This is a genomic window from Halanaerobium sp. ST460_2HS_T2 (assembly GCF_003337665.1).
GTDB classification, from domain to species: Bacteria; Bacillota; Halanaerobiia; order Halanaerobiales; family Halanaerobiaceae; genus Halanaerobium; species Halanaerobium kushneri.
Genome location: NZ_QPJF01000012.1, coordinates 1 through 99,652 on the forward strand (window position 1 = coordinate 1; position 99,652 = coordinate 99,652).

Annotated in this window: 88 protein-coding genes and 3 pseudogenes; 70 read left to right on the plus strand and 21 right to left on the minus strand. The window is 33.9% G+C overall.

All coding sequences use genetic code 11. From position 1 onward, the window contains the following. Positions 1-138 precede the first annotated feature (138 nt). The 23 genes and pseudogenes from DFR80_RS07045 (at position 139) to DFR80_RS07150 (ending at position 30,481) form a co-directional block, all read left to right on the plus strand. The gene (locus DFR80_RS07045; RefSeq protein WP_076545278.1) at positions 139-522 is read left to right on the plus strand and encodes a VOC family protein; all 384 of its coding nucleotides are present in this window, start codon (positions 139-141) and stop codon (positions 520-522) included. Between the two features lie 194 nt (positions 523-716). Continuing rightward, positions 717-1,487, plus strand: a complete 771-nt coding sequence (locus DFR80_RS07050) for a DUF368 domain-containing protein (protein WP_076545277.1) — start codon at positions 717-719, stop codon at positions 1,485-1,487. 94 nt (positions 1,488-1,581) lie between these two features. Further along, entirely contained in the window at positions 1,582-4,197 is a 2,616-nt protein-coding gene (locus DFR80_RS07055; protein WP_114489574.1) for a PD-(D/E)XK nuclease family protein, read from the plus strand. Further along, the gene (locus tag DFR80_RS07060) at positions 4,181-7,378 is read left to right on the plus strand and encodes an exodeoxyribonuclease V subunit beta (protein WP_114489575.1); all 3,198 of its coding nucleotides are present in this window, start codon (positions 4,181-4,183) and stop codon (positions 7,376-7,378) included. Before DFR80_RS07055 ends, DFR80_RS07060 begins: the two co-directional genes overlap by 17 nt. A 106-nt stretch (positions 7,379-7,484) precedes the next feature. Beyond that, entirely contained in the window at positions 7,485-8,225 is a 741-nt protein-coding gene (gpmA, locus tag DFR80_RS07065; RefSeq protein WP_114489576.1) for a 2,3-diphosphoglycerate-dependent phosphoglycerate mutase, read from the plus strand. A gap of 268 nt (positions 8,226-8,493) precedes the next feature. Beyond that, positions 8,494-9,636, plus strand: a complete 1,143-nt coding sequence (locus DFR80_RS07070) for a S1C family serine protease (protein ID WP_114489577.1) — start codon at positions 8,494-8,496, stop codon at positions 9,634-9,636. 128 nt (positions 9,637-9,764) lie between these two features. Next, positions 9,765-10,454 (plus strand): response regulator transcription factor, encoded by a 690-nt coding sequence (locus DFR80_RS07075; RefSeq protein ID WP_076545272.1) that lies wholly within the window; start codon positions 9,765-9,767, stop codon positions 10,452-10,454. After that, entirely contained in the window at positions 10,447-11,847 is a 1,401-nt protein-coding gene (locus tag DFR80_RS07080) for an ATP-binding protein (protein WP_076545271.1), read from the plus strand. Before DFR80_RS07075 ends, DFR80_RS07080 begins: the two co-directional genes overlap by 8 nt. Before the next feature lie 35 nt (positions 11,848-11,882). Then, positions 11,883-14,537, plus strand: a complete 2,655-nt coding sequence (gene polA, locus DFR80_RS07085; RefSeq protein WP_369862657.1) for a DNA polymerase I — start codon at positions 11,883-11,885, stop codon at positions 14,535-14,537. Beyond that, on the plus strand, positions 14,530-15,360 hold the full coding sequence (gene mutM / locus DFR80_RS07090) for a DNA-formamidopyrimidine glycosylase (RefSeq protein ID WP_114489579.1): 831 nt from the start codon (positions 14,530-14,532) through the stop codon (positions 15,358-15,360). The genes polA and mutM overlap by 8 nt, the downstream gene beginning before the upstream one ends. A 21-nt stretch (positions 15,361-15,381) precedes the next feature. Then, positions 15,382-15,927 (plus strand): annotated as a pseudogene (gene coaE / locus DFR80_RS15575) (dephospho-CoA kinase); the annotation flags it as partial. Positions 15,928-15,984: 57 nt separating this feature from the next. Further along, on the plus strand, positions 15,985-16,362 hold the full coding sequence (gene mgsA, locus DFR80_RS15580; protein ID WP_369862662.1) for a methylglyoxal synthase: 378 nt from the start codon (positions 15,985-15,987) through the stop codon (positions 16,360-16,362). 24 nt (positions 16,363-16,386) lie between these two features. Continuing rightward, entirely contained in the window at positions 16,387-16,995 is a 609-nt protein-coding gene (locus tag DFR80_RS07100; protein WP_233493768.1) for a lytic transglycosylase domain-containing protein, read from the plus strand. Between the two features lie 248 nt (positions 16,996-17,243). Next, entirely contained in the window at positions 17,244-19,055 is a 1,812-nt protein-coding gene (locus DFR80_RS07105; RefSeq protein ID WP_076545267.1) for an ABC transporter substrate-binding protein, read from the plus strand. 106 nt (positions 19,056-19,161) lie between these two features. Beyond that, complete coding sequence (locus tag DFR80_RS07110; protein ID WP_076545266.1) at positions 19,162-20,196, plus strand: ABC transporter permease; 1,035 nt, start codon at positions 19,162-19,164, stop codon at positions 20,194-20,196. Positions 20,197-20,204: 8 nt separating this feature from the next. Beyond that, positions 20,205-21,080, plus strand: a complete 876-nt coding sequence (locus DFR80_RS07115) for an ABC transporter permease (RefSeq protein WP_076545265.1) — start codon at positions 20,205-20,207, stop codon at positions 21,078-21,080. A gap of 36 nt (positions 21,081-21,116) precedes the next feature. Next, positions 21,117-22,148, plus strand: a complete 1,032-nt coding sequence (locus DFR80_RS07120; RefSeq protein WP_076545264.1) for an ABC transporter ATP-binding protein — start codon at positions 21,117-21,119, stop codon at positions 22,146-22,148. Beyond that, the gene (locus DFR80_RS07125) at positions 22,148-23,122 is read left to right on the plus strand and encodes an ABC transporter ATP-binding protein (protein WP_076545263.1); all 975 of its coding nucleotides are present in this window, start codon (positions 22,148-22,150) and stop codon (positions 23,120-23,122) included. The genes DFR80_RS07120 and DFR80_RS07125 overlap by 1 nt, the downstream gene beginning before the upstream one ends. Before the next feature lie 165 nt (positions 23,123-23,287). Continuing rightward, positions 23,288-24,523: an ABC transporter substrate-binding protein gene (locus DFR80_RS07130; protein WP_369862663.1), complete on the plus strand. Its 1,236-nt coding sequence runs from the start codon at positions 23,288-23,290 to the stop codon at positions 24,521-24,523. Continuing rightward, positions 24,520-25,293, plus strand: a pseudogene (locus tag DFR80_RS07135) (carbohydrate ABC transporter permease); the annotation flags it as partial. The gene DFR80_RS07130 and the pseudogene DFR80_RS07135, both read left to right, overlap by 4 nt. Then, positions 25,290-26,156, plus strand: coding sequence for a carbohydrate ABC transporter permease (locus tag DFR80_RS07140; protein ID WP_076545257.1), 867 nt, complete (start codon positions 25,290-25,292; stop codon positions 26,154-26,156). The pseudogene DFR80_RS07135 and the gene DFR80_RS07140, both read left to right, overlap by 4 nt. 222 nt (positions 26,157-26,378) lie before the next feature. Then, positions 26,379-28,679 (plus strand): glycosyl hydrolase family 65 protein, encoded by a 2,301-nt coding sequence (locus tag DFR80_RS07145; RefSeq protein ID WP_114489582.1) that lies wholly within the window; start codon positions 26,379-26,381, stop codon positions 28,677-28,679. A 125-nt stretch (positions 28,680-28,804) separates the two neighbouring features. Beyond that, complete coding sequence (locus DFR80_RS07150) at positions 28,805-30,481, plus strand: transposase (protein ID WP_147270177.1); 1,677 nt, start codon at positions 28,805-28,807, stop codon at positions 30,479-30,481. Positions 30,482-30,700: 219 nt separating this feature from the next. Here DFR80_RS07150 and DFR80_RS07155 read toward each other — a convergent pair whose 3' ends face one another. The 4 genes from DFR80_RS07155 to DFR80_RS07170 form a co-directional block, all read right to left on the minus strand. Further along, the gene (locus tag DFR80_RS07155) at positions 30,701-31,498 is read right to left on the minus strand and encodes an ABC transporter ATP-binding protein (protein ID WP_076545255.1); all 798 of its coding nucleotides are present in this window, start codon (positions 31,496-31,498) and stop codon (positions 30,701-30,703) included. Between the two features lie 7 nt (positions 31,499-31,505). Next, complete coding sequence (locus DFR80_RS07160) at positions 31,506-32,372, minus strand: ABC transporter permease (protein ID WP_076545254.1); 867 nt, start codon at positions 32,370-32,372, stop codon at positions 31,506-31,508. 42 nt (positions 32,373-32,414) lie between these two features. Further along, complete coding sequence (locus tag DFR80_RS07165; RefSeq protein ID WP_076545253.1) at positions 32,415-33,389, minus strand: ABC transporter substrate-binding protein; 975 nt, start codon at positions 33,387-33,389, stop codon at positions 32,415-32,417. A 258-nt stretch (positions 33,390-33,647) separates the two neighbouring features. After that, positions 33,648-34,070, minus strand: a complete 423-nt coding sequence (locus DFR80_RS07170) for a HutP family protein (RefSeq protein ID WP_076545252.1) — start codon at positions 34,068-34,070, stop codon at positions 33,648-33,650. A 323-nt stretch (positions 34,071-34,393) separates the two neighbouring features. Here DFR80_RS07170 and DFR80_RS07175 point away from each other — a divergent pair, with 323 nt between their 5' ends. Continuing rightward, positions 34,394-34,885 carry a manganese efflux pump gene (locus DFR80_RS07175; protein WP_076545251.1) on the plus strand — a complete coding sequence of 164 codons (492 nt, stop codon included), beginning with the start codon at positions 34,394-34,396 and terminating at the stop codon, positions 34,883-34,885. Between the two features lie 98 nt (positions 34,886-34,983). Here DFR80_RS07175 and rlmD read toward each other — a convergent pair whose 3' ends face one another. Both rlmD and DFR80_RS07185 read right to left on the minus strand, forming a co-directional pair. Beyond that, on the minus strand, positions 34,984-36,150 hold the full coding sequence (gene rlmD / locus DFR80_RS07180) for a 23S rRNA (uracil(1939)-C(5))-methyltransferase RlmD (protein ID WP_114489584.1): 1,167 nt from the start codon (positions 36,148-36,150) through the stop codon (positions 34,984-34,986). Between the two features lie 30 nt (positions 36,151-36,180). Continuing rightward, positions 36,181-37,506 (minus strand): sodium-dependent transporter, encoded by a 1,326-nt coding sequence (locus DFR80_RS07185; protein ID WP_114489585.1) that lies wholly within the window; start codon positions 37,504-37,506, stop codon positions 36,181-36,183. Positions 37,507-37,861: 355 nt separating this feature from the next. Between DFR80_RS07185 and DFR80_RS07190 the strand changes: the two genes are divergently transcribed. The 3 genes from DFR80_RS07190 (at position 37,862) to DFR80_RS07200 (ending at position 40,684) form a co-directional block, all read left to right on the plus strand. Continuing rightward, entirely contained in the window at positions 37,862-39,337 is a 1,476-nt protein-coding gene (locus tag DFR80_RS07190) for a sodium-dependent transporter (protein ID WP_076546261.1), read from the plus strand. A 104-nt stretch (positions 39,338-39,441) separates the two neighbouring features. Next, complete coding sequence (locus DFR80_RS07195; RefSeq protein WP_114489586.1) at positions 39,442-39,942, plus strand: nitroreductase family protein; 501 nt, start codon at positions 39,442-39,444, stop codon at positions 39,940-39,942. A 64-nt stretch (positions 39,943-40,006) separates the two neighbouring features. Then, on the plus strand, positions 40,007-40,684 hold the full coding sequence (locus DFR80_RS07200; protein WP_114489587.1) for a PHP domain-containing protein: 678 nt from the start codon (positions 40,007-40,009) through the stop codon (positions 40,682-40,684). A gap of 105 nt (positions 40,685-40,789) precedes the next feature. Here DFR80_RS07200 and mnmH read toward each other — a convergent pair whose 3' ends face one another. Beyond that, positions 40,790-41,854, minus strand: coding sequence for a tRNA 2-selenouridine(34) synthase MnmH (gene mnmH, locus DFR80_RS07205; protein WP_114489588.1), 1,065 nt, complete (start codon positions 41,852-41,854; stop codon positions 40,790-40,792). 260 nt (positions 41,855-42,114) lie between these two features. Here mnmH and DFR80_RS07210 point away from each other — a divergent pair, with 260 nt between their 5' ends. The 13 genes from DFR80_RS07210 to DFR80_RS07270 all read left to right on the plus strand — a co-directional run bounded on the left by DFR80_RS07210 (position 42,115) and on the right by DFR80_RS07270 (position 54,203). After that, on the plus strand, positions 42,115-42,957 hold the full coding sequence (locus DFR80_RS07210; RefSeq protein WP_114489589.1) for an Mrp/NBP35 family ATP-binding protein: 843 nt from the start codon (positions 42,115-42,117) through the stop codon (positions 42,955-42,957). Between the two features lie 78 nt (positions 42,958-43,035). After that, positions 43,036-43,395, plus strand: coding sequence for a NifB/NifX family molybdenum-iron cluster-binding protein (locus DFR80_RS07215; protein WP_076546266.1), 360 nt, complete (start codon positions 43,036-43,038; stop codon positions 43,393-43,395). A 1-nt stretch (position 43,396) separates the two neighbouring features. Continuing rightward, positions 43,397-44,254: an ATP-binding protein gene (locus DFR80_RS07220; protein WP_233493770.1), complete on the plus strand. Its 858-nt coding sequence runs from the start codon at positions 43,397-43,399 to the stop codon at positions 44,252-44,254. Beyond that, a complete protein-coding gene (locus DFR80_RS07225; RefSeq protein ID WP_114489590.1) occupies positions 44,254-45,117 on the plus strand; it encodes an ATP-binding protein in 864 nt (287 codons plus the stop codon). Before DFR80_RS07220 ends, DFR80_RS07225 begins: the two co-directional genes overlap by 1 nt. A gap of 23 nt (positions 45,118-45,140) precedes the next feature. Beyond that, positions 45,141-45,533, plus strand: a complete 393-nt coding sequence (locus tag DFR80_RS07230; RefSeq protein WP_114489591.1) for a NifB/NifX family molybdenum-iron cluster-binding protein — start codon at positions 45,141-45,143, stop codon at positions 45,531-45,533. Between the two features lie 227 nt (positions 45,534-45,760). Next, complete coding sequence (locus tag DFR80_RS07235; protein ID WP_114489592.1) at positions 45,761-46,135, plus strand: DUF5320 domain-containing protein; 375 nt, start codon at positions 45,761-45,763, stop codon at positions 46,133-46,135. A gap of 249 nt (positions 46,136-46,384) precedes the next feature. Then, positions 46,385-46,816, plus strand: coding sequence for a MarR family winged helix-turn-helix transcriptional regulator (locus DFR80_RS07240; protein WP_076545809.1), 432 nt, complete (start codon positions 46,385-46,387; stop codon positions 46,814-46,816). A gap of 34 nt (positions 46,817-46,850) precedes the next feature. Next, entirely contained in the window at positions 46,851-48,494 is a 1,644-nt protein-coding gene (locus tag DFR80_RS07245; protein ID WP_233493771.1) for a murein L,D-transpeptidase, read from the plus strand. A gap of 73 nt (positions 48,495-48,567) precedes the next feature. Beyond that, the gene (locus DFR80_RS07250; protein ID WP_114489593.1) at positions 48,568-49,524 is read left to right on the plus strand and encodes a peptidase M15A; all 957 of its coding nucleotides are present in this window, start codon (positions 48,568-48,570) and stop codon (positions 49,522-49,524) included. A gap of 75 nt (positions 49,525-49,599) precedes the next feature. Continuing rightward, positions 49,600-51,099, plus strand: coding sequence for a long-chain fatty acid--CoA ligase (locus DFR80_RS07255; protein ID WP_076545812.1), 1,500 nt, complete (start codon positions 49,600-49,602; stop codon positions 51,097-51,099). Between the two features lie 72 nt (positions 51,100-51,171). Beyond that, positions 51,172-51,822 carry a protein-L-isoaspartate(D-aspartate) O-methyltransferase gene (locus DFR80_RS07260; protein ID WP_076545813.1) on the plus strand — a complete coding sequence of 217 codons (651 nt, stop codon included), beginning with the start codon at positions 51,172-51,174 and terminating at the stop codon, positions 51,820-51,822. 72 nt (positions 51,823-51,894) lie between these two features. After that, positions 51,895-53,352, plus strand: a complete 1,458-nt coding sequence (gene putP / locus DFR80_RS07265; RefSeq protein WP_114489594.1) for a sodium/proline symporter PutP — start codon at positions 51,895-51,897, stop codon at positions 53,350-53,352. 83 nt (positions 53,353-53,435) lie between these two features. Beyond that, positions 53,436-54,203: an exodeoxyribonuclease III gene (locus DFR80_RS07270; protein ID WP_114489595.1), complete on the plus strand. Its 768-nt coding sequence runs from the start codon at positions 53,436-53,438 to the stop codon at positions 54,201-54,203. A gap of 109 nt (positions 54,204-54,312) precedes the next feature. Here the strand turns inward: DFR80_RS07270 and DFR80_RS07275 are convergent, their stop codons facing one another. Continuing rightward, complete coding sequence (locus DFR80_RS07275; protein ID WP_114489596.1) at positions 54,313-55,527, minus strand: OFA family MFS transporter; 1,215 nt, start codon at positions 55,525-55,527, stop codon at positions 54,313-54,315. Between the two features lie 201 nt (positions 55,528-55,728). Between DFR80_RS07275 and DFR80_RS07280 the strand changes: the two genes are divergently transcribed. From DFR80_RS07280 to DFR80_RS07285, 3 genes and pseudogenes are all read left to right on the plus strand, one after another. Further along, positions 55,729-56,883, plus strand: a complete 1,155-nt coding sequence (locus DFR80_RS07280; RefSeq protein WP_114489597.1) for a geranylgeranyl reductase family protein — start codon at positions 55,729-55,731, stop codon at positions 56,881-56,883. Positions 56,884-56,939: 56 nt separating this feature from the next. Next, positions 56,940-57,083: a hypothetical protein gene (locus DFR80_RS15195; protein WP_158537692.1), complete on the plus strand. Its 144-nt coding sequence runs from the start codon at positions 56,940-56,942 to the stop codon at positions 57,081-57,083. Further along, positions 57,077-57,859 (plus strand): annotated as a pseudogene (locus DFR80_RS07285) (diacylglycerol kinase family protein); the annotation flags it as partial. The gene DFR80_RS15195 and the pseudogene DFR80_RS07285, both read left to right, overlap by 7 nt. A gap of 133 nt (positions 57,860-57,992) precedes the next feature. Here the strand turns inward: DFR80_RS07285 and DFR80_RS07290 are convergent. Further along, positions 57,993-58,490 carry a hypothetical protein gene (locus DFR80_RS07290; protein WP_076545819.1) on the minus strand — a complete coding sequence of 166 codons (498 nt, stop codon included), beginning with the start codon at positions 58,488-58,490 and terminating at the stop codon, positions 57,993-57,995. Between the two features lie 195 nt (positions 58,491-58,685). Between DFR80_RS07290 and DFR80_RS07295 the strand changes: the two genes are divergently transcribed. From DFR80_RS07295 to DFR80_RS07315, 5 genes are all read left to right on the plus strand, one after another. After that, complete coding sequence (locus tag DFR80_RS07295; protein WP_114489599.1) at positions 58,686-60,260, plus strand: PAS domain S-box protein; 1,575 nt, start codon at positions 58,686-58,688, stop codon at positions 60,258-60,260. Positions 60,261-60,283: 23 nt separating this feature from the next. Then, on the plus strand, positions 60,284-62,056 hold the full coding sequence (locus tag DFR80_RS07300; RefSeq protein WP_114489600.1) for a FapA family protein: 1,773 nt from the start codon (positions 60,284-60,286) through the stop codon (positions 62,054-62,056). A gap of 126 nt (positions 62,057-62,182) precedes the next feature. Beyond that, positions 62,183-62,647 carry a hypothetical protein gene (locus tag DFR80_RS07305; RefSeq protein WP_076545822.1) on the plus strand — a complete coding sequence of 155 codons (465 nt, stop codon included), beginning with the start codon at positions 62,183-62,185 and terminating at the stop codon, positions 62,645-62,647. A 58-nt stretch (positions 62,648-62,705) separates the two neighbouring features. After that, complete coding sequence (locus DFR80_RS07310) at positions 62,706-63,362, plus strand: DUF3298 and DUF4163 domain-containing protein (protein WP_147270178.1); 657 nt, start codon at positions 62,706-62,708, stop codon at positions 63,360-63,362. A 150-nt stretch (positions 63,363-63,512) separates the two neighbouring features. Continuing rightward, a complete protein-coding gene (locus DFR80_RS07315) occupies positions 63,513-64,769 on the plus strand; it encodes a UV damage repair protein UvrX (RefSeq protein ID WP_114489602.1) in 1,257 nt (418 codons plus the stop codon). On the opposite strand, the gene DFR80_RS07320 is transcribed toward DFR80_RS07315, so the two are convergent. After that, entirely contained in the window at positions 64,770-65,099 is a 330-nt protein-coding gene (locus DFR80_RS07320) for a YolD-like family protein (RefSeq protein WP_076545824.1), read from the minus strand. It abuts the gene before it with no gap. Between the two features lie 242 nt (positions 65,100-65,341). On the opposite strand from DFR80_RS07320, the gene rfbB reads away from it, so the two are divergent. From rfbB to DFR80_RS07360, 8 genes are all read left to right on the plus strand, one after another. Beyond that, a complete protein-coding gene (rfbB, locus tag DFR80_RS07325; RefSeq protein ID WP_114489603.1) occupies positions 65,342-66,301 on the plus strand; it encodes a dTDP-glucose 4,6-dehydratase in 960 nt (319 codons plus the stop codon). Between the two features lie 140 nt (positions 66,302-66,441). Next, the gene (locus DFR80_RS07330) at positions 66,442-67,332 is read left to right on the plus strand and encodes a LysR family transcriptional regulator (protein WP_076545826.1); all 891 of its coding nucleotides are present in this window, start codon (positions 66,442-66,444) and stop codon (positions 67,330-67,332) included. 39 nt (positions 67,333-67,371) lie between these two features. Next, complete coding sequence (rffA, locus tag DFR80_RS07335) at positions 67,372-68,532, plus strand: dTDP-4-amino-4,6-dideoxygalactose transaminase (protein WP_076545827.1); 1,161 nt, start codon at positions 67,372-67,374, stop codon at positions 68,530-68,532. 3 nt (positions 68,533-68,535) lie between these two features. Then, a complete protein-coding gene (locus DFR80_RS07340; RefSeq protein ID WP_076545828.1) occupies positions 68,536-69,303 on the plus strand; it encodes a glycosyltransferase family 2 protein in 768 nt (255 codons plus the stop codon). Beyond that, complete coding sequence (locus DFR80_RS07345; protein WP_114489604.1) at positions 69,291-70,535, plus strand: ATP-grasp domain-containing protein; 1,245 nt, start codon at positions 69,291-69,293, stop codon at positions 70,533-70,535. The genes DFR80_RS07340 and DFR80_RS07345 overlap by 13 nt, the downstream gene beginning before the upstream one ends. A gap of 19 nt (positions 70,536-70,554) precedes the next feature. Beyond that, on the plus strand, positions 70,555-71,562 hold the full coding sequence (locus tag DFR80_RS07350; protein WP_114489615.1) for an ABC transporter substrate-binding protein: 1,008 nt from the start codon (positions 70,555-70,557) through the stop codon (positions 71,560-71,562). After that, the gene (locus DFR80_RS07355) at positions 71,552-72,316 is read left to right on the plus strand and encodes an ABC transporter permease (protein ID WP_076545830.1); all 765 of its coding nucleotides are present in this window, start codon (positions 71,552-71,554) and stop codon (positions 72,314-72,316) included. Before DFR80_RS07350 ends, DFR80_RS07355 begins: the two co-directional genes overlap by 11 nt. A gap of 1 nt (position 72,317) precedes the next feature. Further along, entirely contained in the window at positions 72,318-73,085 is a 768-nt protein-coding gene (locus DFR80_RS07360; protein ID WP_076545831.1) for an ABC transporter ATP-binding protein, read from the plus strand. Here the strand turns inward: DFR80_RS07360 and DFR80_RS07365 are convergent. Beyond that, positions 73,042-74,664: a glycosyltransferase family 39 protein gene (locus DFR80_RS07365; protein WP_114489605.1), complete on the minus strand. Its 1,623-nt coding sequence runs from the start codon at positions 74,662-74,664 to the stop codon at positions 73,042-73,044. The genes DFR80_RS07360 and DFR80_RS07365 overlap by 44 nt on opposite strands. Positions 74,665-74,867: 203 nt before the next feature. Here DFR80_RS07365 and DFR80_RS07370 point away from each other — a divergent pair, with 203 nt between their 5' ends. Together DFR80_RS07370 and DFR80_RS07375 are read left to right on the plus strand one after the other, a co-directional pair. Beyond that, positions 74,868-75,788 (plus strand): sulfurtransferase, encoded by a 921-nt coding sequence (locus DFR80_RS07370; RefSeq protein ID WP_076545833.1) that lies wholly within the window; start codon positions 74,868-74,870, stop codon positions 75,786-75,788. A 149-nt stretch (positions 75,789-75,937) separates the two neighbouring features. Beyond that, the gene (locus DFR80_RS07375) at positions 75,938-76,837 is read left to right on the plus strand and encodes a rhodanese-like domain-containing protein (protein WP_076545834.1); all 900 of its coding nucleotides are present in this window, start codon (positions 75,938-75,940) and stop codon (positions 76,835-76,837) included. Between the two features lie 94 nt (positions 76,838-76,931). On the opposite strand, the gene DFR80_RS07380 is transcribed toward DFR80_RS07375, so the two are convergent. The 9 genes from DFR80_RS07380 to DFR80_RS07420 all read right to left on the minus strand — a co-directional run bounded on the left by DFR80_RS07380 (position 76,932) and on the right by DFR80_RS07420 (position 87,121). Beyond that, on the minus strand, positions 76,932-77,726 hold the full coding sequence (locus DFR80_RS07380) for an ABC transporter ATP-binding protein (protein WP_076545835.1): 795 nt from the start codon (positions 77,724-77,726) through the stop codon (positions 76,932-76,934). A 62-nt stretch (positions 77,727-77,788) separates the two neighbouring features. Continuing rightward, positions 77,789-78,874, minus strand: a complete 1,086-nt coding sequence (locus DFR80_RS07385; RefSeq protein WP_076545836.1) for a MetQ/NlpA family ABC transporter substrate-binding protein — start codon at positions 78,872-78,874, stop codon at positions 77,789-77,791. An 85-nt stretch (positions 78,875-78,959) separates the two neighbouring features. After that, positions 78,960-79,823, minus strand: coding sequence for an ABC transporter permease (locus tag DFR80_RS07390; RefSeq protein ID WP_084566211.1), 864 nt, complete (start codon positions 79,821-79,823; stop codon positions 78,960-78,962). A gap of 293 nt (positions 79,824-80,116) precedes the next feature. Beyond that, positions 80,117-81,814, minus strand: a complete 1,698-nt coding sequence (locus DFR80_RS07395; RefSeq protein WP_076546256.1) for an FAD-dependent oxidoreductase — start codon at positions 81,812-81,814, stop codon at positions 80,117-80,119. Between the two features lie 81 nt (positions 81,815-81,895). Further along, the gene (locus DFR80_RS07400) at positions 81,896-83,155 is read right to left on the minus strand and encodes a YeeE/YedE family protein (RefSeq protein ID WP_076546255.1); all 1,260 of its coding nucleotides are present in this window, start codon (positions 83,153-83,155) and stop codon (positions 81,896-81,898) included. A gap of 328 nt (positions 83,156-83,483) precedes the next feature. Next, positions 83,484-84,401 carry a cysteine synthase A gene (gene cysK, locus DFR80_RS07405; protein ID WP_076546254.1) on the minus strand — a complete coding sequence of 306 codons (918 nt, stop codon included), beginning with the start codon at positions 84,399-84,401 and terminating at the stop codon, positions 83,484-83,486. A gap of 67 nt (positions 84,402-84,468) precedes the next feature. Beyond that, positions 84,469-85,473 carry an aliphatic sulfonate ABC transporter substrate-binding protein gene (locus DFR80_RS07410; RefSeq protein WP_076546253.1) on the minus strand — a complete coding sequence of 335 codons (1,005 nt, stop codon included), beginning with the start codon at positions 85,471-85,473 and terminating at the stop codon, positions 84,469-84,471. 117 nt (positions 85,474-85,590) lie between these two features. Further along, a complete protein-coding gene (locus tag DFR80_RS07415; protein ID WP_076546252.1) occupies positions 85,591-86,349 on the minus strand; it encodes an ABC transporter permease in 759 nt (252 codons plus the stop codon). Continuing rightward, positions 86,330-87,121, minus strand: coding sequence for an ABC transporter ATP-binding protein (locus tag DFR80_RS07420; RefSeq protein ID WP_114489607.1), 792 nt, complete (start codon positions 87,119-87,121; stop codon positions 86,330-86,332). The genes DFR80_RS07415 and DFR80_RS07420 overlap by 20 nt, the downstream gene beginning before the upstream one ends. Positions 87,122-87,311: 190 nt before the next feature. On the opposite strand from DFR80_RS07420, the gene DFR80_RS07425 reads away from it, so the two are divergent. The 12 genes from DFR80_RS07425 to DFR80_RS07475 all read left to right on the plus strand — a co-directional run bounded on the left by DFR80_RS07425 (position 87,312) and on the right by DFR80_RS07475 (position 98,910). Then, positions 87,312-87,761: an Rrf2 family transcriptional regulator gene (locus tag DFR80_RS07425; protein WP_076545379.1), complete on the plus strand. Its 450-nt coding sequence runs from the start codon at positions 87,312-87,314 to the stop codon at positions 87,759-87,761. A gap of 98 nt (positions 87,762-87,859) precedes the next feature. After that, positions 87,860-89,068, plus strand: a complete 1,209-nt coding sequence (locus DFR80_RS07430; RefSeq protein ID WP_076545380.1) for a permease — start codon at positions 87,860-87,862, stop codon at positions 89,066-89,068. Between the two features lie 105 nt (positions 89,069-89,173). Further along, entirely contained in the window at positions 89,174-91,108 is a 1,935-nt protein-coding gene (locus DFR80_RS07435; RefSeq protein ID WP_076545381.1) for a copper-translocating P-type ATPase, read from the plus strand. Between the two features lie 181 nt (positions 91,109-91,289). Further along, a complete protein-coding gene (locus DFR80_RS07440; RefSeq protein WP_114489608.1) occupies positions 91,290-93,131 on the plus strand; it encodes a cation-translocating P-type ATPase in 1,842 nt (613 codons plus the stop codon). Between the two features lie 85 nt (positions 93,132-93,216). Further along, complete coding sequence (locus DFR80_RS07445) at positions 93,217-93,432, plus strand: cation transporter (RefSeq protein WP_076545383.1); 216 nt, start codon at positions 93,217-93,219, stop codon at positions 93,430-93,432. A 93-nt stretch (positions 93,433-93,525) separates the two neighbouring features. Next, the gene (locus DFR80_RS07450) at positions 93,526-94,194 is read left to right on the plus strand and encodes a Crp/Fnr family transcriptional regulator (RefSeq protein WP_076545384.1); all 669 of its coding nucleotides are present in this window, start codon (positions 93,526-93,528) and stop codon (positions 94,192-94,194) included. Between the two features lie 137 nt (positions 94,195-94,331). After that, positions 94,332-94,808, plus strand: a complete 477-nt coding sequence (locus tag DFR80_RS07455) for a class I SAM-dependent methyltransferase (protein WP_114489609.1) — start codon at positions 94,332-94,334, stop codon at positions 94,806-94,808. A 57-nt stretch (positions 94,809-94,865) separates the two neighbouring features. Further along, positions 94,866-95,075, plus strand: coding sequence for a heavy-metal-associated domain-containing protein (locus DFR80_RS07460; RefSeq protein WP_076545386.1), 210 nt, complete (start codon positions 94,866-94,868; stop codon positions 95,073-95,075). Positions 95,076-95,220: 145 nt separating this feature from the next. Further along, complete coding sequence (locus tag DFR80_RS15470; RefSeq protein WP_255417023.1) at positions 95,221-95,352, plus strand: LDCC motif putative metal-binding protein; 132 nt, start codon at positions 95,221-95,223, stop codon at positions 95,350-95,352. 74 nt (positions 95,353-95,426) lie between these two features. Next, complete coding sequence (locus DFR80_RS07465; protein ID WP_114489610.1) at positions 95,427-97,913, plus strand: heavy metal translocating P-type ATPase; 2,487 nt, start codon at positions 95,427-95,429, stop codon at positions 97,911-97,913. A gap of 111 nt (positions 97,914-98,024) precedes the next feature. Beyond that, complete coding sequence (locus DFR80_RS07470) at positions 98,025-98,300, plus strand: metal-sensitive transcriptional regulator (RefSeq protein WP_076545389.1); 276 nt, start codon at positions 98,025-98,027, stop codon at positions 98,298-98,300. A gap of 70 nt (positions 98,301-98,370) precedes the next feature. Further along, on the plus strand, positions 98,371-98,910 hold the full coding sequence (locus DFR80_RS07475; protein WP_114489611.1) for a hypothetical protein: 540 nt from the start codon (positions 98,371-98,373) through the stop codon (positions 98,908-98,910). A gap of 97 nt (positions 98,911-99,007) precedes the next feature. Here the strand turns inward: DFR80_RS07475 and DFR80_RS07480 are convergent, their stop codons facing one another. Continuing rightward, the gene (locus DFR80_RS07480) at positions 99,008-99,442 is read right to left on the minus strand and encodes a DNA starvation/stationary phase protection protein (RefSeq protein WP_114489612.1); all 435 of its coding nucleotides are present in this window, start codon (positions 99,440-99,442) and stop codon (positions 99,008-99,010) included. Positions 99,443-99,652: the final 210 nt, after the last annotated feature.

Genomic DNA, 99,652 nt, shown 5'->3' on the forward strand with positions numbered 1-99,652 from the left:
GGTGCTACTATTAAATTCGACAAGATGGGGTGAAGCCCTTTTTATATCATTAAAATCTTTGTTATATCAAGGCGTATTTTTATGAAATTCGCTTAATTAAAATCAGAATAAAAATTATTAAAGGAGTAGTGATAATAAATGCAGAATTATGATTTCGTTCATTCATGTATTCGGGTTATGGATTTAGAGAAATCTATTGAGTTTTATCAGGACGCTCTAAATCTAAAGGAAAGCAGACGTAAAGATTTTCCGGAAGCTGAATTTACCCTGGTTTATTTAACAGATCAAAATGAAAGTTTTGAGTTGGAATTAACTTATAATTATGATCGAGAAGAACCCTATACTATTGGCAATGGCTACAGTCATATTGCAGTAGTTGTTGATGATTTAGAAAAATCATATCAGCGTCATCAAGAGGCTGGTTATAAAGTTGGTGACCTCAAAAGTTTAAGTGAAGATTCTTCAGGATATTATTTTATTACAGACCCAGATGGTTACCGAACTGAAGTTATAGCGAGATAAAAGAGTATCAGCTACTTATAGCGTATTGAAATAAAATTAAAATAATAATCTACAAAAAAGCTCAACTTCTGTCAGAGAGCCAGTGGTTGAGCTTTTTTATTTTAAAGGCAGGTAAAAACACTGATTATCTTGAATAATATTAAGTAGAGAAGAATTAAAGCTATCTAAAAATAAAAATTGAAAGGAAGATTTATTTGTCAAAAAAGAATTCATATTTATCTTTATTTTTCAAGTCAATTCCGATTGGACTGGCCAATACTCTGCCCGGTGTGAGTGGAGGTACACTGGCTCTGGTTTTAAATATTTATGAAACTTTAATAAATGCAATCAAAGATATTAAAATCAAGAAGCTCTTTGTCATTGGAATAGGTGCTGCAGTGGGTGTTTTATTTGGCTCAGCTGTGATTACTGATCTTTATCAAAACCAACCTTTGTTTGTAAATTATTTTCTCTTTGGTCTGGTAATTACCTCAGCCCATTCTACATATAAAAAAATTGGGCATTTAAGCTTTTTAAAACTTCTGGTTATGGTTTTAGCCTTTGCTTTTGCCCTCCTTTTTGCCCGAGAAATTCAGTTTGGTTTTTTAAATGCAGAAGGATTAATGCTTTTCTTTATAGCTGGTTTTTTTGGCAGTATAGCAATGATTTTGCCAGGTATTAGTGGAGGGACTCTTTTAATTTTAATGGGAGTTTATCACCCGGTTTTAAATGCAATCAATAATCTGGAATTCTTAATTTTAATTGTGTTTGGGGCGGGTGTAGCAGCAGGTTTATTAGTTTTTGCCTGGCTTTTTTCCTATTTGCTGCAGAAACATCAGAAAGAAATAATGGTTATTTTAACTGGTCTAATTCTGGGCTCTTCAGCAGCTGTATTTCCAGCAAGCTTTAATATTGGGGGACTGGCAGCATTTGCAGCCGGTGCTGTCATAATTATTATTTTAGAAATCATTGGGCAAAATACTTAATTTTTATCAGCTAGCTCTACTTTAGTTTTGTTATCTGGATGAACCTTCTAATAAATAGTCGATCAAAATTAATTTTCAATTGAGGATGAAAGTTATGGAATTAAAAAATAATTTAAGCTTTAAATATTACAGTTATAATCAAAACTTATTTAAAGAAATAATTTCGGAAGAGCCAGAAATTTATATCTTTGCCGGTTATAATGATTTAAAAGAGGCACTTAAATATTATCAGCCTCAGCCTCTCAGTCAGCAGAGCCAATTTTTTAGTCTAAAAGAATTTAAGGAGCGGATCTTGAGCAGTGATCAGATTCTGCTTAAAGAAGAAAAACTTCCCCTGCTTTTGTATTCTGTTTTAACAAAAGAGGAAAAAAAGAAGCTGCGGTTGGATAGTTATCAGGATATTTATCAGTTTTCATCTCGCTTTTTTGCTTATTTTAAACTGCTGCAGGATTATCATCTAGACCAGATTAAAGGTCTGGCAGACTGGCAGCAGGAGAGAGTAGAAAGACTGGAAAGTATTAAAGTAAGATATCAAAAACGCTTAAAGGAACTTGGCTTTGTTGATCAGCTTCTGCTCAGGGAAGAGAAAAAATTAAATTTACAATTTTTAAGCGAGTTTAAAAAGATTAATTTATTCAACATAATGGATTTTACTCCTTATTTTAAAGAATTACTGCAGGAGATAGCTCAGAAATTTGAAGTTAAGCTTCATCTACAGCTCAAAAAATCGGATTTCAATCAAAAAAAATTAGAAATTGAAAAGCTAACTTTACCGGAAAAAACAAATATTATTGAAATTAAAAAATTGAATTCGAAGCTTAAAGGCCTGGCAGCTCTCTTAAATGAGAAAGAAAATTCGCGCCAAGAGGTTCAGCTGTTGGATGCAGGTAGAGAAATTGATTCAGCTGCTATTTTAAGTGACCACTTAAATCTTAATTCCTATCAGAGCTTAAGTGAAACTGCAGTTTATAGGCTGCTGGAATCCCTCTATCAGCTCTACCAACAGGGAAAAAAATCCTCCCAAATTTTAATCGAATTAAAAGAGCTCTATGATTTATCTACTCAGAGTTTATTTAAAGAATGGATTGGATTGGGGACAGAAAGTCTACAAAAAATAGAAAACCTTCTGCGTAATGACTATTATTATCTCGATTTGGATTTGATTGAGTTAGAACTTCCGGCTTTAAAACCTCTTTATCATTTTCTTAAGAAATTGAGAAAGATCAAAAATATTTCAGATTTAAGTGAGTTACTAACGGAAATCTCAGATTTTGCTCTTGATAAAGAAGCTAAAGAAACAGCAGAGAAATTTAATGACAGCCTGCTGGAGCTGAAAAGCATCGAAGAAATGGGTATAGTTTCAAGCTGGAATGATTATTATGCTGATCAGGGAGCTGGACTTTTTTCCTTATTTTTAAATCACTTAAGTTTTAAATCTATTTCCCTCAGTAAAAATGATGAGGCAGCTGAATTTTTAAATCTGGAAAAAGCTCCTCAAACTAAGCGCAAAAAGCTGTTGGTAAATAATTTAATTCAGGATAATTTTGCTCAAAAAAATGATGGTCTTTACTTTTTAAGTGAAAAACAACTTAGAAATAATAAGCTGTTTTTACAGCACAAAAATCAACTTTTAAAAAAATATAAGTTTTTAAGACATATTTTGAATGCTGATCAGAGTATTATCTATACTGTAGAGAATGAAGATCAGAATATTTCACCTGCAGTTATTTTGGAAGAACTTGCTTTAGAATATGGCCTGAACTATCAAGATAGTAAAGTAAACAGCTTGAGTGAAAAAGAAATTTTAAATAATTTATTTAATTATAAGACTGAAGTAGATTTAAAAGTTAATAGCTCAGCTGGTTTTAATCAGAATCTAAAAGTAGAAAAAGAAGATTTTGGCAGCAGCTTTAATTTTAGCTATTATAAATATAAATATTTAAAAGACTGCTATCATCGCTTTTATTTGGAGCAGCTGGCTCAACTTGATACCTCTCTGGAGATAAAACCTTCTCTTTCTTTAATGGCGCTAGGGATTTTAACCCATGAGATTTTTGGTGAGCTGATAATTTATGCCAGAGAGCAGAATCTTGCTCCCAGGGAGATTCCCGCAGAGAGCCGAAAAAAAATTATTCAGCAGGTAATTGAAGATAATAATTTGAAAATTGATCAGGATTATTTAAACTATTATCGGAAGATCATTTTTAAAAGTCTGGAAAAATCTTTTATCCACTTTTCAGAACTACTGCATAAATATTTGCCCGAAGATTATCAGGATGTTCTGGTAGAATGGCCGGAATGGAACTATCAGCGCCAGAAATATTTTTCAGCTCAACAGACTGAATTTTATCTTTCCGGTAGAATAGATCTGCTGTTACTAAAACAGGCTGAATATTTTATTGTTGACTTTAAAACAGGCAGTGGAGACAGCAAACAGCTTGATTTTTATTCACTTTTTCTGCGCCAGAATTATCCGGAAAAACTTCCGTCTGAGAGTAGAAAGGCAATCTATAATGTCTTTGATCAGGCTATGGAATACTCATATAATAAAAGGGAACGAGAAGATAGATTGGGTGCAGAGCTGCAAGAACTGACAGAACAACTTTTTGCAGCTGGAGAATATAAGCGTATTTATAAGTCTCGCTGTCAGCGCTGCCCTTACAGAGATATTTGCAGAGTGGAGGTTTTAAGTGATGAAAAAAGTAATTAAAGCCAGTGCCGGGACAGGTAAAACGTACAGACTGTCTCTGGAATATCTGGCTGCACTTTTAAATGGGATAGATTTTTCGGAAATTATTGTTATGACTTTTACTAAAAAAGCAACTGCAGAAATTAAAAATAGAATTCTGGACCATTTGCGGGCTATAATTACTGAGGGCCCGGAAAAGAAAAATATAATCAATTCACTTAAAGATATTTATCCGGAGCTTGAAGTTGAGCCGGAGAAACTTGAAATAATTTATCGTAAAATGATTTTGAATGATGAGGATATAAAAATATTTACCATTGATGCTTTTACAAATCAAATTTTTAATAGAGGAATTGCCCCCTATCTTTCTCTCTATAACTACCAGATTATAGATGACAGCCAGAATCAGGAGATTATAGAAGAGTTATTAAAAATAATATTGAATAATCAGGATTACTATGAGAGTATGCAGAGTTTTTTAGAAGCCAACAGTGCCCGGAATCTGGAGCCTTATTTGAAATTTATTAGAGATATTGTTGACAACGCCTGGAAATTTATGCTTTTAGAATCATCAGATTTAAAGTTAAAAGAAAAATTACCACAGGCAGAGATATCTGACTTATTTGAAGAGAGCTACCAGACTCTTAAAGAAGTTGCTAAATTACGAGGAGAAGAATTTTCTTCATCCTATTTTGTCAAAGCCGGTCTTCCATTTTTTGAACAGTACCCTGAACTTAATTCAAGAACGAAAAAAAAGAATTTTCTTTACCAGAAAAGAAACTATTTATTAAACAACAGCTACTGGAGTGGAAATAAATTAAGGGCGCAAAAAACTGCAGATTTAAAAGAAAAATTAGAATATGAATATCAATTGTTTAGAGAAAAACTGGCTGCAGAAGTTTACAATCAGGAGGTAATTCCGGCCGAAAAAGAAATTATTAATTTTGCCAGCCTGGTTCTGGATATTTACGAACAGCTCAAATTTAAAACAGGTAAATTTACTCATTCTGATATCAGTAATTATACTTTTAAGTATTTAAAATCTGAAAAAATTGGCCTGATTAAAGATGGTCAGGCAAGCAGTTATCTGCTGGATTTGCTGGGGGGAGAATATAAGGCTCTTTTTATTGATGAGTTTCAGGACACCAGTATTCTTCAGTGGAAAATTTTAAGACCGCTGATTAAAAAGGCCAGTGATTTTATTGCTGTTGGAGATGAAAAACAGTCTATTTACGGATGGCGGGGGGGAGAGAAGAAGTTATTTGCCTCTCTGGAGGAGATTATAGAAGCTGAAACCGAAAGGCTGGAGTGCTGTTACCGGAGTGATCAGAATATAATTAAGCTTTTAAATAATTTTTTTGAACAATCAGAAGTCGATTGGGAGTATCACCCGGTTGAGGCTAATTCTAAGGACTCAGGTTTAACTAAGGTGATTTATGGTGGCAGTTCTGCTTTTTATAATACTGATACCAAAACCTTTGAGAGTCTGGGGGCAGAAAAACAGAGGGAGATAGAAGACTTAAACAGTAAAATTAAAGAAAATCTCCCGGCTGAGATAGCAGCAGATATTAAAGCAAAATATGCTGCTGATTATGGTCAGGTTAGTGTGCTGGCCCGTACCTCAAATGAATTAAATACCATTGCAGAAAGTCTGGAAAAAGAGGGAGTGCCCTACATTTTGGAAAATAGAAATTCACTGCTTGCGGCAGCCTTGCCGAAGGCAGTTTATGATTTTTTATATTTTGCAGCTTACAGAGATTTTTATTCTCTGCTTAAGTTTTTGCGCAGTGATCTGGTCAAAATTGATAATCAGATTCTAAAATTAATTTTAAAAAAACAGAAACTTTTAAAAGACTATTTCACCTCTAGGCAAAAAATTGAATTAAAGCAGGAGTTTAAGCTGCTGTATACAAACGATAAGCAGCTGCCGGAAAATAAAATGAATAATTTAATAAAAACCTTCAAAAAAATTAAAAAACTAATTGATGGAGATTATCAAGAAATTATAAACTATCTTTATCAACAGACAGAGCTGCTTGGGCTTGCAGCAGATAATAGTCTTAGCTTAAAAAATCTTTATTCATTTTTCGAAATTCTAAATTCTTTTTCTTCTTTAAAAGAGCTGCTTAATTATTTAGCTGAAAATAGAGAGAGTGAGGAATTAAAACAGCAGAAGGTAGAAAATAAAGATGCAGTTAGCTTAATGACTATCCATCAAGCAAAAGGACTTTCGCTGCCTGCGGAGTATTATTATTGGAATCCAGGCCGCAGAAGTGGAATGAGCAGTGGTGGCATAAATTTTTATCTTGATTTTGATCAGAAATATGAAAAGTTAAATGATTATTTGTTTATCCAGGACCAGTACCTTGCTATTTTAGACTGGCTTGATTATGATTTTAAGGAAAAGGCAGAAAAGAAAGCAGAAATGGAAGAAATTAATAACCTTTATGTTGCCCTGAGTAGGGCAGAAAAGGATCTGCATTTATATATAGAAGCACCTCGAAAAATAAAGCCTGCTCAGGATTTGATGTGGGCTGGCAGCAGTTATGATTATTATGAAAAGATGCTTTTAAATGCGGTTGCGGGAGACAAATTAACTGATCTTTTAGAGCAGGAATCGGTTGGAGAGCCACTGCAGATTGAAGAAGATAATTCAAGTGGAAAGCATAAGTTGAACCCTCTCAATAAATATTTAAAGCAGAAAAAACACGAGCCTAGAAGTGAGGAAAATGAAGAAAAATATGCCTATTTTAAAAAGCAGAGCAGCAGTTTGAAAATTTCAGCAAAGAAACTAAAAGGCCTGGCTCTCCATTATTATCTGGAAAATATTAAGTATAATAGTGAGAAAGAAAAAATTTCTGCCCGCAGACTGCTTAAAAGTAAGTATGGAAATCTGCTGGGGGAAGAAAAGATTAAAGCTGTAATAAAGAAAGCTCAAATCTTTATTGCAGATAATCCGGATATTTTTTCAAAAAAGTATCAGATTTTTAATGAGTATTTATTAAAAGAAAAAGATATAGCTGAAGAAAAACATTATCGAATAGACAGACTGCTGGTTGACAGAGCAGAGAAGAAAATTAAAATAATCGACTATAAAAGTGGTAGTTATCGCAATCCGGAACAGCTTAAAAAGTATAAGCAGCTGCTCACAGCCGAACTTAATTCGGAATGGGAAATAACAGTTAGTTTTGTTGATGTTTAAATTTGTAAATTAATTAATATCTACTTTTTGGATTAAAATGTTATAATAATAATTAGGATAAATAATGCTAATAAATATAAACTTTAAAATATGAAAGGGTGATTTGATGAAAATTGTACTGGTTCGTCATGGGGAAAGCAAATGGAATCTGGCCAATAAATTTACAGGTTGGACAGATGTAGATTTAAGTGAACAGGGAGTAAAGGAGGCGGAAGAGGCAGGTCAACTATTAAAAAAAGAGGGTTTTACCTTTGATCTAGCCTACACTTCTTATTTAAAAAGAGCAACTAAAACTTTAAATATTATTCTGGATATTATGGATTTGCACTGGATACCGGTAATTAAATCCTGGAAATTAAATGAACGTCACTATGGTGCTTTACAGGGGCTGAATAAAGCTGAGACTGCAGAAAAGGAAGGGGCAGAACAGGTTCATATCTGGCGGAGAAGTTTTGACACTCCTCCACCCGCTTTAGATAAAAATGACGAACGTTATCCGGGCCATGAGGAAAAATATGCTGAACTTAGTGATGAACAATTACCAACTGCAGAAAGCTTAAAAATGACTATTGAGAGAGTAATGCCTTACTGGGAAGATGAAATAGTGCCCAGAATGAAAGAAGGTAAAAAAATAATTATTTCTGCTCACGGCAACAGTCTGCGGGCTTTAGTAAAACATCTGGATGGAATTTCTGATCAGGATATACCATCTGTCAATATTCCGACCGGAAGACCATTAGTTTATGAGTTTGATCAGGAGATGAATGTTTTAGATAAATATTATCTTGGTAATCAGGAAGAAATAGAAAAAGAAATGAATAAAGTTAAAAATCAGGCCAAAAAGTAATTTAATCTAAATTTAATTTTGGCTTAATTATTCTTTAATTTATCTCTGCTATATTATAATTGTAAGCTGAAATAAAGCCTTACTTTAAATTGGATTGATCAGTAATATCATGTTAATATTTAATTTTAAAGTCTGGCTAAAAAGCTAAAACTCAAAGCAGAAATAAATTCCCTCCTTAAGGTGTTTTATTATTCCCCGTTTAAACGGGGGATAATAATTGTTTTGAGTATTTTTAATTAAATCAAATTTTAAAAGGATGGTGTTAGTGATGAAAATAAAGAATAATTTATTAAAGAAATCATTGTTGGCTCTTATTGTCTTATCATTAGTAATATCTGCTGCTCCTGCTGTACTGGCTCAAAATGGGGAAAGTGAAAATATTTATGCAACTAACTATTTTGCTAATATTGCTCAGAATGCAGATAATGGAGTCGTAAAAGTCACTTCAACAATTAAAAGCTCGGGGGGCCAGCAGCTGCCTGAAATGTTTAATGACCCATATTTCAGGTTCTTTTTTGGTGATCGTTTTCAGGCGCCAGAACAGCAGCCTCGTGAAAGAAAAGGTTTTGGTTCAGGTTTTATAGTATCAAAAGATGGATATATAGTAACAAACCAGCATGTAATTGATGGAGCTGATAAAATAGAGATTGCAATCAATGGAGTTGAAGATCCTATTCCGGCAGAGGTAGCCTGGTCTGATTTTAGTCTGGACCTGGCAATACTAAAGGTTGATACTTCAAAAATTGATCAGGAATTAAGTCCTTTAGAAATGGGGGATTCTGATAAATTACATCCCGGAGACTGGGCAATTGCAATTGGTAACCCATTAGGTTTTGAGCATACAGTTACAGTCGGAGTAATTAGTGCCCTGGGAAGACCTATTCAAATACCAACAGATGATCGTCAGGTTAGAACTTATCAGAATTTAATTCAGCTTGATGCAGCTATTAATCTAGGTAATAGTGGAGGACCACTTCTAAATAATCAGGGTAAGGTAATTGGTATTAACACTGCTGTTTCAGCAGCAGGACAGGGAATTGGTTTTGCAATTCCTGTGAATGAAATAAAAGATATTGTTACAGAATTACAGAAAACTGGCGAAGTAACAAGACCATGGGTTGGAATTGCCTTTAGCGAAATCACTAAAGAAGTACAGGAATACTTTGGTTTAGAGGATCAAAAAGGTGTAGTAGTTATTGAAGTTTATAAGGATAGTCCGGCAGAAAAAGCTGGTATCCAGACTTATGATATCATTACAGAGATAGACCAAAAACAGGTTAATTCAACTTCGGATGTCAGTGACATTATTACCAAAAAAGAAGTTGGAGATAAGATTATGTTTAAAGTAATTAGAAATGGTCAGAGCAAAATTCTCTTTGGCCGAATTGGTGATAAGCCTAATGATGTTTAATTAAATATCTAAATTGGATTATACTTTTCAGAATGATCCCGGGCCTTATCTGGTCCGGGATTTAGTAAATTATAATAATAGATTTTAAATTTTATTATTTTATTGATATAATAAGAGGGGTGAGTAAATTGCAGAAAAAAATACTGTTAATTGAAGATGATGTCCAGATTGCTCGTTTTGTAGAATTGGAACTTGAGCATGAGGGTTATCAGGTTAAAAAATTTGATAATGGTTATGATGGAATTAATAAACTTAAAGAAGATGATTATGATCTGCTATTATTGGATATCATGCTGCCCGGGCTTGATGGTTTTGAAGTTTGCAGTAGAATTAGGGAATTTTCGGATATTCCGATAATTATGCTGACTGCTAAATCTGAGCTGGATGATAAAGTAGAAGGTCTTGATATAGGAGCAGATGATTATTTAACAAAACCTTTTGAAATTGAAGAACTGCTGGCTCGAATTCGTGCCCATCTAAGAAGAGATGAGGGTAATGTTGAATCAGATAATACTCTTAAGACTGCTGATCTAGAAATAAATTTAGATGCTCATGTAGTAAAAAGAGCTGGAGAAGAAATAGAATTAACGAAAAAAGAATATGATCTTTTAGTTTACTTAGTCAAAAACGAAGGTATTGTAGTCAGTAGAGATAAATTATTAAATAATGTCTGGGGCTATGATTATACGGGAGAAACCAATATAGTTGATGTATATATTCGTTATTTACGCAGTAAAATAGATGATCCTTTTGAGCAAAAGTTAATCCATACTGTTCGCGGGGTTGGCTATGTTTTGAGGTCAGATAAGTATGTTTGATTTTGTGAGTAAAAAAAGTAAAATTTCCTGGAAGATCACAATATTATATGCTTTTATGTTTATGATGCTAATTTTCTTAATTAATCTTTCAATTTACTTTTTTCTGTCCAGTTTTATTGATGATAATATTAAAAGAAGTATCAATAATACTACTGAGCTTGTTCTTTCGCAGTTTTCTGGTATTGGAGATCCAGTTAATTTTTTTGATACCGATCTTCTGCAGCAGATAAGTCGTAGTGAGGAAAATATTTTTTTTAGAGTACTTGATAAAGATGGACAGGTTAATGCTCAATCTAAATATTTGGAAGATATGGATATACCAATCAGTGCCAAAATTGAAGAATTTCGTTCTGGTTCAAAAATGCTTACAGTTAAAACAATACCAATGAATAATTTTGTCTTTTCAAGAGGTTATCTTCAGGTAGTTAGGGATATTACTTTTGAAAAAAACTTTCTGGATTTTTTAATCATTGTTTTGACTATTGCAGCTGGAATTGGGGCTTTAATTTCGGTTTTTTTAGGTTATTTTACTACTAAGAAAATGCTGTCACCAATTAACAAAATTACTGAGACAGCTAGAGAAATTAGTTCCAGTGATTTAGGACGTCGGCTGGAGGTTAGTGGGCCTGATGATGAGCTAAAAAAACTTGCTCTGACATTTAATTCGATGCTTGATCGTCTGGAAAAATCTTTTCAGAGACAGAAACAATTTGTTTCTGATGCTTCTCATGAACTCAGGACACCTATTTCTGTAATAAAAGGTTATGTTGATTTACTTGATCGCTGGGGTAAAGAGAGAGAAGATGTTAGGGATGAAGCAATTGAGGCTATTAAAAAAGAAACAGTTAATATGAAACAGTTAATGGAAAATTTACTTCTTTTAGCTCGCGGTGATGATAGTGAACTAAAAAAAGAGGAAAAACTTTTTGAATTTAATAGTCTGATTGAGGAAATAATTAAAGAGTTTGAGCTGGTGGAAAAGGAAGTTAAGTTAAAATTTATTGAAGAAGCCAAAATTGAGTTTTATGGAGATCAGAATCTCTTTAAACAGCTGCTGCGTATTTTTCTGGATAATGCAATTAAATTTACTTCGCAGATGGGTAAAATAGAAATCAAAATTGATAGGGTTGACTCCAATAACTTCTATTTTTCTATAGCAGATAATGGACCGGGGATTCCGGAAGAAGATTTGCCTTTTGTTTTTGATAGATTTTATCAGGCAGATAAATCGCGAACCCGAAAAGATAATCAGGGTTCCGGTCTGGGGCTAGCTATTGCGCAACAGATTGTCGAAAGTTACAGTGGTGATATCGATGTTGAAAGTGAAACAGGAAAAGGCACAAAATTTATTATTATTTTACCATTAAATCAAAAAAATAAGATAAATGATTGATCAAAAATCAGTTTAAATAGATGTTTAATTAGGAGATGATATTTTTGGCAAATAAAGAAAACAAGGAGAAAAAAACACTTTTTTTACTGGATGGGCACAGTTTGACCCACCGTGCTTTTTATGCACTACCATTACTGACCAATGATGAGGGAGAATATACTAACGCGGTTTTTGGTTTTGTAAGAATGCTATTTAGTCTTACTGATGAATGGAATCCGGACCGAATGATTATTACTTTTGATAAAAAAGCACCAACGTTCAGACACGAAGAATATGAGGATTACAAAGGGACCAGAAAAAAAATGCCAGAAGAACTGGTGCCACAGATTCCTCTTTTACAGCAGACAATCGAAAAATTAAAAATACCAATACTCGCTAAAGAAGGTTTTGAAGCAGATGATTTACTGGGAACACTTTCAAAAGAGGCGGCCGAAGAAGGATATATGGTTTATATTGTTACAGGCGATAGAGATGCCTTGCAGCTGGTTTCAGATAATGTAAATATTTTGTATACCCGGAAAGGTATTTCCGATTTAGTTAAATTTGATTTGGAAAAAGTAATGGAAAAATATGAACTACCACCAGAAAAATTAATAGACCGCAAAGGTTTGATGGGTGACAGTTCTGACAATATTCCTGGAGTTCCTGGCATTGGCAAAAAAACTGCTTTAAAACTATTAAAAGAATTTGGCTCTATGGAAGAAATTCTCGCTAATATTGATCAGGTTTCAGGTAAAAAGAGAAAAGAGAATCTGCGAAAATATGCAGATCAGGCCAGGATGAGTTACAGACTGGGTAAAATTAAGCGCGATGTTCCTGTAGAGATTAATTTTGATAAATGCCGCCTGGATTCTTATGATGATAAGGAAGCTGCTGAACAGTTTGAAAAACTCGGTTTTACTTCTCTGCTAGATCGTTTTGACTTTAAAGAAGCAGTTGAATTTTCAGATTTAGAAATTATTACTTTAAATCAAAGATCATTAAAAGAATTACAAGAAAAAGCAGTTAAGGCAGGAGAAATTGCGGTAGCAGTTAAATTGAAAAAAAATACCAAAGCAATTCAGGGTAAAATTGAAGCAATCTACTTTGCTTTAAAATCTGAAAGTGAAATTTATTCCTATCCGGTTGAAGATAAAGAAATAGATCCTCTGATAGAGGATATTCTGTCAGCAAAAGAGATTGCAAAACTAATCATTGATGCTAAAGAAGCATCTCTTGCTTTATTAAAACATGAGCTAGAGATTTTGAATATTAGTTTTGAGCCACTGCTTGCCTATTATTTACTGCAGCCATCCTCATCTCTGCCTGAGCTGGAGCAAGTATTAAGTCAGGAATTAACAATTAGTTTTGAAGAAATTAAAGAGCAAGAGAAGCTGCTAATCGAAATCTCCAGGCTTTTTGATTTAAGAGATAAATTAATGCCAAAATTAGAAAAAGATGAGCTGCTTAAATTGTATAATGAGATCGAATTACCTTTAATTAAAGTTCTGGCTCGGATGGAATATAATGGTGTTAAAGTTGATCGAGACTGGCTAAATAATCTTTCAGAAAAACTTGGCGAAAGACTTGATATTATAACCGAAAAAGCACATCAACTTGCTGGTGAAGAGTTTAATTTGAATTCCCCCAAACAGCTGGGAGAAATTTTATTTGAAAAATTGGGTTTGCCAGTTATCAAAAGAACAAAAACTGGTTATTCAACTAATGCCAGTGTCTTAGAGAAACTGGAAGGAAAACATGAGATTATTCCACTTATTTCAGAATACAGAGAGTTATCAAAATTAAAATCAACCTATGTCGATTCCCTACCACCACTCATTAATCAGGAAACAGAAAAAATCCATACTTCTTTTAATCAGATGGTAACTGCTACCGGTCGTTTAAGTAGTACAGATCCTAATTTGCAGAATATACCAATCAGAACTGAAGAAGGTAGAGAAATTAGAAAGGCCTTTATACCTTCGGAGAAAGATATGTTACTGCTGGCGGTAGATTATTCTCAGATTGAGTTGAGAGTTTTTGCTCATTTGAGTGGTGATAAAAAACTTAAAGAAGCTTTTAATAGCGGTGCTGATATTCATACCGAAACGGCAAGTGAGGTTTTTGAGGTAGAACCAGAAGAAGTTTCTCCCAATCTTCGCCGACATGCAAAAGTTATCAATTTTGGTATAGCCTATGGAATGAGTTCTTATGGTTTAAGTCAGGACCTGGATATTCCAGTTGAGGAAGCTCAGGATTATATTGATAAATATTTCAATCGATTTTCTGGAGTTAAAAAGTATATGGATCAGACAATCGAAAGAGTTAAAGAATGTGGTTATGCGGAGACTATGTTTGGCCGCCGCCGTTATATACCAGAAATTAATAGTAGTAACTATCATCGACGTTCTTTTGCTGAAAGAACAGCAATTAACACACCGGTTCAGGGGACAGCTGCTGATATTATGAAAAAATCAATGATTGATGTTTATAATGCTTTAGAAAACGCGAATTTAAACCTGAATATTCTACTGCAGGTACATGATGAATTAGTATTTGAAGTGGCAAAATCTGATTTAGAACCGGCAGCAAAATTAATAAAAGCTAAAATGGAAAATGCAGCTAAACTGGATGTTCCACTTTTAGTTGATCTTCAGACAGGGGAAAACTGGAGAGATAAAAAGGATTATGAGGTGAATAAAGATGCCTGAACTTCCAGAAGTTGAAACAGTGGTTAAGGGTTTAAGACCTCTGGTAGAAGATAAAGTAGTTACTGGAGTAGAAATTAGAGAAAAGAATATGATTGCCTATCCGGAAGAAAATATTTCTGCTTTTAAAGAAAAATTAATTGGTTCCAAAATTGAAGCTGTTAATCGTAGAGGTAAATATATTATTTTTGAATTAAACAGTGATCAAAATATGATAATTCACCTCAGGATGACAGGTAAACTTCTGGTTAAAGAGGTTAAAGAATTTAGAGATAAACACACTCATGTAATTTTTAGTCTTAATGATGGACAGGAAATCAGGTTTAACAATATCCGTAAATTCGGTCGGGTTTATTTAATAGATAAAAACCACCCTGAACAGGCAGGAGGGTTGGCAGAATTGGGACCTGAGCCTCTGAGTGATAGTCTGAATCTGGAAGATTTCAAGAAATTATTTGTAGGTCGGAGAGCAATCATTAAATCACTGCTTTTAAATCAGCATTTTGTTGCTGGAATTGGTAATATTTATGCCGATGAAATACTTTTTAGAGCAGGAATAAAACCTGATAGAACAGCTGATACCTTAAATGATTCTGAAAAGGAAAAGATTTATTATAATATGCGGGATGTTCTTCAGAAAGGAATAATTTATGGAGGTACTTCTTTTAGTGATTATGTTAATGCCTTTGGTGAAAAAGGTTCCTTTCAGGAAGAGCTGCAGGTCCATCAGCGTCAGGGAGAGGAATGCTACAGCTGTGGTACTACTATCGAGAAGATAAAGGTTAGTGGGCGTTCAACTTATTTTTGTCCTCAATGTCAAAAATAGAGATAGAGAAAGGGGATTATTATGATTATTGGTTTAACAGGTGGAATTGCTACCGGTAAATCTACAGCAGCAGAATATCTTGCCCAAAAAGGGGCCAGAATTATTGATGCAGATCAGATTTCCCATAAGATTAGTCGTCAGGGAGAAAAAGGATGGCAGCTGGTTGTAGAGGAATTTGGTGATCAAATATTAAAAGCGGATGGAGAGTTTGATCGAGAAAGACTGGGAGAAATAGTTTTTTCTGATCCAGTTAAGAGAAAAAAATTAGAATCTATTCTCCACCCCCTGATAATTTATGAAATGAAAGAACAGGCACATCAGTATCTAGAAGATGACGAAATAGTTGTTTTTATGGCACCATTACTTTATGAAACCGGACTTGATCGTTTCTGTGATCAGATCTGGGTCATTGCCAGTTCAGAAGAACAGCAGATAAATAGATTAAAAAAGAGGAATAATTTTACTCGAAAAGAAGCACTGAAAAGAATAAATTCTCAAATGCCGCTGTCAGAAAAGAGGAAAAGGGCTGATAAAGTAGTTGAAAATAATTCAACAATAGAAGATTTAAAAACAAAACTGGACTTAAACTGGGAGAAAGTATTGAAGGGAGTAGATGATAAATTGATTAGAATTGCCTTGATAGCTCATGATGAAAAAAAAGAAGATATGATTAGCTTTGCGAAAAAACACAGAGAGGTTCTGGCAAAAATGCGTTTAATTGCTACCGGTACTACAGGTCAGCGTTTAATTGATGAGACCGGATTGGATGTAGAACGAATGGCCTCTGGCCCAATCGGTGGTGATCAGATGATTGGAGCTGAAATTGCTAAAGATCGTCTGGATGGAGTGATTTTCTTGCGGGATCCTCTGACAGCTCAGCCACATGAGCCCGATGTAAGTGCTCTTTTGAGACTCTGTGATGTACATGAGATCCCACTGGCTACTAATCTGGCGACTGCAGAAATGATTATTCACTCTCTGGCTGAAAAAAATAGGGCTTAACTAAAGGGAGGATAAATTAAGTTGGTGAGAAAATACTTAATTAAAGGAATTATTTTTCTTCTTTTATCAATTATATTGTTGATCACCATAAATAGCAATTTTGATTTCTGGACTATCAGGAGAAACTTAGAACCGGTTAAATATAAAAAGCAGATTGATAAATATTCTAAAGAATTTTCTCTTGAACCTGAACTACTGGCAGCTATAATTTATGTTGAAAGCAGATTTAATAAGTATTCAATTTCTCCTAAAGGAGCAGTTGGCCTGATGCAGCTGATGCCAGCTACAGCAAACTGGGTTGCAAAAGAGCTGGGTTATAAAAATTTTAGTTTAAAAGATTTAGACAATCCGGATTTGAATATTAAATTTGGCAGCTGGTATTTTAGCTATCTCTATCAGAAATTTGACCAAAATCTTATTAAAACTATTGCTGCTTATAATGCGGGCGAAAGAAATGTTCAAAAATGGATCAATAACGGCTGGAATGCTGATCTAAAAGAAGAACTTCCATTTGCAGAAACAGATAGTTTTGTGAGAAGAGTTATCTCAACAAAAGATTACTATAGTAAAAACAACCTTAAAATATACAGTTTATCTACTTTCGATCTGCTTTTGGCTAATTTTTCTGAATAATATATCATAAATAGAAATTATTGTCTTATTTTGTATGAAAATTATATATAGTTGGATACAACTTGATTTTTTCAGTAAATAATTATATAATTTAAGTTAGTAAAAAATTTAAGTTTTAAATTATTAAGTTTAGTTTTTCTTTTTAAAACAACAGACACATCTGATAAGGGGGTGTAAATTTAAAAAGAGAAGAGATTAGAGATAAGAGAGTATAGATAATTTAAAAATATTAGGAGGGAATTTCGAGTATGCAAAAAAAATTAGTAGTATTTTTAACTTTATTATTAGTAGTTTCAGTATTTTCCGTAGTAGGAGCTCAGGAAGTTACAAATCCTGATACATTTGTTGAAGTTAATATGGGAACAATTGATAGTTTAGATCCTCATTTTCAGTATGATTCTGCAAGTGCAGAGATTATTGATAATGTATATGAAAATTTAATTAAATTTAATGAGGGAGATATTACAGATTTCATGCCTCATCTTGCAACAGAGGTACCAACAGAAGAAAATGGTTTAATTAGAGAAAATGGTACCGTTTATGAGTTTCCTATTAGAGAAGGAGTTACTTTCCAGAATGGTGATCCTTTAACTCCAGAAGATGTTAAATACAGTTTCTTGAGAGCTCTAATTCAGGATAGAGATGGTGGCCCTGTTTGGATGATTTATGAACCATTATTCCAAAAAGGTTCATTAGCAGATGTTGTTACTGAAGTGCTGGGAGAAGAAAAAAGCCCATCTGATTTAACAGCAGCTGAGTCTGAAGAAGTTTATGCTTATTTAGAAAAAGCAGTTGAAGTAGATGGAAATAGTGTAGTATTCCATTTACCAAAAGCTTTCCCACCATTCTTAAGTATTATTGCTCAGGGTAATGGCCTTGGCGCAATTGTTGACAAAGAATGGTCTGTTGAACAGGGAGACTGGGATGGTCAGCCAGATTCAATAGCAGAGTATACCAACCCAACTAAAGAAGATGATCCACTGTTTGATAAAATGAATGGTACTGGACCATATGAATTAGTAGAATGGGTAAATGGTGAAGAAGTAATCTTAAATAGAAATGATGATTACTGGCGTGAACCTGCTCCTATTAAAAAAGTTATAATTAGAATGATTGATGAATGGTCAACACGTAAGTTAATGTTACAGCGTGGAGATGCTGATATCGTTTATGTAGACAAACAGTACATGAGTCAGGTAGAAAACATGGATGGAGTTGAAGTTATTACAGGACTTCCAAACATTTACATGGGTGCTGGACTTATGAACTTTAATATTGTAACAGAGGGTAATCCTGATGTTCACAGTGGTAAATTAGATGGTAATGGTATTCCTTCTAACTTCTTTAGTGATATTGATGTTAGAAAAGGATTCCTTTATTCAATGAACTATGAAGCATTCATTAATGATGTATTGAATGGTGATGGTCAGAAGGGACGTGGACCAATTCCTGAACCATTATTAGGATATGATGAAAATTCTCCAACTTATGAGTTAGATCTGGAAAAAGCAGAAGAGCACTTTAAGAAAGCTTTTGATGGAGAATTATGGGAAAAAGGATTTGAAATCACAATTCTTTATAACTCAGGTAATGACGTGCGTAAGAGTGCTGTTGATATGTTGAAATATTATGTTGAACAGATTAATCCTAAGTTCAAAGTTAACGTTCGCGGTATTCAGTGGGCTACTTATTTAGACAAGTTAATTGCTAATAAGTTTACTTTAGGTTTTATTGCCTGGGGTGCTGATTATGCCGATCCTCACAACTTCGTTGTACCTTTCTTAGGTAGTGACGGAACTTATGGTGGATTCAAAGGTAAGGATTATATTAATTTCGCTAAAGAAAATATTGATCCACTAATTGACGAAGGTATTTCTTCAACAGATCCAGCAAAACGTGAAGAAATTTATAAAGAATTACAGCAGATTGCATATGATCAGGCACTTGATTTCTATCTGTATCAGCCATCTGCTCAGGTAGTTATGAGAGACTGGGTTGAAGGATGGTACTATGATCCAATTAGAGATCCAGGCCAGTACTTCTACTCACTAGACAAGTAATATTGAATCAGTAAAAATATTACAATAAATATCTGGGGGGATATTTAACCCCCCAGATATGTTATTGTATATATAATAAAAAAGTTGGAAAGGATGAATTTAGAGGATGATTTCTTATATTATAAGGCGTTTTTTGATACTTCCAGTAATCCTCTTAGGAGTAAGTTTATTAATATTTTCTATGATTATGATGCTGGGACCTTACCAGAGGTTGAGTACATATATCACTGATCCTGCTCAATTAAAAGGAGCAGAGGATATTGATCAGCTGGTGACCAAATATGGACTTGATGATCCCTGGTATGAACAGTATGGTCGTTGGATTAGCGGAGTTGCACAGGGTGATTTTGGTTGGTCAGAATCAGCAGGTGCACCAGTAACTAGGGCGATTGCTGATAGATTTCCTGCAACAATCGAATTAGCACTTTTATCCTTAATACCTGTTATATTTGGCGGGATTATATTAGGGGTTGTGTCTGCCGTTCATCACAACAAGATTATTGATCATACTATTAGAATTTTTGCTGTGATTGGATGGTCGTTTCCATCATTTGTTTTTGGATTATTAGTGTTAATGATTTTCTATGGGGTTTTAGGCTGGCTGCCACCAGGAAGGCTTTCGAATTGGGCAACAGAAATTGTCAGATCTGCAGAATTTGTAAATTATACCGGTCTATATATTCTGGATGGGATCTTAAACCTTGATTTTTCAATAGTTTTAGATGCTATTAGACATATGATTGCCCCGGTAATTACAATTTCTATATTATGGTGGGCTTTTATATTAAGAATAACTCGTTCAAATATGCTGGAAACATTAAAAAAGGACTATATTAGAACTGCAAGAGCTAAAGGTTTAGCTGATAATATTGTTGTTTATAAGCATGCTGTTAGAAATGCTCTAATACCTGTTGTAACAGTAGCAGGACAGATGGTTTTAGGACTTGCAGGTGGTCTGGTAATTGTAGAAAGTATTTTTAATATAAGAGGATTAGGACAGTTTATGGCTAATTCAGCTCAGCAGCTTGATTATCCGGGTGTACTGGGTGGAGCTTTATATTTTGGATTTTTATTAATCCTGATTAACCTCTTTGTTGATGTTTCTTATGCTGTAATTGACCCAAGAATTAGATTGGAGTGATGGTTTAAGTGGAATGGCAAGAAGTTTTAAAACGTTTATTACAAAATAAAATCTCATTATTAGGTATTTTAATTATTTTATTTTTTATTGTTGTCGCTGTTTTTGCACCCTGGATTGCACCACCCCGGGATGCAGACGAACCCTATTTAATCCCCAGAGGTGGCTGGGCAATTCAACCACAGCCGCCAAGTGAAGAATATATTTTTGGTACTACAGAAGGACAATATGATATATTTTATGGAATTGTTTGGGGAACCAGAACAGCTTTTAGAATTGGTTTGATTGTTGTTGGAATTAGTAGTTCTATCGGGATCATTGTTGGTACAATTGCTGCCTATTATGGTGGTTGGATTGATGAAGTCATTATGAGAATTACAGATGTCTTCATGTCTATCCCTTTTATTATTGCCACAATAGTACTGGTAACTATTTTAGGACAGGGTATAACGAATGTAATGATTGCTTTAATCACCTTTAGTTGGATGAGTACCGCCAGATTGATGAGATCGCAGGTGTTATCAGTAAAAGAAGATGAGTTTGTTCAGGCAGCTTTAGCTCTTGGAGCAAACGATTTTAGAATTATTTTTAGACATATTATTCTAAATACAATATTCCCGGTTGTAATTCAGGCTTCAATGAGAATGGGCTCTATGGTTATTACCGCCTCAACTTTAAGCTTTTTAGGGGTAGGCGCACCAGAAGGCTATGCTGACTGGGGTCAGATGATTTCTTTTGCTCGTAACTGGATCTTGGGAGTTGAGGGTGACCCACTTCATTACTGGTATACTCTGGTTATTCCAGGAGTTGCAATCACACTTTTCTGTTTATCCTGGAACTTAATTGGTGATGCGTTCCGTGATATTTTAGATCCAAAACTTAATTAATTATAAATTTAGCCATTAATAAGGTAGGTGAATTTTTTGAGTAAAGAAGCTTTAGTAGAAGTTAAAAACTTAAAAACATATTTTTATACAGAAGAAGGAGTAGTTAAGGCGGTAGATGGTGTTGATTATGAGATCTATCCTGGCGAAACTTTAGGTATTGTAGGTGAGTCTGGCTGTGGTAAAAGTGTTACCTCATTATCAATTATGAGGCTGGTAGAATCTCCTCCGGGTAGAATAGAGGCTGGAGAAATTAATTTTCAGGGAAAAGATTTAACTAAGTTATCAGAAAAAGAAATGCGAAAAATTCGTGGTAATGATATTTCAATGATCTTCCAGGAACCGATGACTTCTTTAAACCCGGTTTATACTGTTGGAGATCAGATTATGGAAGCAATTATGCTGCATAAAGGTGTGGACAGAAAAGAAGCAAGACGTCAGGCTGTTGATATGCTGCAGAAAGTAGGTATTCCTCTGCCCGAACAGCGTGTAGACGAATATCCTCACCAGCTGTCAGGTGGTATGAGGCAGCGGGTAATGATTGCGATGGCCTTAAGCTGTGATCCACAGCTTTTAATTGCAGATGAGCCGACAACAGCTCTTGATGTAACTATCCAGGCTCAGATTCTGGAGTTAATGAACTCCCTAAAAGAAAGTTACGGTATGTCTATTATGATGATTACTCATGACTTAGGAGTAATTGCTGAGGTTTCGGATAGAGTAGCAGTAATGTATGCTGGTAAGGTAGTAGAATATACAGATGTAGATACATTATTTGAAGATCCTAAGCATCCTTATACCTGGGGACTAATGAACTCAATTCCTAAATTAGATAAAGATGTTGACCGGCTGGAAGCAATTCCAGGTAGTGTACCTTCACCGCTTAATTTTCCGGAAGGCTGTAAGTTTAATACTCGCTGTCCTTTAGCTGAAGGTAAATGTTTTGACGTAGAGCCACCTTTGGAAAATGCAACTGAAGGACATAAGGTACGCTGCTGGAGATATAAAGACTTAGAAAAAATAAAAGAACGTGGAGAAAGAATTTATGAGGATCGAGGTGTTTTAGACTAATGGCTGAGAATTTGTTAGAAGTAAAGAATTTAAAAAAATACTTCCCAGTTAAAGCAGGTGTTTTTAAAAGAACAGTAGCCCATGTAAAAGCTGTTGATGATATTTCCTTTGCAGTAGAAGAAGGAGAAACACTCGGTCTGGTTGGAGAATCCGGTTGTGGTAAATCGACAACTGGCAGAACCATTCTTCGTCTTTTAGAAGCTACTGAAGGTAAAGTTATTTTTGATGGTAAAAATGTTATGGATTTAGATAAAAAAGAAATGCGGGCAATCAGACGTGACATGCAGATCATTTTTCAGGATCCTTATGCTTCTTTAAATCCAAGGATGACTGTTGCAGATATCGTAGGTGAGCCTTTAGATATCCATAATCTTGCTAAAAATAAGCAGGAAAGAAACGAAAAAGTTAAAGAAATTCTGGAAAATGTGGGTCTGGGAGAGGAATATATGAACCGCTATCCTCACGAATTTTCTGGAGGGCAGCGCCAGCGGATAGGTGTAGCTAGAGCGTTAGCAGTTGATCCTAAATTAATAATTGCAGATGAACCTGTATCTGCCCTTGATGTATCAGTTCAGGCTCAGGTTGTAAACCTGCTGCAGGATTTACAGAAAGAATATGGTTTAACCTATTTATTTATTGCTCATGATTTAAGTGTAGTAAAACACATTAGTGATCGAGTAGCAGTAATGTATCTTGGTAAAATAGTGGAACTGACTGACAAAAAGGAATTATTTAAAAATCCAATGCATCCTTATACTCAGTCTCTTTTATCTGCAATTCCAGAGGCAGATCCGAAAAAGAAGAAGGATAGAATCGTACTTGAGGGAGATGTACCTTCCCCAGTAGATCCACCTTCTGGCTGTAGATTCCATCCCCGCTGTCCTAAAGCTTTTGAACCCTGTCCTGTTAAAGAGCCAGAGTTTAAAGAGTATGGTGATGGCCACTTTGCAGCCTGTCATTTATTAGATAAATAAAGTAAAAATATATAGATGTTTCTGAATCCCTGCCTGCTAATTTAGTTAGTAGACAGGGATTTTTCTGTTTTTATAGAATAATAAAATGAGCAGACAATTATTTTTACTATAAAAATATAAAGGGGTAAAAAAATGAGATATCCTAAAATGATTTTGATAATAATTATGGTTTTGTTCATATTTTCATTTACTATTCAGGCAGCTAACTATGGTGGGGAACTGAATATTAAATTACAGCAGCGCCCAATCAATTTAAATCCAATTTATGCAGCAAATAAAGCGGAAAAAATAATCAGTCAGCAAATTTTTGATAGTCTGGTTACTTTGAATGCAGAAGGAGAGCTAATTCCTAACCTTGCCAAAACATGGGAAATCAATAATCAGGCCAGAGTGTTTAGATTTAAGTTGAGAGAAAATATATATTTTCATCCCTTTCAGATTAATGGAGCTCTAAGTTCTTTATCCAAAAGAAGAGTAACAGCAGCAGACTGGAAGTGGTCTCTAGAATATTTAGCCGCCTCAGAAAATAAATCTCCTTACGCTAATCTGTTGAATAAGGTTAAAGGTTATGAAGAATACAGGCAGGGAAGGAGTAAAGAAATATCAGGAATTAAAATTTTGGATGACTATTTGTTGGAAATAGAACTTAAAGAATCTTATGCTCCATTCATTTATAATTTAACTGAAAATGCTGCTGTTGTTTTGCCAGAACAAGCAGTACTAAATAATTCTAAATTTTTTATGGAGCCAATTGGTACAGGAGCATTTGTATTAAATAATTTTAATCCAGATCAAATTATTTTAAAAAAATTTGATAATTACTGGAAAAATAATTATCGCAAAGAGAGATTACCCTATTTAGATAGAATAAAAATTGATTTTTCTGCTAATGAGTCTGAGATAAAAGAATATCACAATTATGACATTTATCAATTGAGTTCGGAACTTTACCAAAAGTATTCGGAGCTTGAAAAGACAGATAATTATCAGCTCAAAAAAACAGCAGAAAATATTTATTATTATCTTGGTTATAATTACAATAGTTCTTTAAAAAAAGTTATCAGTGATCAAAATATCAAAGAATATTTAAGAAACAGCCTGAATGAGATTAACTTGGAGCAGAATGATGACTTGTTAAGTTTTATTTTTCCTTTTCAGTATTCAAAGGAAGCTTCTTATATTGACCAGATTAATAATTTGGTTAAAAAAAATAATGATAATAATTTAAAAGATGAGGCTTATCCCGAACAACTTAATTTAGTGAGTAATGATTCTAAAAATAATAAAGTAATTGCAGATTTAATAAAGAATGAATTACAGGATAAAAAAATTAAGCTTAACTTAAGTCAATTTAGTTGGTCAGAATATTTAAATCTTATTAAAAGTAAAGATTTTAAATAAGAGTTTTACCCAGAGATCCTCATCTCTATCGACCTGCATTTGAATTCAGTTTTTTTGGCAACAAGTATGTTGTAGGAGCAAGGACACCTGATTTTATTAGGTCAGTTTGGAATACTCTGGTATTCACTTTTTTCTCTGTCTTTTTTGAGACATTGCTGGGGTTAATTGTTGCTTTAGTAGTTAACAGTGAATTTAAAGGTAGAGGTGCAATGAGAGCAGTTATGTTAGTTCCCTGGGCGGTCATTACTGTTGTTTCTGCAAGAATGTGGGAATGGATGTTTGAGCCAACCAGAGCAGGACTGTTTAATATGCTGGGAGATAGATTTGGTTTGATCGATGGCAGCTATTCATTTTTAAGTAGTGCCAATCTGCAGCTGCCAGCAATTATTGCAGTTGATGTCTGGAAAACAACACCTTTTATGGCATTATTGATTCTGGCTGGTTTACAGTTAATTCCAAACGAACTTTATGAAGCTGCTGAAGTAGATGGAGCCAGTAAATTTAGACAGTTTTTTAATATTACTTTGCCTTTATTAAAACCTTCACTGGCAGTTGCTTTAATTTTTAGAACCCTGGATGCTCTAAGAGTATTTGATGTTTTTCAGGTTATGCTGTCACAGAAGAGATATTCAATGGCAAGTTTTAATTATTTTCAATTGATTTCAGCCAGAAAAATGGGAATGGCATCTGCAATAGGTGTTATAATTTTCATCATTATTTTTGCTTTTGCTATTCTTTATATGAAATCCCTGGGAGTTGATACAGAATGACAAGAGATCAGAAAAAAATACTTAAAAAGGTTCTTTTTTACCTTGTGCTGGCCATAATTGTAATATATTTATTATTTCCATTTTACTGGGCAATATCTTCTTCTTTAAAAACTGAAGCCCAGTTAAGTATGACACCAGCTACTTTGATTCCTAGAGATCCTGATACAGGTGAAATATCGATTTTTACCAGAAATTATAAAGCTATTTTTACAAATGGCGGATTTATTAGAGGTTTGATTAACAGTACTATTGTAGCAACTTCAACTACAATTCTAGCATTGTTGACCGGTTCTTTTGCGGCTTTTGCTTTAGGGAAGCTTCGCTTTAAAGGTAAAGCTCCTGCTTTATATACAATACTGGCAATGACTATGTTTCCTCAGGTTACTGTTCTCTCAGGATTATACGCCGTAATTAATGCTTTAAACTTAAGTGCCAGGGTAAGTATGATTTTTACATATCTCTTATTTACCCTACCTTTTACAACCTGGGTATTAACTTCATTTTTCCGGGATTTGCCGGATGAAATTATGCAGTCAGCTCAGGTAGATGGAGCAACTCCATTTCAAACTTTCCATATGATTTTGCTGCCGCTTACTGCACCGGCTCTTGTTACAACAGGGTTATTATCTTTTATTCAGGCCTGGAATGAGTATTTATTTGCCTTAACATTTACCTCGATAGATGTTGAAGCGAGAACTGTACCGGTAGCTATTCAGTATTTTTCCGGTGAGTTTGCTCGCCAGGAACCTTTTGGAGAGATAATGGCTGCAGCTGTTGTAGTTACAATTCCAATTGTGGTTTTGGTCTTAATTTTCCAGAAGCGAATTGTAGCAGGTTTAACTGCAGGTGCTGTTAAAGGATAATTTGGATATTTATTGTATTATATTATATGAGAATATGGGATTAGATAATTTTAAATCTTAAAAATTAAAAATATAATATAAGTCTGATTAGAAATAAGAGAAAATCAGGCCATCAGATTACAGGAGAACTATAATTTGGTGGCCTAATTTATTTGTTAAATTTTAAGAGAAAATAACCGGGATATTTATAAGTCCCTCAACTATTGTTAAGGAGGTATAAAATTGAATCATGAAGATTTTTTTAAAATAAAAGATGGCTGGAATTTAAAGATTGAGAGTTTAAAAGAGGAACAATTAGTCCATTATGGGAGTAACCTTTTATGTGGGAATGGATATCTGGGTTACAGAGGTACGCTGGAAGAATGGAATAAGAATCAGTATCAGGCCTGTGTAATTACAGATACCTATGATATGGCAGATGATAAATGGAGGGAACTTTCTAATTCTCCTAATGCACTGGCAACAGAAGTCCGCTTAAATGAGAAAAAGCTGGGGGATTATCCCGGAGAAGATCAGATGGAAACAGAATTGAATTTTAATTATAAATATGGGATATTTAAAAGAAATTCAATCAATGACGAAAAAATTAATATTGTCTCTGAGAGGTTTGCTTCTTATTCTAATTTGCATTTGATAGCCAATAATTATCAAATAAAAAATTTAAGCAATCAAAAGGTAGAATTGAAACTTGGAATAAACGGGGATGTCTGGGATTTAAATGGAAGTCACCTGGAAAATTTTAGTGGAGAATATGATTCAAGTGAGAATACTCTTTATTTAAAGGCTGAAACTGTAGAAAGTAATATCACTCTGGTAACAGCTCTTTCATTTAAATTTAAAAAAGGTAAAATACAGAATCTTAAAGTTGAAAATGAAAAAAAGTCTATTTATCTTTTAATGGATATTGAAGCTGAAGCAGGAGGAATTGAACTTGATAGAAATATGATTGTCTACTCCAGTAATGATCGGGAAGAACCTTTAAAAGCAGCCTTAAATGATGCCAGTTCAGCTTTGAAAACCGGTTATCAAACTTTAAAAAATGAACATCAGGCGGTCTGGGATAAAAAATGGGAGCTCATGGATATTAGAGTCAAGGGGAATCTTTTAGATCAGCTGGCAGTCCGATTTAATCTTTATCATAATATTATTGCTACACCTGCTCATAGTGAACGTTTACCAATAGGAGCTCGTGGCTTATCCTGTCAGGCTTATCAGGGAGCTGCTTTTTGGGATCAGGAAATTTTTAATTTACCCATGTTTCTTTTTACGGAGACAGAGACTGCCAAAAATATACTAAAATATCGTTATCATACTTTAAATGGAGCCCGCAAGAAGGCGAAAGATTTAGGATATGAAGGAGCATTCTATGCCTGGATATCGGGTAAAAGTGGTGCTGAATTATGTCCTTCCTTTTTCTTTAAAGATGTAATCAGTGGACGTAAGATTAGAAATCATTTTAATGATTGGCAGATTCATGTTTCTCCGGATATTAGCTATACGATCTGGAAGTATTATCTGGCAACAGATGATATTGATTTTGTTGTTGAATATGGAAGTGAAATTTTATTTGAGGTGGCACGTTTTTTACATTCCAGAGTTTACTACAATCAGTATAAAGATCAGTACGAGATAATTCGACTTCTGGGACCAGATGAATACCATGAGAATGTAGATAATAATGCGTTTACCAATTATCAGACTCAATTTGCTCTAAAAAAAGCTCTGTATTTTTATTATAAAATGGAGAACGAATATCCCGATAAACTATCTGAATTAAAAACAAAAATTAATCTAAATGATTCCGAAATTACAGCCTGGCAGCAGATAGCAGAAAAAATATATCTGCCCCAACCAAATGGAAATAATTTAATTGAACAGTTTGATGGATATTTTGACTTAGAAGATACAACAGCTGAAGTGCTGGAAGATAGGTTAATTGATAAAGAAGAATACTGGGGTTGGCCTAATGGAGTAGCTGTATTTACTCAGGTAATTAAGCAGGCTGACGTGATTCAGTTATTTACTCTTCATGATACTTTTAACGAGGAAGTTCTGGCTGCAAATTATGATTATTATGAGCCAAGAACTCAGCATGGTTCTTCTCTGAGTCCATCTCAGTATGCGATTGTGGCGGCCAGATTAGGAAGAGCAGAAGAGACCTATGATTATTTTAAAAAATCAGCTTTTATAGATCTTATGAGTACTAATAAAGCGGTTAGTGGTGGGACTTTTATTGGGGGAGTTCATACTGCAGCTGCAGGCGGAATCTGGCAGTTAATTGTTAATGGTTTTGCCGGAATGAAAATTGATAAAAAGGGACTGTCATTTAAACCGACTCTCTGTCAGGAATGGGAAGAATTAGAATTTAAATTAAACTATAAAGAGAAAAAATTTAAAGTTTCTCTAAATCAAAATCAATTCAAATTAAAGGCAGCTACTAGTAATCAAACTGAGCTGGAATTTAGAGTTTTTGACCAAAAACAGGTTTTGAAACCTGGAGCTGAATATAGTCTTAAAATATAAATTAAGGTTTGCCCCCAAAAAGACTAAATAAATTTCATTAATAACCAAATAATAACAATAAGTTTTACTTTTATCATCTTCAAATTAATTAGATTAATCCGCTATAATCCTTTAGATGACGGTCTTTGTTTGATATAATTAATTTAAGAAATCAAAGAAAGGATGATAGAATGTTTGTCCCCAACAGTCACCAGCAGTTAAGTCTTTACGATTCTTTTAAGGATTTACCTAAATATTTACAGGAATATCTTTTAAATTCCTGGGCTGATACTTTTCAGGAAATTATCTTTCCTGCAATTGATGAAGAGCGCTTTGCCGTACTCTACAGTGATAAAGGTTCAAGACCCAATACTCCTGTTAATATAATTATCAGTGCTCTGGTAATTAAAGAACTCTTTGATCTGACTGACGAAAGATTAGTTGCCAATATCCATCTAAGTATGGAATATCAATATGCCCTTAGATTAACCAGTGAAGAACGTCCCCCTGTCTCTAAAAATACATTCAGTAATTTTAGAGAACGGGTCACAGATTACTATAAAGAAACCGGTATTGATTTAATCCAGCAGGAAGTTGAATCCCTGGCTGAATTAATCAGAGATAATCTGGAAATCGAAGGTGACAGAGCAAGAATTGATTCTTTTATGGTTTCTTCTTCTGCCAGAGAATTATCCAGAATAGAGCTTGTTTACACTGTTAATGCTAACTTCATCAAAATGCTCTCTAAATCTTTTGAGGATCTAATTCCTGAAGGACTAGAAGTATATTTAAAAGAGTCTCACAGAAATGAGGTTATCTATCGCACCAAAAATGATGAATGCAAAAGCAAACTAAAAAAGCTTTTAGAAGATGCTAAAACTCTTTATGATGCAGCTGTTACTGCCGGCGGCAGTATTACTGAGACTGAAGAATTTGAACTTCTAAAAAGAATGCTTGGTGAACAAACAGATTATGATGACGATGATTTTGATGATCTTGATCCTGATAATATTGAAGCTAAAGACGGTACAGAACTGGAATCCGATATTCTGCAAAACCCCAGTGATCCCGATGCAACCTTCAGGCAGAAATATGAAGCCAATATCGGTTACACGGCCAATGTACTGGAAATTTTTGATGACGATAATTCTGTGATCACAAGCTATGATTTTAAGCCCAATATATATTCTGATCAGGACTTTAGTGCTGATACTTTAGATAATATAAGCAGTGATCAGATACTAAACTTTAGTATTGAGAACCCAATAAAAATATTTATGGATGGTGCCTATTACACTTATGATCTTGCTAAAAAAGCTTTAGCTCTTGGCATTCAATTTATGCCCGGTGAACTAATCGGCAAAAAACCTGCTGCTGACAAAATGACTTATTATCAAAACTTTAATCTTGATTCTGACTATGAAAATGTTTTAAGCTGTGCCAATGATGTGGAACCTGATTATCAGGAGAAAAATCCTGATAAGAATTCATTCTATGCCGTCTTTGATAAAGAAAAGTGTGCTGCCTGCAAACTAAAATCAGAGTGCAGAATCAAAAGCAACAAAAAACATAATTCAGTCAGTTTTACTGAACAACGATATGAAACAGGAAAACTGAGAGAAAAAATGGGTGAAAAAGAATATATCAAAGAGTGCAACCAGAGAGCTGGTGTAGAAGGAATACCTTCTGTATTCAGACGCAAATATGATGTCGATGAGATGCCGGTCAGGGGTGAAGTATGTCAAAAAATCTGGTTTGGCTTCAAAGTTGCAGCAGCAAACTTCAAAAAGCTGCTGAAAGGCTTAGAACTGGCCACCTCATAGTCCCGGTAGATCTTTTTCACACTATATAATTTTATTTTTACTGAAAAATGATAAATTTACTGCTTACAACCTTAAATATTTTTTTATTTAAGGATATTTATTTAGTCTTTTTGGGGGCAAACCAAATTAATATAAGTAAAATTACTTTTTTAAAATTAAATTCTTTTTTTAGAATAACTTTGGACTATAAAAGGGCTCCCATCTGGGAGCCCTTAATTTTTAGACTGAAAGTAACATTCGGTCATTATTAAATTTACCACCATGTTTAATTTCAAACATTTTAAGCAGTTTCTCAATAGTTAAATCTGCTTTTTCAGCAGCTGGAATATCATAGATTATTTTTCCACCATCCATCATAATTAGTCGGTTACCCATTTTAATAGCGTCTTCCATATTATGAGTAATCATTAAAGTAGTAATATTATTTTCGTTAACCAGTTCTGCAGTTAAGTTTTTAATTTTGATTGCTGTAGCAGGATCTAAAGCAGCCGTATGCTCGTCTAATAAAAGTAAGCGCGGATTAGCTACAGTAGCCATTAAAAGTGTTAGAGCCTGTCGCTGACCACCAGAAAGCAGTTTAACTTTAGTGGTTAGTCTTTTTTCTAAACCTAAATCAATTTTTTCTAAATGTTTTCGCATAATTTCTCTTTTGTGTTTACTTAAACCCCATTTAAGGGAAAGATTATTAGATTTCGATATTGCCAGTGATAGATTTTCTTCAATAGTCATTTCAGGTGAAGTTCCAGCAAGTGGGTTCTGAAAAACTCTTCCAATTTTTTGAGCACATTTGTACTCTGTTTTTTTAGTAATATCTTCATTATCTAAAATAATAGTCCCATTTTCAACTGGGAAAACACCTGCAATAGAATTCAAAAGAGTTGATTTTCCGGCTCCATTACTCCCTACTATTGTAATAAAATCGCCTTCATTGACTGTAAGATCAATCTTATTAATTGCTATATTCTCATTTGGAGTTCCTCTGTAAAAAATTTTTTCTAAATTTTTGATTTTGAGCATTTTATTTTCACCTCAATGCCTTTTTAATTCTTGGAGTTGATAGGAATATTATAACTAGTATAGCTGTCAGCAATTTTAAATCAGAAGCTGCAAGACCTAAATTTAATGCGATTGAGATACTAAATCTATAAAGTATAGAACCGACAATCACTCCAATAGTAGCTATCATTATAGATTTCTCTCCAATTACAACTTCTCCAATAATTACTGATGCCAGACCAGCTACAATTGTACCAACACCCATATTTACATCTGCAAATCCCTGATACTGTCCTACAAGTGCACCGGATAAAGCAACCAGAGCGTTAGAAATAATTAAGCCCAGCATTTTCATTGAATTAGTGCTGATACCCATACTTCTAATCATCTGTGGATTATCACCCGTAGCTCTGAGAGCAAAACCAATTTGAGTATTCAAAAAGGCATCCAGAATTAATTTAACAGCAACTATAACAATGATTAATAAAAGTAAATTATTCCAGGGATAAGGAATACCGAGATCTCTAATGAAAGAGAAAATAGTTTCCTTACCTATTAGAGGAATGTTTGGTCTACCCATTACTCGTAAATTAATTGAATATAAAGAAGTCATTGTTAAAATACCTGATAATAGAGGAGCTATTTTTAATTTAGTGTTTAAAAAGCCAGTAATTGCACCTGCCATTCCACCTGCAATAATAGCAGCTCCCAGAGAAAAAAATGGATTCATTCCCATAGTCAGTAATCTTGCTGAGACAGCAGCACCTAATGGTAAACTGCCGTCAACTGTAAGGTCAGCAAAATCAAGAATCCTAAAAGATATAAATACTCCCAGGGCCATAATGCCAAAGGCAAGCCCCTGTTCTAAAGACGTTATTGCAAAACTTAAATTCATAACACACCTCACACCATTTCTACACTACAATTTTATTTTTTCTTATTCCTGTGTAATTTCATCATAAACAACGTTAGCTCTATTTAAGACTGCTTCTGGCACTTTTAAACCAAGATTTTCTGCAGCCTTTGTGTTTAAATATAATTTTAATTCATTAGAAGATTCAACTGCCATGTCCGCAGGATCAGAACCATTTAATACTCTGGCTGCCATTTTACCAGTTTGAATTCCAAGCAGTTTATAATCAATTCCTAGAGTAGCAATTGATCCCTGTCTGACCTGACCATTTTCAGATGCAAAAACAGGAATATTATTTTGATTGGTAATATTTAAAACAGAAGGTAGAGCAGATACAATAATATTATCTGTTGGAACATAAATAGCATCAACATCTCCGATTAGAGAGGAAGTCGCCAGACTAACTTCGCTGCTGTTGCTGACAGTGCCCTCATGTAAATTAATTCCCATTTTTTCAACTGTTGCCTTAACGAGGTCAACTTGAACTACGGAGTTTACTTCACCAGGATTATATAAAACTCCCAGATCATTTAATTCTGGAATAAACTCTTTTATTAATTCGATTTGTTTTTCTACAGGATTCATATCTGTAGTTCCTGTCAGGTTTCTACCTGGAACTTCCATACTATCTACTAAACCAGCTTCTAGCGGATCGGTAACTGCGGTAAACAAAACAGGTGTTTCTGTAATTACGTTGGCAGCTGCCTGAGCATTGGGAGTTGCAATTGTTAAAATAAGATCTAAATTTTGACTTTTAAATTTCTGGGCAATTGACTGAGCAGTTGCAAAATCAGCCTGAGCATTTTGCTCTATAAACTCTACGTCTTCAATTCCCTCTTCCGCTAAACCTTCAATGAAGCCTTCACGTGCTGCATCAAGAGCGGGATGTTCAACAAATTGAGAAATCCCAATTCTGTATTCCTGAGCACCAGCTGCTGAAGCAGCAAACAAAACCATTAAAGCAGTTAAAACAATTAAAATTGAAAAAGACTTTTTCATTTTTATTCCCCTTTCTAACTGGTAGTGGGGATAATAATAAAAAAACACTCCTGGTGGAGTGTTAATTAGCTGTCAGCTAGAACATCTAAAATTAGGTATAAATACCCCTTGTCTAAACAAAATAGCCTCAGCTTTCCTACAAATTTCTCCTACCGTATTACCATGCTACCAGTTATTTAATTTTCTTTATTATACTATTAACTTCATACATTTGTCAACTGTATATCCAAATAGCTTTAATCTAAATTCGAGTCTTTTTTAAGCTTTTTCATCCAGTAAAGAGCGGTGACTTAAGCCAACAGTTACCTCGTTTAAATTGAACATGCCAACTCCAAAGAAAACTGCAACAACAATATGCTCACCACTGCGGGCAACACCAATTTTACCACCTACATTTAGACCCATAGTTCGGGGCATGATCTGAGTTACTGCATCATGTGCTGCTCCAGCAACCGCACCCTGAGCTACATGAGATTCACTAATTATATTTTCACGTTTAGCTGCAATAACCGCTCTTTCAATAATTTCGGGGACTGATTTATTAAATTCTCCTCCAAAATCAACAGCAGCAGTATTTATATCATCATCAGCAAATGTTTTTTTTAATTCTTTTTCTTCACTTCTGGTAGAAATAGCCATTTTAATGGCAGCCTTTGCTGTTTCAAGACTGTTGTGTTCCATAAATTTTCCTCCTTAAGTAATTGTTTATTTTATTATAACAAATATTTATTAAAAGTGAAACTGAGTATAAAAATTTTGTAATTAATTATATAATTTAACTATAATGTAACTTAAATCTACCAAATATGATTAATTCAATTGAATTTTTAAGCTCAATATTTTATAATATATTAATGTTAAATATAATTTAGCCATATTTAGTTACATTTTGATTTAGTCAGATCGTGAAACTTAACATTTAATAACAGATCATTGGGGAGGGGTTTAAAATAAATATTTTATTAGTAGCACTGGCATTAGCACTGGATGCAGCCGGGGTAACAATGGCCATCGGTTGTGGTACCAGAACAAATTTGAAAGAGAAGTTAAAAGTTATTTTTTCCTTTGGATTTTTTCAATTCTTTTTTGCCTTAACCGGAGGCTTAATGGGAAATTATATCGATCAGAATTTCTTTACAATATCCAATTATTTTAGTGGAACAGTAATTTTTTTGCTGGGTATATTTTTGATTCGCGAAGGATACAAAAATGGGGAAGAGTGTATTTATAGACAGCTTAGTTTTTGGACAGTTGTAGTTTTAGGGATTAGTGTAAGCATTGATGCCCTTGGTGTTGGATTTTCGCTGCTATTTCATTTAGATTATGGTCTGATTTTTGAGGATTCTTTAATAATTGGTTTAATAGCAGCTGTAATTACGGCTGCAGCTTTTAAGATAGTCCATTATATTAAGCATATAGCTTTAGTAGAAAAATATGCTGATTATGTTGGGGGATTAATTCTCTTACTGATTGGTTTAAATACCTTTTTGCTTTAATGGACTGGATTAAGGTAAAATTAAAAACGGCCGCTGAAGTCTGGACTATTCCCGGACATCAGTGGCCATTTTTTTATTTAGATATTTTAAAATTGAAATTATACCTTCTTTAAATGGGTAATTACCTCCAGATGTTTTGTATGCGGGAACATATCTACAGCTTTGAATTTCTCTAATTGATAGTTATGAAGCTGTAACTCCTTTAAGTCTCTGGCCAGACTTTTTGGATTACAGGAAATATAAAGAATTTCCTCTGCTCCGGCAGCAGCAATTTTGTTTAGAGCTTTTGGATTAATGCCCGGTCTTGGTGGATCAATAATGATTAAATCAGCCTGCTGATCGATATTATTAATTTCCTCCAGAACATCACCTGCAATATATTGAGTATTATCCACTTTATTCAGCTGGGCATTTTCTGCCGCTCTGTCTGCAGCAGCCTGATCAATTTCAATACCGAATATTTTTTTAGCTTCAGCTGCAATACTTTGAGAAATAGTTCCTGCTCCACAGTAGAGATCATAAATAATTTTATCTTTAGCGTTACTTATATATTTTTGTGCCTCAGAATATAATAATTCTGCTCCTCTGGTATTAGTCTGAAAAAAGGATAAAGAATCAATTTTAAATTTATTTTCCAGTAAACTGTCATAAAAATAATTTCGACCATAATAAATTTTCATCCTGTCACAGCTTACCTGATCTGAGTAGTCATCATTAATAGTCTGGACAAAACCTACAAGTTTACCCTTTAGATCAAGAGCTTTTAATTCTTCAGTTAGAGGAGAGAAATCATGATCAGACTGACTGGTTGTTATTAGATTTGCTACTATCTCACCAGTGTTGATTCCCTTTCTGATAACTAGATTGCGTAAAAAACCTTCCCTTAATTTAATATGATATTTTTTAAAGTTGTTTTGACGGCAGTATTTTAAAATTGTACTTAAGATATCTCTAAAATCCTGATCGACAAGTAAGCAGTTGTCAACAGTTATTACATCAAATCTTCTGCCTCGAGGATGCATTCCCAGCTGGAGTGTACCTCCTTTTTTCAGATCACCAAAACTGAACTCCATATTATTCCGATATTCATAAATATCAGGACTTGCCAGTATCTCCTCAAAATTGTCAATTTCAATGTTTTTATCTTTAAAGATTTCTAAAAGAGTATTTTTTTTATCCTTCAGCTGTTTAGAATATGAGACTTCCTGAATTGAACAGCCTCCACAGCGATCATAATGAACACATAATTCTTTGTTTTCTACCAATATTGAACCTCCTATGATTTTTAAAGTTATTTAAAATGTTTGATAAATGTTTAAGAGCATTATTAATAATACAGCAGCTGGAACAATATATTTCAATAACAGTGAATAAATATTTCCAATTTGAAAACGGCTGTTTAAATTTGCCTCTTTAATTGCATTTTTACTTCCCCAGATATGGCCGACAAAAATAGAAGTTAAAATACCCCCTGTTGGAAGAAAGATATTATTAGAAAACCAATCATAAGTATCCAGAACATCCATTCCTAAAAAACTGAAGTTGGAAAAAGAACTGTAACCCAGAAGTGGAGGAATACCGACTAAGAAGATAAAAAATCCCATTAGATATGATGCCTTTTTTCGATTCCAGTTATATTCGTCCACTAAAAAAGCTACTACAACCTCAAGCATCGAAATAGATGAGGTTAGAGCTGCGATTGTCAGCAGTAAAAAGAAAATTAATGAGAAAAAAGTACCAAAAGGCATCTGAGTAAAAACAGCTGGTAGAGTAATAAAAGTTAAACCAGGGCCTGAGGCAGGATCAAGACCAAAAGCAAAAACGGCCGGAAAAATTGCAAAACCAGCAAGTAAAGCTACAGCAGTATCAAAAACTAACACATAAGCAGCACTTTCATTGATACTTTCTTTTTTACTAAGATAACTTCCATAGGTAATCATAGCTCCCATTCCCAGACTTAAAGTGAAAAAAGCCTGAGATATTGCATCTGTAAAGGTCTGAAAACTAATTGCAGAGAAGTTAGGTTTCAGGTAAAAACTAAGTCCGGCAGCTGCTCCTTCCAGAGTAACAGAACGGATAATTAGTAAAAAAATTATTGCAAATAAAATTGGCATTAATATTTTGACCAGTTTTTGGATTCCATTGACCACTCCCGCTCCAATTACAGCAATTGTAAGAAACATAAAAATACCATGCCATAAAATTGGTTCAGTTAAACTGCTAATATGAGTTGAAAAAATTGCCGGGAAATTACTTTTTGAAGTAAAAGATAATGATTTAAAAATATAAGACATTCCCCAGCCTGCTACAACAGAATAATAGCTTAAGATTACAAAACCCGATAAAACTCCAAGAGCACCAACCAGGGGCCAGGCAGTATCTGGAGCCATTTTTTTAAAGGCACCAATTGGGTTTTTTTGAGTAATCCTTCCCAGAGACATTTCGGAAACTAAAATTGGATAACCGATAAATAATATTGCAGCAAGATAAATTAAAATAAAAATTGCGCCTCCATTTGTTCCAGTAATAAATGGAAAACGCCAGATGTTACCTAGTCCAATGGCAGATCCAGATGCAGCCAGTATAAAGCCGAGTCTGGAAGTCCAGTTTTCTCTTTCCATAGAAAATCCTCCTTGTTATTTCGCTTCTTTTATTTACTTTTGCCTGTTTATTTTATCATATTAGTATACTGGCATCAATGTTTTTAAAATTTTAATACATTTTTTGATTTTTGTCATAAAAGCTGGAAATTATTCTATTAATTTGTTATAATACATTCAACCTGATTAGTTTAGTTGAGAAGAGAGTATAACCTTACAATTAATAGAGTAAGTTTAAAAATTTAGTAGTCAAATCTAAGGTTGTATTTAGCTTAGTATTAATGATATTTTAAGTATATTTTATAAAGATTAGCCGAGTCAGACAGATCAGGGAAAAACAAATTGAGTAGAAAGAAGAGAGAGGGAGGAAAGTAAAATGGAACAGAAACGTGATCAATGGGGAACAAGACTTGGTTTTATTTTAGCAACAATTGGTTCAGCAGTGGGGCTTGGTAATATTTGGCGTTTTTCTTATCAGGCTTATGAAAATGGTGGAGGTGCCTTTTTATTCCCTTATTTATTTGCCCTAATAACTGCTGGTATACCATTACTACTGCTTGAAATGGGTTTTGGTTTTTTCACCAGGAATTCAGCCCCCAGTTCTTTTCGTAAAATTAATGAAAAATTTGAATGGGTTGGTTGGTGGTCAGTTTTAATTGCTTTTGTAGTAACAGTTTACTACATTGTTATTATTGCCTGGAGTTTATTATTCGTATTTGAATCATTTTCTTTAGGCTGGACTGCAGATCCAGAAGGATTTTTCTTTGGAGAGTTTCTTAACTTTTCAGGCAGTGCCTTTAATTTAGGTGGAATTCAATGGCCAATCTTTTTTGCTTTATTAGCTATCTGGTTAATTAATTATCTTATTATTGCAGGTGGGGTTGAAAAAGGTATAGAAAAAGCAAGTAAGATTTTTATGCCACTTTTAGCTGCTATGGTTTTAATTATTGTATTTAGAGGAATTACTCTTCCGGGAGCAATGGAAGGAGTTAAGGCTTTTGTAACCCCCGATTTTTCTAAAATTCTGGATTGGAATATCTGGGTTGGTGCTTATGGTCAGATTTTCTTTACTTTAAGTCTGGGTTTTGGAATCATGATTGCTTATTCCAGTTATTTACCCAAAAAATCAGATGTTGTCAAAAATGGAATTATTGCGGCTTTATCAAATAGTATTTTTAGTATAGTTGTTGGCTTTGGAGTGTTTGGTATACTTGGTTATATGGCTGGTCAGCAGGGAGTTGCCATTGGTGATGTTGCAACTTCGGGTATTGGTCTTGCTTTTATAGCTTTTCCGAAAGCAATTAATTTATTGCCTGGTTTACCTCAGATATTTGGTTTTGCATTTTTCTTTTCATTAACAATAGCAGGCCTTTCATCAAGTATTTCTTTAATTGAATCAGTAGTATCATCACTAATTGATAATTTTAGTTTAAGTAGAAAAAAGGCTGTTACCTTAGTTTCTATTGTTGGTTTTGTGCTTGGTCTGCCTATGGTTACTCAGGGTGGAATAGCTATTCTCGATATTGTTGATCACTTTGTCAATATTTTCGGACTGCTGGTAGTAGGGCTTGTTGAAATGCTGGTTTTAAGTTATGCTTTTGATTTAGACAAAATTAAGGATAATATGAATCTTAGTTCGGACCTACATATTGGTAGTGGCTGGAAAATAATGATTAAGGTTGTAGCCCCTTTATTTATTGGTATTGGTTTTATTCAAAATACTATTTCTGAATTTAGTGCTGCCTACGGTGGTTATCCGATGAGTGAACTTCTTACTTTTGGCTGGCTTATTGCGGCATTACTTGTAATATTTGCAGTTTTAATTGGCAGAAATAGTAGAAATAAAGTTTAAATTTATATTTAAATTCTAGATTCTAATTAAGCTCTCAGTTTATACTGAGGGCTTTTTTTATTATTTAATTTTTTATATAATATTATATTAGGAGGAGATAATCAATGGAAGAAATTTTTAAGCGTCGAAGTATTAGAAAATATCAGGATAAAAAGGTTGAACCAGAAAAAATTGAAAAATTATTAGAGGCAGGAGTTGCTGCTCCTTCCGCTGGAAATGAACAGCCATGGCATTTTGTAGTTATAAAAGATAGAGAGCGTCTTAATCATCTGGCTGAAATTCATCCCTATGCAAAAATGTTAAAAGAAGCTCCGCTGGCTATAGCAGTTTGTGCAGATTTAAATAAACAGAAATATGAGGGCTTCTGGGTACAGGATTGCTCCGCTGCAACGGAAAATATTTTACTGGAAGCTGTAACCTTAGATCTGGGTACTGTCTGGATTGGATGTCATCCGGCTGAAGATAGAGAAAAAGCAGTAAGTGACTATCTAGAAATGCCAAATCACTTTAAAACCCTGTCCTTAGTTGCTGTTGGATATCCGGCTGAAGAAAAGGGAAAGGTAGATAGATTGAGTGATGATATTGTTCATTACGAAAAATGGTGATTAATAATGTAAGTAAATTTTATTTTCCAGGACAATCATCTAAATATTTTCGAGGAGTTAAATTATGAATAAATATAAAATTGAACTTCATTCTCATACTGCTGAAAGTAGTCGCTGTGGTTCGATTGAGGCAGTGAAAGCAGTAAAAATGTATTACCAGGCTGGTTATAGTGCTTTAGTTATTACTGATCATTATTATACCCGCTTATTTGAAAAAATATCGAATTTGAATTGGAAGGAGCAGCTGGAGAAATATTTAAAAGGATATCGAAAGGCTAAAAGAACTGCTCAGAATTTAGATTTTGAAGTATTTTTGGGTCTTGAGATTAAGTTTACTGAGGATCCAAATGAATATCTGGTATATGGACTGAAAGAAGATTATTTACTTAATAATCCTTACTTAAATCAATTATCTTTAAAAGAATTTAGGACAAAGACTGTTAAAGATGATCAGCAAATTTTAATTTTTCAGGCACATCCATTTAGAAAGAATATGAAGCCTGCAGCAGATGAACTGCTGGATGGTCTGGAAGTTTATAATGGTAATCCACGCCATAATTCCAGAAATCATAAAGCTTTAGAATATGCTAGAAAACACAACTTAAAGATGATTTCTGGATCTGATTTTCATGAAAATGAAGATCTGGCCCGAGGTGGAATTAGTACGCAAATTAAACTCAAAGATATAAATGACTTATTGGAAGTGTTGAAACTTGACAATTATAAATTGATTAAGTCCTGACTAATTACCTAAAATCCCTTTCTGAATTCTTAATAAGAAGGGGATTAATATTTAAGATTATTGTCTGTACGATAAAATTATTATCCAGCAGCTTGTAAAAACGGCTTAGCTGTAAAGGTTAATGATTTTTCTGGCGGCATTTTTTATATTTTCAGCCTTTATTATCGCTTGGTAATTATTAATTTTATTCTGCGAATGCCTATACATGGGGTCATAATATTCTTCCAGCAAAACTCGGGTTAATTCTTTAAATGAACTTTTTTCTGTAAGTTCAATTAATTTACGGTAAGTTTTTTTTCCAGCTTTTTTGATAATATATTTTTTAATGGCTCTTAAAGACTCAAGTACTCTCTCTCTAAATTTTTGTTGGTCACTTTCAATATCTTTAATATACTCTAAATAAATATTTTCCACTCTTTTTTTAGTTGAAGCTTTAATTAAAATATCTTCTCCTTTTTTCATCTTTTCATGAAAAAATTCTGGAATAACCGAATGACCTACCCTTCTACTTTCAGCCTCTACAAAAATATATTTTCCAGGTTGATCTTTTTGCTCCAGTTCCTCCCAGAGAAGAGATTCAAAATATTTTTGATTGTAAGGTTCTTTGAGACCAATACTACCAAAAGCAGATCCTCTATGATTAGCAATTCCCTCCAGATCAATTATATTTGCTCCCATTTTTTCCATTTCCTTTAATATATAAGTTTTTCCCACTCCAGTGTTTCCATGAAGAACAACAATTTCGCTCTGGAATTTATAATTTTCCAGTCTGTCTAAAATGTAATGACGGTAATGTTTATAACCACCTTCAAGACGATAAACTTCAATACCTGCCAGATCTGAAAATTCTGCCAGACTTTTGCTGCGCAGCCCCCCTCGTGAACAGAAGATAATTAAATTATCATATTCCTGTGCCAGTTGATTTACTGCTGCAATTAGATCAGGGATTTTTGGAGAAACCAGTTCAACTCCCTTTAATTTAGCTTTTTTTGGACTCTGCTGCTTATATATAGTTCCAATAATTTTCCGTTCTTCCTGATTGAGTAGTTCTATATTGAATGCACCCGGAATTGTTGCTTCTTCATATTCAGATTTAGTTCTGGCATCAATATAGATGCTATTATTTAGATTCAGGCTTTCCTGATAAGTAATTAATCTTTCTTTTCTCATTTATTACACCCTTTAGTTTATAAAATTAAATCAAAGTTATTTAGATAAACATTAAACTGATTTTTTCATTTTAAATTTATATAATCATTAGTTTGGACTTCTCAAATAATATTTTATCCTATTTAGTCTAAAAATCAAAATAAAATTAGCTTAAATAGTAGATAAGGTAATTAGGCTACTTGATTTGAAATAAAAAAAGTGTTATATTTAATACAGCTAAATGAACAAATGACCATAATATATAATGAGGTGATTATTTAATGTATGATGTAAAGGATAAAAAAATTGTCTTGGAACACGGCACTATTAATAAAGGAATTATAGCTGTGGCCAGTGGTAAGGGTGGGGTTGGTAAATCAACTGTCACCGTAAACCTGGCTACTGCTCTGGCTGATTTAGGGCATAAAGTGGGAATTATAGATGCTGATGTAAGAGGATTTAGTGTTCCCCGGATACTTGGAGTTACAGATAAACCGAGAGCAGTCAGTGAAAAAGAAATTATTCCACCGGAGGTTAAAGGAATTAAAGCGATTTCTATGGGCTCATTTGTAGATGAAAATAGTCCCGTGATCTGGAGAGCACCTCTGCTGGCTGGAGCTTTAGAACAGTTCTTTAAGGATGTGCGCTGGGGGGAGATAGATTACATGCTGATTGACCTGCCTCCTGGAACTGGAGATATGCCGCTAAATATTATGCAGAAGGTTCCCCATGCCGAAACTTTAGTCGTAACTACTCCTCAGGTTACAGCAACCAAAGTAGCCGGAAGAATTGGTGCTATGGCTGATAAGATGGATCATGAGATTATTGGTGTAGTAGAAAATATGGCCTATTATAGGTGTTCAGAATGCGGCAGCAAAGATTATATTTTCGGAGAAGATGGTGGTCAGGATCTGGCGGATTTTATGGAGACAGAACTGCTGGGACAGCTGCCGTTGATTTCAGAGGTAAGACGCCGCAGTGATTCGGGTAATCCAATTGTTTTTGATGAGCCAGAATCTGAGATTTCTCAGGAATTTATTAAAATTGCAAAAAAACTGGTCGAAAGAGAGCAGGGCTTTGATGAGAAAGTAGAGCCACTTAAATTGAATATGGATCCAAAGTAATTAGGAAATAATGTCACCTGTACCTGTACAAAATTTTGTACAGGTACAGGTGTATAATTAAAAATGGGGGTTTTAAAAATGAGATTAGTGATACCTGCAGTTGCAGAGGGAACTATGGAAACAGAAGTACATGATAATTTCGGGAGAGCTACTTACTTTGCTTTTATAAATACAGATACAGACCAAATTGAATTTGTAAAAAATACTGCTGCCCAGAAAAACAGTGGTGCTGGAGTAGGTGCTGCTCAATTATGTGCCGATCAGGGGGCAGACATAGTTGCTGCCTATCATTTTGGTCCTAAAGCCTATCAGGCACTTTCAGCAGCTGGAATTAAGGTTTTAGATTTAAATGAACAAAAATTAATTAAAGAAGTATACAGCGATTATCAGGCAGGTAAATTAGCTGAGGCCGAAGCTGGCCCGGGAGGAAACCATTAAATTGGCTGAAGAAATTTCACTTTCAATTCTAAGTGGTAAGGGAGGAACTGGAAAGACTACCCTGGCTGTTAATCTGGCCCTTGCTCTGGAGAATGTTCAGCTGCTCGATGCAGATGTTGAGGAACCAAATGATTACATTTTTATATCGCCAGAAATTGAGAGTAAAGAGTTTGAATCAGTAATGAGGTTGATTCCAGAAGTTAATGATGATAAATGTACAGCCTGCCGAAAATGTGTTGACTTTTGTGAATATAATGCCCTGGCAATGATGCTGGATAAGGTACTGATTTTTGAAGAAGTCTGCCACAGCTGTGGCGGTTGTAAAATTGTTTGTCCGGAAGCTGCAATTACTGAAAAGGAAAAAGAACTTGGTAAATTGCGCCATGATGCTCTTCCTAATTTAGATTTCTGGCAGGGTGAATTGAACACTAAAGAAGAAAAAGCTGTGCCGGTAATCGAAAAGTTGAAAACAAAAGTAGATCGAGATAAGAAGGTAATTATTGATTCGCCACCGGGAACAACCTGTCCAACTATTGAAGCAATTACAGATACGAATTTTACAATTGTTGTTACCGAGCCTTCACCATTTGGCCTGCATGATTTGAAGATGGTTATTGAAATGTTAAATGATCTTGAACAGCCCTTTGCGGTAGTAATTAATAGAGCAGAAGCTGACAGTGATTATTTAATTGAAAATTACTGTCAGGAAGAGGGAATTAAAGTAATGCTTAAAATTCCGTTTTCCAGACAGATTGCAGAGCTTTATTCAGAGGGGATTCCTTTTGTTCAGAAATTAGCTGACTGGGAAGAAAAACTGCAGCAATTATATCAGGAAATTAGAGAGGAGGCCCTAAAATAATGAAAGAAATTACTGTAATTAGTGGTAAAGGTGGGACAGGCAAAACTACCTTTACAGCTAATCTGGCTTCCATACTTGATAATTTAGTAGTTGGAGATTGTGATGTAGACGCTCCAAACCTGCATCTTTTATTGAATCCAAGAAATAAAAGTGAAGCAGTTTTTAAGGGAATGAAACTGGCAGTTAAAAATGATGATCTCTGTATTGACTGTGGACTATGTTATGAAAATTGCCGTTTTAATGCCATTACTGCTGATAACTATCAGATTAAAAATTTAAAATGTGAGGGCTGTGCTGTTTGTTCATATGTCTGTCCGACTGATGCAATCAGGATGGAAGAGATTGAAACTGGAACTCTTTATGAGGCAGAGAGTAACTATGGAGAGATGGTGCATGCCAAATTGATACCTGGAGCAGACACCTCAGGTAAACTGGTGAGTGAAGTAAAAAATAGGGCTTCAGAGATAGCAAAAACCCAAAATAAAGATTGGATTTTAATTGATGGTTCACCTGGTATTGGCTGTCCGGTGATTGCTTCTCTAACCGGTTCAGACATGGCAGTACTGGTTACAGAGCCAACTCTTTCAGGTTTTGCAGATTTAAAAAGAGTGATGGAAGTTGTCAACCATTTTAAAATTCCAGCTGGAATAGTAATTAATAAATATGATTTAAATGAAAAAATTTCAGCTAAAGTTGAAGCTTATGCTGAAGAGAAAAAGATTGAATTATTAACAAAAATACCCTACAGCAGAGTAATAGTTGATTCACTTAAAAAAGGGGAATTATTTGTTAATAATGATGCAGAATTAAGAACAAAAATGCAGACTGTTAAAGAAAAACTTACAAAAATAATGGAAAGATAAGAATTAAAGGAGGCTTTAATAAAATGAAAAAGATTGCTGTACCTGTACAGGGCGAAAATGTATCAGCTCATTTTGGTCATGCACCTGAATTTAAACTTTTTAGTACTGAAGATAATACGCTCAGCGCTGAGGAAGTAATAGAAAATCCGGGCCATCAGCCGGGTCTGCTGCCAAAATTGTTGAATGAGGCTGGAGCGGATATAATAATTGCTTCTGGCATGGGCCAGAAAGCGATTGCCATCTTTGAACATAATAATATAGAAGTTGTCTGTGGAGCAGCTGGTAATGCCAGAGAAGCGGTTTCTAATTACTTAAATGATAAATTAGATGCTTCTGATAATGCCTGTTCCCATGGTGACGGAGACCACCGCCATGAGCATGAACATCATGGACACGGCGGACACAGTCATCATTAATAGGAGTAAAACTTTGTAATTAATTTCACTTGTACCGGGTACAAAAAGTTACTTTTGAACCTGGTACAAATTTTTTACTTTATTATTGACATATGTTCAAAATATAGTTATAATATAGATAGAAGATAAAGAGCATATGTTCATTAAGTCGATTTTAATTATTACTTTTCAATTTATATCTTAATGGGCTATGTCAAAAAAATCTAAATTAAAAGGAGTGATTGTTTATGCCACGCGGAGATAGAAGAGGTCCAGAAGGTAGAGGTCCAATGACAGGAAGAGGATTAGGATATTGTGCTGGTAATGATCAGCCGGGATTTGCAGTTGATGCAGCTCCTCAGGGAGCAGGCAGAGGATTTAGAAATGGTGCCGGACGCGGTCCTGGATTTGGAAGAGGTAGAGGTAAAGTTAGAGGTCGTGGAATGGGTTATGGATTTGCTGCTGGTCGAGGAGCAGTTAATGCTCCAGCCGGTAAAGAGATAGATTATGACAGTGAAGAAAATAAAAATCGTGAAATAACTCGCCTGGAAAACTTGGCCAATACCCTTTCCAGTGAGCTTGAAATTGTAAAAAAACAGATAGAAGACTTAAAGAATAATTAGACACCAACAAGATACAGCTAAATATTTTTATTCCCCCTTATTACGGAGCATTACAAATTTTCAGGAAAAAAATCCTGGAACTGAATTCTGGTCAGCTCTGTAATAAGGGGTTTTTGCGCTTTAATGGAACTTGAGTTAATTACTGAGAGCCTAATGCTGATTTCTTGTTTTTATAGCTAAATTATTATATAATAATTTTAAATAATGGGATATAATTTTCAAAAAGTTAATTTGATGAGGGAGTTTAAGATGGGTAAAAAAACAAATAAAATGATAGAAGAAAAAATAAGAAATATAGCTAAGTATTTAAATCAATACACTAAAGACCACCTTAAATGTTATAATCTTACTTTAGGGAGATTCCATGTTTTACGAGTAATTATTGAATCACAGCCAGTTAGTATGGGAGAAATTCATGAAGAACTTCATATGGCAAATAGTACTGTAACTGTTATAGTAGATTATCTTCATGAGGCTGGTTTAGTTAAAAGAAGAAGAGATGAGAATGACAGAAGAGTTGTGCTTTTAGAGATTACCGAGCAGGGCCGAGAAATTATGGAGAGCTTATTGAAAAAAAGACAGGACTTTATGGAAAAAGCCCTGGTGGATATGGAAGATTCAGCTGAAGATTTAGCTCGAATTTTAAGTAAATTAATGGATAAAATTGAAGAAATATACTAATCAGATAAATAGATAAGTTGAGGAGGAGAGTATTTTGAAAAAAAGACTCTTATTTTTTTTAATTATATTTTTAATTTTATTTAGCTTCAATCTTAATGTGAGTGCTCAGAGTGATCTTGCCATGTCAATCAGGAATCATCTGCTGGTTATTGAAGAATATGATGGTCATTTTCCTGAAGGGGAAGATGTAAGTTTTTATAGAGAATTAATAGAATTTTATGATCAGCGTTATCATCGTTCAGTCTGGTTTGATGATGATCGGTTTAAAAAAGATCCCGAACAATTAATTAGAGAAATAAAAAACAGCTATAATGAGGGGTTAAATCCCTTAGATTATCATTTAGGATTGATTGAAAATTTTGTTCATGATCCAGATCTTTTTAAAGCTAATTCTCTTGATAAAAGAGCTCTACTGGAAATTTTATTAACTAATGCTTATTTGAGTCTTGCATCTGACTATTTAAATGGCAAAATAGATCCAGAGATAATTGTAGATGACTATAACCATCAGGCTGATAATTTGGAAGCTCAACAATTATTAGCATCACTGGTGGAAGAAGAAAAGCTTGCGCAAACCTTGGCTTCAAAACTACCTAAATCTTTTAATTACACAAAACTTAGAGATGAATTATATCTATATAGAGACTCTGGGAAAATTAAAGAGTGGCCTGTAATCAATACAGATGAAGTTTTAGCTTTAAAAGCTGAAGGGACGGCAGTGGCACAGCTGATTGATAATTTATCAGCAAGAGCTTATCTTAATTTAGAGAGCCTTAAAGACAAAAGCTATTATAGTCAGCGGGTAGAAAGGGCAGTTAGAAAATTTCAGCTTAATAATGGTTTGAAAGCTGATGGGATAGTTGGTCCTCGTACCAGAAATGCTTTAAATATTAAGCTTGAGCAGAGAATTAGACAGATAATAATTAACATGGAGAGATGGAGGTGGCTGCCAGAAGACCTGGGAAAACGCTATATTTATGTAAATATTGCTGATTATAATTTAAAATTATACGAAAATAATCAGGTCATTATGGAAATGAAGACTATTGTTGGTCAGGAGCAGCGAAGTACACCTGTTTTTAGTGACACTATTAAATATCTAGTTCTAAATCCCTACTGGTATGTTCCAAAATCAATAGCAGTTAAGGATAAATTACCACTAATAAAGGAAGATTATAATTATCTTAAAGAAAATAACTATTCTCTTTTTAAATATACGGGCAATAATAATTTACAGGAGATAAATCCGGCTGAAGTTGAGTGGTCAGCAATTAATAAAGATAATTTTAATTTTTTACTGCGTCAGAATCCCGGAGATGAAAATGCTTTAGGAAGAGTTAAATTTATGTTTCCCAATAAATTTAGTGTCTATCTGCATGATACACCGGGGAGGTATCTGTTTTCAGAAACAGATAGAAGTTTTAGTTCAGGCTGTATCAGGATTGAAGAACCAGTTGATCTGGCTGAATATTTATTGAGTGATCAAAAAGATTGGGATCGTAAAAAAATAGAAATGGAAATGAAAAAAGATCGAGAAAAGACAGTTTATTTAAAGAATCCTATTAAGATATATCTGCAGTATAATACTGCCTGGGTTGATAATCAGGGTGATTTAAATTTTAGAGAAGACATCTATTATCGAGATAAAAAAATTATTGCAGAATATTTTAACCAATAATTTTATTATTTAATTTACAATTTACACAACTTATTTTACATTATTTAAAATTAAAGGAGTAAAGACGAAATAAATGAAAAAAGCAATTTATACAACAATAATTATACTAGGATTTCTACTTTTTTTTAACTCCGTTCCAGGCTTAGCTTTTTCAAATGGACATGCAAATTTTTCAGTTAAATATGAGGGTTTAAAAATTCCATTTAAAACTTTCAGTATTTTTGTTTTACCTGGTGAGGAAATAAAATTTGAAATTGCTGAAGAAAACAGAGATAAAACTTACCAGATTGAACTTGGAGAAAAAGTTTTTGAAAGCAAAAATTCTTTTACCTGGAATGCTTACCAAGAAGTCGGGCATTATCGGACACTAATAAAAGAAAAAAATTCAGCCGATCCTGATGCCAGGATAAAAATTAACATTTTTGTAATTTGCCCACGTAATAATAAAAATGGTCAATATTTAGAAGATTTTAGAATAGGTTATTATCCAGATATTCCTGCAGATAAAAAAGAATATTATACAAAGCCTAAAGGTTTTTTGAAAATTGAGGAATCAATGCTTGGTATTAACTTAACACCCCATTTTAAATTGGATCAGTTTTTAACCAATCAGACCAGACAATTTCCACAATTTATAGCAATTCAGGAATCACTGCTTTTAAAACTAGAATTTTTTCTGGAAGATATTAACAATGCTGGTTATAAAGCTGATACATTTGGAATTGTAAGTATTTATCGTACACCTTATTTTAATAAGAAATTGGGGAATAATACTGATTTTAGCCGCCATATTTTTGGTGACGCGGCTGATATATTTATTGATAGAAATGGCAATGAGTGGATGGATGATTTAAACGGAGATGGTCAATCTACAATTGCTGACTCTAATATTCTTTATGATCTTGCGGTTGAATTTGATCAAAAAGAAAAATTTGCTCAGCTTCAGGGCGGGGTTAGTAGTTATAAAGGAAATGGAGTAAGAGGTCCTTTTATTCACATTGATACCCGGGGCTTTCATGTTAACTGGTAACTGTTTAATTTAATAAAGTAGCTGATTATAATTTTGATTGATTTATTTAATAACTTAAAACAGGGGGTAATTTAATTGTTAGTTGGAGATATTATTTCAAAAACAGCAAATCAAAAAAAGGATAAAACTGCAGCGGTAATTGATGATCAAAAAATAACTTATGGTGAATTGGAAAAGGAGAGTAATAAACTTGCTCATGGATTGATAGATTTAGATATTGAACCTTCAGATATGGTAAGCATTATGCTTCCAAACAGTTTAGAGTTTTTAGTTGCATATCTTGGAGTTATTAAATCTGGAGCAACAATGGTGCCTTTAAATATTAGCTTTAAAGCGCCAGCAGTTGAATATATTTTAAACAATTCTGAAGCAAAAGTAGTTATTACTTCTAAAAGATTTTTGCCTTTAATTCAGTCCTGCAGTTTAGATTATCTGGAAAACATAATTCTGGTTGATGGAGAGATTGGTGATGATTATATATCATTATCAGAATTAAAAGACCAAAAAACGACTCTGCCTGAACTGCAGAAAATAGATCAGGAATTTACGGCTGCCTGTCTCTATACTTCCGGTACAACTGGACAGCCAAAGGGAGCAATGTTAACTCATCATAACCTTATTTTTGATACTAGAAAAACTATTGAACATTTAAAGGTTGATGATAGTGATCGCTACATTTGTGTACTGCCGATGTTTCATGCTTTTGCAGAAACTGTCTGTATGTTAATGCCTATGTTTTTAGGAGCAGAAATAGTTATTGTAGACAGATTCTTACCAGAAAAGGTTTTAAAAACTATTCAGGAGAAAAATGTTACTTTTTTTGCGGGAGTACCTACAATGTATTCAGCACTGTTGAATGTTAAAAACAAAAATCAATTTGATCTTTCTCATCTTAATTTATGTATTTCTGGTGGAGCTGCTATGCCCCAACAAACTATGGAGGATTTTGAAAAAACTTTCAATGTTAAAATTCTGGAGGGTAATGGCCCAACTGAAACTTCACCGGTTGCTTATGTTAATCCTGTTGATGGGGAAAGAAAATCAGGCTCAGTTGGACTGCCAATTCCAGAAACTGAAGTAAAAATTGTGGATGAGAATGATAGGGAGCTGTCCCCCGGTGAGATTGGAGAAATTACAGTTAGAGGAGAACATGTAATGAAAGGGTATTTTAAGATGTCGGAGGCAACAGCTAAGACTCTTCGTAATGGTTGGCTTCATACTGGCGATCTTGGGAAAATGGATGAAGATGGGTATGTATATATTGTTGATCGAAAAAAAGATATGATTAATGTGGGAGGAATGAATGTTTATCCCCGTGAAATTGAAGAACAGCTTTATAAACATCCTAAAATACAGGCAGCTGCTGTTGTTGCAACTAAAGATGAACTGAGAGGGGAAATACCTAAAGCAGTAATTGTTTTAAGAGAAGATGAAAAGGCAACAGAAAGAGAGATCCAGAAATACTGTATGCAGTATTTTGCAAATTATAAGATTCCAAAACTGGTGGAATTCATTGACGAACTGCCAAAAAATGCTACTGGTAAAATTGATAAAAAGTCTTTAAGTGATATCTAAAATTCCAAAAAATTTTAGGTCTTCTGTCCCGCAGTCATTTTTTCGGATTAAATTAATGCGGAGGTATAATTTATGGAAAAAGATTTCGAAAAACTTCGCCAGAAAATGGTAAAAGAACAGCTGATAAAGAGGGGAATAGAAGATGAGGCTGTGCTTAAGGCCTTCAGAAAAGTTGCAAGAGAAAAATTTATGCTCGAAAAAAATAGAGAATATGCCTATCAGGATGGAGCTCAGAGTATTGATGCTGGTCAGACAATTAGTCAACCTTACATTGTTGCTCTGATGCTCCAGTCTTTAGGGTTAAATGAGGGAGCTAGAGTCCTGGAAGTTGGAACCGGTTCTGGCTATGCGGCAGCTCTGCTTGCTGAAATAGCGAAGAAGGTTTATACTATTGAACGAATTGAAGAACTTGCCCTTAAAGCCAGCAAAGTATTGGAAAAATTAAATTACCATAATGTAGAAGTAAAAGTTGGTGATGGCAGTCTTGGTTGGGAAGAAAATGCTCCTTATGACGCTATATTAGTTTCTGCAGCTGCACCCTATGTTCCAGAAAAGTTAATAGAACAACTTACAGTTAAAGGGAGGCTGATAATACCAATTGGTAAACGTAATGGTATCCAGCAGTTAAAATTAATTACTAAAAAATATAGAAATAAAATTAAAGAAGAAAATCTTGAATATGTTCGTTTTGTTCCTCTACTGGGAGAGGATAGCTGGAGATAGTTTATTAAATCAGCCGCGATGGCGGCTGATTTTCTTAAAAAAAAATAAAAAGTAGACAGGAGTGAAGTATTAATGACAGCAACTTTAACATCTTTTTCAGTTTATCTGGTTTTTTTAATGAGTATTGGAGTATATTTTTACAGAAAAACCGCTAATTTAGAAGATTATCTGATTGGTGGACGAAAAATGGGAAGCTGGGTTACGGCACTTTCAGCTCAGGCAAGTGATATGAGTGGTTGGCTTTTAATGGGACTGCCAGGTGCTGTTTATTTGGGAGGACTGAGTCAGGCCTGGATTGCTGTAGGTTTATTTATTGGTACAGTTTTGAATTGGAAATTTGTGGCTGCTCGTTTAAGAGTATATACGGAAAAAACAAATTCAATGACCCTTCCATCTTTTTTTGAAGATCGCTTTGGTGATCCAACAGGACTTTTAAGGATTTTTTCAGCAGCAGTAATTCTTCTATTTTTTACTATTTATTCTGCTTCTGGCCTGGTTGCTTCTGGTAAATTATTTGAATCATTATTTAATATTGATTATACACTGGCTGTAATTTTTGGCGGTCTGGCAATAGTTTTATATACTTTTTTGGGGGGCTTTATGGCTGTTTCCTGGACTGATTTTTTTCAGGGGATTTTAATGTTTCTGGCGATAACAATAGTGCCTACTGTGGCATTTGGAGAAATTGGTGGTTTGACTTCTGTTGTTCAAATGGCAGCCGAAAACGGAGTTTCTCTCTCCTTAATGCCAGAGGGATTTGGGATTGCGGCAGTTATTTCAGCTCTGGCCTGGGGACTTGGTTATTTTGGTCAGCCTCATATTCTGGCTCGTTTTATGGGGATTGATACCATAAAAAAAGTCGCACCAGCACGTAAAATTGCAGTTGTCTGGGTTTCGATTTCTCTGACAGCAGCTGTTTTTGTTGGGATTATTGCAGTTCCAATGTTTCCTAATATTGCAGACAGTGAAAAAGTTTTTATAGAAATGATAGCCACAATTTTTAATCCCTGGTTGGGTGGAATTTTGTTGGCAGCAATTTTATCTGCAATAATGTCAACCATTGATTCTCAGCTTTTAGTATCTTCTTCAACTTTAACTGAAGATTTTTATAATAAAATAATAAAAAGAGAAGCCAGTGAAAAAGAAAAGATGTGGGTTGGCAGAGCTTTTGTTATTGTAATTGCAGTAGTTGCTTTTTTTCTGGCTTTAAATCCGGAAAACACTGTTTTAGATCTGGTGGCTTATGCCTGGGCAGGACTGGGGGCTGCATTTGGTCCGGCAGTATTATTTTCGCTTTTCTCAAGCAAAACTTCCTGGCAGTCAGTTTTTGCTGGAATGATTGCTGGTACAATAACATTAATTATTTGGAAAGAGAGTGGTCTGGGAGCAGAACTTTATGAGATAGTACCTGGATTTATGGTTAATATATTAGTAATTATGCTGGTTAATAGATTTATCAGTCAGGAGAATGAAGAAATTCTGGCTGAGTTCAAAGAAGTTAAAAAAATTTATAAAAGAGATTTAAAGTAGTTTTTGAACTTAAACTATAAAAATATTTAAAATGAATAGAATTAAGACTTAAATTGTTATGGGGAAAGAAAGGATGGATTTTAATGAGGATTTATTCCTGGAATGTTAATGGAATAAGAGCTGTAAAAAGAAAGGGTTTTCTTGACTGGATAACTGAAGAGCAGCCAGATATACTTGGACTTCAGGAAATTAGAATTCAGGATCATCAATTAAAGGATAATTTACGTGATATAGAGGGTTATCATTCATATTTTACTTTTGGTGAAAAGAAGGGTTATAGTGGGGTAGCTCTTTATACTAAAATAGAACCACTGGATGTCTGGCATGGGCTGGGAATTAAGCGTTTTGATCGTGAAGGAAGGGTTATTGCAGCAGAATTTGAAAATTTTTATTTGCTGAATATTTATTTTCCCAACGGAAAGCGCAGTCAGGAAAGGTTAAATTATAAGCTTGATTTTTATGACGCTACTCTGGACTACTGTGAGGAGCTGCGTCAAAATGGAAAAGAAGTAGTGGTTTGTGGTGATTATAATACTGCGCATCATCCGATAGATCTTCATGATCCTGATTCTAATAAAACCACATCAGGATTCATGCCAGTGGAAAGAAAGTGGCTGGATAAACTTGAAAACCATGGTTATATAGATAGCTATCGTTATTTTCATCCAGAAAAAGAATGTTATTCCTGGTGGAGTTACAGGACAAGGGCGCGAGAACGAGATGCAGGTTGGCGGATTGATTATCATTTTATTTCTCAGGGTCTCGAAGGCAATCTGGAAAATGCTGAGATTTTAAATGAAGTTAAAGGCTCAGATCATTGTCCGGTAACTATTACTCTTGATTTAGATTAGTATTAAAGCTTATTTTAATAAAGTTATTTGAAAAGAAAGCTTGAATTAATTATTAAAGGCATCTCCAATCATAAAATGATTGGAGCTGCCTTTTTCTAAACTTTTCTAATTAGTTTATCGGTTCTTTTTTTAAAAAGAGAAGAGAAATAACAATTCCAATTGCTGCAATTATTAATGTGGGATAAAAGACAAATTGATAGCTTCCCATTATATCTCTTACACTGCCAGAGAATAGATTTCCAATTACTGCTCCCACTCCATAGGCTGTGAAAAGATAACCATAATTTTTACTGTAATTTTTTTTACCAAAAAAGTAAGAAGTTGCAGCAGGAGCTATAGCCAGCCAACCTCCGAGATTAAGCCAAAAAATTGCAAAAGCAATAAAATATAGTATAGGATTACCTGAGTTGTTGATGATCATTAAAATTGAAGCCAGGATAATTAAGGAGAAAGAAATAATAGCTGTCTTTTTTACTTTGAATTTATCGGTCAGAGCTCCAAAAATTGGCCGACCTATTCCATTAAAAATCGCAAAAAGAGACACATAAATAGAGGCAGTTGCAGAATTTAAATTAATTAGTTCTTCAGCAACTGGGCCGGAAATGGCTATGGCCATCAGTCCAATAATAGTACCAATTACAAAAGTAGTCCACAGCGCATAAAAACTTTTGCTTTTAATCATTTCTCCAGGGGGAATTTCTTGATTAGAAATTTCAAGATTTTTTGTTTTATTTTTTTTCTTTGTCTTTTTTTCTGGAAATTTAAGTGGGATAGCTAAAAGAATAATAATCACTGCAAAAATTACTCCCAAAATTTTAAAAGTTGTAAAAGCACCAAAGTGTCTGATTAACCATCCTGCAGCAGGAGCAGTTATAAAAGGAGATAAGCCAAATCCTCCAAGAGTTAGTCCAACTGCCAGTCCTTCCTTATCCGGAAACCATTTGGCAGCTACAGCCATTGGAGCACCATAGGCAATTCCAACTCCCATGCCTCCAATTACACCATAACTAATTGTGAGAACAATTATTGAAGAAGTAAAGCCAGATAAAAACCAGCCGATGGAGATTAAAACTCCCCCTGCAATTGTCATTGCTCTGGGACCATATTTGTCCATATAACTACCGGCAAAGGGCATAGCGAGGGCATAAAAAACCAGAAAAATCATATACGGTAGGCCACTTTCAGTTGCACCAATGTTAAAAGCTGTTTCTATAGGTTTTCTAAAAATACTCCAGGAATAAATTGTTCCCATACACATAAATATTATCAAGCCTAAAGGAATATAAAGCCATCTACTCTTATTCTCGATTACTGATGCTTGCATTTTTTAAATTTCCTCCTTAATTATTTTATATTACTTGATTATATAGTTATTAACAGTTAATATATTATTATAAAAACAACTTTTCTTTCAAATTAATTAGACAAATTAATAACTATAGTTAGAAACATAATAACAAAACCGCTTATCTTTATCAAGTTAAAAGAGTAAAGTTTAAATATTTAAAATTTTAAGGTGATAATTATGGATAAAGAGCTAATAATTGTTGGAGCCGGTCCTGCAGGCTGTGCTGCTGCTTATAAAGCAGCTAAATATGGTCTGGATACTCTGATTATCGAAAAAGAGGAGTGGCCGCGATATAAAGCCTGTGGAGGTGCTCTTTCTGATCGAACAACCAAAATTTTAAAGAAATATGATATTGATCTAAAAGCAGAAATAATAAAAAGTGAAATTAATAATTTTAAATTTAGATTTAAAAACAATGTTGAGTTTGAATTTAATTATAATAAAGTTCCAATCAAATTAGTAGATAGATCTGCTTTTGATGATTTTATGGTAAGGAAAGCAGAAAAAGCAGGGGCAGAATTTGTCCCTAAAAACAGGGTTTTAAATTTGAAGGAGAAAGACGAAAAAGTTTGGATAGAAACTGAAAAAGGAAATTATCAGAGTCAATATTTAATAGCTGCGGATGGTGCTAACAGTAAAATTTCAAATTATTTAAATTTTGATCAAAGTAATATAAGTTATAAAGGTATTGCAATGGAAGCTGAAGTTGAAAGAGATAAATTGAGTTTTGATAATTTCAAAAATCAGATAACTATTAATTTTAATTATTTGGCAGATGGCTATGCCTGGCTTTTTCCAAAAAATAATTATCTTTCAATTGGTCTGGGGATTATGAGATATAAAAAAATAAATATTAAAGAAATTTTTAATAACTATCTTAATGATCTTGGAGTTGAAATAAAAGATAATCAGATTTTGATTCAGGCACATCCAATACCAATTTACTCTAGTAAAAATACTATGAATAGAGGAAGTGATAGAATCTTGCTTGCTGGAGATGCTGCCCATCTTGCAGATGCTTTTATTGGTGAGGGTATTTTTTATGCTCTGAGCAGCGGTTTTGCTGCTGCTGAATCGATTATTGAAACTAAAAATTCAGAGCTGCCAATTAAGGATATTTATCAGGATAAATTAGATAGTTCAATAATTAGCGAGCTTCAGGCAGCTGAAAAAATAGCCAGCTTATTTTATAATAATCAACAAATTGTGAGATTTATTTTGAGTAAGAGGAAAGATCTATTAACCACTTTTATGAATGCTGTGCAGGGAGTTGAAAGTTACAGGGAACTGAGCAGTCTTTTTAATTTTCTAAAAAAGCTAGTAAAACTATAATTTAGAGAATAAATTATATTATAGAGTGCTAAAAAAATAAAAAAAGAGGTTTATTTATGGATAAAAAAATTATTGCAATTGTAAATCCAGCAGCCGGTAGTGGTAAAACTGCTAGAATCTGGCCTGAGAAAAGCGCCTACTTAAAAAAGAGTTTAATAAATTTGAGGATGTTTATACCGAAAAACCTGGTGATGCAGTAAAAATTGCCAGAAGCGCAGTTACAGAAAATTATGATTGTATTATTGCTGTGGGGGGAGACGGTACTGTAAATGAGATAGTTAATGGTATGCTTTCTGCCAGCAGGAGAAAGAGAAGAACAAAGCTTATTGTTTATCCTCTAGGTACAGGCTCTGATTTAAGCAGAACTTTAAACCTTCAGACTGATACTGTAAAGTTCAGTTCTTTGATTAAGAGAGGGAAGAGTAAACAGATTAAAGTTTTAAAAGCTGAATTTTTAAATAAGCAGTTAGAAAAAGAGAAAAGATATTTTATCAATATTGCAGATTGTGGTATGGGAGCAGAAGTAGCTAGAAATTTAAATCAAAGTCAAAAAACAATAGCTGGCAGTCTGAGTTATTTAATTAAAATTTTTCAGACTTTATTTAAATATCAAAATAAAGAAATGAGAGTCGAAGCTGATAATAAATTAATTTATCAGGGGAAACTCAATTCGGCAATAATTGCAAATGGAAATTATTTTGGAGGAGGAATTAAAATTGCTCCGGAAGCTGATCTGCTGCAAAATAAAATAAATTTAGTTTTATTAAAAAATTTTTCTAAACCAGGAATAATTTTTAATTTACTCAGAGGTTATTACGGCAGACATCTTAGTCATCCTCTGGTAGAGTCGCATCTGGTGAAAAAGGTTAAAATTACAACAGTGGAAAAAGTCGAATTAGAACTTGATGGTGAATCAACAGGATATATTGACGCCGAATTTATGATTTCTCAAAGTAAAATACCAATAATTTTTTAATTGAAAATTAGAGAAGATTGATTGAAACTATGGGTTAAATAACAATATATTCCAATATTATGTTTTGAAAATCACATATGTTCATAAAAAAATTGGCCAGTTTTAAAACTGGCCAATTAATTATTTTAATAAATTAAAAATTATTTACTAAGTCTCCTGTAACAGTAGCTCCACCGGAGATAACAAAACTATTTTTAGCAGCTTCATTTTCGAAGTAGATATTACCATCAACTGTAAATCCAGTTTCTAGTTCAAAACCTTCTGCTTCAACATAAACGTCACCAACAAAAGTACCAGCTTTAAATCTGGTGCTTGGGCTCTTAACAGTAATACTTGGTGCTTCTAAGGTATATCTGTCAGTTACATTATGATCATCATCCTGATCATAAAGAGCTAACTTACGGTCAACTTCACCTCTGTTTTTATGAGTACCTTCTAAGACGATGTCTTTATCAACAGCTAAATCCTGCTGAATAATTACAATCCAGGCACCATCTGCGCTAGTAGCATTCATTAAGCTATCAGCATCAACTACTCTGGAAGCTGAGGACACTGTGTCCTGAGCACTTACTGCTGGTGCAACTAATAAAGCTGCAACTGCAATCATTAATACAATTGTTTTAATTTTCATAAATAAATTTTCCTTTAAAATTTTAATTAACCTAACTTAACTATATCTTAACATATATGTGAAAAATGTGTCAAGAGAAATTATAAATTTATTTTTATTTTTTAATAAAATATTACTTGATAATAAAGGAAAGATAAGACAGTTATTGAATATATTCAATAGAATGAGTATTTTTATCTAATTGAGGTGAAAAAGATGAAAGAAATTATTGAAATGGCAGAATTAAGACGGAGATTCAAATTAGAACTTGATATAATGGCTGAATTTTTTAAGACTGATGATTTAAAAATGGCTGTTTTAACATCAAAAAACATAATAAAGATTTTTGAACAGCAAAATAATAATTTTGAAACAGCTGTAAAAACAACTGATTTAAATAGAAATTTATATAAAGAAATTATTGCGGCAGATGATTTTGAAACTAAAGCTATACTGGCTGAGCATCTGGTTGAGTTTAATTCTGAATTACATATTTTTAAAGTCGAAGCTGCTGGTTTCATTTATATAGTCTATTTTCCTGTGAATAGAGATAGGGAAACTAAAAATCAGGAATCACTAAAGCTCTTTAAAAAACAATTTAAGGCAGTTTTGGATGATATTTATCGTCAGGAAGAAATTAAAGATGATTTAAGCAAAAAAAGTTTAGAAAATAAAAACTTAGCCAAAGAAAAGTATTTTACTGCTTCTGCGCTTGATTCAGTACCCGGTAATATTTCTATTTTAGATAAAGAAGGGAATATATTATATACAAATAGTTCCTGGGAACAGTTTGCTTCTGAGAATGGAGCAATTTCAAAAAACGTAGGAGTAAATACAAATTATCTTAAAATTTGTAAACAGGGAGCAGAAAAAGGAAATTTAACTTCTGTCCAGGCCTATAATGGTATTCTTTCAGTGTTAAATGATGAACAGGACAGTTTTAGTATGGATTATCCCTGCCATTCTCCGCTGGAAAAACGATGGTTTAGGATGTATGTTTCTTCTTTTAAAGGTATAGGGGATTATGAAGTTATGATTCTACATCAGAATATAACTAAGGAAATTAAAGCAGAAAAAAAATCAGAAGAAATTTTAAATAAACTACCTGCTGCCATTTTAAAATTTGATTCTAAACATAAACTTATTTATTTTAATCAAAAAGCAATGAATTTATTTGAATTAAGTGAAAAAGATCTGAGAAGAAGATTTAATAACTTAAAAATTGCTGATCAGAGTGGTGATGATTTTATAGATAAACTGAATTATGCAGCAGTAAATAGGAAGCGAATTGAATTTAAAATTTTAATTAGTCAGGATGATTTTAAAAAACATTATAGTAATTATTTAATACCTGAATTTGAGGGGGAACAGTTAAAAAATATTATTTCTATTATACCAGAAGAAATGAGCTCCAGGAATACTAATCAGAAAAATCAAAACCAGCGTAATCATTACCTGCAGCTTTTCGATAATTTTCCTGAAGCTTTAGTTTTACTCGACATTGATGAAAAAATAATTAACGTTAATAAAGAATTTTCGCAGTTGTTTGGATATGAGATAGAAGAATTAAAAAATGAGAAACTTGATGAGTTAATTGTTCCAGCAGCACAAATAAAGGAAGCCCAGGAACTTTCTCATCTGGTTTTAACCGGAGCTCAAATTGAAGAAAAAGTAAAAAGAATTAATTCTCAGGGTGAGGAAATTGATCTGAAACTTATTGCATTTCCTGTACTTTTAAATAACAACCAAATAGGTGTATATGCAATTTATAGAGAAATAGATAAAGTATAATTGTATCTGGGAGGTGATTAACTTTGGAGAATAAAGATGGAATTGTATATCTGGAAAATGGTAACTTAACTATTATTAATCCAGAAGGTCTGGGACGATATCCCCGGATAACTGCCGGGAAGAATGTTGAAATATATATTAATGGAGAAAAAGAAAATAAAGAGGTAGTTGTAAGTCAGGATATAGAAGAATTAATAGAATTAAAAATAAAACAAACTAATAAGAGTAAAGAATTAAATATAAAAGTCAGCAGAAATAAGCTTAAAGCATATTTGCTGATAGATCTTATTCCAGAACAAAAATTGGAAATTAAAGACAAAGAGCCCGCCAATCATATTAAAATAGAGACCAAATCTCAGAAGAAAGTTTACCCTAAAATATCCAAAACTGAAATACTCGAGCTGCTTGATTATTATAATATAAGTTATGGAATCAACCATGATCAAATCAGCAAAATTATGACTCAAAAAGGGGATTTAAATGGGGAGTATTTAATTGCTGAAGGCAAAAAGGCAAAAAAGGGAGAAAATGCCCAGGTAATAAAAAGCGAAAAATATAAACAGCGCGACGAAAATTTATTTAATGTTATAGATTCAATCGAAAAAGGGGAGACAATCTGTTATAAAAAGAAAGCGGTTGAAGGAGAATATGGGATGAATATTTTTTCTGACAGAATTTCTCCGCCTCCTGTCAAAAATATTGAACTGAAAGCTGGAAAAAATGTACAGCTAACAAAAGATAATTTAAAAGCAATTGCTTTAGAGGGGGGACAGCCGAAGTTAATTAGAAGAAACGGTACTGTTGAAGTACATATTTATAAACAATATATTATTAAAGGAGATGTGGATAAGCACACAGGTAATATAAAATACGAGGGAGATCTTCTTGTTAAGGGAGATGTTAAAGATTATTTTAATGTTGAAGTAGGCAATGATTTAAAGGTGCAGGGAAATATAGCTAATGCGGAAGTTAAAACTCAGGGAGATCTTTATGTAAATAATAATATTATAGCGAGCAAGCTGTTTATTGGCAACTATCTAGAACAGGAAATAATAATTTCTCTGAAAAAAATTATTCATTATCTGGAGGATTTAAATAAAGGTGTTGAGGAAATTTTAGGAGAGGCCAGTAAAAGAAAGATGAATCTCAGTAATTTTAGAACTGGTAGGGTTTTAAGATTATTGATTGAAAATAAATTCCCTGAATTAAAAACTTTGATCCTGCATGTTAATAAAAGCATTAAAAGTAGTGAGCAGTTAAAAAAATATTTTCAGGAAATAACACCTTATTTTAAGAACATGGCCAATTTAGAGCGAATTAAAGATGAAAAGATATTATCCAATTTTAAAAATAATCTGTTAGAATTTGTTGATTTTAATTTGGAACAAAATGGTGTTTTAAATATCTATACAGGCTATATACAAAATTCGGAAATTAATATTGGGGGCTCAGTAATTATTAATCGTCTTGGTTGTTATAATTCAACTATTCGAGCTAAAAAATCAATTATTGTAAAGAGTAAACCTGGATTTTTAAAAGGGGGATCATATCAGGCCGAAGAAGTAATTTTTTCTCAGGCAGCGGGAAGTAAATTGAGTAAAACATATTTTAGAATTGGAAAACAGATTTTCATTAAAGAGGCACTGGGAACTCTGGTAATAAAAAGTGAAAAAGATCGTAAAATTATTGAAGAAGGAAGTAAAAATATCAATTATGAAGTTAATAATTTTGGCGAACTGGTAACTGCAGGTACACTTCCTAATATAAATAAATATCTGCTGCGAGATGAAAATTAAAATTCTTATTAAAAAATTTGATCAAAACTGCCGAGAATTTTTAGCGGCAGTTTTTAACCGTTTTATTACTTCTTGATTTATGTTACAATGAGGATATAATTAATTAAGAAAGGTGCTGATTGAATAATGAGAAGTAGTGATATTGATACAACTGGAATTGAAGAAGCTCCAGAAAATGTAGGGTTTAGTGAAGGTGACAGGGTAAATATTTTAGTATATAAATTTACTGACTTGGGAGCAACAGTAATCATAAATGATCGGTATTTTGGTCTAGTTTATGAGAATGATATTTATAAAGATATTAAAGTTGGAGATAAATTAAAAGGATATATTAAAAAAATTAGGGAAGATAATAAGATTGATGTTAGTCTGCGTAAAATTGGCTACGGTAGAATAGAGGATGCGAAAGGAAAAATTCTAAAGAAACTTAAGAACCGGGATGGTTTTTTACCTTTAAATGATGACAGTTCACCAGAAAAAATAAAAAAAGAACTTCAAATTAGTAAAGGAAGTTTTAAAAAAGCCATTGGTGGTTTATATAAAGAAAAAATTATCGACATAACTTCTAAAGGAATCAAGTTAAAAAAATAAGTAGGGAAAAGAGCTGTTAAAATTGGAAGAAAAAATTTCTTTTTATCATTTTTGCGATTTGAATAGGATAATTATATTTGTAATTATTTTATTATTTCTGACAACAATACCAACTGTGGCTCTGGAGATAGTTTCGATTCCAGTTACAAAGACAGAAAATAATATTTATCAGATTGAAGCAGAAATTCCAATTTTAATGAATCTTAATCATAAAAATATCCAGAAAAAGTATAATGATCTTTTTAGAGATAATATTATGACCTTTATTGAATATACCGTGGCAATGGCGAAACAGAGTTATCGTGATTTTAACGAGTCAGGATTTCCCTGGCGTGAATTTGTAGGTAGAGTAAATTTTGAAACAAAAAATACTGAGCAAATATTAAGTATTAAATTTAATTATTACCAATATACCGGAGGTGCCCATGGTAATCCTTATAGCCTGAGTTATAATATTGATCTGGCTACCGGAAAAGATTTAAAATTGGTGGATTTCCTGGAGCGTCATAATATGAGTCTCAGTGAAGTAGAAAAATTGATTAAAGCTGCAATAAAAAAAGATCCGGATATTTATTTTGAGGCTGATTATGGATTTCAGACTTTAGATAAAAATCAGTTTTATTATCTTGAAGATGGTGATCTGGTTGTTTACTTTCAACCATATGCCATAGCTCCCTATTCAACTGGGATACCGGAATTTAGAATAAAATATTAAATTTTTGGACTGCTGTATTAATTTACAGCAGTTTTATTTTTTAAAAATTAATTATTTTTGCCTCCATTTTATCAAACGAACTTAAGTTTGCTAAACGAAAGTAATTATGTTAAAATATAAGTAAACACATGTTCGTTAGGAGGTTTTGTTATGCACCCTGATTATAGTAATGCTCCTCAAAATCAAATTTTATGTATTGATATGAAATCTTTTTATGCCAGTATAGAGCTTGTGAAAAGAAATATTCATCCTTTAAAAGGTTATCTGGCAGTAATAGGGAATAAAAAGCAGCAGGGTTCAGTAGTTCTAGCTGCTTCTGCTGCACTGAAAAAAAAATATGGAATTAAAACTGCAGATCGTTTATTTCAAATTCCGGATAGAGAAGAGATAATTTTGGCTGAAGCTAATATGAAACTTTATCTTGATATTTCAATGAAAATAACTGAGATTTTTAATTCTTATCTTCCTCTGGAAGCAATTCATATTTATTCAATAGATGAGGCCTGGCTAAAATTAAATGGAAGTAGGCTTAAATATGGTGATCCCCTAATGTTGGCTGAAAAAATAAGAAAAGAAATTTGGAGTAAGTATGGCTTACCATGTAGTATGGGTATTGGTCCTAATATGTTTATGGCTAAAGTAGCGATGGACAATGAGGGAAAAGAAATTGGACTCTGCCATTGGGATTATAGTGATATTCCAGAAAAGTTATGGCCGCTAAAACTTTCAGATTGTTGGGGTATTGGCAGTAAAACTGAAAAAAAATTAAATAAAATTGGGGTTTATAGAGTAGGAGAACTGGCTCATCTCCCTTTAGAATATCTTGAAAAAAATTTTGGTATTTTAGGTAATCAGCTTTATTATCATGCCTGGGGAATTGATTATTCGGAAGTAGAAGGACATTTTGATGATCAAAAAAAAGCAGTTGGTCGTGGGATTACTCTTTACAGAGATTATAATATCTTAGAGGAGATTAAAACTGTAGTTTTTAATCTGGCAGAAGAAATTAGTAAAAGAGTTCGCCAGAATAACCTAAAAGGTAAAACTGTTTCCTTATCTTTGAGATATTCAAAATGTGAAGATAAAAAAGGATTTTCTAGACAGCTCACTCTGGAAAAGAGAACTGTTATGACAGATGATATTTATCAGGCAGCTGTAATAATTTTGAATAAACATTATCAGGGAGAAAAGGTGCGAAAAATAAGTCTTTATCTGACTAAATTTACAGAAAATGATTATCAGCAGTTAAATTTATTTGAAAATAATTTAAAAAAAGTCAAAATCAATCAACTTAGAGATCAGCTGGCCTGCAAAATGGGGAAAGATGTTTTATATTACGCTCGTAATCTAGAAAAAGGAAATATTAAAGCAAGAATAGAAAATACCATTGGTGGACATCATAAATAGTTAAAGTTCAAGGTTTATAATTTGCGTAAATTGCAGCTTTTTAATTTTTTTATTTAACAGTTCAATTTTTATTTGTTGTTTATATTTTTCTATTTTTAAAATTTTGCCTTCTATATTTTTAATTCTTTTATCTTCATAATATTTGACACGGAGAATTAAATTCTGGTTTAAAGCTTTAGTAATTTTAAAATTAAATTCTCTTAATTGTTGCTGATCCAATACAGGTTTTTTAAGGTCACTCTCCCTGTTTTTTAGTTCTTTTAATCTTTTTTGATGTTCAACCAGCATTAAAGAATTCCACTTTTTATTACCACGATCTTTAAAGTTCATTTTTTCAACTCCTTTTATTATAAATTTAAATTCTCAAATAAATTAATGGTTTGCCTGTAAAAGAAGATTTATTTTATTTCATTTTACCATACAAATGTTCGAAAAACAAGTTCTATTCAAAAAAATTGTCTGATTTATGTAGAATTAAAACTCAGTATGATATAATAATTTTAATGAATTTTATAATTTGGATAAAGTAGTTTTTATAATAGTAAATTTTTGCAGGAAGGGAGTTAGATTAGATGAAAATTTTAGTTACAGGTGGAGCCGGTTTTATTGGCAGTAATTTTATTCGTTATCAGCTTAAAAATTATGATGATCAAATTATTAATGTTGATAAGTTAAGCTATGCAGGTAATTTGGATAATCTAAAAGATGTAGAAAATAATTCTAATTATCAATTTAGACAGTTGGATATCTGTGATCAAGAAAAAATAGATCATTTGATGCATCAGGGAATAGATTATATAGTTAATTTTGCTGCTGAATCCCATGTTGACAGGAGTATAGATGATCCTTCTGTATTTGTTAAAACAAATGTTGAAGGTACACAGAGTTTACTTGATCTGGCTCTAAAATTTGGAGTTAAAAAATTTGTTCAGATATCTACGGATGAAGTTTATGGCAGCCTTGGCAGTGAAGGAAAGTTTAAGGAAGATAGTCCGCTAAACCCTTCCAGTCCTTATTCTGCTTCTAAAGCAGCTGCTGATCTTTTAGTTAAAGCATATGCAAAAACTTATCAACTGCCAGTTAATATTACCAGATCATCCAATAATTTTGGTCCTTATCAGTATCCTGAAAAGCTAATACCTCTTTTTATTATCAATGCTTTAAATAATAAGAAGCTGCCTCTATATGGTGATGGAAGTAATATTCGAGACTGGATTTATGTTAAAGACCACTGTCGAGCGGTTGATCTGGTAATGCGGCGGGGAGAAAATGGACAGATATATAATATTGGTGCCAGTAACGAAAAAAGCAATCTGGAAATCACAAAAAAAATTCTCGAATTATTGTCGAAATCAGAGTTGTTAATTAAACATGTAGAAGATCGTAAAGGACATGATTATCGCTATGCAGTTGATAGCAGTAAAATAAAGGAGCAACTGGGATGGGAAGCTGAATATGACTATGATAGAGCTATGCAGATAACTTTAAATTGGTATCTTGATCATAAAGATTGGTGGAAAAAATTACTTTAGAATTTAAATTTCACTTTAAATATTTGCTTTCATGATTAACTCTTGTTATTTCTTTCGATTGATAATATAATTAATTAAGAACATTAGTTTAAAACAATATTTTATAAATTATATTTTACAGTCAGTGAGAGGGTGTAGTTATGCATATAGAAAGTCTAAAATATTTTCAAGAGATCGCAGAATTAAAAAGTATATCTAAAGTTGCAAATAATTCTCATATATCTCAACCTGCTTTAAGTCAGCAGATTCAGAAACTTGAGGACTCACTGGGAAAAGAACTTTTTATTCGTAGCAATAGAGGAGTTAAATTGACAGAAGCTGGTGAGGTTGTATTGAAATATGCTGATAATATAATTAGAACCTATAATAAAATGCTTTCTGATCTAAATGAACAGGATAGTCAGGAAATTAAGATTGAGGGAGAATACACCATTGCTACTTACTGTCTCCCCTGTGCAATATTAAATATGCAGTTTAAGTTTCCAAATCACAAATATAATCTGGTAGCTGCTGCTTCTGATAAAATTGAGCAGGATGTTTTGAGTGATATTTGTGAAATTGGTTTTACAACTCATCCGGCTCAGGCGGAAAATTTACATTCAAAAGAGGTAATTAATGAAAAAGTAGTGCTCATTTCACCACCGGCTTTTGATCTACCAGAAAAGGTGGAACTGGAAGAAATTTTAGATCATAAATTTGTGATTTTAAAAGAAGATTGCATAATAAAAGAAAATTTTAAAGAAGCACTGGCAGATTTAGGATATAATTTTTCTGAAATAGAAATTATTTCGCGCCTTGATTCTACAGAGGCAATAAAAACTTTAGTTCGAAAAGGATATGGAGTTGCTTTTGTACCCTACAATGCAGTTCGAGATGAATTTAGTGCTAAAGAAATAAATGTTTCCCGAATAATCGATTATGAGCTTGATTATGATATTTATATGATTAATAAAAAAGCGGAATTTTTATCTGCTGATGTAAAGAATTTCATTGCCAATTTTAAAAAACTGGGGAAACACATCTGTTATTAAACAAAAGATTTAGAAATTTAATCTGGAGCGGAGTAATATATGCGAAAAATAGCATTTAATAAAACTTATTTTAGTGGAAAAGAAAAAAAATATATAGCTGATGCACTTGCAAGAGATAGTATAAGTGGTGATGGATATTATACCGCTAGAGTAAGTGAGTTTCTGGCAGAAAAGTTTGCTTTAAATAAAGTTTTAATGACTACCTCTGCAACTCATGCACTGGAAATGGCTGCACAACTAATAGGGTTAAAAGAAGGGGATGAGGTAATTATGCCTTCTTTTACTTTCAGTTCTACAGCAAATGCAGTTTTAAAAGAAGGAGCCAGGCCAGTTTTTGCAGAAATTAAATCTGATAGTTTTAATCTTGACCCTGCAGATTTTGAGGCGAAAATTACAGCTAATACAAAGGCTGTAATTCCAGTTCATTATGCCGGTATTAGTTGTGAGATGGATCAGATTAGAAATATTGCAAGAAAAAACGGGATTTATGTTATCGAAGATGCCGCTCATGCAGTTAACAGTTTTTATCGGGGGGAAGCAGCTGGCAGTATGGGTGATTTTGGCTGTTACAGCTTTCACGGTAGTAAAAATTTGGTCAGCGGTGAAGGAGGTGCCCTGGTTATTAATTCCAGCCAGCCGGAACTGCTTCAAAAAGCAGAAATCATCAGAGAAAAAGGCACAAATCGCTCTCGCTTTCTGCGGGGAGAAATTGATAAATACAGCTGGGTAGGAGAGGGCTCAAGTTATCTGCCATCTGATATATTGATGGCTCTTTTATTTGCCCAAATTAAGGAGATGGAATATATTACTGCTCAGCGAAAAATAATATTTGAATATTATAATCATAATTTAAAGAAATTTTTAGCTGAAGATTTTCTGGATCTTATACCAGAGGTGCCTGCTGCTAAAAAAAGTAATTATCATATTTACTATCTGAAACTTAAAAATCAAAATTTGAGAGATTTGGTTTTAAAAGAGCTCAAAGCGCGAGGGATAGAAGCTACCTTTCATTTTCAGCCTCTGCATTCATCACCGATGGGGAAAAAGCTTGGTTATCAAAAAGAAGATCTGCAGCTGACAAATCAAATTGCTTCCAGTCTGCTCCGCCTGCCAATCTATCCAGATCTTTCTCAGATAGAATTAGATTATATTATTAAAAGTTTGGAAGATATTTTCTCCAGTTTAGTCAGGCAGGTGTAGTCTATGACTGATTTCGTTTCTATCGTTGTACCGGTCTATAATAGTCAAAATTCTCTGGGAGAACTCTACCAGGCTGTGAAAAAAGTTGCTGCTGCCAATAATTTTAGATTTGAATTAATATTGGTTGATGACAACAGCTCAGATCAGAGTTATCAAGAAATTATAAAGCTGAATCACCAGGACAGCAGAGTTAAGGGGATTCGTCTGCAAGAAAATTTTGGCCAGCAGAATGCAATTTTTTGTGGTTTCAATTATGCAGTTGGAGACTATATAATTACCATGGATGATGACCTACAGCATCAGCCTGCTGATATTGCTTCTCTGCTGCAGAAGATTAAAGAGGGTTATGATGTAGTATATGCAATTCCGAAAATGAGAGCACATAGTTTTTACAGAAGAATGGGCTCCAGACTGACCAACTGGCTCTTTAATCTGATCACCCCCAAAAAGGATGAGCTTAGAGTCAGCAGTTATAGAATAATTAGCAGAGAAATCCTGAGTAAAATTAAAGGCACTAAAAAATCTTTTATTTATCTTTCAGCGATTATCTTAAAAGAGAAGCCTGAGATTGCAAATATATATACTGATCAGAAACAGCGCAAATATGGTGAGTCAAACTATAACTTTTTAAAGTTATTAAAATTATTTTTAAAGCTCTTTATTTATTATGGGGAGCTTTCATTTTTAAAATATTTTCGTTCAGAAAAAGAACAGTATCTAATTAGAGAAAGTACTTTTAAAGAGGAAGTGGAATCAAGATGCGGCTATTAATTCTTGGTGGAGGCAGTGCCCAGCTAAGTTTAATTAAAAAGGCAAAGGAACTTGGACATGAAGTTGTTGTCTCAGATTATTATCAGGATGCTCCCGGCAAAAAATTTGCCGATTTCAGTTCTGAAAGCAGTACTTTTGATTTTGAGGCCAATCTTAAAACAGCAAAAAAATTTGAAGTAGATGGTGTATTAACCGCTGGAACAGACCAGCCAGTTTATACTGCTGCTCGGGTGGCTGAAAACCTGAATTTAAAGCAGTACCTGTCAGCAGAGACAGCTGAGGCTGTAACCAACAAAAGTGTCATGAAAAAGAAATTTAAAAAAGCAGCAATTCCAACGGTTAAATATAAAATTTTAGCAGCTGATTTTTCAGTCAAAAGTTTGAATAACTTCAGGAGGCCTTTTGTTGTTAAACCTCTGGATAGTCAGGGACAGCGTGGGGTTTTTAAACTAGATACTGCTGCCCAAATTAGAGAAAAATTTAACGAAGTTCTTTCTTATTCCAGAGAAGATAAAATTTTAGTTGAAGAATATTATAAATCAGATGAAATAACAGTTAGTGGCTGGGTTTTAAATGGAGAAGCTAAGCTTTTAACTGTTACAGATCGGCTGAGATTTGAAGCAGGTATTCATATTGGAATCTGCTCTTCTCATCTTTTTCCTTCAAAGCATTTAAAAGATTATTTTTTTGAAATTCAAAATATAAGCAAAAAAATTGTGAGTGAATTTGAAATCAAAAATGGACCGATCTATTTTCAATTTCTAATTGGAGAAGAGGGGCTGAAGGTTAACGAAATAGCCTGCAGAATAGGTGGGGCCTATGAGGGGGATTTCATGCCGGAACTAACAGGGATTGATATTTTAGAAATGATGGTCAGGCTGTCAGCCGGCCTGCCCTTGAAGCAGGAAACTCTGCAGAATTACTCACTTCAGAGCAATCACAAATATTTATCTTCTCAACTCTTCTTTGCTGGCCCTGGTAAAATTGAAGATATCACTGATGAATTTGAACTTCTGGATTTAGAAGGAGTTTTAAAAGCTGGCTTTAATTATCAGATTGGAGACCGGATTCCGGATATAGAAAATGCAACAGCCAGAGCCGGATATTTTATTGTTCTTGCTGGTAATAGAGTAGAATTAGAAGAGCGGGTAACTGCTGTATATGATAAATTAAAAATTATTGATCAGAACGGAGAAAATCTTGTATACAGAGAAATTGGAGAAAATTTTTAAAGAAATCGGGAGTGTAAGTATGAAAAAATATATAACTATTATTATAATTTTTCTTTCAGTTTTATTATTAATCAGCGGCTGTGCAAATAATGAAGAGGCTAGTCAGCAGAAAATTACTATTGCTGAGCAGTATGGACTGGCCTATGCCCCGGTCCAGTTAATCAAGGAACTTAATTTTTTGAAAGCTGCTGATCCTGATTTAGAGGTCGAATGGAAGCAGCTGAGCAATACTACTTCTATTAGAGAATCAATGCTGGCCGGAGAGGTTGATATAGCTTTTATGGCTATACCACCATTTTTAATTGCCAGAGATAAGGGAATGGGGTGGAAAATAATTTCCGGGCTTTCGGAGAGTCCTCTGGGTTTAATGACAAATAGGGAAGATATTAATAGTCTGGCTGATTTTAAAACTGATAGCAAAATTGCACTTCCTCAGCCAGGAAGTATTCAGCATATTTTACTGTCGATGGCAGCTGAGCGTGAATTTGGAGAGGTGGATAGATTTGATGAACAGCTTTTAACAATGAGCCATCCTGATGCGATGAACGCTCTGCTCGCTGGTAGAGAAGTAAGTGCTCATTTTGCTTCACCTCCCTATCTCTTTTTAGAAAGTAGAGAAGAGGGTATTAAAAAGATTTTAAGTGGCCGAGAAGCCTTTGGTGGTGATTTCACCTTTATTGTCGGTGTTAGCACTGAGCAGTTTTATGAAGAGCAGCCTCAAAATTACTCCAATTTTTTGGAGGCTTTAGGAAAAGCAATAGAATTTATAGATCAGAAACCGGATGAGGCAGCTGAAATTCTGGCTGATAATTATAATCTTGAGCCGAGTGAAATGAGGGATTATTTAAGCTGGTCGAGGATGAAATTCACTTCTAAAATCAAGGGTCTGGATAAGTTTATTGATTTTATGGCTGCAGAATCCTATTTAGAAAAGAATAGTTATCAGTATTCTGAGCTGGTTTTTGAAGAAAATTTAGCTGGAGAGAAAGCTATATCGGAGGAGGGAGCCTCCCAAAATGAAGAGTAAATATAAACAGAGATTTTTCTGGGGGATTTTGTTGGCTTTTATCTGGCAGTTGACTGCAGTTAGTGGTATTTTTTCTGAGCTAATTTTTCCCGGCCTTGATCAAATTTCAATTGTTTTATTTAAATCTCTGCAGGATGGAACTTTAATTAAACAGATAGCTTTTTCACTTTCAGTGATCGCTCAAGGACTATTTCTGGCTACTATTATGGCTTTGCTTTTTGCCCTGACAGCTTACTTTTCCAGTACTGCAGCTGGCCTGATCGATACTCTTACTGCTCTTGCTCATCCGCTGCCGGGGATTGCATTGATGCCCTTAATTTTGATCTGGTTTGGCTCTGGCAGAATGGCAATTTTAATTGTAATAATTCATTCAGTTTTATGGCCTCTAAGCTTAAATTTGAGTACAGGTTTTAATTCTATTCCAGATATCTATACTCTGATTGCTAAAAATTATCGTTTAAATAAATTTGAATTTATGTATAAAATTTTGATACCTGCTTCTCTCCCTTATTTTATTTCCGGCCTAAAAATTGCCTGGGCCAGATCCTGGCGGGCTTTAATCAGTGCTGAAATGCTTTTTGGGGCAATTAATAGTCTGGGCGGACTTGGCTGGTATATTTTTCAGAGGCGTGTTTTCTTTGATTTACCCGGGGTCTTTGCTGGAATCATTGTAATTATTATGATTGGGATAGTAGTTGAAGATTTTATTTTTGCAAAGTTAGAAAATAAAACAGTTAAGAAATGGGGGGCTTAAAATGAGCTCCTATTTAGAACTAAAAAATATTAATAAGAGTTTTGAGACTGAAAAGGAAAAAAAGATTGTTTTAGCAGATATCAATTTAAAAATTAGAGAAAATGAATTTTTGACGATCTTAGGTCCTTCAGGCTGTGGTAAATCAACTTTACTTAAAATAATTGCCGGCTTTAGCAAAACCGATGGGGGTAAACTTTTAAAAAAAGGAAAGGCCATCAAAGAAGCGGGCATGGATAGGTTAATGCTTTTTCAGGATTTTGAGCAGCTTTTTCCCTGGCAAAAAGTAATAAATAATGTTGAGTTTGCCGTTAAGCAGGCAGCTAAAAATAAGAAATTGAAACTCAGCTCAGTTCAAATTAAAGAAAGGGCTTTGAAATATCTTAAGCAGGTTAAACTAAGAGACTATCAGAATTATTATCCCCACCAGCTTTCCGGGGGGATGAAGCAGAGAGTTGCACTTGCCAGAACTCTGGCAGCAGAAGCTGAAATCATGTTGATGGATGAGCCTTTCGGTAGTGTGGACAGTCAGACCCGTCAGGAGCTGCAACAGCTTTTAGTTCAGCTCTGGCAGGAAGAAAATAGAACTATTATTTTTGTGACCCATGATATCAGGGAGGCAGTTTTCCTTTCCCAAAGAATCGTTGTGATGAAAAATGAGCCGGGTCAAATAATTAATATTGTTGAAAATAAGCTACCTTATCTCCGTAAACGAAGCAGCAGAAATTTTAATCATCTATTTGAAGAACTCCAGTCTCAGCTGCATAGTTAACCTTATAAATTTTAACTGACCAGTTTTTGGCTCCGGTTTTACTAACAATTCTCATTGGATAAGTAGAATTGGTGAATTCTTTAATTAGAACAGTTCTCTGAGCTATAAATTTCTGCATTTCTTGATAATAGGGATAGAGATTGCCGTAGAGAATATTCCAGCTAGGTCGGCTATTATAGATATAGTCCATTTCTTCCGGGTAGATTATATATTTAATTTGATTTTTCTTTATATAATTAGCAAAGGAAAGATTATTTTCTTCGAGATAAGCCAGATTTCTATAATCAAAGAGACTCTCATTTTCAAAATAATAGTCAGTATTTAAATTTGCCAGTACCCTGCTATCCTGGGGAACTACCTCTGCAATTTGATTAAGATAGTCCTGGTAATTATAATGGCTGTCCTTAATTATGGTGAAGATGCTGTTCAGGCCTAAAAAGCTTATTAAAAGCAGGATCAAGATTTCCTTAAGTTTAAACTTAAAATTTATATTTTTAATCAGGTTAATAAATAAAAGATAGCCAAGTGGAAAAATAAAGATAATTGAAGTCTGATTGTATCTGCCAATGATTAAATAGCCCAGATTAATAGCTGTTAGACTTATAAATAAATATAAATTTAAATCATCTTTTTTAAGAAAAAGTTTGATTAGAGAAAGCAGAGCTGTAGCTGCAAAAAAGAGCAGCTGAAATTTAATTGGCGGAATATAATAGGTACCGCTTATCTGATAAAATAATTTTAGATAAAAATCCTTGAAGTTTTCTAATTTAAGCAGCATAGAATCAAACACCCCAAGCTGGGCTCCATAGCTGCTGTAATGGCTTATGAAATTGGGATCAAACTGAAAACTTAAATAAACAAAAAAGAAAGCTATGATAGCCAGAGTGCTGCCAAAGCTGAGATAATTTTTGAATTTAGTTTCTCTACTAAAAATTAGCTTCCAGCTGTAAATCATAATTAAAGGCAGTGAAATGATAAAAGCATTTGGATGAAAACCAATACTTGAGCCTAGAATAAGACCCAGGTAGATATCTTTTTTGATTGAATATTCTTTTTTAGAGGCGCCATAAATTTCTTGATTATATTCAATTTTTTTTAAATAGTAGTAAAAGGCAGCTAAAAATATTAAAACTAAAATAATTTCCTGCCGGGCTAAATGAGAACTATAAATAAAATGAATATCCAGGCTCAGAATAATTAAAGCCACCAGACTTAAATTTTTGGAGTCAGTGATTAAAATGGAAATCTTATAAAAGAAAAAAAGACTCAGACTGCCCGCCAGCAGTGAGATCAGACGAAAAGTGAAAATTTGGTAAGCCATAATTTTAATAAAGATAATTTGTAAAAAATGAAAGAGGATTTTAATTGTATGAGGACTTCGAGGCAGCAGATCAAAGAAAGCTTCAGTGGCAGCTGGATTATTTGTCTGCATTATCTGACGTGAAAGTCCACTTAACCAAGCCTCATCTGAATGAATAAAGGGAAAATTATTTAGAAAGAATAAATTTATAATTAAATATATTAATATTAAATGCCAGCTTTTAATTTTATTTAAAATATTTTTTGGAAATGTATTCATATTAATGCTCCCAATTAAGATTTTTTGATTGTTATTATTATACCACAATCAATCTTTCAATTTAAAATATTCTCAGAAAAAGCTGTTTCATTTGATAATTGAATATACTATTAGCAAATGTTATAACCATAAGTGCTTAATATGTCTTATAATATTAATAGAGATTGTTCCAATTTTAACAATATAAATTTGGAGGTGGAAAAATGAAAAAAACAGCAAAGATATTATTTATTTTATTAGCTTTTGCGATTATTCTCACAGGCTGTGAAGCAGATATTTCTGTTCCCGGTGAAGTGGGTCAGGATATAATTACAGCAGATGAAGCCTTAAAGATGATTGAGAAAGAAGATGTAGTTGTAGTTGATACTCAAAAGTCTGGTGATTTTGAAGACCAGCACTTTGAAGGTGCAGTAAATATTGCCAGAAATGATATAACTACTTTTGGTCCTTATCCAAATATGCTGGCAGATGCTTCTAAAGTAGAATCTTCTTTAGGAGAGAATGGTATTTCCAATCAGACAAAGGTAATTATTTATGATAATAACAATAATATGGACGCAGCTCGCCTGTGGTGGACAATGCTGGTCTATGGTCATGACACTGCTAATATGAAAGTAATTAGTGGAGGTTTAAATGCTTTAGAAGAAGCTGGAGCAGAATTTGTTTCTGGTGACTATGAGGCTGAAGCCGTAGAATATAAAGCAGCTGAAAAGAATGAGGAGCTAATTGCTACTAAGGAAGAAATTCTTGAACAGGTTAATAATCCAGAAGATGATATTGTTATTTTAGATGTTAGAACAGCAGATGAGGTTAGTGAGGGTGTAATTCCTGGAGCTATTCATATTAATTATGTTGAAAATAATAAGGATAATGGAGAATTTTATCCACCAAGTTATATTCAAAGATATTATCCAGATAATGATATAACACCAGATAAAGAGGTCATAATGTACTGTCAGACTTCAATTAGAGCTGCTCAGAGTTTTTTAGCACTACATAATGCTGGTTATAGAGATCTCAAACTTTACGATGGTGCCTGGATAGAGTGGTCTTCAGATAGTTCTACTCCAAAAGGAATGCTCAGTGGAGCTCCTGCAGAGCCAAGCGCTCAGGATGGTTCTTAAAAAATAGAAAGTTAAAAGTTAATAATAGAAGTTCTTGACACTAAGTTAAGAACTTTTATTTAATAAAGTTTGTGAAATATATTTTAATGTATTGTGTTTTCACAATTTAGTTAGATTCATTTTTTACCAAAAAATTAGGAGGAATAAGAATGAAAAGAAGAATTTTATTATCAGTGGCAATAATTATGATGGCTTTAGTGGTAGTTTCTAGTTCAGCTTTTGCGGTATCAGATACAGTAGAAGATGCTGTAAATGGTTATTTTGCAAATCTTCCAGAAGATAATAGTATGATCGGAGAGAAAGCTTTTGTAGAGAAAGTTAAGTCTGGAGAAGATCTTTTTATTTTAGATATTAGACAGCCTGATGTTTACAATGAAGGTCATGTTAAAGGTGCGGTAAATGTCCCCTGGGGACCTGAAGCAATTCCGGCTGCTCTAGATAAACTTCCTGGAGATGAAACTATTTATGTTTATTGTTATACTGCTCAGACTGCAAATCAGACAGTTGCTCTTTTAAACTTTGCTGGTTTTGATGCTAAGTCAGTTAGATTTGGCTGGAATTTAGGAATTACTAAAGTTGATGGTTACCAGGATGCAGTAGAAACAAAAGCAAATGAACTGGCTGGAACAGCAGATTATGAAATAAATGCAGATATAGAAAAAGCAATTGTGGATTATTATGCTGGACTGGCAGATGTTAAAGATTCAATGTATAAAAACTATAAAATTTCTGAAGATATGTTAAAAATGGCTATTGATTCTGATGCAGATATGATGGTAGTTTCAATCAGACAGCCAGGTGCCTTTGCTGAAGGACATATTAAAGGTGCAGTTAATATTCCCTGGGGTGCTGGGATGGAACAGTATTTTGGACAGCTTCCACAGGATAAAAAATTAGTTGTTTACTGCTACACAGGTCAGACTGCAGGGCAGACAGTGGCTGGATTAAGAATGTTAGGTTATGATGCTGTATCACTTAATGGTGGTATGGGTACTCCAGCTAATGAGCCTTATGGATGGTCAAATAAGGGTTATGAAGTAGTTCAGTAAAGTTATTGAATTAGTTAGAATAAAAGTAAAAACTTAGAGTTATATTAAAAAGGAGCCCTTCTGGGCTCCTTTTTAAAGTTAAATAAATTAAAAGTCAATCAATTTGACTGTGAATAATATCCATAATTTCATTTTTAATTTTAAAATAATCATCATTATAAATTACTTCCTTAGTTCCTTTTGCCAATATCTGATTTGTAAAATCAAGATCAAAGATCTTTATAATTTCTCCTGGCTGTTTGGACATTACAACGACTCTATTGGCTAGTAACAGGGCCTCATCTACATCATGGGTAATAAAAAAGATTGTGGTGTTGTTTTCTTCCCAGATATTACGGATTAAATTCTGCATATTTTCTCTGGTCAAAGCGTCTAAGGCTCCAAAGGGTTCATCCATTAGAACAACCTGAGGATAATTGGCCAGCACCCTGGCAATAGCTACCCTCTGTTTCATTCCTCCAGACAATTCAAAAGTGTAATTATCACCAAATCCACTTAAATTAACTTCATCTAAAAAATATTCACGAATTTCTTTAATTTTAGCCTTTGGCAGATTTCGCATTTTAGGTCCAAATTCCACATTTTCATTAACTGTCATCCAGGGATAAAGGGTAGGAGATTGAAAAACAACCCCCCGATGCCAGTCAGGTTCATCAACTTCTTCTCCCTGCATTAAAACCTGGCCAGAACTTGGTTTTACATAGCCAGCAATGCATTTAAGTAGGGAACTCTTACCACAGCCGGAAGGGCCCAGAACACAGATGAACTCACCTTTATTAATTTCTAAGTTGATATTTTTAAGGGCAAGAGTAGAATTAATGCTTTCACCATATTCCAGGCTCATATTTTTAATTTTTATTAAGCTCTCTTTTTTTGCTTGAGCAGACATAAAATATATCCTTTCCTGATTAGCTTCACTTTTAATTACTAAATTGGATTATCAATTTTAAATTAATTATTTTCTTCATTTTCCAGTGACATTTTAATATATTCTGAATTAACATATTCATTGAATGCTTCCTGAGAAGGAGATTCTTCAATTGAACCCTGATTCTGCAAGAAGTCAGAAGTATCTTTCATTACAGTGGCAAAGTTTCCTGGCTGCTCCACTGAGCCAAAAAACTCACCGCTTAAAAGTTCTTCTCTTGTTTTCCAGGTTGTACCTCGCATCTGGTGCAGAGCAACCTCAGCTTCTAGACCAAGTTCATTTCCAGCAATTTTTGCAGCTTTTTCTGGATCATTTCTATAAATATCTCCGGCTTTAGTTAATGCAGAAATAAAATCAGCAACCAATTCTGGATATTCTTCCGAAAATCTTTTGCGAACAACTTCAACATTGGCTGTGATATAACCTTTTTCAGCCATTTCTCTGCTGTCTGTTAAAGTTGTACCACTTTCTAAAAGCTGAGCCAGAGTCGGCTGCCAGGTATAAGCTGCCTGAACATCTCCTCGTTCCCAGGCAGCTACAATTTCGGCTGTCTGCATATCTAAAAGCTGAACATCTTTTTCAATACCTGCTTCTTTTAAAACATTTAACAGAATATAATGGGCAGTAGAAGCAAAGGGGACTGCGATTCTTTTTCCGACTAAATCTTCAATATCTTCAATTCCAGAGCCGTCTTTGACTGCTAAAGCTTCATTTTCACCCAGGACTTCATGGATCCAGACTAATTCAACATTGAGTTCGCGGGCCAGAGCAGTAATTGCATTGGTATTACCCATGGTAGCGAAATCAATACTTCCAGAAGCAAGAGCCTGATTGGCTTCTACACCTGAGTCAAAAACTCTTGTATTAACTTCTATCCCCCGCGTAGTAAAATATTCGTCAAAAAATCCTTCTGCCAGAGCGATAGTTTCATCATTTGGAACTCTCAAAACCCCCAAATTTATCTCTTTAGGTAATGATTCCTGGACAGCTGCATTTTCTGTTTCTGAACTGCCATTTTTCGACTGTTCAGTACCACAGGCTGTTAAAGTTAATGCAAGTGCTGTTATTAGAAATAGTAAAATTAGTTTTTTAAAGAAAGTCTTTTTCATTTTTTTACCTCCAAATTTATAATAGCTGTCATTTTATATATACATTAATTTAAATCTAAAAACTTAGAATTTTAGTTAAGCATTATTAGACATGACCTTTCCAGAAAATAATCTTTCTTTCCAGGAATCTTAATCCTGCATCAATTATGACACCTGTGATTCCCATAACTATTATACCAACAAAGATTACATCACTTTTCAAAAAATTAGATGCATCTAAAACCATCCAGCCAATACCAGAAGTCGCAGCAACCATTTCGGAAGAAACGAGAGTAGTGTAGGCAACTCCAAAAGCTGTTCTAATTCCAGTAAAAATTTCAGGCAGAGAAGCAGGCAGCACAATTTTGAAAAAAACATCTTTTTGAGCTGCTCCCAGTGATCTGGCACTTAATACAAAATCCTGATTCAACTTTCTAACTGCAGAAACACAGGCAATGTAAATCGGTGCAAAAGCAGCTAAGAATAAGAGAATCTGCTTAGAAGTATCATCTATTCCAAACCAGAGTACCAAGAGAGTATAATAGGCAAGTGGTGGCAGTGGTCGATAAAACTCAACTACGGAATCAATCACTGCTTCTACTTTATCAAAATAACCGCTTAAAAGCCCGAGTGGAACCGCACTAAATATTGCAAAGAATAATGCAACAAATAAGCGTTTAAAACTGGCACCTAAATGAAGCCAGAGAGGCACTCCATTATAACCCTCATCTAAAATTCTTAAAAAAGCTCTCCAGACTCTAAGTGGACCGGGCAGTAATGTTGGGGTGAAAATTTCAAGTTTGGTAATAATATACCAGACAAGAAAAATAGCAGCCCAGGTCAAAATTGTTAGTGCTTTTTCAGTTTTAGTTTTTTTGTTTTTAGCTGTTTCTCTATTTATATTCTGACTTGAAGTATTATCAGTAGAGTTTTGAGCCTGATTTCTCCTTTTTTTATTATTTAAAGCCATAATTTACACGTCCTTATAATTATCACAAGCATTTTGAACAATGGTTATATACTATCATCAAAGATATCATATTGAACAATGGTTATATACTATCATCAAAGATATCATATTTATAAAAATTTATCAATTGGAATAAATGATTAAAAGACCATCAAGGTTAACCTTGATGGTCTAAATAGAGTACCGATAGTCTCGATTAATTTTCAGCAGACATTACTTTTAAATTTTAGATACTAACTATCTGACACCGGGATAATTGGGATAATTTCTCAAGGGATGGCTACCAATGAAAATTACTCAAAATTATATTCTGTTACAATCTTTTCGCGATCAGTTGTCTGATCTAAGAAATATTCATAACAGGAGATTCCAAGGAAGGAACCAGAAATATTGATTACATTATCAAAACCTCTACCCTGTAAAGCTAGAACAGCGTTGTAACTTCTCTGACCTGAACGGCAGTGTAAGTAAACAGGCTGATCTTCAGGGATTTCATCAGTTCTTTCTCTCAGCTCACTTAAAGGAATATTAACTGAGTTAACTAAATGACCTATTTCATATTCTTCTTTTTCGCGGACATCAACGATAAAGGCATCATTTTCCACTAATTCTCTGACCTCTGTAACAGGGACCTGATTATAGCGGTTATTAATAATATTTGTTGCAACCAGACTTGCCTGATTAACTGCATTTCTTGGAGTAGAGAATAGAGGAGCATAGGCCAATTCTGATTCTGTTAAATCCTCTACAGTTGCATCAAATAAAATTGCTGTTGCTATTACATCAATTCTCTTATCCACATTACCCTTACCAATTGCCTGAGCACCCAATACCTTTCCAGTTGGCACCTCATATAGTAATTTAAAGTGCAGCGGGTTTGCATCTGGCATTAAACCAACTTTGTCGGTAGGGATTACATAAACAAAATCATAAGAAATTCCTGCATCTTTTAGCTGCTTCTCATTTAGACCTGTTGCAGCAGCATTGTAATCAAAGGCTCTGATTACTGAAGTTCCAATTACTCCATTATTTTTATTAGGAATATTGTACATATGGTTTGCAGCAGCACGAGCCTGTCTCTGAGCAGGACCAGCAAGTGGTAATCTTGTTTTAGAGCGAGCAATCTTAGAATAAACTTCGATCACATCTCCAACAGCATAAATGTCAGGATCACTTGTCATATAGTTGTGATTTACTTCAATTCCACCTGTTTCTCCAATTTTAAGGCCTGCATCTTCAGCCAACTTGGTTTCTGGGCTGACACCAATAGCTAAAACAACGGCTTCTGCATCAATTTTCTTGCCAGATTTTAAAATAACATGGTCATCATTTACTTCAGTTAGTGGATCTGATAGAACAATATTAACTCCATTATCATGCAGTTCTTTCTGGAGGATTTGAGCCATGTCAAAATCTAGCGGCTGCAGTACCTGGTCCATAGCTTCTACTAAAGCTACATTTTTATTAGAGTGAATAAAGTTTTCAGCGATTTCAACTCCAATATAGCCCGCACCAATAACTGCAACATTTTCTACATTATTATTTTTAACATACTGATTTAATTGATCAATATCATCTACATTGCGGATAGTAAAGACGTTTTCATTATTTACTCCCTTAATGCTTCCAGGTCTGATTGGATTTGCACCGGGAGAAAGCATTAATTTATCATAGGCTTCAGTATATGTTTCACCAGTTTCTAAATTTTTAACTTCGATAGTTTTTTCTTCTCTATTAATTTTTGTTACTTCACTATTAACACGAGCATCGATATTATACTGTTCAGCAAACTTTGAAGGACACATTAAGACTAAATCATCACAATCTCTAACAATTCCACTTAAGTGGTAAGGTAAAGAACAGTTAGAAAAGGATACATGAGAACCTCGTTCAAACATAATTACCTCTGCATCTTCATCCAGTCTTCTTACTCTAGCAGCTGTACCAGCTCCACCAGCTACTCCCCCAACAATTAAAACTCTTTTACTCATATTATATTCCTCCTGTAAATTTTTTATTATAAATCATTCTTTCAGCCATTAAAAAGTGACTGAAAGAGTATGTTGCTTACTTTAATAAATTTTTTCGCTAAATTTATTACTAATTACTCCTCCGATAATCATAAAGACAAGGAAGACCCAGCCGGAAAGAGAGAAATTAGAAATTGGTGTATATAGGGCTCCAACATTACATCCCTGAGCAAGACGTGTTCCAAATCCCATTGATAGTCCTCCAAGAGCATACATTAGCCCTTGTTTTTTACTGATATGAAGTTCTGAATTGAAAAACTCCATAAATTTACCTGCAGTTAAAAGATAAATTATTGCTCCAACGAGAATACCAAAGTTTTGAACTGAGATCTGGTGTTCAAAAAATGGAGTAGCAAAAGTCTCAGCTGACAGTTTAGTAAATTCAGATAAACTTTGAGCAGAAACTCCAAACAACATTAATATTTTTCCAAACCAGATACCATAAGGTTGAGAAACACCCCATCCATATCCAGTTACTCCCATTAGAATAGTAACAATAATTGCTAGTGCTATGCCTCCCTGTTTTAATGTCCAGGGTTTTTCAAATAAGTGATAATATGTATCTGAACTAAATAATTTGAAATTCTTTAAGTCAATTGGTTGCAGATTTTCCTGGATTCTTTCAATTTCTAAGCCGCTGTACTCACCTGTTTTTTTCTTATGTTTTTCATACATATAAGATAAGATAGTAAATAGAAGGCAAAGTGCTCCAAGGGCAAGTAATCCACCTAAATAACCTTCAAAACCATCTCCCTGGAATAGGTCAGGTAAGAAGACCCCTCCCATAGTCCTGTATCCAATATAAGAGCTAAACCAGGATTCCTGTACCCAGCTGGCTGTATTCTGGATTGGAAAACCAATAAATACTCCAAACATAAAGAAAACTAGAGTTGTAAATGCACGTGGAAGAGCCTGGGGTAAATCTGTAAGTACTCCACTTGCACAGCAGACAGAAATAGACATTCCAAAGCCAAATAAAAATCCCCCCAGCATTAAACCAATGTTGATCGGTTTTATCCAGAGATTATAACTTGCTGGATCTTTACCAAATAAAAATGCTGTCATTAAAACAGCTGTAATAAAAAACATGAACATTAAAGTACGCATTAATTTTGTTGACCCAGTTCTGTAAGCTCTATTTACACTCCCTGCAAAACCAGTATAAGCTCTGGCAAGAGCATAACCGAAACCTGAGCCAGCTAATAATCTAAAAAATAAAATATCGGTTTTCAGCCAGAATTTTGCTGCAACAAAAACAATTATTATTGCTATAAATCCTAAAATTTTTTCTGTTTTTTTCATTTTTTTAACATCCTCCCTGTTAATTATTAATAATTTAAACCCCCTAAACTTTGTTCTAAAATTCGCAAATAAAAGCAAAAAATAAAGACAAAAAAATAAGTAAGTAATTTAATTCCTTCTAAGTTAATTTATAATATTATTCACAAAACAAAGCTTCTAAAATTATTATATATCATTTGTTATCAATACTAAAATAATAATATCTTATATTGGATAACTTTATGTTATAGATAGAAAAAGAGACCAGTTAATAACTGGTCTCTTTTTAAAGTAAATAATATTTGTTGCAGCATTGAAAAAAAGCTCTATTATTATTTAATGAGCATATTTAATTAAAAAATTCTCCTCCAAGGTATCTCTGGCCGGTGTCGGCTGCGATAGCTAGCACTTTTTTTTCGGGGTCTAAATTTTTAGCTACTTTTAGTGCAGTCCAGACAGCTGCACCAGAAGAAGGTCCAAGAAGCAGGCCTTCTTCTGCTGCCAGTTTTCTGGTTGTTTCTATTACCTCAGAATCAGAAATATGATAAATTTTATCATAGATAGTACTATCCAGTGTTTGAGGAATAAAACCAGGTCCTGTACCAGGAATTTTATGAGGTCCCGGTTGACCGCCGGCCAGAACTCGAGAATTTTCTGATTCTACAGTATAAATTTTTAATTCAGGTAGTTTTTCTTTTAGTTTATTTCCGGTACCGGAAATAGTTCCACCTGTACCGGCAGAGGCAACAAAGGCATCCAGCTGGCCGTTCATCTGTTCTAAAATTTCTAAAGCGGTTGTTTTTTGATGAACAGCTGGGTTGGCTGGATTTTTAAACTGATTGGGAATAAAAGAATTATTAATTTTTCTTTTCAGCTCATGAGCTTTATCGATAGCCCCCTGCATCAGCTTTTGGGCAGGAGTAAGCACTACCTCAGCTCCATAAGCTTTTAAAATCTTTATTCTTTCCTGTGAGGCACTATCAGGCATAATTATAATACAATTATAACCGTTGGCTGCGGCAATCATTGCCAGCCCAATCCCTGTATTACCACTTGTGGGCTCAATTATTGTGCCACCTTTTTTTAGTTTATTTTCTTTTTCTGCTTCTTTAATCATATTTAAAGCAGGACGGTCTTTAACACTGCCGCTAGGATTAAAATACTCTAACTTAACATAAACAGCTGCATCGTTTTTACTGGCCATTTTTTGTAATCTAACAACTGGAGTTTCTCCAATTAATTCTGTTATCTTATTTACTACCTTCATCTTTATCCTTCCTTACTTTATAGTATTAACTATATTATTTCAAAAATATAGAGTAATAACAAATTTTTTATTTTGTTACTTTATTTAAATATGAGATATCAATAAATCCATCAAGATTAGAATCTCCCTTAATAAAACCTAATTCTGCAGAAAGATCAGCCAGTTTTTGAACTACAGAACTATCAAGCTCAGAAGTGATATTGGTTCTCTTCATTGAACGCTCTATTATTTCCAGAGATAATTTTTGTCTGGTTATTTCTTTAATTTGCTTCTGAATAATATTACTGCTTTCAACTGGATTATTGTTTATATACTCAACTGTTTTTTGATGAGCCTTAAGAAAATTTTCAATTAGTTCTGGATTGTTTTTAATAAATTCACTAGTTGAAACAACTAAGGTTGCTGGCAATTTGCCGTTCCAGGGCATCTGATTCCAGTCAACAACCACTTTAGAATCAAGATCTGCTTCCATCCGTGCTGCCCAGGGTTCGGAAACAACTGCTGCATCAAGCTGTTTGGTGGCAAAAAGTCCAACCATTGTTGCTGGTTTCTGAGCCCGGTGATCAATGCTGCCTCCCCGTCGATTTGTATTTAAGTTATTGTCTTTAATTAACTGTCTAAAAAGTAGATCATGCGTACAGCCCAGAGCAGGGGTAGCTATAATTTTATTTTTTAAGTCTTCTACGGAATTATATTCAAAATCTTTTCGAGTTACCAACACTGTTCCACCTGTGCTGGCACTTGCCAGAGCTTTTACATCTGCTCCCTGCAGATAGCGGTTAATCGCTGGCCCGGGTCCAACATAACCAAGATCAATTTGATTTGTAGCTAAGGCATCCATGAAAAGAGATCCATTGGGAAAAATTTTAGTTTTGATCTTAATTCCATTCAGCTGCTCTACAAATATATTTTCACTAACTCCAACGATTGCCGGTGCATGAGTAATATTGGGGAAATAACCAATAGTTATTTCCTCAAGGTCGGAAGCGGCTGTTGTTCCAGCTGCTGCTAAAAATAATAAACTAAAAATTACCAGGACTAAAATACTGTTTTTAAGATTTCTTTTTTTCATTTTGAAATTCTCCTTTTAAGCTATAATATTTAATGAATTTTGATTGCTAAGTTGTGATTAATAAAATATACAAAATAGAGCTTTGGTGATTTTAACTAAAAAATATTGAAATTTAATTTATTTACTATTTAATCCCCAGCGATTGAGAACTACTTTTTCTGCTTTTTTAAATAAAAAATTGTCTGTGAGATAGCCGATCGAACCAATGAGCAAGATGACTGTAATAACCAGACTCATATTACCCATATCTCTGCCCCACATTAAGATCTGACCCAGACCATCACCACTTCCTATTAGTTCTCCTGCCATTAATGCTCGCCAGGAAAAAGCCCAGGAGAGGCGCATTCCAGTTATTAAATGAGGAATAGCTGCTGGCAAAATTACCTTCCAGAAGAGCTGTATTTTGTTAACTCCCATTGTTTTAGCAGCTTTAATTAAAACAGGCTGTACATTTTTAATACCTGTACTGGCATTAATCACCATATTCCAGGTTCCACCGAGAACTACAACAAAAATTATTGCCCGTTCTCCCATTGAAAACCAGAGTAGTGCCAATGGAAGCCAGACAACACTTGGTACACTCTGCAGGGCAAGTATAAATGGTCCAATTGTATCTTCAACCAGTTGAAAACTGGCAATTAATACTCCTAACATCAGCCCAAAGAGAAGAGAGAGGCTGTAACCAATAAGCAGTCTTTTAAAACTGGCAGTGATAGCAAAAGTAAAAGTTCCATCTTTAAACCCTTCTATTAAGGTGGAAGTTACCATTCCAGGAGAGGGAAAAAGAAAATCAGGCCAGATGTTTAACTGAAATAAAAACTGCCAGACGGCAAGAATTAATAAAATAAATATAGTTTTAGGTAGCAATTTTTTCATAAGTATTTTCACCCCGGCTTTCAATTTCTTCTTCAAGTAAATCTAGAATTTTATTTTCAATTCTAATTAAAGCAGAGTTTTCTCTATCACGAGGCTGTGGAATATCTATTCTAAATTCTTCTATAATTCTACCAGGATTACTGCCAAAAACAATTACTCGGTCAGAAAGTTTAACTGCTTCTCTGATATTATGAGTTACAAAAACAATAGTTTTTTCTGTTTTCTGCCAGAGTTTTATTAACTGTCGGTGGAGCATTAATCTGCTTTGTTCATCCAGGGCACCAAAGGGTTCATCCATCAGCAAAATTTCTGGATCTAATACCAGTGATCTTGCAATTGCTACCCTCTGTTTCATCCCACCAGAGAGCTGATGAGGATAAGAATCCTTAAAATCATCAAGCTGAACTGCTTTTAACTGTTCTAAAGCTTTTTGGTATGCCTTTTTTTTATCTATTTTTTTTATTTTTAATCCAAAAAGAACATTTTCTATAACTGTAAGCCAGGGGAAAAGAGCAGCTTCCTGAAAAACCATAACCCTATCATTACCAGGATTTTGAATCATTTTATTTTTTATCATTACCTGTCCCGAAGAAACGGGAATTAGTCCTGCTAAAATATTTAAAAGTGTTGATTTTCCACATCCAGAAGGACCAATAAAACTAATAAATTCTTTTTCTTTAATTTTTAAATTAATATTTCTTAATACTTCTAATTGCCTGCCATTTTCCTGTTTGAAATTTTTATTAACGTCTTTAATATTAAGTAAATTCATTTAACCACTCCTAATCTACATTAAATCTATAGGAATTAACGTATATATTGTTTAAATTATATATTTCTCTTTTCGAATTGTCAAGTCTAATTTGATATAAATTTCCTGCTATAGTAAAATTAGATTAGTAAAATAATAAACATTAATCTTTAGATTTATCATTTAAAATGCATTGTGAGGTGTTGATAAAATGGAAATTTCAACTCAAGGTAGATATGGGGTCAGAGCTTTAATTGACCTGGCAGTCCATGCAGGCACAGAAGCTGTATCACTGCGAGAAATATCAGAGAGACAGAATATTTCAGAAAGATATTTAGAACAAATTTTTGCTGATTTAAAAAAAGCCGGTTTAATTAGAAGTGTCAGAGGAGCTCATGGTGGATATTTATTAAATCGACCACCGGAAAAAATTAGTCTGGCAGATATTTTGAATATATTAGAGGGGAAAATAGCTCCCGAAGTTCAAATTCAGGATGACCAGAGTGAGGAAGTAGTTTTTAAGACTGTTTCTCAAGAGATCTGGCAAAGACTGGAGAGAGGTATGCATAACTTAATGGAATCGATTACCCTTGCTGATTTAAAACAGAGAATTCGCGAAGTGCAAAAAGAAAAAAGTGAGGGTCATATGTATTATATTTAATTGAACTTAAGGAGAAAAAATTAAAAATTAGGCTTAAAAATTTATAGCTGGCTAGATTCCTCAGTAAAAATAAATATAAAAAATGAAAGGGTGTTATAATGGGTGAATTCTTAAGCTTATACGGAGAGGCAACTATTACAGCGTTCGGCTTTTTCTGGAAATCTGCCTGGGCATTTATTTTAGGTTATTTTATCAGCTCTATGATTCAGACATTTATACCGAAAGAGAAATTGACCCGTTATATGGGAGAAGCTAATTTTAAAAGTATATCTCTATCTACTATTTTTGGAGCAGCATCTTCTTCCTGCTCTTTTGCAGCTCTTGCAGCTGCAAGGGCTCTGGTAAAAAAAGGAGCAAATTTTATAGCTGCTGTTGCTTTTATGTTTGCTTCTACCAATCTTGTGATAGAGCTTGGAATTTTAATTTTTATTTTTCTGGGATGGGAATTTTTAGCGGCAGAAATTATTGGTGGTCTAGTTTTAATTATTATCAGCAGTATTTTATTTAAACTAACATATCCCCAAAAATGGTTAAAACAGGCCAGAAAGAAGGTTGAAAAAGAAGGCCCTGATATTAAAGAAGATTTTAACTGGAAAGAGAGATTGAAAAGTAAAAAAGGTTGGAGAATGGTTGGTAATAGTTTTGTAAGTGAGTGGGAAATGGTCTGGGAAGAAATTTTAATTGGTTTTACTGTAGCTGGTTTTGTGGCAGTATTTGTACCAACGGAAGTATGGAATAAAATATTTTTGATTGAACTTTCCGGCTCCCTGCCTGACTGGCTTGTAGCAGTTGAAAATGCTATGGTAGCTCCCTTTGTTGCTGCCTTAACTTTTATAGGTTCTATGGGAAATATTCCACTTGCTACAATTTTGAATAATAATGGAGTTTTATTTGCAGGAATAATGGGCTTTATTTATTCGGATTTGATGGTCCCCCCCTTAGTAGCAGTAAATATTAAATATTATGGCAAAAAAGTAGCTTTCTATATAGCTGTAATTATGTATATTAGCATTGTTTTTACAGCCCTTATCTTAAATGGAATCTTTGATGTTTTCAATATATTGCCCGACAGCGGGAGAGTTGTAAGTGAAGTTGCTCGTTTTAAAATAGATTATACTTTTTATTTAAATGTGTTTTTTGCTTTTCTGGCTGGATGGCTAGTTTTTCTCAGAAAGAAGTTTAATAAACATCACAGCGATTCAGCAAACGAAATGGAGATGGAAGGGAATGGAAAATTTAAAAAGCTCATTGCTTTTACCTTTATTGCGGTTTTATTTTTGGGTTTAATCATAAATTTTTTGTTATAAATTGAGTTATTTTATCTTTTGACAGATTTGACTCAAACAATTCCGAGTGTTATACTATGATTAAGATACATGACAGGGGTATAGTTGAATGAGGAGGTATTAAAAATGGATCATCAGAAAATGCTTGAAGATTTTAAAAAACGCTTTAAAATATCTTTGCTGATAACTGCACCGATTTTAGTACTTTCACCTATGATTCAAAGCTTTTTTGGTTATACACTGGAATTTACAGGTAGTAAATATTTGTTATTTTTACTTTCTACCGTTATGTTTTTCTATGGTGGCTGGCCTTTTTTAACAGGGCTTAAAGATGAGTTGAGTGATAAAAATCCAGGGATGATGACTTTAATTGCTCTGGCAATTTCTGTCGCTTATTTTTACAGTGGAGCGGTTGTATTTGGCCTGGAAGGTAGATTTTTCTTCTGGGAACTGGCAACTTTAATTGTAATTATGCTTTTAGGACACTGGATAGAGATGCGCTCGGTAATGGGTGCTTCGCAGGCTTTAGAGGAACTGGCAAAATTAATGCCTGATCAGGCACATAAAATTGTTAATGGAGAAGTCAAGGAAGTTAAGATAAAAGAGCTTAAAAAAGGAGACCAGGTTCTGGTCAAACCAGGCGAAAAAGTCCCTGCTGATGGTGTAATCTATGAGGGAGATTCTTATATAGATGAATCAATGTTAACTGGTGAGTCAGAACCTGTTGAGAGAGGAAAAGATGAAGAAGTCATTGGAGGTTCAGTTAATGGGGATAGTTCAATTAAGATTAAAATTGAAAAGGCTGGTGAGGATAGTTACTTATCTCAGGTAATTGAGATGGTAAAGGAATCTCAGGCAGCAAAATCTAAAACTCAGAATTTTGCAGATAGAGCAGCTTTCTGGCTGACTTTGATTGCGATTACTGCTGGTACTCTTACTTTTGGCAGCTGGTTATATATTACGGGAGATTTAGCTTTCTCAATTGAACGGATGGCTACAGTAATGGTTATAACCTGTCCCCATGCTCTTGGACTTGCAATACCACTTGTGGTAGCTGTGTCTACAACCCTATCAGCCAAAAATGGTCTGTTGATTCGCAATAGAACTGCTTTTGAGAATGCCCGTAAAATAGATACAGTTTTATTTGATAAAACAGGTACTTTAACTGAAGGAGAATTTGGAGTTGAAGCAGTTGAGACTTTTACCGATGATTATAATAAAGAAGAGATTTTACAGAAAGCAGCTTCTTTAGAGCAGGAATCAGAACATCCCATTGCAAATGGAATAGTAAAAAAAGCCAAAACAGATGAAGTTGAACTGCTTAAGGTTGATGATTTTGAAATAATGAAAGGTAAAGGCGTGATTGGAAAGATTAATAATACTGATATGAAGGCCGTTTCTCCAGGTTATCTGGAAGAAAATAATATAGAAATACCGAATGATGCTTTAAAGGAAGGTCCATTTACAGAAGTTTTTCTGTTAGAAAATGACAAATTAGTCGGGATGATTAGACTGGCTGATCAGATTAGAGAAAGTTCTTATGAGGTTGTCAAAAAACTTAAGGACAAAGGAATTAAAGTTAAGATGCTGACCGGAGATAATCAGAAAACTGCAGAATATGTAAGTAACGAACTCGGTCTGACTGATTTCTTTGCTGAAGTACTACCTGATCAGAAACAGCAGAAAGTGGAAGAACTGCAGGCAGAGGGTGATTTTGTGGCAATGACTGGTGATGGAGTTAATGATGCACCAGCACTGGCAAAAGCTGATATTGGAATAGCCATTGGTTCTGGTACAGATGTGGCTGCCGAAACAGCAGATATAATTCTGGTTGAAAGTGATCCACTTGATGTACTCAAACTGATTGACTTTGGTAGTTTAACCTTCAAAAAGATGCTGCAAAATCTATTCTGGGCTACAGGATATAATGCTTTTGCAATTCCACTTGCTGCAGGGGTTCTAGCCAGTTTTGGTATTATGATTTCTCCTGCTGTGGGTGCAATTCTGATGTCAATGAGTACAGTTATTGTAGCTATTAACGCCAAATTACTCAAGTTTTAAATTTAGTCAGGATAGATAAATAAAAAAAGAATATTAATTAATATCCATAACCCCAGTTAACTTCAGATTTAAATTTTGAAGTTGGCTGGGGATTTTTTTGTAAAAAATGATTTATATCATAGCTGACCTTTTAAAAAACAGTTATACTGGTCTTACAAATTAAACAGGGAGGTTGTTCGAGATGAAAAAGAAACTAAAAATAGTTATTATATCAGGAATTTTAATTATACTGGCCTGGTTAAGCAATTTCTTAAATTATAATCCACTAATTTTTAAGACAGCTATGATAATTGCAGCGGTTATTGCTGGCTATCAGGTAGCGATCAGTGCCTATAATACTTTAAAAATGAAGGTAATTAGTATTAATTTATTGGTGACAATTGCTGCAGTAGGGGCAGTAATTATAGGAGAATACTGGGAAGCTGCAGCTGTTACCTTTCTCTTTGCCTTTGGTTCCTATTTAGAAAGCCGAACAACAGCTAAGGCGAGAAATGCAATTAGAAATTTAATGGATCTGGCACCAAATTTGGCTACAGTGATTAGAGATGGTAAAGAAAAGGAAATTGCGGCAGAGGAAGTAGAGATTGAGGAGGAAGTAATTGTTAGACCTGGAGAAAAAATACCTGTCGATGGTACTGTAATTAAAGGTGAGAGTGAGATTAATCAGGCGGCCATTACTGGTGAATCAGTACCTGTACGTAAGGAAAAGGGAGATGAGGTGTTTAGTGGAACCATTAATCAGAATGGATATTTGGAAATAAAAACTGAAAAAGTAGGAGATGACACTACTTTTGGAAAAATTATAGAACTGGTGGAGGAAGCTCAGGAAGAAAAAGCCCCAACTCAAAAATTAATGGAGCGTTTTTCTAAGTATTACACTCCGGGAATTATACTGCTTTCAGTAATTTCTTATTTTATCAGCGGCAGTATCAGACTTTCTCTAACTTTACTGGTTATCGGCTGTCCGGGAGCACTTGTTATCTCAACCCCGATTTCTATTGTAGCTGGAATTGGTAATGGCGCCAAAAATGGAATTTTGATCAAAGGAGGTGAGTACTTAGAGAAATCAGGTGAGATTGATCTGCTTGCTTTTGATAAGACTGGAACTTTAAGTAAAGGGGAAGCAGAAGTTGATCAGATTATAACTTATGCTAAAAGTGAGTCTGAGGTTTTAAGACTGGCTGCAGCAGCTGAATTTAATTCTGAGCACCACCTGGCCCGGGCCATCAAGAATAAAGCAGAAGCTGAACTGAAAGAAAGCGTTAAATCTCCAGTTAGTTTTGAAACTCATACTGGTAAAGGTGTAACTGCCAGAATCGATGGCAGAGAAATTATGATTGGAAACAGCAGATTATTTAAAGAGCAGGGAATTAAAATTCCAGAAAAAATTGAAAGAAAGAAGAATAAATTAGAAAAACAGGGTAGAACAGTTGTAGTTGTCTCAGAGGCTGAGAAAATTATAGCTTTAATTTCTATTGCTGACCGACCAAGAGAAAATGCCTATCAGATAGCAGAAAAATTAAAGCGGGTTGGTATCAAAAAAGTTGTAATGTTAACTGGAGATAATGAAAGAATCGCAGAATCTGTGGCTGAAGAACTGAATCTTGACGGCTATAAAGCAGAATTGTTACCTGAAGACAAGGTAAAAGCAGTAGAAGAATATCAAAAAGAAGGTTATAAAGTTGCCATGGTAGGAGACGGAATTAATGATACCCCATCTTTAGTAACAGCCGATATTGGGATAGCCATGGGAGCAGCCGGTACAGATGCTGCAATTGATACAGCAGATATTACTCTGATGGCAGATAATTTAGACAAATTACCTTATGCAGTAGGCCTGAGTAAAGCCGCAAATAGAAATATAAAGCAGAATGTAGCCTTTGCTGTTCTGGTAGTTTTTGCTCTGCTGGCAGGGGTTTTAGGTCAGAAAGTATTTTTGGCTTCCGGAATGCTGGTTCACGAGTTAAGTGTTTTAATTGTAATTTTTAATGCTATGCGTTTATTAAGATATAGTATTGATTAAAAATGAAAGTTTAAGTTAATTAAAGAAATTAGGCTTAAGAAATATTTTAGGAATAACCATAATATAAAATTTGGAGGTAATAAAAATGAAAAAAATTAAACTTTATTTAGAAGAACTGAGCTGTCCTGACTGTGCAAATAAAATAGAACAGGTTTTAAATAAAACTGAGGGAGTCAAAAAAGCTGATGTTCATTATACAACCAGTAAAGCTAATGTAGAATACGATTCAGAAAAAATAGAAGTAGCAGATTTAAAAAAAGCGGTTGCAAAAACAGGATATAAGGTAGAAAGGACTAAATAGATAATAAAGGGTATCTGTTTTCGCCCAAATTATACTATAAAGTTATAATAAATGGAGAAAGCAGGTACCTAATTAATATTAAAGGGTGATAGTATGGAAAAATGTGAGCACGAATCATGTGTGAGAAAAGTACCAATTTTTTCTGATCTGGATCATGATAAAATAGCTAAATTAAATAATCTGGTTAAACAGAAAAAATTTAAAAAAGGTGAATTAATCTATCTGGAAGGAGAGCTTGGAAAAAATATTTATATTATTGAGTCCGGCCTGGTTAAATTATATAGAAGTAATGAAGAGGGGAATCAGTATATATTAAGACTACTAAATGAAGGAGATTTTTTTGGAGAACTGGTTTTATTTAAGGAAGAAAAGTTAAGCAGTAGTGCAGAAGCGGTTGGCGACTGTAATATTTGTCTGCTTCCGAAAGCTGAAATTGAGAAATTAATTAAATCATCTCCAGAACTTTCCTATAAACTCTTATCAGCAATTACCAGCCGGCTAAATAAAACAGAAAACAAACTGCAGTCTCTGGCTCTTGAAGATGCAAAAGAAAAAACTATGCGGCTGCTGCTGGAACTTGCCAGAGAAAGTGGTATAGAAAAAGATAATGGAATTTTAATAAATTTACCCCTGAGTCGAGAAGGACTGGCAAATTTAATTGGAACAACTCAGGAAACATTAAGTAGAAAATTGTCAGAACTGCAGAAAGAAGGACTGATTTTATTACAGGGACAAAAGAAAATTTTAATTAAAAATAATTAAATTAATTGTTTAGCAATTCTTATTATGCTTGTTCCGGGCGGAATAAGCATATTTTTTTGACAGAACTAATCCTGAGTGTTATACTATACTTAAGATACTAAATAGGGGTATGTAGTATTTAAAAAGGAGAATTAATTATGGGTAATAAGAATAAAATTAAAAAAAGATATAACAGAGTTGCTCCTGTTTATGATTCTCTGGAATATTTTATGGAAAAAGGTAAAATGGGGGATTGGCGGGAAAATCTCTGGCAGATGGATATTCAAAATTTAAGATTTGAAGATAATTACTTTGATTTAATTGTTACAAGCTGTGTATTCTGTTCGGTTCCAGATCCGATTAAGGGGTTAAAAGAGTTAAAAAGAGTTTTAAAAGAAGATGGTCGAATCTTGATGCTTGAGCATATGCGGAGCCAGAATAAAATGGTAGGAAAACTTATGGACTGGTTTAACTGGGTCAGCCTTTACACTTGGGGGGCTAACATTAATCGCAGAACAATAGAAAATATAAAAAAGGCGGGTCTGGAATTGGTCGAAGTTAATAATCTGATGTCTGATATTGTAAAAGAAATTGAACTAAAAAAAAAAATTAAACTTGACAAAAAGAATATGTAATGCTATTATTAATTATACCCCTTACACGTATAAAGTATAAAAAGGAGATGTTAAAAAGTGAAAAAAACAATTATTATAGAAGGAATGTCCTGTGGGCACTGTGAAATGCATACTAAAGAAGAATTAGAAAAGATTGATGGTGTTATTTCGGCAACAGCTGATTCTGATAAAGGAGAAGCAGTTGTAGAATTGGAAAAGGAAGTTGCAGAAAGCGAATTTAAAGCGGCTGTTGAAGAAGCTGGCTATAATTATATAAAGACTGTGTAAATTTAAAAATTTTTAATTTCAATATACATGTAAGGGGTATAACAAATAAAATTTTAAATTCTTATTTTGAAAAAATATCTTCTTTTCAGCCGACAATAAAGAGAGTAATTAATTAAAAAAAGGTTATGCTTTAGGAGGAAATATTATGGGAAAAAATAAAAAAGGCTGGTGGCAAAAGTTTGTTGATAAACTGGCTTCAGCAAATGAGAAACAGTATGGAAATGATGTTCCAGATTGCTGTGGAGATGGAAAAACAAAAAAAGAAAATGGAAAATAATCTTAAATTTAAAACTGATTAAAGGTTTTTAAAATAGAATGATTTGAAACAATAATTATGGAGGTGCGAATATCATGGCAGATAAGAAAATAACTTTAAAGATAACAGATATGAGTTGTGCCAGCTGTGCTCAGACAGTAGAAAAAGCTTTAAATAAGGCTGTCGGAGTAAAAGAGGCACAGGTTAATTTTGCTGCTGAAAAGGCATATGTTACTTTTAACCCTGACAAAAGCAGTAGAGAAAAATTAATAGAGATAGTAAAAAATACAGGTTATGGTGTTAAAGAAGAAAAGACAAAAGTTAGTTTTGGGATCGATGGCATGACATGTGCTAGTTGTTCAGCAGCTGTTGAAAAAGCTTTAAATAAAAGTGAAGGTGTTTATGGAGCTAATGTAAATATTGCTACAGAAAAAGGAACAGTAGAATACGATCCAGAGGTTTTAAGCAAAAATGATTTTCGTGAGATTGTAAAAAATTCTGGTTATGAACTCAGCCGTTTTGAAGATGAGGAAGCAGAAAATTCTGCTGAAGGTGCTGAAGATGAGTTAAGTGATGACATGAGAAAAGTAAAAGAAGCGAAAAAGAAAATGTGGGGTACCTGGGCCTTTACGATTCCAATTATGCTCTGGATGATTCCCGAGATGTTTTTTGGAGTTGCCTGGCCAAATATGACGATTTTTAATTTAGGAATGATTGTTTTAGCTATACCACCACTTTTTATTTTTGGTCGTAAAACTTTTGTTACTGCCTACAGAGCAGTTAGTCACGGTAGTGCCAATATGGATGTTTTAATTGCAATGGGGACTGGAGCTGCTTTTATTACTGGTCCGGCTGTATTTTTTACCCCGATTGCTAATTATGCCGGAGTTTCAGCAATGATTATGGCTTTCCATTTGACCGGACGTTATATAGAAGAGACTGCTAAAGGTAGAGCTTCCCAGGCGATTAGAAAATTACTTGAACTTGGAGCTAAGACAGCAACAATTATAGAAAAGGGTGAAGAAAAAGAAGTTGCAATAGAGGATGTACAGCCTGGAGACATAATGCTGGTCAAACCGGGAGAAAAAATTCCGACTGATGGTGAAATTGTAGAAGGGAAAACTTCTGTCGATGAATCAATGGCAACAGGAGAATCAATGCCAGTGGAAAGAAAAGTGGGAGACGAAGTTATTGGTGCAACTGTAAATCAGAATGGTTTGATAAAGGTTAAGGCTACTAAAGTTGGTAAAGATACTTTCCTTTCTCAGGTAGTTAAAATGGTTGAAGAAGCTCAGGGTACAAAAGTTCCCATTCAGGAATTTGCTGATAAAATAACAGGTATTTTTGTACCGACTGTTCTAATTATAGCAGCTCTTACTTTTGTTTCGTGGCTGATTTTTCCTGATGCTTTTAGAGAGGTTGGCTTCTGGGCTCAGAGTTTCTTACCCTGGGTTAGTCCTGAATTGGGAACAGTTACTCTGGCAATTTTCGCTACAATAGCTGTATTAGTTATTGCCTGTCCCTGTGCCTTAGGACTTGCAACACCAACTGCTTTAATGGTTGGAAGCGGTATTGGAGCTGAAAACGGAGTCTTAATCCGTAAAGGAGAGGCTATTCAGACAATGAAAGATGTGCATACTATTGTCTTTGACAAAACTGGTACTATTACTAAAGGTAAACCAGAAGTGACCGATTTAATTGCGGCAGAAAACAGCAGTCAGGATAAATTATTGCAGCTGGCTGCAAGCGTAGAAGCCGGTTCTGAACATCCACTGGGCGAAGCAATTGTTCGTGGTGCTAAAGATAGAGGAATCGAAGTAAGAAGAATTACTAATTTTAATGCTGTTACTGGTAAAGGTGTAAAAGCTGAAGTTGATAGTAAAGAAGTACTTGTTGGTAGCAGAAAATTGATGGAAGAAGCTGGAATTGATACAGCCGCTTTTGAAGATGAACTAAAAAGGCTGGAGAATGAGGCAAAAACAGCAATGCTTGCTGCTGCAGATGGTAAGATGCTGGGTATTGTTGCTGTAGCAGATGCTTTAAAAGAAGATTCTGTTAAGGCAATTGCAGAATTGAAAAAGTTAGGACTTAAAACAGCAATGATTACCGGTGATAATAAAAGAACTGCTGAAGCTATTGCTAGAGAGGTAGGTATCGATCATGTAGTGGCAGAAGTTATGCCCGATGGCAAGGTAGATAAGGTGAAAGAACTGCAGTCTAAATTTGGAATTATTGCCATGGTTGGCGATGGAATTAATGATGCACCAGCACTAACTCAGGCCAATGTTGGAATCGCAATCGGTACTGGTACAGATATTGCAATTGAATCTTCTGATATTACCCTTGTACGCGGTGACTTATCATCTGTAATCACTGCTGTAAAACTTTCTCGGGCAACTTTTAAGAAGATCAAGCAGAATCTTTTCTGGGCTTTCTTCTATAATTTAATTGCAATTCCAGTAGCTATTCTGGGATTATTACATCCTGTGATTGCTGAGATGGCAATGGCTACAAGTTCAATTAGTGTAGTTACAAATGCTAACTTATTAAGAAGAGAAAATGTTCAGGCAGATTACAAATAAAATGATTAAAATAATAATTCCAGCTTAATATTGATCGGCTGGAATTATTTAATCAAATTTATCTTTTAAATATTTTAATATCGCTAATTATATTATATGAGGAGGATTTTTATGAATTCATTATGCGAATTAGACAGAAAAGACTTAATTACCCGTCTTAAAAGAATAGAGGGTCAGGTTCGGGGTCTGCAGAGAATGGTAGATGAAGAAAAATATTGTGTTGATATTTTGCATCAGATTAATGCTGTTCAGGGCGGATTGAAAAAGGTTGGAATTAAAATTTTAGATAAACATGTACACGGATGTGTTCAGCGAGCGGTAAAAAATGAGGAAGGCGATGAAGTTATTGATGAGTTAATGGAAGTTCTGGCTAAGTTTACTGACTGACAATTAGATTAGTTTTAAAAACTTGCTTAAAATATAACTAAGTTATAATTTTTTTAGGAGGTAATATCAGATGAAGAAAAAAGTAATACTAATTTTGATTGTTCTTTTATCACTTTTTGGTCTTGCAGCATGTTCTGGTGGCTCTGAGCAGGCAGCTGAAGAAGAACAGGCTGCTGATACAGTAACTACAGCCTCAATTGTAAGTGAAGAAGCAGCCTTTAGGGAGGCAATTGGTTCTAACGGCAGCTGGATTATTGCAACATTGAATGATTTAACTTTTGAAGAAACAATAACAGTTGCAGGAGAATTCCACAATGGTGGTAATTCAGAAAATGATCTCTATAGAAAAATCGCAGCCTATGCTCAGGATGATGAACGTAATATAACAGATAGATATACTATTACAGCTCCTGAAATGATTATTAAAAGCCCGAACACAAGATTTCAGGCAGGAACATTTGTAGGAGATATTATTGTAGAGGCAGATGGATTTACACTTTATAATGGAACAGTTGAGGGTAACATCTATTATGCAGGTGAGGAATACCAGGAATCAGCAGAAATAACTGATGATAGTGAAGTGACCGGGAGTATAGAAATTAGAAATTAAATTTAATCAAGGCTAATAAAATATTTTTGATTAGCTATAAAGACAGAAAAAGCCAGGGAATATTCCCTGGCTTTGTTATTTCAAGTTATAATATTATTTATGCTAAAATTGATCTTACAAACCAGATATTCTGACTGTAGCCTGCTACATGATCTTCAAAGGCCCCAACAACTTCGAAGTCACCGGCTTGATCAGCATCATTTCTAATTTCTGTTGCTAATTCTTTCATTTCTTTTAAATCAGCCAAAACTTCATTTAATACTTCATCTACACCATATTTTTTGGAATCCAACTCTTCAACTGTCGCAGCTTCCTGATATTCATTCAGCTTTACCAGTGGAAATTCACCTTTCATTTTCATGATTTCTGCCACTTCATCATACTTTTCAAAGAAATCATCATAGAGTTCCTCAGTAAAGTTGTGAACCTGCATAAACTGTTTACCCTCAACATTCCAGTGTAAATTGTGTAACTTTGTGTTTAAAACTGCTAAGTTTGCTAAATAGGTGTTCATTTTCTTGTAATCTTTCATTATTAATTCCTCCTGTTAAATTATTAGTAATAGTAATCATTACTATTAAGTTCTATAAATATAATAAGTGATTTGAATTAAATTGTCAAGGGATTATTAGAATGTTTTCTAATTGGGTGAATTGCAAGTTGCAATGCACGGTTTTTTTGATTTTTTTAAAATAGCCTGTACCTTTAGTATTTCTAGATACTAAAACTTAACTTTTCTCTG

Coding starts and splice junctions, on each gene's coding strand:
- DFR80_RS07385 (WP_076545836.1), bottom strand. CDS start 78,874: ATGAAAAAGACTTTCTTTAAAAAACTAATTTTACTATTTCTAATAACA.
- DFR80_RS07190 (WP_076546261.1), top strand. CDS start 37,862: ATGGAACAGAAACGTGATCAATGGGGAACAAGACTTGGTTTTATTTTA.
- gpmA (WP_114489576.1), top strand. CDS start 7,485: ATGAAAATTGTACTGGTTCGTCATGGGGAAAGCAAATGGAATCTGGCC.
- DFR80_RS07175 (WP_076545251.1), top strand. CDS start 34,394: ATGGCCATCGGTTGTGGTACCAGAACAAATTTGAAAGAGAAGTTAAAA.
- DFR80_RS07295 (WP_114489599.1), top strand. CDS start 58,686: ATGAAAGAAATTATTGAAATGGCAGAATTAAGACGGAGATTCAAATTA.
- DFR80_RS07350 (WP_114489615.1), top strand. CDS start 70,555: ATGAAAAAATATATAACTATTATTATAATTTTTCTTTCAGTTTTATTA.
- mutM (WP_114489579.1), top strand. CDS start 14,530: ATGCCTGAACTTCCAGAAGTTGAAACAGTGGTTAAGGGTTTAAGACCT.
- DFR80_RS07390 (WP_084566211.1), bottom strand. CDS start 79,823: ATGGCTTTAAATAATAAAAAAAGGAGAAATCAGGCTCAAAACTCTACT.
- DFR80_RS07225 (WP_114489590.1), top strand. CDS start 44,254: ATGAAAGAAATTACTGTAATTAGTGGTAAAGGTGGGACAGGCAAAACT.
- DFR80_RS07355 (WP_076545830.1), top strand. CDS start 71,552: ATGAAGAGTAAATATAAACAGAGATTTTTCTGGGGGATTTTGTTGGCT.
- DFR80_RS07125 (WP_076545263.1), top strand. CDS start 22,148: ATGGCTGAGAATTTGTTAGAAGTAAAGAATTTAAAAAAATACTTCCCA.
- DFR80_RS07275 (WP_114489596.1), bottom strand. CDS start 55,527: ATGCAAGCATCAGTAATCGAGAATAAGAGTAGATGGCTTTATATTCCT.
- DFR80_RS07315 (WP_114489602.1), top strand. CDS start 63,513: ATGCACCCTGATTATAGTAATGCTCCTCAAAATCAAATTTTATGTATT.
- DFR80_RS07340 (WP_076545828.1), top strand. CDS start 68,536: ATGACTGATTTCGTTTCTATCGTTGTACCGGTCTATAATAGTCAAAAT.
- DFR80_RS07110 (WP_076545266.1), top strand. CDS start 19,162: ATGATTTCTTATATTATAAGGCGTTTTTTGATACTTCCAGTAATCCTC.
- polA (WP_369862657.1), top strand. CDS start 11,883: ATGATATTTTTGGCAAATAAAGAAAACAAGGAGAAAAAAACACTTTTT.
- DFR80_RS07415 (WP_076546252.1), bottom strand. CDS start 86,349: ATGAAAAAATTGCTACCTAAAACTATATTTATTTTATTAATTCTTGCC.
- DFR80_RS07470 (WP_076545389.1), top strand. CDS start 98,025: ATGAATTCATTATGCGAATTAGACAGAAAAGACTTAATTACCCGTCTT.
- DFR80_RS07450 (WP_076545384.1), top strand. CDS start 93,526: ATGGAAAAATGTGAGCACGAATCATGTGTGAGAAAAGTACCAATTTTT.
- DFR80_RS07080 (WP_076545271.1), top strand. CDS start 10,447: ATGTTTGATTTTGTGAGTAAAAAAAGTAAAATTTCCTGGAAGATCACA.
- DFR80_RS07380 (WP_076545835.1), bottom strand. CDS start 77,726: ATGTCTGCTCAAGCAAAAAAAGAGAGCTTAATAAAAATTAAAAATATG.
- rffA (WP_076545827.1), top strand. CDS start 67,372: ATGCGAAAAATAGCATTTAATAAAACTTATTTTAGTGGAAAAGAAAAA.
- DFR80_RS07215 (WP_076546266.1), top strand. CDS start 43,036: ATGAGATTAGTGATACCTGCAGTTGCAGAGGGAACTATGGAAACAGAA.
- DFR80_RS07240 (WP_076545809.1), top strand. CDS start 46,385: ATGGGTAAAAAAACAAATAAAATGATAGAAGAAAAAATAAGAAATATA.
- DFR80_RS15195 (WP_158537692.1), top strand. CDS start 56,940: ATGGATAAAAAAATTATTGCAATTGTAAATCCAGCAGCCGGTAGTGGT.
- DFR80_RS07155 (WP_076545255.1), bottom strand. CDS start 31,498: ATGCTCAAAATCAAAAATTTAGAAAAAATTTTTTACAGAGGAACTCCA.
- DFR80_RS07435 (WP_076545381.1), top strand. CDS start 89,174: ATGGATCATCAGAAAATGCTTGAAGATTTTAAAAAACGCTTTAAAATA.
- DFR80_RS07140 (WP_076545257.1), top strand. CDS start 25,290: ATGACAAGAGATCAGAAAAAAATACTTAAAAAGGTTCTTTTTTACCTT.
- DFR80_RS07170 (WP_076545252.1), bottom strand. CDS start 34,070: ATGGAACACAACAGTCTTGAAACAGCAAAGGCTGCCATTAAAATGGCT.
- DFR80_RS07290 (WP_076545819.1), bottom strand. CDS start 58,490: ATGAAAATTAAAACAATTGTATTAATGATTGCAGTTGCAGCTTTATTA.
- DFR80_RS07410 (WP_076546253.1), bottom strand. CDS start 85,473: ATGAAAAAAAGAAATCTTAAAAACAGTATTTTAGTCCTGGTAATTTTT.
- DFR80_RS07045 (WP_076545278.1), top strand. CDS start 139: ATGCAGAATTATGATTTCGTTCATTCATGTATTCGGGTTATGGATTTA.
- DFR80_RS07250 (WP_114489593.1), top strand. CDS start 48,568: ATGAAAAAAGCAATTTATACAACAATAATTATACTAGGATTTCTACTT.
- DFR80_RS07200 (WP_114489587.1), top strand. CDS start 40,007: ATGAATAAATATAAAATTGAACTTCATTCTCATACTGCTGAAAGTAGT.
- DFR80_RS07260 (WP_076545813.1), top strand. CDS start 51,172: ATGGAAAAAGATTTCGAAAAACTTCGCCAGAAAATGGTAAAAGAACAG.
- DFR80_RS07360 (WP_076545831.1), top strand. CDS start 72,318: ATGAGCTCCTATTTAGAACTAAAAAATATTAATAAGAGTTTTGAGACT.
- DFR80_RS07430 (WP_076545380.1), top strand. CDS start 87,860: ATGGGTGAATTCTTAAGCTTATACGGAGAGGCAACTATTACAGCGTTC.
- DFR80_RS07060 (WP_114489575.1), top strand. CDS start 4,181: ATGAAAAAAGTAATTAAAGCCAGTGCCGGGACAGGTAAAACGTACAGA.
- cysK (WP_076546254.1), bottom strand. CDS start 84,401: ATGAAGGTAGTAAATAAGATAACAGAATTAATTGGAGAAACTCCAGTT.
- putP (WP_114489594.1), top strand. CDS start 51,895: ATGACAGCAACTTTAACATCTTTTTCAGTTTATCTGGTTTTTTTAATG.
- DFR80_RS07365 (WP_114489605.1), bottom strand. CDS start 74,664: ATGAATACATTTCCAAAAAATATTTTAAATAAAATTAAAAGCTGGCAT.
- DFR80_RS07420 (WP_114489607.1), bottom strand. CDS start 87,121: ATGAATTTACTTAATATTAAAGACGTTAATAAAAATTTCAAACAGGAA.
- DFR80_RS07235 (WP_114489592.1), top strand. CDS start 45,761: ATGCCACGCGGAGATAGAAGAGGTCCAGAAGGTAGAGGTCCAATGACA.
- mnmH (WP_114489588.1), bottom strand. CDS start 41,854: ATGAGAAAAGAAAGATTAATTACTTATCAGGAAAGCCTGAATCTAAAT.
- DFR80_RS07055 (WP_114489574.1), top strand. CDS start 1,582: ATGGAATTAAAAAATAATTTAAGCTTTAAATATTACAGTTATAATCAA.
- DFR80_RS07425 (WP_076545379.1), top strand. CDS start 87,312: ATGGAAATTTCAACTCAAGGTAGATATGGGGTCAGAGCTTTAATTGAC.
- DFR80_RS07455 (WP_114489609.1), top strand. CDS start 94,332: ATGGGTAATAAGAATAAAATTAAAAAAAGATATAACAGAGTTGCTCCT.
- DFR80_RS07480 (WP_114489612.1), bottom strand. CDS start 99,442: ATGAAAGATTACAAGAAAATGAACACCTATTTAGCAAACTTAGCAGTT.
- DFR80_RS07320 (WP_076545824.1), bottom strand. CDS start 65,099: ATGAACTTTAAAGATCGTGGTAATAAAAAGTGGAATTCTTTAATGCTG.
- DFR80_RS07400 (WP_076546255.1), bottom strand. CDS start 83,155: ATGAAAAAAACAGAAAAAATTTTAGGATTTATAGCAATAATAATTGTT.
- DFR80_RS07165 (WP_076545253.1), bottom strand. CDS start 33,389: ATGAAAAAGTCTTTTTCAATTTTAATTGTTTTAACTGCTTTAATGGTT.
- DFR80_RS07465 (WP_114489610.1), top strand. CDS start 95,427: ATGGCAGATAAGAAAATAACTTTAAAGATAACAGATATGAGTTGTGCC.
- DFR80_RS07375 (WP_076545834.1), top strand. CDS start 75,938: ATGAAAAGAAGAATTTTATTATCAGTGGCAATAATTATGATGGCTTTA.
- DFR80_RS07475 (WP_114489611.1), top strand. CDS start 98,371: ATGAAGAAAAAAGTAATACTAATTTTGATTGTTCTTTTATCACTTTTT.
- DFR80_RS07395 (WP_076546256.1), bottom strand. CDS start 81,814: ATGAGTAAAAGAGTTTTAATTGTTGGGGGAGTAGCTGGTGGAGCTGGT.
- DFR80_RS07160 (WP_076545254.1), bottom strand. CDS start 32,372: ATGAATTTAAGTTTTGCAATAACGTCTTTAGAACAGGGGCTTGCCTTT.
- DFR80_RS15470 (WP_255417023.1), top strand. CDS start 95,221: ATGGGAAAAAATAAAAAAGGCTGGTGGCAAAAGTTTGTTGATAAACTG.
- DFR80_RS07305 (WP_076545822.1), top strand. CDS start 62,183: ATGAGAAGTAGTGATATTGATACAACTGGAATTGAAGAAGCTCCAGAA.
- DFR80_RS07185 (WP_114489585.1), bottom strand. CDS start 37,506: ATGGAAAGAGAAAACTGGACTTCCAGACTCGGCTTTATACTGGCTGCA.
- rfbB (WP_114489603.1), top strand. CDS start 65,342: ATGAAAATTTTAGTTACAGGTGGAGCCGGTTTTATTGGCAGTAATTTT.
- DFR80_RS07195 (WP_114489586.1), top strand. CDS start 39,442: ATGGAAGAAATTTTTAAGCGTCGAAGTATTAGAAAATATCAGGATAAA.
- DFR80_RS07345 (WP_114489604.1), top strand. CDS start 69,291: ATGCGGCTATTAATTCTTGGTGGAGGCAGTGCCCAGCTAAGTTTAATT.
- DFR80_RS07330 (WP_076545826.1), top strand. CDS start 66,442: ATGCATATAGAAAGTCTAAAATATTTTCAAGAGATCGCAGAATTAAAA.
- DFR80_RS07070 (WP_114489577.1), top strand. CDS start 8,494: ATGAAAATAAAGAATAATTTATTAAAGAAATCATTGTTGGCTCTTATT.
- DFR80_RS07370 (WP_076545833.1), top strand. CDS start 74,868: ATGAAAAAAACAGCAAAGATATTATTTATTTTATTAGCTTTTGCGATT.
- DFR80_RS07230 (WP_114489591.1), top strand. CDS start 45,141: ATGAAAAAGATTGCTGTACCTGTACAGGGCGAAAATGTATCAGCTCAT.
- DFR80_RS07270 (WP_114489595.1), top strand. CDS start 53,436: ATGAGGATTTATTCCTGGAATGTTAATGGAATAAGAGCTGTAAAAAGA.
- DFR80_RS07130 (WP_369862663.1), top strand. CDS start 23,288: ATGGTTTTGTTCATATTTTCATTTACTATTCAGGCAGCTAACTATGGT.
- DFR80_RS07440 (WP_114489608.1), top strand. CDS start 91,290: ATGAAAAAGAAACTAAAAATAGTTATTATATCAGGAATTTTAATTATA.
- DFR80_RS07445 (WP_076545383.1), top strand. CDS start 93,217: ATGAAAAAAATTAAACTTTATTTAGAAGAACTGAGCTGTCCTGACTGT.
- DFR80_RS07280 (WP_114489597.1), top strand. CDS start 55,729: ATGGATAAAGAGCTAATAATTGTTGGAGCCGGTCCTGCAGGCTGTGCT.
- DFR80_RS07105 (WP_076545267.1), top strand. CDS start 17,244: ATGCAAAAAAAATTAGTAGTATTTTTAACTTTATTATTAGTAGTTTCA.
- DFR80_RS07210 (WP_114489589.1), top strand. CDS start 42,115: ATGTATGATGTAAAGGATAAAAAAATTGTCTTGGAACACGGCACTATT.